113 protein-coding genes (1 of these 113 running past the window's edge) are annotated in these 112,277 nt (G+C 69.9%); 69 read left to right on the plus strand and 44 right to left on the minus strand.

Annotation, left to right across the window (positions count from 1 at the left end):
• Positions 1-218 precede the first annotated feature (218 nt).
• The 5 genes from AB6V29_RS13005 to AB6V29_RS13025 form a co-directional block, all read right to left on the minus strand.
• Positions 219-1,430, minus strand: a complete 1,212-nt coding sequence (locus AB6V29_RS13005; protein WP_369359121.1) for an ROK family protein — start codon at positions 1,428-1,430, stop codon at positions 219-221.
• Positions 1,431-1,565: 135 nt separating this feature from the next.
• Positions 1,566-2,786 carry a multiple monosaccharide ABC transporter permease gene (mmsB, locus tag AB6V29_RS13010; protein WP_369359124.1) on the minus strand — a complete coding sequence of 407 codons (1,221 nt, stop codon included), beginning with the start codon at positions 2,784-2,786 and terminating at the stop codon, positions 1,566-1,568.
• A gap of 5 nt (positions 2,787-2,791) precedes the next feature.
• Positions 2,792-4,321, minus strand: a complete 1,530-nt coding sequence (gene mmsA, locus AB6V29_RS13015) for a multiple monosaccharide ABC transporter ATP-binding protein (protein ID WP_307314586.1) — start codon at positions 4,319-4,321, stop codon at positions 2,792-2,794.
• A gap of 109 nt (positions 4,322-4,430) precedes the next feature.
• The gene (gene chvE / locus AB6V29_RS13020; RefSeq protein ID WP_267789120.1) at positions 4,431-5,552 is read right to left on the minus strand and encodes a multiple monosaccharide ABC transporter substrate-binding protein; all 1,122 of its coding nucleotides are present in this window, start codon (positions 5,550-5,552) and stop codon (positions 4,431-4,433) included.
• A 216-nt stretch (positions 5,553-5,768) separates the two neighbouring features.
• Positions 5,769-6,338, minus strand: a complete 570-nt coding sequence (locus tag AB6V29_RS13025; RefSeq protein WP_369359128.1) for an NTP transferase domain-containing protein — start codon at positions 6,336-6,338, stop codon at positions 5,769-5,771.
• Positions 6,339-6,389: 51 nt separating this feature from the next.
• On the opposite strand from AB6V29_RS13025, the gene AB6V29_RS13030 reads away from it, so the two are divergent.
• Genes AB6V29_RS13030 through AB6V29_RS13045 form a run of 4 tightly spaced genes read left to right on the plus strand, consistent with a single transcriptional unit; the run spans position 6,390 to position 10,220 of the window.
• Entirely contained in the window at positions 6,390-7,358 is a 969-nt protein-coding gene (locus tag AB6V29_RS13030; protein ID WP_369359130.1) for an XdhC family protein, read from the plus strand.
• Positions 7,355-8,653 carry an amidohydrolase family protein gene (locus tag AB6V29_RS13035; protein ID WP_369359132.1) on the plus strand — a complete coding sequence of 433 codons (1,299 nt, stop codon included), beginning with the start codon at positions 7,355-7,357 and terminating at the stop codon, positions 8,651-8,653. Before AB6V29_RS13030 ends, AB6V29_RS13035 begins: the two co-directional genes overlap by 4 nt.
• Positions 8,650-9,276, plus strand: coding sequence for a helix-turn-helix domain-containing protein (locus tag AB6V29_RS13040; protein ID WP_103206979.1), 627 nt, complete (start codon positions 8,650-8,652; stop codon positions 9,274-9,276). The genes AB6V29_RS13035 and AB6V29_RS13040 overlap by 4 nt, the downstream gene beginning before the upstream one ends.
• An 8-nt stretch (positions 9,277-9,284) precedes the next feature.
• On the plus strand, positions 9,285-10,220 hold the full coding sequence (locus AB6V29_RS13045; protein ID WP_369359134.1) for a 2Fe-2S iron-sulfur cluster-binding protein: 936 nt from the start codon (positions 9,285-9,287) through the stop codon (positions 10,218-10,220).
• Between the two features lie 20 nt (positions 10,221-10,240).
• On the opposite strand, the gene AB6V29_RS13050 is transcribed toward AB6V29_RS13045, so the two are convergent.
• Entirely contained in the window at positions 10,241-11,485 is a 1,245-nt protein-coding gene (locus AB6V29_RS13050; protein WP_369359135.1) for an MFS transporter, read from the minus strand.
• A 377-nt stretch (positions 11,486-11,862) separates the two neighbouring features.
• Between AB6V29_RS13050 and AB6V29_RS13055 the strand changes: the two genes are divergently transcribed.
• The 7 genes from AB6V29_RS13055 (at position 11,863) to AB6V29_RS13085 (ending at position 19,746) form a co-directional block, all read left to right on the plus strand.
• Positions 11,863-13,122, plus strand: coding sequence for an amidohydrolase family protein (locus AB6V29_RS13055; RefSeq protein WP_369359137.1), 1,260 nt, complete (start codon positions 11,863-11,865; stop codon positions 13,120-13,122).
• Positions 13,119-13,895, plus strand: coding sequence for an ABC transporter ATP-binding protein (locus AB6V29_RS13060; protein WP_180993396.1), 777 nt, complete (start codon positions 13,119-13,121; stop codon positions 13,893-13,895). The genes AB6V29_RS13055 and AB6V29_RS13060 overlap by 4 nt, the downstream gene beginning before the upstream one ends.
• Positions 13,892-14,782, plus strand: coding sequence for an ABC transporter permease (locus tag AB6V29_RS13065; RefSeq protein WP_369359140.1), 891 nt, complete (start codon positions 13,892-13,894; stop codon positions 14,780-14,782). Before AB6V29_RS13060 ends, AB6V29_RS13065 begins: the two co-directional genes overlap by 4 nt.
• Before the next feature lie 120 nt (positions 14,783-14,902).
• Complete coding sequence (locus AB6V29_RS13070; RefSeq protein WP_369359141.1) at positions 14,903-16,081, plus strand: ABC transporter substrate-binding protein; 1,179 nt, start codon at positions 14,903-14,905, stop codon at positions 16,079-16,081.
• A gap of 209 nt (positions 16,082-16,290) precedes the next feature.
• Complete coding sequence (locus AB6V29_RS13075) at positions 16,291-17,619, plus strand: FAD-binding oxidoreductase (protein ID WP_267789103.1); 1,329 nt, start codon at positions 16,291-16,293, stop codon at positions 17,617-17,619.
• A complete protein-coding gene (locus tag AB6V29_RS13080; RefSeq protein WP_369359142.1) occupies positions 17,616-18,395 on the plus strand; it encodes a creatininase family protein in 780 nt (259 codons plus the stop codon). Before AB6V29_RS13075 ends, AB6V29_RS13080 begins: the two co-directional genes overlap by 4 nt.
• A 136-nt stretch (positions 18,396-18,531) precedes the next feature.
• Complete coding sequence (locus AB6V29_RS13085) at positions 18,532-19,746, plus strand: MFS transporter (RefSeq protein WP_369359144.1); 1,215 nt, start codon at positions 18,532-18,534, stop codon at positions 19,744-19,746.
• A 15-nt stretch (positions 19,747-19,761) separates the two neighbouring features.
• Here AB6V29_RS13085 and AB6V29_RS13090 read toward each other — a convergent pair whose 3' ends face one another.
• Complete coding sequence (locus tag AB6V29_RS13090; protein WP_369359146.1) at positions 19,762-20,034, minus strand: alpha/beta fold hydrolase; 273 nt, start codon at positions 20,032-20,034, stop codon at positions 19,762-19,764.
• A 571-nt stretch (positions 20,035-20,605) separates the two neighbouring features.
• Between AB6V29_RS13090 and AB6V29_RS13095 the strand changes: the two genes are divergently transcribed.
• Positions 20,606-20,962: a hypothetical protein gene (locus AB6V29_RS13095; RefSeq protein WP_322476627.1), complete on the plus strand. Its 357-nt coding sequence runs from the start codon at positions 20,606-20,608 to the stop codon at positions 20,960-20,962.
• 270 nt (positions 20,963-21,232) lie between these two features.
• Here the strand turns inward: AB6V29_RS13095 and AB6V29_RS13100 are convergent, their stop codons facing one another.
• Entirely contained in the window at positions 21,233-21,880 is a 648-nt protein-coding gene (locus tag AB6V29_RS13100; protein WP_369359148.1) for a hypothetical protein, read from the minus strand.
• Between the two features lie 5 nt (positions 21,881-21,885).
• A complete protein-coding gene (locus AB6V29_RS13105; protein WP_322476629.1) occupies positions 21,886-22,197 on the minus strand; it encodes a helix-turn-helix domain-containing protein in 312 nt (103 codons plus the stop codon).
• 1,126 nt (positions 22,198-23,323) lie between these two features.
• Here AB6V29_RS13105 and AB6V29_RS13110 point away from each other — a divergent pair.
• On the plus strand, positions 23,324-23,848 hold the full coding sequence (locus AB6V29_RS13110) for a hypothetical protein (RefSeq protein ID WP_322476630.1): 525 nt from the start codon (positions 23,324-23,326) through the stop codon (positions 23,846-23,848).
• A gap of 173 nt (positions 23,849-24,021) precedes the next feature.
• Positions 24,022-24,765, plus strand: a complete 744-nt coding sequence (locus AB6V29_RS13115) for a hypothetical protein (RefSeq protein WP_369359151.1) — start codon at positions 24,022-24,024, stop codon at positions 24,763-24,765.
• A gap of 62 nt (positions 24,766-24,827) precedes the next feature.
• On the opposite strand, the gene AB6V29_RS13120 is transcribed toward AB6V29_RS13115, so the two are convergent.
• From AB6V29_RS13120 to AB6V29_RS13130, 3 genes are all read right to left on the minus strand, one after another.
• A complete protein-coding gene (locus tag AB6V29_RS13120; protein ID WP_322476632.1) occupies positions 24,828-25,040 on the minus strand; it encodes a hypothetical protein in 213 nt (70 codons plus the stop codon).
• A 286-nt stretch (positions 25,041-25,326) separates the two neighbouring features.
• Positions 25,327-26,703: an amidohydrolase family protein gene (locus AB6V29_RS13125; protein ID WP_369359153.1), complete on the minus strand. Its 1,377-nt coding sequence runs from the start codon at positions 26,701-26,703 to the stop codon at positions 25,327-25,329.
• A 338-nt stretch (positions 26,704-27,041) separates the two neighbouring features.
• Positions 27,042-27,983 (minus strand): alpha/beta hydrolase, encoded by a 942-nt coding sequence (locus tag AB6V29_RS13130; protein WP_369359155.1) that lies wholly within the window; start codon positions 27,981-27,983, stop codon positions 27,042-27,044.
• 169 nt (positions 27,984-28,152) lie between these two features.
• On the opposite strand from AB6V29_RS13130, the gene AB6V29_RS13135 reads away from it, so the two are divergent.
• Positions 28,153-28,860, plus strand: coding sequence for an SDR family NAD(P)-dependent oxidoreductase (locus tag AB6V29_RS13135; RefSeq protein WP_369359158.1), 708 nt, complete (start codon positions 28,153-28,155; stop codon positions 28,858-28,860).
• A 145-nt stretch (positions 28,861-29,005) separates the two neighbouring features.
• Here AB6V29_RS13135 and AB6V29_RS13140 read toward each other — a convergent pair whose 3' ends face one another.
• Positions 29,006-30,028, minus strand: a complete 1,023-nt coding sequence (locus tag AB6V29_RS13140; RefSeq protein ID WP_267789091.1) for a methylenetetrahydrofolate reductase C-terminal domain-containing protein — start codon at positions 30,026-30,028, stop codon at positions 29,006-29,008.
• Positions 30,029-30,139: 111 nt separating this feature from the next.
• On the opposite strand from AB6V29_RS13140, the gene AB6V29_RS13145 reads away from it, so the two are divergent.
• From AB6V29_RS13145 to AB6V29_RS13160, 4 genes are read left to right on the plus strand one after another with little or no spacing between them, the layout of a single operon-like run.
• Positions 30,140-30,754, plus strand: coding sequence for a pyridoxal 5'-phosphate synthase (locus tag AB6V29_RS13145; protein WP_267789089.1), 615 nt, complete (start codon positions 30,140-30,142; stop codon positions 30,752-30,754).
• A 3-nt stretch (positions 30,755-30,757) separates the two neighbouring features.
• Complete coding sequence (locus AB6V29_RS13150) at positions 30,758-31,591, plus strand: FAD binding domain-containing protein (protein WP_267789088.1); 834 nt, start codon at positions 30,758-30,760, stop codon at positions 31,589-31,591.
• Positions 31,588-34,392, plus strand: a complete 2,805-nt coding sequence (locus tag AB6V29_RS13155) for a molybdopterin-dependent oxidoreductase (protein WP_369359162.1) — start codon at positions 31,588-31,590, stop codon at positions 34,390-34,392. Before AB6V29_RS13150 ends, AB6V29_RS13155 begins: the two co-directional genes overlap by 4 nt.
• Positions 34,393-34,402: 10 nt before the next feature.
• Entirely contained in the window at positions 34,403-34,759 is a 357-nt protein-coding gene (locus AB6V29_RS13160; protein ID WP_103207000.1) for a DUF6188 family protein, read from the plus strand.
• Between the two features lie 75 nt (positions 34,760-34,834).
• Here AB6V29_RS13160 and AB6V29_RS13165 read toward each other — a convergent pair whose 3' ends face one another.
• A complete protein-coding gene (locus AB6V29_RS13165) occupies positions 34,835-35,692 on the minus strand; it encodes a PhzF family phenazine biosynthesis protein (RefSeq protein WP_369359164.1) in 858 nt (285 codons plus the stop codon).
• Positions 35,693-36,066: 374 nt separating this feature from the next.
• Here AB6V29_RS13165 and AB6V29_RS13170 point away from each other — a divergent pair, with 374 nt between their 5' ends.
• From AB6V29_RS13170 to AB6V29_RS13180, 3 genes are all read left to right on the plus strand, one after another.
• On the plus strand, positions 36,067-36,882 hold the full coding sequence (locus tag AB6V29_RS13170) for an isocitrate lyase/phosphoenolpyruvate mutase family protein (protein ID WP_258027881.1): 816 nt from the start codon (positions 36,067-36,069) through the stop codon (positions 36,880-36,882).
• Between the two features lie 164 nt (positions 36,883-37,046).
• Positions 37,047-37,565, plus strand: a complete 519-nt coding sequence (locus tag AB6V29_RS13175) for a MarR family winged helix-turn-helix transcriptional regulator (RefSeq protein ID WP_369359165.1) — start codon at positions 37,047-37,049, stop codon at positions 37,563-37,565.
• Positions 37,562-38,968 (plus strand): hypothetical protein, encoded by a 1,407-nt coding sequence (locus tag AB6V29_RS13180; RefSeq protein WP_369359167.1) that lies wholly within the window; start codon positions 37,562-37,564, stop codon positions 38,966-38,968. The genes AB6V29_RS13175 and AB6V29_RS13180 overlap by 4 nt, the downstream gene beginning before the upstream one ends.
• Positions 38,969-39,128: 160 nt before the next feature.
• Here AB6V29_RS13180 and AB6V29_RS13185 read toward each other — a convergent pair whose 3' ends face one another.
• The 7 genes from AB6V29_RS13185 to AB6V29_RS13215 form a co-directional block, all read right to left on the minus strand.
• A complete protein-coding gene (locus AB6V29_RS13185) occupies positions 39,129-40,412 on the minus strand; it encodes an allantoate amidohydrolase (RefSeq protein WP_369359168.1) in 1,284 nt (427 codons plus the stop codon).
• A gap of 16 nt (positions 40,413-40,428) precedes the next feature.
• Positions 40,429-41,661 (minus strand): alanine--glyoxylate aminotransferase family protein, encoded by a 1,233-nt coding sequence (locus AB6V29_RS13190; protein ID WP_267789080.1) that lies wholly within the window; start codon positions 41,659-41,661, stop codon positions 40,429-40,431.
• Between the two features lie 172 nt (positions 41,662-41,833).
• A complete protein-coding gene (locus AB6V29_RS13195) occupies positions 41,834-43,480 on the minus strand; it encodes an AtzH-like domain-containing protein (RefSeq protein ID WP_369359170.1) in 1,647 nt (548 codons plus the stop codon).
• 229 nt (positions 43,481-43,709) lie between these two features.
• On the minus strand, positions 43,710-44,945 hold the full coding sequence (locus tag AB6V29_RS13200) for an acetamidase/formamidase family protein (RefSeq protein ID WP_307314528.1): 1,236 nt from the start codon (positions 44,943-44,945) through the stop codon (positions 43,710-43,712).
• Positions 44,942-46,276: an allantoinase AllB gene (gene allB / locus AB6V29_RS13205; RefSeq protein ID WP_307314526.1), complete on the minus strand. Its 1,335-nt coding sequence runs from the start codon at positions 46,274-46,276 to the stop codon at positions 44,942-44,944. The genes AB6V29_RS13200 and allB overlap by 4 nt, the downstream gene beginning before the upstream one ends.
• 51 nt (positions 46,277-46,327) lie before the next feature.
• Entirely contained in the window at positions 46,328-47,113 is a 786-nt protein-coding gene (locus AB6V29_RS13210) for an aspartate/glutamate racemase family protein (protein WP_369359173.1), read from the minus strand.
• Positions 47,110-48,783 carry an NCS1 family nucleobase:cation symporter-1 gene (locus tag AB6V29_RS13215; protein ID WP_369359175.1) on the minus strand — a complete coding sequence of 558 codons (1,674 nt, stop codon included), beginning with the start codon at positions 48,781-48,783 and terminating at the stop codon, positions 47,110-47,112. The genes AB6V29_RS13210 and AB6V29_RS13215 overlap by 4 nt, the downstream gene beginning before the upstream one ends.
• A 160-nt stretch (positions 48,784-48,943) precedes the next feature.
• Between AB6V29_RS13215 and AB6V29_RS13220 the strand changes: the two genes are divergently transcribed.
• The 16 genes from AB6V29_RS13220 (at position 48,944) to AB6V29_RS13295 (ending at position 61,029) form a co-directional block, all read left to right on the plus strand.
• The gene (locus AB6V29_RS13220) at positions 48,944-49,582 is read left to right on the plus strand and encodes a helix-turn-helix domain-containing protein (RefSeq protein WP_141378441.1); all 639 of its coding nucleotides are present in this window, start codon (positions 48,944-48,946) and stop codon (positions 49,580-49,582) included.
• A gap of 207 nt (positions 49,583-49,789) precedes the next feature.
• Positions 49,790-50,317, plus strand: coding sequence for a 2-oxo-4-hydroxy-4-carboxy-5-ureidoimidazoline decarboxylase (gene uraD / locus AB6V29_RS13225; RefSeq protein ID WP_369359178.1), 528 nt, complete (start codon positions 49,790-49,792; stop codon positions 50,315-50,317).
• Complete coding sequence (gene uraH, locus AB6V29_RS13230) at positions 50,314-50,634, plus strand: hydroxyisourate hydrolase (RefSeq protein WP_322476379.1); 321 nt, start codon at positions 50,314-50,316, stop codon at positions 50,632-50,634. The genes uraD and uraH overlap by 4 nt, the downstream gene beginning before the upstream one ends.
• 8 nt (positions 50,635-50,642) lie before the next feature.
• Positions 50,643-51,827 carry an FAD-dependent urate hydroxylase HpxO gene (gene hpxO, locus AB6V29_RS13235; RefSeq protein WP_369359181.1) on the plus strand — a complete coding sequence of 395 codons (1,185 nt, stop codon included), beginning with the start codon at positions 50,643-50,645 and terminating at the stop codon, positions 51,825-51,827.
• Between the two features lie 135 nt (positions 51,828-51,962).
• Positions 51,963-52,244 (plus strand): hypothetical protein, encoded by a 282-nt coding sequence (locus AB6V29_RS13240; protein WP_210072566.1) that lies wholly within the window; start codon positions 51,963-51,965, stop codon positions 52,242-52,244.
• Entirely contained in the window at positions 52,241-53,509 is a 1,269-nt protein-coding gene (locus AB6V29_RS13245) for a WXG100 family type VII secretion target (RefSeq protein WP_369359183.1), read from the plus strand. Before AB6V29_RS13240 ends, AB6V29_RS13245 begins: the two co-directional genes overlap by 4 nt.
• Before the next feature lie 35 nt (positions 53,510-53,544).
• Positions 53,545-53,994: a hypothetical protein gene (locus AB6V29_RS13250; protein ID WP_369359185.1), complete on the plus strand. Its 450-nt coding sequence runs from the start codon at positions 53,545-53,547 to the stop codon at positions 53,992-53,994.
• A complete protein-coding gene (locus AB6V29_RS13255) occupies positions 53,991-54,275 on the plus strand; it encodes a WXG100 family type VII secretion target (protein ID WP_210072569.1) in 285 nt (94 codons plus the stop codon). Before AB6V29_RS13250 ends, AB6V29_RS13255 begins: the two co-directional genes overlap by 4 nt.
• 263 nt (positions 54,276-54,538) lie before the next feature.
• Positions 54,539-54,847, plus strand: a complete 309-nt coding sequence (locus AB6V29_RS13260) for a hypothetical protein (protein WP_210072570.1) — start codon at positions 54,539-54,541, stop codon at positions 54,845-54,847.
• Between the two features lie 46 nt (positions 54,848-54,893).
• Positions 54,894-55,376 (plus strand): hypothetical protein, encoded by a 483-nt coding sequence (locus AB6V29_RS13265; RefSeq protein WP_369359187.1) that lies wholly within the window; start codon positions 54,894-54,896, stop codon positions 55,374-55,376.
• A gap of 105 nt (positions 55,377-55,481) precedes the next feature.
• Complete coding sequence (locus tag AB6V29_RS13270) at positions 55,482-55,832, plus strand: carboxymuconolactone decarboxylase family protein (protein WP_055959812.1); 351 nt, start codon at positions 55,482-55,484, stop codon at positions 55,830-55,832.
• 4 nt (positions 55,833-55,836) lie between these two features.
• Positions 55,837-57,180: a M20/M25/M40 family metallo-hydrolase gene (locus AB6V29_RS13275; RefSeq protein WP_369359190.1), complete on the plus strand. Its 1,344-nt coding sequence runs from the start codon at positions 55,837-55,839 to the stop codon at positions 57,178-57,180.
• Positions 57,181-57,543: 363 nt separating this feature from the next.
• On the plus strand, positions 57,544-58,617 hold the full coding sequence (locus AB6V29_RS13280) for an amino acid ABC transporter permease (RefSeq protein WP_267789064.1): 1,074 nt from the start codon (positions 57,544-57,546) through the stop codon (positions 58,615-58,617).
• Positions 58,614-59,396 carry an amino acid ABC transporter ATP-binding protein gene (locus AB6V29_RS13285; protein WP_267789063.1) on the plus strand — a complete coding sequence of 261 codons (783 nt, stop codon included), beginning with the start codon at positions 58,614-58,616 and terminating at the stop codon, positions 59,394-59,396. Before AB6V29_RS13280 ends, AB6V29_RS13285 begins: the two co-directional genes overlap by 4 nt.
• Before the next feature lie 80 nt (positions 59,397-59,476).
• Positions 59,477-60,457 carry an ABC transporter substrate-binding protein gene (locus AB6V29_RS13290; RefSeq protein ID WP_267789062.1) on the plus strand — a complete coding sequence of 327 codons (981 nt, stop codon included), beginning with the start codon at positions 59,477-59,479 and terminating at the stop codon, positions 60,455-60,457.
• A 68-nt stretch (positions 60,458-60,525) separates the two neighbouring features.
• Positions 60,526-61,029, plus strand: a complete 504-nt coding sequence (locus tag AB6V29_RS13295; RefSeq protein WP_094735529.1) for a GNAT family N-acetyltransferase — start codon at positions 60,526-60,528, stop codon at positions 61,027-61,029.
• Between the two features lie 100 nt (positions 61,030-61,129).
• On the opposite strand, the gene AB6V29_RS13300 is transcribed toward AB6V29_RS13295, so the two are convergent.
• Both AB6V29_RS13300 and AB6V29_RS13305 read right to left on the minus strand, forming a co-directional pair.
• Positions 61,130-62,227, minus strand: a complete 1,098-nt coding sequence (locus AB6V29_RS13300) for an FAD-dependent oxidoreductase (protein ID WP_369359194.1) — start codon at positions 62,225-62,227, stop codon at positions 61,130-61,132.
• Positions 62,224-62,727, minus strand: coding sequence for a GNAT family N-acetyltransferase (locus AB6V29_RS13305; protein WP_267789059.1), 504 nt, complete (start codon positions 62,725-62,727; stop codon positions 62,224-62,226). The genes AB6V29_RS13300 and AB6V29_RS13305 overlap by 4 nt, the downstream gene beginning before the upstream one ends.
• Before the next feature lie 97 nt (positions 62,728-62,824).
• Here AB6V29_RS13305 and AB6V29_RS13310 point away from each other — a divergent pair, with 97 nt between their 5' ends.
• The 6 genes from AB6V29_RS13310 to AB6V29_RS13335 all read left to right on the plus strand — a co-directional run bounded on the left by AB6V29_RS13310 (position 62,825) and on the right by AB6V29_RS13335 (position 70,134).
• Positions 62,825-63,838 carry an LLM class flavin-dependent oxidoreductase gene (locus tag AB6V29_RS13310; RefSeq protein ID WP_369359197.1) on the plus strand — a complete coding sequence of 338 codons (1,014 nt, stop codon included), beginning with the start codon at positions 62,825-62,827 and terminating at the stop codon, positions 63,836-63,838.
• A 203-nt stretch (positions 63,839-64,041) separates the two neighbouring features.
• Positions 64,042-64,695 carry a hypothetical protein gene (locus AB6V29_RS13315; RefSeq protein ID WP_369359199.1) on the plus strand — a complete coding sequence of 218 codons (654 nt, stop codon included), beginning with the start codon at positions 64,042-64,044 and terminating at the stop codon, positions 64,693-64,695.
• A gap of 226 nt (positions 64,696-64,921) precedes the next feature.
• Positions 64,922-66,112: an LLM class flavin-dependent oxidoreductase gene (locus AB6V29_RS13320; protein ID WP_369359201.1), complete on the plus strand. Its 1,191-nt coding sequence runs from the start codon at positions 64,922-64,924 to the stop codon at positions 66,110-66,112.
• Entirely contained in the window at positions 66,109-67,461 is a 1,353-nt protein-coding gene (locus AB6V29_RS13325) for an NtaA/DmoA family FMN-dependent monooxygenase (protein WP_369359203.1), read from the plus strand. Before AB6V29_RS13320 ends, AB6V29_RS13325 begins: the two co-directional genes overlap by 4 nt.
• Entirely contained in the window at positions 67,458-69,335 is a 1,878-nt protein-coding gene (locus AB6V29_RS13330) for an FAD/NAD(P)-binding protein (RefSeq protein WP_369359205.1), read from the plus strand. Before AB6V29_RS13325 ends, AB6V29_RS13330 begins: the two co-directional genes overlap by 4 nt.
• Positions 69,336-69,411: 76 nt before the next feature.
• Positions 69,412-70,134: a GNAT family N-acetyltransferase gene (locus AB6V29_RS13335; protein ID WP_369359206.1), complete on the plus strand. Its 723-nt coding sequence runs from the start codon at positions 69,412-69,414 to the stop codon at positions 70,132-70,134.
• Between the two features lie 116 nt (positions 70,135-70,250).
• Here the strand turns inward: AB6V29_RS13335 and AB6V29_RS13340 are convergent, their stop codons facing one another.
• On the minus strand, positions 70,251-70,775 hold the full coding sequence (locus AB6V29_RS13340; protein WP_267789050.1) for an adenine phosphoribosyltransferase: 525 nt from the start codon (positions 70,773-70,775) through the stop codon (positions 70,251-70,253).
• Positions 70,776-71,059: 284 nt separating this feature from the next.
• On the opposite strand from AB6V29_RS13340, the gene AB6V29_RS13345 reads away from it, so the two are divergent.
• Positions 71,060-72,739, plus strand: coding sequence for a glycoside hydrolase family 13 protein (locus AB6V29_RS13345; protein WP_369359209.1), 1,680 nt, complete (start codon positions 71,060-71,062; stop codon positions 72,737-72,739).
• A 31-nt stretch (positions 72,740-72,770) separates the two neighbouring features.
• Positions 72,771-73,772: a LacI family DNA-binding transcriptional regulator gene (locus AB6V29_RS13350; protein ID WP_369359211.1), complete on the plus strand. Its 1,002-nt coding sequence runs from the start codon at positions 72,771-72,773 to the stop codon at positions 73,770-73,772.
• A gap of 407 nt (positions 73,773-74,179) precedes the next feature.
• On the opposite strand, the gene AB6V29_RS13355 is transcribed toward AB6V29_RS13350, so the two are convergent.
• Positions 74,180-74,566: a hypothetical protein gene (locus AB6V29_RS13355; RefSeq protein WP_369359214.1), complete on the minus strand. Its 387-nt coding sequence runs from the start codon at positions 74,564-74,566 to the stop codon at positions 74,180-74,182.
• A 612-nt stretch (positions 74,567-75,178) separates the two neighbouring features.
• On the opposite strand from AB6V29_RS13355, the gene AB6V29_RS13360 reads away from it, so the two are divergent.
• Complete coding sequence (locus tag AB6V29_RS13360; RefSeq protein WP_369359217.1) at positions 75,179-75,586, plus strand: hypothetical protein; 408 nt, start codon at positions 75,179-75,181, stop codon at positions 75,584-75,586.
• A 79-nt stretch (positions 75,587-75,665) separates the two neighbouring features.
• Here the strand turns inward: AB6V29_RS13360 and AB6V29_RS13365 are convergent, their stop codons facing one another.
• Entirely contained in the window at positions 75,666-75,974 is a 309-nt protein-coding gene (locus tag AB6V29_RS13365; protein WP_267789040.1) for a hypothetical protein, read from the minus strand.
• Positions 75,975-76,134: 160 nt separating this feature from the next.
• Complete coding sequence (locus tag AB6V29_RS13370) at positions 76,135-76,710, minus strand: RNA polymerase sigma factor (protein WP_369359220.1); 576 nt, start codon at positions 76,708-76,710, stop codon at positions 76,135-76,137.
• Positions 76,711-76,841: 131 nt separating this feature from the next.
• Between AB6V29_RS13370 and AB6V29_RS13375 the strand changes: the two genes are divergently transcribed.
• Together AB6V29_RS13375 and AB6V29_RS13380 are read left to right on the plus strand one after the other, a co-directional pair.
• Positions 76,842-77,351, plus strand: a complete 510-nt coding sequence (locus tag AB6V29_RS13375; RefSeq protein WP_369359222.1) for a hypothetical protein — start codon at positions 76,842-76,844, stop codon at positions 77,349-77,351.
• 227 nt (positions 77,352-77,578) lie between these two features.
• On the plus strand, positions 77,579-77,761 hold the full coding sequence (locus AB6V29_RS13380; RefSeq protein ID WP_369359224.1) for a hypothetical protein: 183 nt from the start codon (positions 77,579-77,581) through the stop codon (positions 77,759-77,761).
• Positions 77,762-77,831: 70 nt separating this feature from the next.
• On the opposite strand, the gene AB6V29_RS13385 is transcribed toward AB6V29_RS13380, so the two are convergent.
• Positions 77,832-78,128, minus strand: a complete 297-nt coding sequence (locus tag AB6V29_RS13385) for a hypothetical protein (protein WP_369359227.1) — start codon at positions 78,126-78,128, stop codon at positions 77,832-77,834.
• Positions 78,129-78,157: 29 nt separating this feature from the next.
• Complete coding sequence (locus AB6V29_RS13390; RefSeq protein ID WP_369359229.1) at positions 78,158-78,505, minus strand: hypothetical protein; 348 nt, start codon at positions 78,503-78,505, stop codon at positions 78,158-78,160.
• A 209-nt stretch (positions 78,506-78,714) separates the two neighbouring features.
• On the opposite strand from AB6V29_RS13390, the gene AB6V29_RS13395 reads away from it, so the two are divergent.
• Positions 78,715-79,350 (plus strand): GAF and ANTAR domain-containing protein, encoded by a 636-nt coding sequence (locus tag AB6V29_RS13395; protein ID WP_369359232.1) that lies wholly within the window; start codon positions 78,715-78,717, stop codon positions 79,348-79,350.
• Between the two features lie 29 nt (positions 79,351-79,379).
• Positions 79,380-80,213 (plus strand): GAF and ANTAR domain-containing protein, encoded by an 834-nt coding sequence (locus AB6V29_RS13400; RefSeq protein WP_267789033.1) that lies wholly within the window; start codon positions 79,380-79,382, stop codon positions 80,211-80,213.
• Positions 80,214-80,294: 81 nt separating this feature from the next.
• Here the strand turns inward: AB6V29_RS13400 and AB6V29_RS13405 are convergent, their stop codons facing one another.
• From AB6V29_RS13405 to AB6V29_RS13420, 4 genes are all read right to left on the minus strand, one after another.
• Positions 80,295-80,612, minus strand: a complete 318-nt coding sequence (locus tag AB6V29_RS13405) for a hypothetical protein (RefSeq protein ID WP_369359234.1) — start codon at positions 80,610-80,612, stop codon at positions 80,295-80,297.
• A 164-nt stretch (positions 80,613-80,776) separates the two neighbouring features.
• Positions 80,777-81,283: a CPBP family glutamic-type intramembrane protease gene (locus AB6V29_RS13410; RefSeq protein WP_369359235.1), complete on the minus strand. Its 507-nt coding sequence runs from the start codon at positions 81,281-81,283 to the stop codon at positions 80,777-80,779.
• An 81-nt stretch (positions 81,284-81,364) separates the two neighbouring features.
• The gene (locus AB6V29_RS13415; RefSeq protein ID WP_267789031.1) at positions 81,365-82,633 is read right to left on the minus strand and encodes a DUF4190 domain-containing protein; all 1,269 of its coding nucleotides are present in this window, start codon (positions 82,631-82,633) and stop codon (positions 81,365-81,367) included.
• A 137-nt stretch (positions 82,634-82,770) separates the two neighbouring features.
• Entirely contained in the window at positions 82,771-83,964 is a 1,194-nt protein-coding gene (locus AB6V29_RS13420) for an NAD(P)/FAD-dependent oxidoreductase (protein WP_369359238.1), read from the minus strand.
• A gap of 205 nt (positions 83,965-84,169) precedes the next feature.
• Here AB6V29_RS13420 and AB6V29_RS13425 point away from each other — a divergent pair, with 205 nt between their 5' ends.
• On the plus strand, positions 84,170-85,384 hold the full coding sequence (locus AB6V29_RS13425; RefSeq protein WP_267789028.1) for an amidohydrolase: 1,215 nt from the start codon (positions 84,170-84,172) through the stop codon (positions 85,382-85,384).
• Between the two features lie 138 nt (positions 85,385-85,522).
• Here the strand turns inward: AB6V29_RS13425 and AB6V29_RS13430 are convergent, their stop codons facing one another.
• Positions 85,523-87,046, minus strand: coding sequence for a fibronectin type III domain-containing protein (locus AB6V29_RS13430; protein WP_369359241.1), 1,524 nt, complete (start codon positions 87,044-87,046; stop codon positions 85,523-85,525).
• Between the two features lie 295 nt (positions 87,047-87,341).
• Between AB6V29_RS13430 and AB6V29_RS13435 the strand changes: the two genes are divergently transcribed.
• On the plus strand, positions 87,342-88,217 hold the full coding sequence (locus tag AB6V29_RS13435) for a neutral zinc metallopeptidase (RefSeq protein WP_267789024.1): 876 nt from the start codon (positions 87,342-87,344) through the stop codon (positions 88,215-88,217).
• A gap of 142 nt (positions 88,218-88,359) precedes the next feature.
• Here the strand turns inward: AB6V29_RS13435 and AB6V29_RS13440 are convergent, their stop codons facing one another.
• From AB6V29_RS13440 to AB6V29_RS13450, 3 genes are all read right to left on the minus strand, one after another.
• Positions 88,360-88,968: a copper resistance CopC family protein gene (locus AB6V29_RS13440; protein ID WP_267789023.1), complete on the minus strand. Its 609-nt coding sequence runs from the start codon at positions 88,966-88,968 to the stop codon at positions 88,360-88,362.
• A gap of 2 nt (positions 88,969-88,970) precedes the next feature.
• A complete protein-coding gene (locus AB6V29_RS13445) occupies positions 88,971-89,723 on the minus strand; it encodes a YcnI family protein (protein WP_267789022.1) in 753 nt (250 codons plus the stop codon).
• A 68-nt stretch (positions 89,724-89,791) separates the two neighbouring features.
• The gene (locus AB6V29_RS13450) at positions 89,792-90,382 is read right to left on the minus strand and encodes a hypothetical protein (protein WP_210076960.1); all 591 of its coding nucleotides are present in this window, start codon (positions 90,380-90,382) and stop codon (positions 89,792-89,794) included.
• Between the two features lie 163 nt (positions 90,383-90,545).
• Here AB6V29_RS13450 and AB6V29_RS13455 point away from each other — a divergent pair, with 163 nt between their 5' ends.
• Positions 90,546-91,298, plus strand: coding sequence for a hypothetical protein (locus AB6V29_RS13455; protein ID WP_369359245.1), 753 nt, complete (start codon positions 90,546-90,548; stop codon positions 91,296-91,298).
• A 100-nt stretch (positions 91,299-91,398) separates the two neighbouring features.
• Positions 91,399-91,983: a GNAT family N-acetyltransferase gene (locus AB6V29_RS13460; protein WP_369359248.1), complete on the plus strand. Its 585-nt coding sequence runs from the start codon at positions 91,399-91,401 to the stop codon at positions 91,981-91,983.
• A gap of 6 nt (positions 91,984-91,989) precedes the next feature.
• Here the strand turns inward: AB6V29_RS13460 and AB6V29_RS13465 are convergent, their stop codons facing one another.
• From AB6V29_RS13465 to AB6V29_RS13475, 3 genes are all read right to left on the minus strand, one after another.
• Positions 91,990-92,121 carry a hypothetical protein gene (locus tag AB6V29_RS13465; RefSeq protein ID WP_369359251.1) on the minus strand — a complete coding sequence of 44 codons (132 nt, stop codon included), beginning with the start codon at positions 92,119-92,121 and terminating at the stop codon, positions 91,990-91,992.
• Positions 92,122-92,148: 27 nt separating this feature from the next.
• Positions 92,149-93,717 carry an RCC1 domain-containing protein gene (locus tag AB6V29_RS13470; protein WP_369359253.1) on the minus strand — a complete coding sequence of 523 codons (1,569 nt, stop codon included), beginning with the start codon at positions 93,715-93,717 and terminating at the stop codon, positions 92,149-92,151.
• A gap of 242 nt (positions 93,718-93,959) precedes the next feature.
• A complete protein-coding gene (locus tag AB6V29_RS13475) occupies positions 93,960-95,195 on the minus strand; it encodes a VanZ family protein (RefSeq protein WP_369359254.1) in 1,236 nt (411 codons plus the stop codon).
• A 44-nt stretch (positions 95,196-95,239) separates the two neighbouring features.
• Between AB6V29_RS13475 and AB6V29_RS13480 the strand changes: the two genes are divergently transcribed.
• From AB6V29_RS13480 to AB6V29_RS13490, 3 genes are all read left to right on the plus strand, one after another.
• Positions 95,240-96,088, plus strand: a complete 849-nt coding sequence (locus tag AB6V29_RS13480) for a serine hydrolase domain-containing protein (RefSeq protein WP_369359256.1) — start codon at positions 95,240-95,242, stop codon at positions 96,086-96,088.
• Positions 96,089-96,188: 100 nt separating this feature from the next.
• On the plus strand, positions 96,189-98,282 hold the full coding sequence (locus tag AB6V29_RS13485; protein ID WP_267789016.1) for an APC family permease: 2,094 nt from the start codon (positions 96,189-96,191) through the stop codon (positions 98,280-98,282).
• A 182-nt stretch (positions 98,283-98,464) separates the two neighbouring features.
• A complete protein-coding gene (locus AB6V29_RS13490) occupies positions 98,465-98,833 on the plus strand; it encodes a PLD nuclease N-terminal domain-containing protein (RefSeq protein WP_267789015.1) in 369 nt (122 codons plus the stop codon).
• A 154-nt stretch (positions 98,834-98,987) separates the two neighbouring features.
• Here AB6V29_RS13490 and arfB read toward each other — a convergent pair whose 3' ends face one another.
• Positions 98,988-99,425, minus strand: a complete 438-nt coding sequence (arfB, locus tag AB6V29_RS13495; RefSeq protein ID WP_369359259.1) for an alternative ribosome rescue aminoacyl-tRNA hydrolase ArfB — start codon at positions 99,423-99,425, stop codon at positions 98,988-98,990.
• 271 nt (positions 99,426-99,696) lie between these two features.
• On the opposite strand from arfB, the gene AB6V29_RS13500 reads away from it, so the two are divergent.
• From AB6V29_RS13500 to AB6V29_RS13530, 7 genes are all read left to right on the plus strand, one after another.
• Positions 99,697-99,837 (plus strand): hypothetical protein, encoded by a 141-nt coding sequence (locus AB6V29_RS13500; RefSeq protein WP_267789013.1) that lies wholly within the window; start codon positions 99,697-99,699, stop codon positions 99,835-99,837.
• On the plus strand, positions 99,834-99,923 hold the full coding sequence (kdpF, locus tag AB6V29_RS13505) for a K(+)-transporting ATPase subunit F (RefSeq protein ID WP_074696280.1): 90 nt from the start codon (positions 99,834-99,836) through the stop codon (positions 99,921-99,923). The genes AB6V29_RS13500 and kdpF overlap by 4 nt, the downstream gene beginning before the upstream one ends.
• Positions 99,924-99,926: 3 nt before the next feature.
• Positions 99,927-101,612 (plus strand): potassium-transporting ATPase subunit KdpA, encoded by a 1,686-nt coding sequence (gene kdpA / locus AB6V29_RS13510; protein ID WP_369359263.1) that lies wholly within the window; start codon positions 99,927-99,929, stop codon positions 101,610-101,612.
• Entirely contained in the window at positions 101,612-103,768 is a 2,157-nt protein-coding gene (kdpB, locus tag AB6V29_RS13515) for a potassium-transporting ATPase subunit KdpB (RefSeq protein WP_369359265.1), read from the plus strand. The genes kdpA and kdpB overlap by 1 nt, the downstream gene beginning before the upstream one ends.
• Positions 103,769-103,779: 11 nt before the next feature.
• A complete protein-coding gene (gene kdpC, locus AB6V29_RS13520; RefSeq protein ID WP_369359266.1) occupies positions 103,780-104,364 on the plus strand; it encodes a potassium-transporting ATPase subunit KdpC in 585 nt (194 codons plus the stop codon).
• A 107-nt stretch (positions 104,365-104,471) separates the two neighbouring features.
• Positions 104,472-106,994 carry an ATP-binding protein gene (locus AB6V29_RS13525; protein ID WP_369359269.1) on the plus strand — a complete coding sequence of 841 codons (2,523 nt, stop codon included), beginning with the start codon at positions 104,472-104,474 and terminating at the stop codon, positions 106,992-106,994.
• Positions 106,991-107,662 (plus strand): response regulator, encoded by a 672-nt coding sequence (locus AB6V29_RS13530; RefSeq protein ID WP_210076970.1) that lies wholly within the window; start codon positions 106,991-106,993, stop codon positions 107,660-107,662. Before AB6V29_RS13525 ends, AB6V29_RS13530 begins: the two co-directional genes overlap by 4 nt.
• A 238-nt stretch (positions 107,663-107,900) precedes the next feature.
• Here the strand turns inward: AB6V29_RS13530 and AB6V29_RS13535 are convergent, their stop codons facing one another.
• The 3 genes from AB6V29_RS13535 to AB6V29_RS13545 all read right to left on the minus strand — a co-directional run bounded on the left by AB6V29_RS13535 (position 107,901) and on the right by AB6V29_RS13545 (position 109,272).
• A complete protein-coding gene (locus AB6V29_RS13535; RefSeq protein ID WP_267789003.1) occupies positions 107,901-108,377 on the minus strand; it encodes a hypothetical protein in 477 nt (158 codons plus the stop codon).
• Positions 108,378-108,532: 155 nt separating this feature from the next.
• On the minus strand, positions 108,533-108,844 hold the full coding sequence (locus tag AB6V29_RS13540; protein ID WP_103211037.1) for a transcriptional regulator: 312 nt from the start codon (positions 108,842-108,844) through the stop codon (positions 108,533-108,535).
• The gene (locus tag AB6V29_RS13545) at positions 108,841-109,272 is read right to left on the minus strand and encodes a chemotaxis protein CheY (RefSeq protein ID WP_369359273.1); all 432 of its coding nucleotides are present in this window, start codon (positions 109,270-109,272) and stop codon (positions 108,841-108,843) included. The genes AB6V29_RS13540 and AB6V29_RS13545 overlap by 4 nt, the downstream gene beginning before the upstream one ends.
• A gap of 112 nt (positions 109,273-109,384) precedes the next feature.
• Here AB6V29_RS13545 and AB6V29_RS13550 point away from each other — a divergent pair, with 112 nt between their 5' ends.
• From AB6V29_RS13550 to fdhA, 4 genes are all read left to right on the plus strand, one after another.
• On the plus strand, positions 109,385-110,626 hold the full coding sequence (locus AB6V29_RS13550) for an aminotransferase class V-fold PLP-dependent enzyme (RefSeq protein ID WP_369359276.1): 1,242 nt from the start codon (positions 109,385-109,387) through the stop codon (positions 110,624-110,626).
• Positions 110,623-111,078 (plus strand): Fe-S cluster assembly sulfur transfer protein SufU, encoded by a 456-nt coding sequence (gene sufU / locus AB6V29_RS13555; protein ID WP_369359278.1) that lies wholly within the window; start codon positions 110,623-110,625, stop codon positions 111,076-111,078. The genes AB6V29_RS13550 and sufU overlap by 4 nt, the downstream gene beginning before the upstream one ends.
• A gap of 148 nt (positions 111,079-111,226) precedes the next feature.
• Complete coding sequence (locus AB6V29_RS13560; RefSeq protein WP_369359280.1) at positions 111,227-111,661, plus strand: hypothetical protein; 435 nt, start codon at positions 111,227-111,229, stop codon at positions 111,659-111,661.
• 197 nt (positions 111,662-111,858) lie between these two features.
• Positions 111,859-112,277, plus strand: partial view of a formaldehyde dehydrogenase, glutathione-independent gene (gene fdhA / locus AB6V29_RS13565; RefSeq protein WP_141376916.1) — the 5' end (the start) only. The gene runs 799 nt beyond the window's last position; the window shows 419 of its 1,218 coding nt (coding positions 1-419); it begins with the start codon at positions 111,859-111,861; the stop codon falls past the right edge of the window.

Genomic DNA, 112,277 nt, shown 5'->3' on the forward strand with positions numbered 1-112,277 from the left:
CCGAGTGCCGAGTGCCGAGTGCCGAGTGCCGAGTGCCGAGTGCCGAGTGCCGAGTGCCGAGTGCCGAGTGCCGAGTGTCGAGTGTCGAGTGTCGAGTGTCGAGTGTCCAAGAAACCCGGACGCCGCAGAAATTCGTCCGGGTGTTTTGGACACTCACGGGAGGACGCGGGCATTCGGACGCTGCGGCCCGCAACGCGCGCTGCTTGCGGGGAGCGGGGTCAGCCGCGGAAGCCGGCGGGGTTGGCGAGCAGGTCGCTGAAGGCCAACTCGGCGGGGCCCACGAGCATGAGGCGCGAGCGCAGATGTGCGCGCTCGAGGCGGATCGTGCGACCCTCGGCCCCCAGCGGGTGCACACGCACGGCGTCGGCGAGGCGCTCGCGACTCACCGACAGCAGCGCGCCGAGGTACCCCGAGAGCACGACCGTCTCGGGGGCGAAGGCGTTGACGAAGTTGGTGAGGGCGAGCGAGAGCATCTCGACCTGGCGCGTCACCTCGGTCATCACGCGGGGGTCGCGGGCGACGCCGAGCTCGACGTCGAGTTCGTCCTCGTCGAGCTTGCGGCGCCCCAGCAGCGGTTCGATCAGGTCGAGGCTGACCTCGGCCTCGAGGCACCCGCGGCGTCCGCACACGCAGGGGCGTCCGCGCGGGTCGACGACGGTGTGGCCGAGCTCCCCGGCGTAACCCGACGTCCCTCGCAGCAGGGTGCCGTCGATGATGAGACCGCCGCCGATGCTGTGCATCGCGCCGCCGAGGTAGAGCAGGTTGCCGACGCCCACGCCCACGCCGAACCGCGACTCCGCGAGGGCGCCGATGCTGGCGTCGTTGCCCGCGGCCACCGGCATCCCGAGCTCGTCGCTCAGCCGCGCCGCGACCGGATCGCGCTTCCACCCGAGGGTGGGCGAGACGAGAACGGAGCCGTTGGCGTTGACGAGTCCGGGGACCGCCAGCCCGGCCCCGACCACGCGGTAGTGGCGATCGATGTCGGCGCGCATCGCCTCGACCGACGAGGCGACGATCTGCACGAACCGCTTCGGCGCGGGCGCCGTCGCGGTGTCGTGGCGAAGACGGGCGTGCACCACACCGCCGAGGCCGACCAGGGCCACGGTCACGGCGTGCGGCTCGGCGCGCACGCTGAGGGCGGCGACGTGGTCTTCGGGTTCGAGGTCGAGGGTGGGACGACCGACCTTGCCGGTGCGCTCCCCGCTCGGAGCCTCGCGGACGAGGCCGAGCTCGGTCAGCTCCATCACCAGGCCCGTGACCGTGGAGCGGTTCAGCCCGGTCATGGCGCCCAGCTGGGCGCGTGAGAGCGCTCCCCGGGAGTGGAGAAGCGACAGGACGGACGAGAGGTTCTGCTGACGGATCAGGTCGTTCGTCGTACGGCCAGCCGGCGGCGCGAGCGGGGTTGCGGGCTCGAACACGGCAGGGGTCATGAGAGGCGCACCTCTCCCATCATCCCATCGAGCGGACCGGAGTGTTCACGCGGCCGACGCACGGCGACGCGAAGGGGCCGACGGCCGGAGCGGCCGGGATGGGGAGCCGGCCGGGTGACCGGGCTCCCCATCCGGTCACGCACCGCCGTTGCGCCGCTTGTTGAAGATGTCGAACGCGACGGCCAGGAGCAGCACGATGCCCTTGATGGCCATCTGCCACGCGGCGTCGACGCTGAGGATCGACAGACCCATGTTCAGCACGCCCATGACGAGGCCGCCGACCACGGCGCCGACGACGGTGCCGATACCGCCCTGGACGGCCGCACCACCGATGAACACCGCAGCGATCGCATCGAGCTCGTAGTTCTGACCGGCCGAGGCCACCGCACCGCCGGCACGCGCGGTGCTGACCACGGCGGCGAGACCCGCGAGGGCACCCATGTTGACGAAGATGAAGAAGTTGACCCACTTCGTCTTCACGCCGCTCATCACAGCCGCGAAGAGGTTGCCGCCCATGGCGTAGATGTGGCGACCGAAGGTCGTGCGGTTGAGCACGAACGTGTACGCGAGCACCAGCACGGCCAGGATGATCAGCACGATCGGGGTGCCGTTGTAGGCCGCGATCGTGAAGGCGGTGGCCATGATCGCGAGCACCGCGACGACGTTCTTCGCCCAGAACGACCAGGCGACCTCGCGCGGCAGCTCGAGGCGGCGCAGCGTCGCGCGGGTGCGCAGCTGCTGCACGACGAGCAGGACGCTCGCGACGGCGCCGAGGGCCAGGGTCAGGGCGTCCCAGTTGCCGAGGTAGCCGAGGAACGGCGGCAGCCAGCCGGCGCCGATGGCGGTGAAGCCGTCGGGCAGGCCGCTGATGGTGCCGCCGGTGAGCAGCACGAGCGTGAGACCGCGGAACAGCAGCATGCCCGCCAGGGTCACGATGAACGCGGGTATGCCGACGAAGGCGACCCAGAAGCCCTGCCACGCCCCGACCACGGCGCCGACGACGAGCGAGAGCAGGACCGCGACGAACCAGGGCAGACCCCATTGGTTCATCGCGATCGCCGCGATCGCGCCCACCATCGCCACGACCGATCCGACCGAGAGGTCGATGTGGCCGGCGATGATGACCATCACCATGCCGATCGCGAGGATCAGCACGTAGGCGTTCTGCTGGATGAGGTTGTTGACGTTTCCGGGCATCAGCAGGCGACCGCCGGTGAGCACCTGGAAGAGCACGATGATGATGACGAGGGCTGCGAGGATGCCGAACTGACGGAAGTTGATGCGCGACAGGATGCCGCGACGTCGCGGCCCCGGCTGCGTCGGCGCGTCGACCGTCTGGGTGGATGCGGTGGCCATTGCTGTCAGTTCCTTCCGGCGGTCATGTGCCGCATGAGGTTCTCCTGCGTGGCGTCGTCGCGGCTGACCTCGGCCGTGATGCGCCCCTCGGAGATCGTGTAGATGCGGTCGGAGAGGCCGATGACCTCGGGCAGCTCCGACGAGATGACGATGACGGCCTTACCCTGGGCCGCGAGTTCGTTGATGATGCCGTAGATCTCGTACTTCGCCCCGACGTCGATGCCTCGGGTGGGCTCGTCGAGGATCAGCACGTCGGGCCCGGTGAACATCCACTTCGACAGGACGACCTTCTGCTGGTTGCCCCCGGAGAGTCGTCCCGTGATCGCGGCGACGCTGGGCGCCTTGATGTTCATCTTGTAGCGGTACGAATCGGCGACCTTGTACTCGCGGTACCGGTCGACCACACCGAGGCGGGCGAGACGGGCGAGGGCGGATGCCGAGACATTGACCTGGATGTCGCCGATGAGGTTGAGGCCGTACTTCTTGCGGTCCTCGGTGGCGTAGGCGATGCCGTGCTTGATGGCCGCGTCGACCGTGCGGACGTCGATCTGCTGCCCGTTCTTGTAGACCTCGCCGGAGATGCCGGTGCCGTACATGCGCCCGAAGATGCTCATCGCGAGCTCGGTGCGACCGGCACCCATGAGGCCCGCGAAACCGACGATCTCGCCGGCGCGCACCATGAAGGAGGCGTCGTCGATGACCACGCGTTCGGTGTCGACGGGGTGGTGGACGGTCCAGTTCTCGACGCGGAAGAGCTCGTCGCCGATGTCGGGTTCGCGCGGCGGGAAGAGGCTGTTCAGATCGCGACCGACCATGGCGCGGATGATCCGGCCCTCGTCGGTGTCGGCGTCGGAGCGGTGCATCGTCTCGATCGTGCGACCGTCGCGGATGATCGTGATGCGATCGGAGATGCGCAGCACCTCTTTGAGCTTGTGGCTGATGATGATGCAGGTGATGCCCTGCGTCCGCAGCTGGTCGATCAGATCGAGCAGGTGGGCGGAGTCGTCGTCGTTCAGCGCGGCGGTTGGCTCATCGAGGATCAGCAGCTTCACCTCTTTCGCGAGGGCCTTGGCGATCTCGACGAGCTGCTGCTTGCCGACGCCGAGCTCGAAGATCTTCGTCGCGGGGTTCTCGCGCAGCCCCACCCGCTTGAGCAGTTCGGCCGCTGCGGTGTTGGTGGCGTTCCAGTCGATGACGCCGCGACGCGACTTCTCGTTGCCGAGGAAGATGTTCTCGGCGATCGAGAGGTACGGGCTGAGCGCGAGCTCCTGGTGGATGATGACGATGCCGGCGGCCTCGCTGTCGTTGATCGAGCGGAAAGCCATCTGCTCCCCCTCGAGGGTGATGCCTCCCTCGAAACTGCCGGCGGGGTAGACGCCGCTGAGCACCTTCATCAGCGTCGACTTGCCGGCACCGTTCTCGCCGCAGATCGCGTGGACCTCGCCGCGGAAGACGTCGATCGACACGTCGGCCAGGGCGGGAACCCCGTTGAACGACTTCGAGATCCCCGACATGCGCAGGATCGGTTCGGTCATGGTGTGTGCTTGTCCCTCCGCCGCCGGTGGGGCGGCATTTCGGCTCCGCCGCCCAGGGGGCGGCACGGGGAGCGGCGGGGCGGGCGAACCCGCCCCGCCGCCGGGTGACTCAGAGTCCGACGTCGGATGCCTTCAGGAAGCCCGAGTCGATGAGCTTCGACTGCACGTCGTCCTTGGTGACCACCTCGGGGGTCAGCAGGTACGAGGGGACGACCTTCTTGCCGTTGTTGTAGGTCTTGGTGTCGTTGACCTCGACCTCCTTGCCGTCCTTGATCTCCTGGATCATCGTGAAGACGCGGTCACCGAGGGCACGGGTGTCCTTCCAGACCGTCATCGACTGCGCACCGTCGAGGATCGCCTTGACGTTGGCCTTGTCGGCATCCTGACCCGTGATGATCGGGTAGTCGGCGCCGGGGGTGTAGCCGGCCGACTTCAGCGACGCCTCGATACCGATGGCGAGGCTGTCGTTGGGCGAGAGCACCACGTTGACCTTCTTGCCGTTGCCGTAGAACGACGAGAGGCGGTTGTCCATCTCGGACTGCGCCTTGTCGGAGGCCCAGCCCTGGATGCCGATCGACGCCCAGGCGTCGTCGTTGGCGGGCGACTTGCCGCTGGGGACGACCAGCTGACCCTTGTCGACGTAGGGCTTGAGCACGTCCCACGCGCCGGCGAAGAAGAACTTCGCGTTGTTGTCGTCGGGGCTGCCGGCGAAGGGCTCGAGGTTGAACGGGCCCTTGCCGTCCTTCAGACCGAGCTGCGTCTCGATGTACTGGCCCTGCAGGGTGCCGACCTTGTAGTTGTCGAACGTGGCGTAGTAGTCGACGTTCTCGCTGCCGTTGATGAGACGGTCGTAGGCGATGACCTTGGCGTTCTGCGACTTGGCCTCCTGCAGCACCGGGCCGAGGGTCGATCCGTCGATCGCGGCGATGACGAGGATCTTCGCGCCGCCGGAGAGCTGGTTCTGGATCTGGCTGATCTGCTGGTCGGTCTTGTTGTCGGCGTACTGCAGGTCGACGGTGCAACCGGCATCCTGGAGCTTCTTCTGCAGCTGCTCGCCGTCGTTGATCCAGCGTTCGAGGCTGCGGGTGGGCATGGCGATGCCGACGTTGCATTCGGTCGCGCCGCCGCCCGCGGCGTCTCCTCCGCCGTCGGCCGGACGGGTGGAGCTGCACGCTCCGAGACCGACGGCGAGTGCGGCGATGGCCGCACCGGTCAGGATTTTCTTCAGCATGTGATCTGCGTTCCTCTCTGAACAGCAGGGATCCTTCGATCCGTACCCGCGCCCTCCCCGGCGTCGGATCGGGTACGTCTTCGTTCCCGGCACTCTGGTCCGTCGAATTATGACGGCTCCGAAAAAATATCCACCGGAGGGGGTTTTGTCTATAGCCGCGTCAAAATTCATGCGGGCCCGTGATCCGACCGTGACGGAACGGTCGTCGAGCCGCTCTCAGCGCGTGTCGTGGTCGACGCCCGACCACAGGTCGCCGCACTCGACGAGCTGCGCGTCCTGCGCGATGAGGTAGGGCCGCGCGCCGATGTCGCCCCGGATCGAGGCCGCCACGGGCGCCCAATGATCGCGACCCAGGAGCACCGGGTGACCGGGCGCCCCGTCATAGGTCGCCTGCGCGAGGGCGTCCCTGCGCGCGCCGCGTGCGACCCGAGTGACGGCGGATGCCGGGACGTCGGGGGTGTCGACGGGCAGCACCACGACGGAGTGGGAGGGCCCGGATGCCAGCGCTTCCAGCCCCGCGCGCAGCGACGCCGCAACGCCCGTGGCCCAGTCCTCGGCGCGAACGACCGAGACCCCGGTGGGCACCAGCGCCGTCGCGGCGTCGGCTTCGGCACCGAGCACGACGGTGACGTCGTGGCATCCGCCCTCGACCAGCGCGCGGGCGACGAGCGCGATCCAGGGTGTTCCGGCGCGGGTGCGGGCGAGGGCCTTGGGGCCTCCGAAACGCCGTCCGGCCCCGGCGGCCAGCACGAGGCCCGACACGGTTCCGAGGGGTGCGGCGGGCATGGTCACGACAGCGTAGCGTGCGCGAAACACGCCCCGATTACGGTCACATCCATGCTCGAACTGGCCGCCGACCTGGTGCCGCTGCTCGACGCGGGCGTGCCCGTGGCGGCCGTCACGGTCACCGCGGTCGTGCGCAGCGCACCCCGCGGGGTGGGCGCGACCCTCGCCGTCACGAGGGACGCCCGGGTGATCGGATCGATCTCGGGGGGCTGCGTCGAGAACGACGCGGTCATGCTCGGCCTCGACGCCCTGCGCACCGGAACGATCCGTCGGGCGCGCTTCGGTTTCGGCGACGACGACGCCATCACCCCGATCGCCGCGGGTCTCGCGTGCGGCGGGGCCGTCGACGTCGTCGCGTACCGGGTCGAGGACGCTCACCGTCCCGCGCTCGAGGCCGCCCGGGACGGCCGTGAAGCGACGCTTCACCTCGACCTCGGCACCGACGAACCGCTCGTCCTGCATCGCGCCGCTCCCCCTCGGCTGATCATCCTCGGCGCGGGCGAGCACGCGGCCGCCCTCTGCCGATTGGGAGCCGCGGCCGGTTTCGCGGTGACCGTCTGCGACGACTGGGCCCTCCTCGTGACCCGCGACCGCTTCCCCGACGCGGCCGAGCTGGTCGTCGGAGCACCCCACGAGGTCCTCGAGACCCTCCCCTCCCCTGATGCGCGCACAGCCGTGTGCGTCCTCACCCACGACGAGCGTCTCGACGTTCCCGCGATCCGCGCGGCACTGCGCCTGCCGGTCGGTTTCGTCGGGGCGATGGGGGCTCGCGCCACCGTCGCGCGTCGGGCGGCTCTCCTCCGCGCCGCCGGCGTGACGGATGCCGAGCTCTCGCACCTGCACTCCCCTCTGGGTCTCGACCTCGGGGGCCGCTCCCCCGAGGAGACGGCCCTGTCGGTGATCGCCGAGATCGTGGCATCCCGGAACGCCGCCGACGCCCGACCGCTGCGCGAGGCCGCCGGCCCCCGCCTGCACGCGATCGCGAGCGGCGTGGACTCGTGTGCTGCGAGGAGCGCATGAGCGTCGTCGTCGTCCGCGGCGCCGTCGCCGTCGTCGAGGGCTCCGGGCGCGTGCGCGAGGGAGACGTCACGATCGATGACGGGGTCGTCGTCGAGAGCGCCGACACGACGGATGCCGAGATCATCGACGCCACCGGCTGCGTCGTCACGCCGGGACTGGTCAACGCCCACCATCACCTTCTGCAGACGGCGTTCCGCACGCTGCCGGGCACGCGCGGCATCCCGATGCGGGAGTGGCTCCCGGCCATGGCGGCGGCGTACGCCGAGGCGGGTGTCGACCCGGAACTGACCGGGCTCGCCGCTCGAGCGGGTCTCGCCGAAGCGCTGCTGTGCGGGGTGACCACCGTCGCCGACCACCATCTGACCTGGCCCGCCGACGCCGACACCGTCGCGATGGCCCGAGCGGCGGCGGACGCCGCGACCGATCTCGGCGCCCGCCTGGTGTTCGTGCGAGGGGCGGCGCGCGACGACCCGCAGACCGCGGCCGCTTCGGCGGAGGCCATCGTCTCGGCCCTCGTCCCGGATCGTGCGGGCGGCGTCTCCGCCGACGGGATGCTGCAGGTCGCCGTGGGACCGGCCGGCGTGCACAGCGACCCGCGCGAGACGTTCGAGCTGCTCGGCGAGGTGGCCCAGCGCCACGGCCTGCGCCGGCGCACGCAGGCCAACGAGGTCGTCGATGTCGAGATCGCCGTCTCGCGCTACGGGAAACGCCCCCTCGATCTGCTCGAGGAGTGGGGCTGGCTCGCTCCCGACGTCACCCTCGCGCACCTGTGCGCGGTGACCGATGACGAGATCGCGCGGGTCGCGGCAGCCGGAGTCTCCGCCACCCATGCTCCCGGGTGCGACGTCCCCATGGGCTGGGGCGTCGCGCCGGTGCGGCGACTGCTCGACGCCGGCGTCGCCGTGGGCCTCGGCACGAGCGGCGGCGGCAGCAACGACGCGGGGCACCTGCTCGCCGACGCGCGCCTGGCCATGCAGGTCTCAGCCCTGGTGGGGCCGCAGGTGCCGGCATCCGACGTTCTGACGATGGCGACCTCGGGATCGGCCGATGGGCTGGGCCGCCCCGAGCTGGGGCGCCTGACTCCCGGCTCGGCGGGCGACCTGTGCCTGTGGGACGTCTCGGGCATCGCCGACGCCGGCGTGGCCGACCCCGTGGCGGGGCTGCTGTGGGCAGCTCCCGGTCGACGCCCGCGGACCGTCCTCGTGGCCGGACACGTCGTCGTCGACCAGGGTCGGCTGATCCGCGCCGACGAACGCGAGGTCGTCGCCCGACTGTTCGAGAGGGTGAAACGATGACCACCATGGCCCCCGTGATGGATACCCCCAGCAGCGACGAACGCTTGGGCGCTCACTTGCGTGGGCTGCGCAAGGCGCGCGGGCTGACCCTCACCCAGCTCGCCGAGGCCGCGACCCTGTCGCACCCTTTCCTCAGCCAATTGGAGCGCGGTCTCGCGCGCCCGAGCATGGCGAGCCTCGAACGGCTCGCCCGGGCGCTGGGCACCAGCCGAGTCGAGCTGCTCGCGGGGTCGGAGCCGCCGCGCGCCGATCACGACGCCGAGCCCTCGTTCGTGGCCGCCGACGAGGGGGTCATCGGCCCCTATGCCGAGGGAACCGCCCGGCTGCTGGCCGAGGGCCCGCGGCGGTTCGAGCCCCTCGAGTTCACGGGGTCGAATCCGACTCCTGGCGATCACTACGTGCACGAAGAGGACGAGTTCCTCACGGTTCTCGAGGGCTCGATCGTCATCTCGTTCGGCGGCTTCGGCGAGCGCACCCTGCGGGTCGGCGACTCGGTGTACTGCCGGTCGGGCACACCGCACCGCTGGTACTCGCCCGACGGCTCCGTGTACCGGTTGCTCATCGTGAAAGAGCTCGTGCACGGCGGCGGCGCCGACGACGCGGTCGAACAGGAGGACACGTGAGTGCGGGAGTGACATTCGACGCGGTTGTCCGAGAGCGGCGGGATGCCGCGGACGGCGTCGTCGTGCTCGACCTCGAGCGCGCGACGGGGACGCTGCCGCACTGGTCGCCCGGAGCGCACATCGACGTGGTCCTGCCCGGCGGAATCGAACGGCAGTACTCGCTCTGCGGCTCGCCGACCGAACGCGGCACGTGGCGCATCGGGGTCCTCCGCGAGCGCGAAGGATCGGTGTGGCTGCACGAGAACGCCCGGGTCGGGTCGACTCTGCGCGTGCGCGGCCCCGCGAACCACTTCCTGTTCGCGCCCACCGCGGGACGGTCGTACGTGTTCGTCGCCGGCGGGATCGGCATCACGCCGATCGTGCCGATGATCGAGGCCGCCGCGGCGGCCGGGGCCGAGTGGACGCTGCTCTACGTCGGGCGATCGCGCACGACGATGGCCTTCGTCAGCGAGCTCGAGGCGCAGTACGGCTCCCGCGTCGAGGTGTACGCGGCCGACGAGGGACGACGACTCGACCTCCCCGCTCGCCTCGGCACGCCCGTGGCTCGCACGGTCGTCTACGCGTGCGGACCCGCCCGTCTTCTCGAGGCCCTGGATGCCACGATGTCGATCTGGCCGCGCGGGAGCCTGCACGTCGAGCGGTTCGAGGCGAAGGTGCTCGGCCCGCCGGTGTGGACCGACTCGTTCGAGGTCGACCTGATGATGTCGGGGCTGACGGTGACGGTGCCGCCGGAGCGCTCGGTGCTCGATGTCATCGAGGAGCAGGGCATCGTCGTTCCCTCGAGCTGTCGCGTCGGCACCTGCGGCACGTGCGAGGTGGCGGTGGTCGACGGCGACATCGAGCACCGCGACTCCGTCCTCTCCCCCGAGGAGCAGGATGCCAACCGCTCGATGATGCCGTGCGTCTCGCGCGCGGCGTGCGCGCGGATCACGCTCGAGCTGTGACGCCTCTCGACGGCGCGTCGTCAGCGGTGAGGTGAATCGGCCGTACCCGCGGAGGCTGCGACCCGAGGGGCACACACGGCGGCGACCACGAGCGGGGCGGCGAGCATGACCCACGCCGCAAAGGGGGCGGCGGTCCAGCCGAGCAGGGCGCCGACCGCGACGTTGCCGATGAGCACGACCACGCCACCGCACGTCGACAGCAGACCGAAGAACGATCCCGTGGGCAGGGTCCCGGCGAAGCGAGGCACGAGTCCCTGCGCGGTGGGGTTGGTCGTGAGGTGCCCGAGGATGACGAGACCGGCGGCCGCGAACACGGCGACGATACGCCCGGTGGGGTCGAGCGGCACGATGGCACTGGCGGCGACGACGGCGAAGCCTGCCGCCGAGAGACCGTAGCCGACCCGCAGGGCGCGGGCCGCGCCCACGCGGTGGCACCAGCGCGAGACCGGCAGCTGCAGCACGAGGGTCAGGGCCGAGACCCACGCGAACATCGCCGCGACCACCGCGGGGCCGGCCTCGGCGCGCGCGAGCTGGAGGGGGAGCGCGAGATAGAGCTGGTTGAAGGCGAGCAGGTCCGCCGCGTGGAGGGCCGAGAACGCGACGAAGCGGCGATCGCGGAGGGACCACCAGCGTCCGTGGATCCCCCGCTCGGTCGACGCGGGCTTCCGACGCGGCAGGGCGAACGCGAGGAAGACCCCGATCAGCACGAAGAGGGCCGCCCCGGCGAGCGCGACGACGACGAAGCCCCACCCCAGCAGGGCGGCACCCACGAGGGGTCCGAGCACCGCCCCGAACTCCCCCGCGACACTCAGCCACGCGAACAACGAGGCGCGGTGTCGGGCACCCGCCGGAGCGCGGCGCTGCTCGGCATCCGCCACGAGGATGTTGACCCCCGGCGAGAAGAGCGCGCCGCCCAGGCCCGTCAGCACGGTCCCCGCGACGAACAGGGCGAGCTGCGGAGCGGGCGTGAGCAGCGACAGGGCGAGGGTGGCGAAGCCGAGCACGCGCACCGCACATCCCGTGAGGATCGTGCGGCGCGCGCCGAAGCGGTCGGCGAGCACCCCGCCGACGAGGAACATGCCCTGCTGCGCGAAGGTGCGCACCCCCAGGACGAGGCCCACCACGGCGGCGGTCAGCCCGAAGTCATCGGTCATCACGAGGGCGAGGAAGGGAACGACGGCGAAGAAGCCGACGTTGAACATCAGCTGCGTGCCCAACAGCACCGGTGTGCGGGTGGCACGGGGCGGGGCGGGGGTGACGTGCACGGCGATCTCCGGGGGTGGGGGCGTCCAGCGCCTGAACGATCCTTTCATCCGCGCAGGCGCGCTCGCGAACGCGCTGTGGCGACGACGGTGACGAGAACAGGAGAAGAGACGAGAACAGGCCGATCGAGCCGTAATGGGCCTGTTCTCGTGACATCCCCTGTTCTCGTCGCGCCCGCTCGCGCGACCACCGCCGCCTGTCGGACAACTTTGTCGAGAGGGTCACGCGGGGGAAATACAGCGGAAACGCGTGGTTCCTAGCATCGGAACATCGCCGGATGTTGGTCACACCAACACTGACGCAGCCGCCTCGAGCGGCTCGCCCCGTTGCCGTGGCTCCCGTCCCGACGCTTGTCTTCTCGACTCCTCCGGAGGCCCTCGTGTCTGCCGCTCCACCCGTCTCCATCGCCGCTCTGCGCGGTGTGCGCCTCACCTCCGGCGCGCTCGTCGACATCGCGATCGACGGCGACGAGGTGCTCGCGGTGGTGCCGGCCGGCAGCCCCCTCCCCGAGACCGATGGCGAGATCCTCGACCTCGACGGATACCTCGTCACGACGGCCGGAGCCGAGCCGCACGCGCACCTCGACAAGTCCCAGTCCTGGGATGCCATCGACCCCCCGTTCGGCGACCTCGAGCGCGCGATCGAGAGCTGGCACGCTTTCGCCGCGACGCTCGACGAAGACGACACGTTCGAGCGAGCACGCGCCACGGCGCTGCGGATGCTGGCATCCGGGATCACCTCCATCCGCACGCACGTGGACCTGCTGCGCGGAGAGGACGCCCTCACGGGCGTGCGCGCCCTGGTCCGGCTGCGCGCGGAGCTCGAGGGGATCATGGACCTCGAGCTCGTCGCCCTCGGCGGCCCCACCGTGCCCGACGAGGTGTTCGAGGCCGCCCTCGACGCCGGGATCGACCTGGTGGGCGGGGCTCCGCACCTCGCCGACGACCCGATCGCCGACCTCGAGCGGCTCATCGCCCTCGCTCGTCGCCGCGATGTCGGACTCGATCTGCACACCGACGAAAGCCTCGCCGGGGCGGACACCCTCGCCGCCTACGCCCGAGCCGTCACCGGGTGGCACCGCCCTCGCACCGCGGGCCACTGCGTGCGCCTGAGCATGATGCCCGAGACCGCTCTCGAGAACCTCGCGGCCGAGGTGCGCGCCGCCGATATCGGCATCATCGCCCTCCCCATCACCAACCTGTACCTGCAGGGATGGGGCGCCGACCACGCCATCCCCCGCGGAATTGCACCGATCGGCCGCCTCAAAGACGCGAGCGTCCGCGTCGCGGCGGGCGCCGACAACGTGCGCGACCCCTTCAACCCCGTGGGGCGCTGCGACCACCTCGAGACCGCCTCGCTGCTCGTCAGCGCGGCCCACCTCGCCCCGGCGGAGGCCCTGGATGCCGTCACCATCGGCGCCCGCGACGTGATGGGCCTGCCGATGGCCGGACCCGTCGCCGGAGCGCGCGCCGACCTCGTCGCGGTGAAAGCGGACTCGCTCGGCGACGCCGTGGCCTTCGCCAGCGCCGACCGCGTGGTGCTGCATCGCGGCCGGCTCGTCAGCCGCACCACCGTCTCGACCCAGACCGCTCTTGCCACCCTCGTCCCCGCCCCCGAACGGAAAGTGAGCGCCCCGTGACCCTGGCCTCTCCCGCCCCGGCATCCGTCGCGGATCCCACCGCGCCGCTGCTGGACTTCCGGAACGTCGCCATGACGTTCCCCAACGGCACCACCGCCCTCTCCGGCGTCGACCTCACCGTTCAGCGCGGCGAGTTCGTCAGCGTCGTCGGCCCTTCCGGCTGCGGAAAGTCGACCCTCCTGCGCATCGCCTCGGGTCTCGAGACCGCGAGCGAAGGCACCGCCACCGTGGCCACCGACCGCATCGGCTACGTCTTCCAGGACGCGACCCTGCTGCCCTGGCGCGATGTGCGCTCCAACGTCGAACTGCTCGCCGAGCTCAACTGGCAGCCCAAGCGCGTGCGCGCGCCGAAGGCGCAGTGGGCCATCGACCTCGTCGGCCTGAACGGCTTCGAGAAGCACCTGCCCAAGCAGATGTCGGGCGGCATGAAGATGCGCACCTCGCTCGCGCGGTCGCTGACCCTCGACCCCGAGCTGTTCCTGTTCGACGAGCCGTTCGGCGCCCTGGACGAGATCACCCGCGAGCGTCTGAACGACGAACTGCTGAAGATCTTCGTCGCCCAGAAGTTCGGCGGACTGTTCATCACCCACTCGGTCTCCGAGGCCGTCTACCTCTCCACCAAGGTCGTCGTGATGTCGGGCCGCCCCGGCCACCTCGTCGACACCTTCGAGGTCCCCTTCGACATGCCCCGCGATCCCGAGATCCGCTACACCGGTGAATTCGCGAAGCTCGTCGGCGAGGTCTCCCACGCCCTCCGGGAAGGACACTCATGAGCACCACATCCGCAGAGCCCGTCGTCTCCGACGCGGCCGAGTCCTCGGCATCCGTTCCCCCCGTCGAGCCGCCCCGCCCGCGCGTGGCGAAGACCCGACGCGGGTTCGGGGCCCGGGCCGCGCTCCTGGGCCCGCCCCTCGGCGTCCTCGTCGTGCTGCTGGGCATCTGGTACGCGATCTCGCTCACCCTGAGCGCCTCGGGCAAGGGCTTCCTCATGCCCATGCCGCACGAGATGTTCACCTCGGGCTTCTTCGACCCGCAGGTGAGCAGCGACATCTGGATCGCCCTGTTCCGCACCACCGGGGTCGCCCTCGCGGGCCTCGGGATCGCGATGATCATCGGCATCGGCTGGGCCATCGCCATGTCGCTCGCCCGCTGGGTCGAGCGCTCGACCTACGCCTACGCGGTGGTGCTGCAGTGCATCCCGATCCTCGCGCTCGTGCCGCTGGTCGGCTTCTGGTTCGGTTACGAGTTCCTCGCCCGTGTCATCGTCTGCGTGCTGATCTCGCTGTTCCCGATGGTGTCGAACACGCTGTTCGGCCTGCAGTCGGTCGACAAGTCGCAGCGCGAGCTGTTCCGCCTGCAGAAGGCCGACAAGTGGACGGTGCTCACCAAGCTCACCCTCCCCGCCGCTCTGCCCTCGATCTTCGTGGGAATGCGCACCTCGGCCGGACTCTCGGTCATCGGCGCGATCGTCGGCGACTACTTCTTCCGCCGCGGCGAGCCGGGCATCGGCTCGCTGATCGCCAACTACCAGTCGCGTCTGCAGAGCGCCGAGCTGTTCGCGGCGATTCTCGCGGCCTGCCTGCTGGGTGTCGCGATCTTCGCCTTCTTCGGCTGGCTGTCGAAGGTGGCCGTGGGCCGCTGGTACGACAGCACCCTCTGACCCGACCTCCTCGAATTCCGGATGCCACGGCTCCTCCCGCGCATACGCACGGGAGCGGCATCCGGCGTACCCGAAACACCCGCACCCGAGAGCTCCACCCGTCACAGAAAGCGAACCAGCATGCAGCGCTCCACCCTCCTCCGCGGCACCGCCGTCACCGGCGCCGTCGCGATCGCCCTCACCCTGACCTCCTGCGCCGGCAGCGCCGCGGAGACCGCGCCGTCCGCGGCCGACATGGAGATCGGTTCCGTCGACCTCTCGGCCGACTGCCCCTCGACGGTCGTCATCCAGACCGACTGGAACCCCGAGGCCGAGCACGGTCACCTCTACGAGATGATCAAGGACAACTTCACGATCGACGCCAACATCAAGGCCGTCACCGGCCCGCTGATGTCGGACGGCGAGTACACCGGCGTCAACCTCGAGATCCGCGCCGGCGGCCCGGCCATCGGCTTCCAGACCGTGTCGGCCCAGATGTACCAGGACGACTCGATCACCCTCGGCTACGTCAGCACCGACGAGGCGATCCAGCTCTCGAGCACGACCCCGACCAAGGCCGTGTTCGCCCCGCTCGACATCAGCCCGACGATGGTCATGTGGGACCCCGCGACCTACCCCGACGTCCAGACCATCCAGGACGTCAAGCCCGCACTCGAGAAGAACAAGGGCGTGTGGCGCTACTTCGACGGCTCGGCGTACATCGAGTACCTCAAGAGCTCGGGCCTCGCCTCGTCCGACGTCCTCGACGGCTCGTACGACGGCACCCCGTCGAACTTCGTCGCCGCGGGCGGCAAGGACATGCAGCAGGGCTTCGCGTCGGCCGAGCCGTACGTGTACCAGAACGAGGTCTCGGCCTGGGGCAAGCCCGTCAAGTTCGCGCTCATCCACGACGCCGGGTGGCAGACCTACCAGTCGTCGGTGTCGGTCAAGGCCGACAAGTTCGACGAACTGAGCCCGTGCCTGTCGAAGCTCGTCCCCGTGCTGCAGAAGGCGGGCGTCGCGTACTACAAGGACCCGTCCGCCGCGAACGACCTCATCCTCAAGCTCGTCGACGAGTACGCCACCGGCTGGACCTACACGCAGGGCGTAGCCGACTACTCCGTGAAGACGCAGAAGGAGCTCGGCCTGGTCGGCGACGGCCCCGACTCCACCTACGGCAACTTCGACGACGGCCGCTTCGAGGACTTCTTCGCCAAGGCGAGCAAGGTCTACACCGACCTGGGCACCCCGCCGGCGTCGGGCTACACCCCCGCCGACCTCTACACGAACGAGTTCATCGACAAGAGCATCTCGTTCTGATCGCTCCGGCCCGGTCCGCCTCGTGCGGGCCGGGCCGTGGTCGCTCCCGACACACCCCACCGGCGGCTTCGACAGGCTCAGCCACCCCCGTCCCCGGCCTCACCCAGGTCCCTGAGCCCGTCGAAGGGACCGGAACCGGTGGCTTCGACAGGCTCAGCCACCCCCGCGACACGACACCCCCACACCCCGTTCCACCCGGAGAAACACCCATGAGCGATACCGCCACCCGCGTCCTCTCCCTCGAGGACGAACTCCTCGACCTGCTCGGCCCCGCAGCCGTCAGCACCGAACCCCGCGTCCGCGAGCGCGCCAGCGTCGACGGCTCCCCCATGTCGCCGATCATCGCCGCGAAGCTCCCCCTCGGTCTCGCCGATCTCGTCGTCTTCGCCGCCGACGCCGAGCAGATCGCCACGGCCGTCGCCGCGGCATCCCGTCACGGCGTGCCCGTCACCGTGCGCGGCAAGGGAACCGGAAACTACGGTCAGGGCATCCCGATGCAGGGCGGCCTGGTCATCGACACCACGCGGGCGAAGGCGATCGTCGAGGTCGGCGACGGCTTCATCACCGCCGAGGCCGGCACCCCGATGGTCATGCTCGAGCAGGCCGCGTGGGCGAGCGGCCAGGCTCTGTGGATGTACCCCTCGACCGCGCAGTCGACGATCGGCGGGTTCCTCTCGGGCGGATCCGGCGGCACCGGCTCGATCGAGCACGGCTCCAACGACCGAGGGTTCGTCGCCGCGCTCGACGTCGTGCACGCCGACGGGAGCGCCGAGATCCACCACGTCGAGGGCGACGCGGCCCAGAAGTACGTGCACAACTACGGCACGGCCGGCGTCATCGTGCGCGCGACCGTCCGCCTCGAGCCGCTGCGCGAGTGGCGGGGCCTCTGGGCGAGCTTCCCCGACTTCGCCGGCACCCTGTCGGTGCTGCAGACCATCGGCAACCTCGAGCCCGCCCCTCGCCTGGTCTCGGGCGACGGCGTCGAGATCTCGGCATCCCTCCCCGCCGACGAGGCGATCCCCGAGGGGCGCTCGAGCCTGCGCGCGATCGTCGACGCATCGCTCATCGACACGGTGACCGCGATCGTCGAGGGTGCGGGGGGCCGCGTCGAGGCGGTGCGCGAGGGGCCGCAGGCCAGCATCCGCCTGTCGATGTTGAGCTACAACCACCCGATCGAGTGGTACCAGAAGAGCCAGCCGCACGAGGTGTTCCACCTCGAGGTCGCGGGAATGCCGCTGAGCGAAGACATCGAGGCGGTCGAGGCCGTGTTCCCCGGCGCGCACCTGCACATCGAGTCGACGAAGCAGCACCCGATCGGCATGCTCGCCGCACCGTACGTGAGCGAGGAGGACGTCTACCGCGGCATCGCCGCGCTCAACGGGATCGGGGTGGGCGTGCACAACCCCCACCAGTGGAACGTCGACTTCAACGTCGAGCAGACCGTCGAGACCGCGCGCGCCACCGACCCGCACGGCCTGCTGAATCCCGGCAAGCTCAACCCGGAGTACACCGGCGCACGCAAGGGAGCGATCCGTTGAGCCGGCTGCTCGCCGAGCTCAGCGGTCCCGCCGTTGCCGAGGCCCTCACCGAGAAGTCGATCATCGTGCTGCCCACCGGCGCGATCGAGCACCACGGACCGCACCTGCCCCTGGCGACGGATGCCATCGTCGCCGAGGCGTCCGCCACAGCCGCCGTCGCGCGGGCGGCGGCCCTGGGCCTGGACGTCTGGCAGTTGCCGACCCTGTCGATCACGAAGTCGGACGAGCACTCGTGGGCTCCCGGCACCCTGTGGCTGACGCCCGAGACGATGATGCAGACCATCGTCGACATCGGCCGGTCGCTGCTGACCACCCGCGCCCGCAACCTGGTGTTCCTCAACGGCCACGGCGGAAACGTCGCCCTGCTGAACGTCGCCAACCGCGAGCTCCGCCGCCGCTTCGGACTGCGGACGTTCTTCATGCCGGCCGCACGGGTGCCCTCGTTCACCGGCGCCGACGGCGGACCGAACGAGCACGGCACGGGCATCCACGCCGGGCACGGCGAGACGAGCATGATCATGCACCTGCGTCCCGAGCTCGTCGACGCGTCGAAATTCGAAGCGACCGTGCCGGCACACATCGGCGACTTCCGCCACATCGGCTTCAACGGCAAGCCCGTGAGCTTCGGGTGGCTGTCGAACGACTTCGGCCCTACGGGGGTGCTGGGCGATCCGACCGGAGCGAACGCCGCGCACGGCGCGCAGCTGTTCGAGGACAGCGTGTCGTTCGTCGTCGAAGCGCTCGAAGAGATCAGCCGATTCGACTACACCGCGTGAGCCGCTCGGGGCGGGCACAACTCCTGCATACCTGGCGGTTTCGCGAGCCGTACGGCTCGATCGGCCCGTTCTGCAGGAAATGTGCCGCACGCCGGTCGGATCCGATTCCGGATGCCGCGGTCTCGGCGGTCACCGCGTGAGCGTCGCCGCCGAGACGGGCCAGGGCGTCCGCGCCTACGGCCAGGTGCTGCGCCTGCCCGGGGCCCGCAGCTTCGTCGCCGCGGGGATCCTCGCGCGCTTCCCCCGGGCGACCCTGTCGCTCGGCATCATCCTGCTCGTGTCGGCCGCGACCGGCAGCTTCGCCTCGGCCGGGCTCGTCGTCGCACCCCTCGTCGGGGGCATGGCGATCGCTGCGCCCCTGTGGTCGTCGCGCATGGACCACCATGGCCAGGCCCGCGTGATCCGGGTGTCTCTCGCGTGCCTCGTGCTCGCGGCATCCGGACTGCTCGCCCTCGTGCTCACGGGTGCACCGTTCTGGACGTGGCTCGTGGCCGCGTTCGTCACGGGGGCGGCGACCCCCGACCTCACCTCGGCCGTCCGCGCGCGGTGGACGGTGCTGGCACCGCCGGCGCAGCGCACCCCCGCTCTGGCCCTCGAAACGATCGCCGACCAGATGGTGTTCATCTCGGGGCCGCCCGCCATCACCGCGGTGGCCGCTGCCCTCGACCCCGCGGTGGCGGTCCTCGGCTCGCTCGGGCTCGGAGTGATCGGCGGCGTGTGGCTCGCATCGCAGCGCGCGACGCAGCCCGCTCCGACACCGCGCGGGCCGCGCCGAGGCCTCGTCCTGCCTCCCGCCGGGGTGATCCCCATCGCGGTGGCCTGCATCGCCTTCGGCGGAGTGTTCGGCGCCTTCGACGTGAGCCTCGTCGGCTGGGCCGAGCTGAGCGAGCGGCCGTGGCTCGCGGGCCCGGCGTTCAGCGCCTTGGCCGTGGCCATCGCGATCGGCTCGGTCATCACCGGAGCGCGGACGTGGAAGCTCTCCCCCGCCGCGCGATACATCCTCTTCGCCGTGCTCGCCTGCGCGGTCGCCCTCGCCCTACCGTTCGGGCAGGGGTCCGCTCCCCTCCTGTTCGGGGTGATCCTCATCCTCGGGCTCGCGCTGTCGCCGGTGATGGTGTCGGGCATCCTGGTGGCATCCGCCCGCGCCCCCGAGGGGCGCGTAACCGAGACCCTCGCCTACCCGACCGCGGCGATGTCACTCGGCGTGCCGATCGGCGGAGTGATCGCCGGAGCCGCCTTGGACTCCACCGGCCCCGCGGCAGCTCTCGTCACCATCGCGGTCTCGCTGGCGTGCGCGGCGGCGATCGCCGCGGTCGGCGAAGCGCTGCTGCGGATCACGCGGCGTCGCTGACGTCTCGCGCGTCGGTCAACGGGAGAGCGCTGCACCCAGGTGGCGCAGCACCGAGACGTGGCCGTCGTCGGCGTGCAGGTCGAGCGTCGCGTGCGGGAGGGCGGCCTCAAGCATCCGAGCGTGAGCGGGAGGGATGACGCGATCGCGCTCGCCCTGGACGAGCAGAACGGATGCCGACACCTCGCCGAGCGCGAAACCCCAGGGGCGGGTGAAGGCGAGGTCGTCGTCGATGAGCCCCTCGGGTCCGTCGACTCCGGCCGCGCCGGCGTCGGCTCCGAGAGACGCCATCAGCGGGCACGTCGCCGCAGCGATGTCAAGCTCGGCCGAAGAGGGCGCAGGAACATTTGCATGGGTCGCATGGGGCCTGTTGAGCCTCGCGAGCCTCGCCGCCCTGCTCATCGTCCCCGGCATGGTCATGAGGCACATCCCCGAACAGCCGAACATCGAGTGGGTCTTCTCTTCTACCCCAGCCTCGCCGCAGCGATCGCCCTCGGCATCTGGCGACTGCTCAGCGACATCCGACTCCACCGCTGGAGCCGATGGATCGACGGCGCCGGCCTCTCCGCCGGCGCCCTGGGAGGCGCTGCCACCGACTGGCTCAACCGCGTCGCCTCCAGCATCCCCACCTCAGTCCCCGCACTCCTCGGACTTCTCATCCTCGGCGCAATAGCCCACATCCTGTGGGCCCGGGAAAGATGGCCCGTCGAGGATCGCGCGAGCGACAAATTGTCACAACGCCAATATGGCGGGCATGCCCCTCGCTCCCGCCGCCGGAAGCCGCTTCCAAAGCGACAATCGTTGCGTGGAGGAGAGGCTCTCCCGTCTAGCGTCATCGCACCTTTACGGCAGGATGAGGCAGATGAGCTACGAATCACTCCACAGAGATCTGTATTCCGCCGCCGAGCGGGCACGAGACAGCATCGACCACCAGCCCGGTGACCACAATGACGCCGGGCAGGCTCTTCAGCATCTCGACACCCTCATTAACATGTTGGACGAAATCGACGCATCGTCGCCCGAGGAACCGTCCGCAGCTGCAGACCTTGCTAAAGCCGTGGCTCAAGCTCGCGACGTGCTCGACCACCAGGACTACTTCGACGGTGACCTCGAAGCCCTCGCTGCGGCGGTCGCCGCCGCCGAAGACGCGGGCTTCATCGCCCCGACACCGCTCAATGAGTGGTACAACGGCGACACTCCGCCGAACGGCGAAAATTGAGACGGGGCCGCGCTTCATGAATGAGGCGCGGCCCGAGCCGTCAAAACGCGATGCCCGAGCCACCGGACGTCGCATATGGGGGAGCTGCACCACCCGATGAAGTACCACCCCCGCGCATGTGGGCTGACCGATCCGATGCCACTCTCGCGCCCAGGCTCGACCGAGCTAGAACGTAGGTACGGGCAACGCTCAGAGCCGCTCGGCGGGGCGTGTCCCTAGGCGCGGGGATATCTGACCTCGTCCAACGAGCTCTGCTTCCGCGCCAAGAACCTAACTACAGGAGGGGCAGAGGGGCGTGGTGGACGCGTCCATCACCTGCTCACACCGAACACACCGAACACCACGGAAAGTGTGGGTCATGTCGCCCTTCACTGGCTCTTCGAGAGTCACGCCGTACGTCGCAGCGAATGCGTTAGCCACAGACGGCAACATCCGCGCTACCTCTATCCGGTGGATATCAGTGGGCGTCTTCGGGTCGCGGGTCCGGCCTCGAGCGAGGCTATCGAGCACTGTCGTGTAACTGCTGCTGTCCAGCCTGATGCTGAGAAACAGGTCGGGGGTGACGGCCGACATCGACAGCCGGCTGAGATCCTCCAGCCCGAAATCCTTGATGTTGTCAGTGATGATGAGCCGCGCGCCAGCCGCATGCGCTGCAGACAGATGACGCTGGTCCTTCACATCCGTGTCCACCATGCCGACTGGCGCAACATTGGCAACAAGGACATCCCACCCGAACCGGGAGCGAAGCTCTGAGATTTTGGAGGCACCCTGGTGCTGATGCCGCTCGGCTTCCTCCTCTCCAAACCGGGACCATTTCACCGCATAGTCCGATGTCACGGCTCCAATGATCAGCAGTCCTCGCGTGATGGAGGGGATGAGGACGTTGGCGTCGAGATAGACGGGTCTTTTGACTGCCACCTAGCTCAGAAGTCCCCGGCGAAGGCGGTGCCCAGCTCACCAAGGTAGGCGGCACGGAACCTCTCAAAGTCCGCCACTTTGATGAGGGTTCTGCTGCCCTTTTTGCTGAAGGGAAGGTCCCCTGAATTGATCTTTCGAAGCACACTCGTGCGGGAGATGCCGAGCTCCTCGGCAACCTCTTTGGGCGTCATCGTGGGCGTTTCGACAAGGACCGTGATCGTGTTGCCCGCTTCCAGCTGCTCAGCGAAGCGCGCCAAAATAGCCTGGCGCGCTTGAGTCCCAGCAGGCATCTTTTCCAGCTTCATCAGAGTGCTCATCATCGCTCCTATGGACAGTTTGGACATCTAAGTGTCCATTCTGACAGATCGCGCCGTGTCCAGCTAGCCCACGCAGCGACTCCTCAGGCCCGGAGCACCTGCAGGACGACGGGCCACAGAGGGGCTATCGACCGAGGCGCCGAGGTCGTGGACGGACTGCACTCAAAGCGGAGGAACAGGTGTCTGAGCCAGCAGAAGCACCAGAGGCGGCCTACGCGGCCTTCCAGTGGGTGTCGCTATTGAGGGCCGGTGACTTCTCGACGGCGTGGGCAACCATGACACCGACTCTGCGGCTTGCAATCACTCAGCTGTGGATTACCGCATCTCCGGAGATTCTGGACACGGTCGACGACCGCGATCTCCTCGCGGCGGAGCTCGCGCAGCCACCCCCCAGTCATGCTCCTTGGGAAGATCTCAGTCGCGTCACAGAGCGGGAGATTCGAAGGGTAACGACCGACCCTGTCGGGGACCGGGAGCTTGGTCTTGCGTCGACGCATAGACCGCTTTCCCCCGGTTTGGAAATTGCGCGTCTCGTGCCGTTCGATCAGCTCGACCGGTCGAACCGTCAGGCCGTATGGCGTCCGGACCAGACCGTGCAGAGCGTCACGTTGATCATGCAGTGGGGAGAGGTGGCTGGTCCGTCGCCGGGTTAGCTGACCATATGTACACCCCAGGTTGGCCCCCCACCTTCGAGCGCGTGGTGGAACCGCGTCACTGAGGTTCGGCAGCATAATCGCCGCGGGCGCGAGGTCGTTCTCGGTTGTTGCTTGCACTCCGAGTGCCGTCTAGGTCTCAGCCTTTGCTCTCGCCAACGGCCTCCCCAGTTGATGCCCGCCGGACGAGTTCTGCGTGTTGAACGGAGAGCGGGAATTGAACCTCCTCACCGTCAGGGAACTCTTCGTGTCCAGACGTGAGCTGGAGCAGGTAGCTGCCGCCAGGTTCTCGAACCACGATGAGGGACCCACGGGTCACGGAACGGGCACCACCGATGGTGCTGACGGGCTACGACAACGAAAGTCGCAGGAGTTCGGGGGTTTCCAAGTCAGGTCCAGTCTCTAGATGCCAACAGGGCTGCAGGCTAGTCCAGAGGCAAACGCGTCAGCATGCTCTCCGTTAGTGTGCGCCCATGAAGCATCTGCACTATGGGTCGATCGTTGTCGCAATTTCTGACCAATTGGCATCGACGTTCGAGTCAGCGGCCCAGGCGTTCATGGTCGCAGGAAGGTCAGCTGTCTGGCCTGTGGCTGGCTACCGAGACGACAGGGACGAGGTATCCATTCAGGTGGCCATCGGCCCGGGAATCGCCTTCGCCGTAACTGACACGTGGTTGCCCGACCCGCGGGAGCCTGCACGGTACGACTCGGATTCCATCGCCTACATAACGTCTGAGCTTGAGTCTCTCGAGAAGGATCAGATGGCGACGGACCCGCGCAACGTGCTGGTCTATGGTCGCTTCGATCGGAGCTCGAATCGCGATGAGGGTAGCTGGAGATTCAGCGGGCATCCCTCAGTGACTCTCGCCAAAAGTCCACGTGCAGCGGTAGCCGCTCTGAATCTCGAGGGGATCGAAATTGTCGCAATCTCAGAGACGGGTGCTCCCGGTGATGAGGGCGCGTGGTCCAACTTCTACATCGTCGGACGCCCCATCTGACTCCGGTGTCGGCGCCCCGTCGAGAAGTGGCGACTAATTGACAGATGCATGCATCGTCGGCCTTCACTTACTCCGTTGCCCTGCTGCTCATGAATGCCCGAGTCGATAACCGGGCCGGGGTCGCCGCCCGTGTGCCTGAGGTGATGTCGGTGGTCGCTGTCACGATAAGTGGCGTGACTGCGATTGCATACATGACTTTGTCGGAGTGGGGCCAATATGGAACCGCGATGGTGCCGCAGAGCGCCCGCATCCAGGACTGGCTCGGTGGAGAGCCATACCTTTTTGCAACGGCGAGCATGAAGCAGTTCGATGACCGCGCGAGCGTAGACCGCTCGATCGTGGACCACGTCGCCGGGCCTCGTACCAAGCGCGCCGTAAGAGAGATCCAGCAGCTCGATGAGCTACTCCCCCAAGACGAGGCGTTCCAGCAGGCCATCACGGTGCTCCGACCGAACGAGGAGAAGGACTGTGAGCTTGTCGCCGAGCTCGTCCACGATGGGCGGCTACAGAAGCTGTTCGTCATGGTGCACCACGAGAAGTACCCCATCCGCGTCTGGCTCGACGCGATGGGCGCCCTCAACCTTCACACCGGCGCGGCCGCGAAACCAGTAGATCCGATTCTGCGGACAGCGGCTGAGACCATTCAGCAGGAGGAATACAACGGGCTCAAGTCCGGACGCGGGAAAGATGCGGTCGTACAGCTCGTTCACGCGTTCGCAGCCCATGGGCACCCCGCGGACCCCGAGCAGTGGGCGCGCGCGTACTTCGCGGTTGGGGGCTCCTTCAACCATGCTGCGACGATCTCCAACTTGGTCGAGGAAGTCAGATGCGGGGTCCGCCACCGGGTCAAACCGGCCTATAGGGAAGACATCTATGACACCGTCGCCACGCGAAGTGATGGAAAAGAGGGAATCTAAAGACGCGTCCCGAGGATCGGTGGACCCCAAGGCGCCGCGTCAGGAAAGGATACCCGCTGGCTCTACTCCTTAGCCAGCAATGGGTCGTTAGTCACAATGGGAACCGCCACCTGCTTCAGCTGATCGAGATCCACAGTGAAGATGTTGCGCACGCGCAGGTGCGACAGGGTTCTTCCCGTGACGCCGCTGGAAATGTTGATCAGCTGGTGGGTCTCGAGCTCTCGGAGCGCCTTGCTGCGGGTGATGTCAGTGAGGCCGTAGCGTCGCGCGGCCACGCTCGGCGAGAACCAGAAGTTCTACCGAGTGACCTGTCCCGCCTTGATGTTGGACTGCTGAAGGAGAGCAAGGTACATCGCCACCGCAGACCCGCTCAGCAGGCATACCCACCCGTTAACCCAAAAGTCCCTGAGTGTCCGAGAAACCCGGACGACCGCGGCATCCCGTCCGGGTGTTCTGGACACTCGACGGGGTGGGGGCGAGGGTAGATTGAGCGTCCAGAAGACGCCGCCGTCGCGCGCGGGACGCGGCGCGGCGCGGACACCCAACGGGAGGGAAGCTGGGTCAGAGGATGACGCCGAACTCCTCGGCGAGGGCGGGCAGCTCCTCGTGGAGCACGCGCGAGGCCTCGAGCGCGAGCGGGTTCGTGGAGACCCCGCGGTCGTTCACGAGCTTGCCGCCGACGTAGACCTGCTGCAGGTTGCGCAGGCCGCAGGCCAGCACGTAACTGCGCACCGGGTTCCACAGCGGCCCGATGTCGGGCGTGCGCGGGTCGACGACGACGAAGTCGGCGAACTTGCCCACCTCGAGGCTGCCGACGCGGTCGTCGACGCCCATGATCTCCGCTCCCCCGAGGGTGTGCAGACGAAGGACGCGCTCGGGCATCATCGACAGCGGGTCGTGGGTGCGGGCGCGCTGCATGAACATGCCCATGCGCATGTTCTGCCAGGGGTCGGCCACGTCGGTGCAGGCCTGGTCGTCGAGGCCCATGCCGACCTTCATTCCCTGGTCGAGCATCTCGGGCACGTGAGCGATGCCCGACGCCAGACGCCCGTTCGACGCGGGCTGCCACGACATGCTGGCGCCTCCCGCCGCGGCATCCGCGATGATCTCGGGCGTCGTCTGGATGAAGTGGCCGAACATCATGCCCGGGCGCAGTGCGCCGGCGTTCTTGTACAGCTGGAACTTCGTCTGCTGATGCTCGATCGCCTCGTACGTCTCGAGGAAGTGCGCCTGGTTCGTGACGCCGAAGCGGTCCATGACCGCGACCTCGATCTCGGCGGCATCCGGCCGGGTCGACCACTGCACCTGCCCCATGATGGATGCCCCGAGGGCGAGGTCGGGGTCCATCGCGAGGACGTGGTCGAGGGAGGCCTCGAAGCGGGCGAAGATCTCGTCGTCGGTGCCGACGGTGGCATCCAACGCGATCGAGTCGACGAAGCGGAGACCCGCGTCGAGGCAACCGTCGGCCTGGCGGGTGTGCCACGCGTGGTCGCGGAGGACTCCGCCACCGTCGGCTCGCTTGCCCTCGACCATCGGCTCCCAGGGCAGCAGCGGGTCGGTGAAGTTGTACGCCGTGGTGACACCGTTGGCGAGGAAGTCGAGCGAGCCGTGCAGCGTCGCCCAGTAGATCTGGTCGGGAGAGGCGTTGTTCAGGACGCTGAACATCGAGGTGCACCAGCCGTAGAGCGTCTGGTCGACGCCGAGTCCGCGCGAGCCGCTCGTGAAGAGGTGGCTGTGGGAGGACACGAACCCCGGGGCGACGAACTTGCCGTCGACGTCGAGCGTCTCGTCGGCGGTCACCCCGGGGGCGGGATCGCCGGAGCCGATGGCGGTGATGCGACCGGACTCGACGAGCATGTAGCCGCGCTCGATGTAGCCGGGGTCGTCGGTGCCCGCAGGGACCGTGATGAGACGCGCGTTCGTGACCAGGAGCGACATGTTGATGACGGTAACAATGGCGTGTTTCCGCGGTGTTCCGAGCGTGAGGCGGACGTTTTGCGGGGCCTACCGTGGCATCGAGTGTCCAAGAAACCCGGACGGATTCTCACGGCGACCGGGTGTTGTGGACACTCAACCGGACGCGACGACACCGTTCGCGGCGCTCCCGTTCGCGTTGTCGAGTGTCCAGGAAACCCGGACGAATTTTTCAGGCCTCCGGGTGTTTTGGACACTCAACGTCGTGGGGCCGGCACGGCGCGGGACACGGGCGCGGGGCCGGAGCCGGGGTGCGGGACACGGGCGCGGGGCCGGGGCCGGGGTGCGCGGGCGCCGGGACCTCAGGCGAAGGCGCGCCGCACGGCCGGCGCGATCTGCGCCAGCACCTCGTCGCGGGCGGGCGTCGACGGGAACACCAGGAAGAGGTGCGGCACCCCCTCGCGCCGCACGAAGTCGACGGGGACCCCGGATGCCGCGAGCCGGTCGCCGTACTCCTCCGCCTCGTCCGCGAGGGGGTCGACGCTCGCCGCGACGATCACCGCGGGCGCGGAGTCCGTCAGGTCGGGGGCGCGCAGCGGTGCCGCTTCCACGGGCACCGCACCGTCGGCTTCGAGGTACAGACCCCAGTACCACTGCATCCCCTTCGCGGTCAGCGGCAGGTTCTCGGTGTGGGCGCGATAGCTCGGGCGGGTCGGATCGGGCGCGTCGAGCACCGGGCACAACAGCACCTGACACCGGATGCCGGGAGCCCGGCCCTCCCGCGAGCGCAGCGCGAGAGCCGCGGCGAGGTTGCCGCCCGCGCTGTGTCCGGCGACGCCGAGGAGGGCGGGGTCGACGAGCCCTCCTGCGCCGGTCGCGGCGAAGCGAAGGGCCCGGTCGAGGTCGTCGAGCCCGGCCGGAAAGGGGTGCTCGGGCGCCAGACGGTAATCGGCGCTCAACACCTGGGTTCCGGTGGCGAGCGCCAGGGCGCGGCAGAGAGCGTCGTTGTTGTCGAGGTCACCGGCCACCCATCCGCCTCCGTGGGCGAAGACGAGGGTTCCTCGGTGCCCCGCGCGCGGGCGGTAGAGGCGCAGGGCGAGGCCGTCGGCGTCCAGGTCGATCGACTCGAGGGCGTCGTCGTCGGGCAGGCGGACCCACGACGGGTTCGCGCGCAGCTCGGCGATGCGCGCGGCGTCGTCGCCCTCGGCATCCGTCGCGCCCGAGGGGATTGTGCCCGCTCGAGCGGAGAGTCGCTCGAGGTGCGCGCGCACGGCGGGGTCGGTGATGGCGGGGTGAACGGGCACGGCTCTCCAGAGGCTGGTCGGGTGATGAGCCGAGCGTAAGACCCAGGATGCCGACGACCCGGCGCGACGGCAGAAGCGTTACGCCGCGGAAACACCGGCGTCTTCGGCCGATGCACCCGCCGGGCGTACCGTGCGGCCAGGGCGACCCGACGCCCACGGGAGGAGCACCATGCCGCAGCGCGTCATCGTCACGGGAGGATCCGGCGGCATCGGCGCCGCGATCGTCGAACGGTTCCTGGGCGACGGCGCCCGGGTCGCGGTGCTCGATCGTCGTGCTCCGTCCGAGGCCACGGCATCCCTCTTCTTCTCCGTCGACCTGCGCGATCCGCTCGACACGCGCCGCGCGGTCGGCGAGGCGATCGCGGCTCTCGATGGCGTCGACGTGCTCGTGAACTGCGCCGGGGTGTTCCAGCACGTCTCGCTCCTCGACATCACGGTCGACGACTGGGACCTCGTGCTCGACATCAACGCGCGCGCGACGCTGGTGACGATGCAAGCGGTCGCGCCGGTCATGCTCGAGGCGCGCGCCGGCTCGATCGTCAACATCGCCAGCATGGCCGCCAAACAGGGCGGCGGCGGCGAGGGGCATTACGCCGCATCGAAGGCCGCGGTCGTCGCGCTGACGCGCGCGGGGGCACAGGAGTGGGGATGCCACGGTGTGCGCGTCAACGCCGTGTGCCCCGGATACGTGCTCACCGACATGGGCGCCGACACCCGCTCCGACGACGACGTGCGCACATGGAGCGCGAAGTCGCCGCTCGGGCGGCTGGGCGCGCCCGAGGACGTGGCGGGGGTGACGCACTTCCTCGCGTCGCCCGCGGGCGGCTATCTCACCGGTCAGGCGATCAACGTCACCGGCGGCATGATCATGCACTGACGCGGGCACGTGGCCGCGCCCGGGCCGGGCGAAACTCCTGAGAACCGTCAGCCGCGCCGGCTCGAGCCGCGGGGAATCGGCGCACCGCCGGACCCGACCGGCCTAATCTCAGGAGTATGGCCCGCCGCGACCCATGAGAGAGCCGTCACCGAAGCCGCCGTGCCACCTCCGCCATCGCCTCCGCGAACGATTCCTCGGCGCCGTCACGCCCGCCCGACAGGTTCACACCGACGACGCCGGGCAGCGCGAGCATCTCCTCGGCGAGGGCTGTGGCGAGGGCGATGCCCTCGGCGCGCGGGTCGCGGGCGCCGCGCACGCGCTCGAGGAACCCCTCGGGCAGAGCCAGCGTGGTGAACGACTCCAGCAGGTCGGCGGAGGCGTGGTCGACGACCACCGGCACGCACGGGATGAATCGGATGCCGTCTGCGACCTCGTCGATGAACCGGCGCACGGGCTCCGCCCCGCCTGCATGGTTCACGAAGCAGACGTCGGCCCCGGCCCGAGCCTTCTCGCGCAGTCGTTCGGCGCGCCGGTCGACCGGCGGCGCGGCGGGCGAGGCGGCGACCGAGACGACGTGACCTGCGGCCCGGGCGAGGGCGGCGGCCTCGGTGGAGTCGAGGTCGAAGACGGGGGCGGCATCGGGCCGGTGGCCGGTGCGGGTGTGGTCGCCGGTGACGCAATGCACACCCGCCACCCCCTCGACCGCGAGGGCGGCGAGCTCCCCCTCGATCGCCACCCGGTTGCGGTCGCGCATGTTCAGGCCGGTCCACACGCGCAGGCCTCGTCGCTGCAGCAGGTGGGCGCGGTACGCGGGAGGGAACTGCACGCGCGCGCTTCCCGCGTCGCCGGCGAGGACGGCATCCACTTCTCCGACGAGAACCCCCGCGCACGCGTCGATCGACGAGACGCTGAGGGCCCGCGCGGGCAGGTCGGCCACGACCCAGGGTCGGGTGCCCAGGTCGGCGAGAGTCCGCTCGGCCGCTTCTGTGCGAGGCGCGGGCGGCGGGGCGGCCACGCGGTCGATGCCGGACCAGGGCACCGTCCGCCGGGGCAGGAAGACGCACGCGTGCGCGGCGTCGATCTCGCACGATCCGTCGAAGCCGACCCCGCCGCAGGGTCCGTACTCCATGCGCTTCGGGCACGCGTCGATGAGGGGCAGCACGGTCATGACCGGAGTGTACGGAGCGCGTGTTTCGACGAATGTTCATGGCGGCAACATCGCCGAAACGCGCGCTGCCTACGCTCGGCGATACCCGCAGCAGCTCCCCCGGAGGTGGCCATGATCACGGCCGGCACCACGTTCGGTTCCGACGTCGACGACATCGACGCGCTCGTCGACGATCCGCTGGAGCTCGTCCAGCAGTGGCTCCCGCCCCACGAGGGGGAACTGCGCCCCCTCGCCGCTCTCTCGACCGTCGGGCTCGACGGCATCCCTTCGCTCCGGCACGTCCTGATCAGCGACCGGGATGCCACGGGCGTCTACTTCCACACCGACTCGGCGAGCACGAAGGTCGCCGAGATCGCCGCCAACCCGGTCGCGGCGATGGCCGTGGCGTGGCCCGAGGTCGGCCGCCAGCTCGTCGTGCGCGGAATCGTCGAGCGGGTGAGCGCCGCCGAGGCGGCGGCCGTCTATCGCGAGCGGTCCCGTTACCTGCAGCTGCTCGCGTGGCTCAACACCCACGAGAACGCGCACCTTCCGGCCGAGGCGCGGCACCACCTGTGGGCGGAGTTCTCCGACGCCCACCCCGAGCTCGAGCCACCGGAGCGGTGGGCGGGATTCCGCCTGCGCCCGGTCACCCTGACGTTCTGGCGCGGCGACCCGATCGGGCAGAGCACGCGCCAGCACTACACGCTCGCCGACGGCCGCTGGTCGGGCCGGATCCTGGCGGGTTGAGTGATGGACATCACCACCGTCAGCTCGTACCGCGCCGCACGCACGCGCGCCGATCTCGCTCTCGCGCCCGGCGAGGTCGTGCTCGCCGGCGGCACCTGGATCATGAGCGAGCCCCAGCCCGGCACCACCGGCTTCGTCGACCTGACGACCCTCGACTGGCCCGACCTCGAGATCACCGACGAGGGCCTGCGCATCGGTGCGACGTGCACCATCGCGCGGCTTCTCTCGTGGGTCGAGCACGAGGCCCCCACCGCCTGGACCTCCCTCGCTCTCGCGCGCCCCGCCGCAGACGCGCTGCTGGCCTCGTTCAAGATCTGGAACACCGCCACCGTCGGCGGCAACGTGTGTCAGGCATTCGCTGCCGGCGCCATGATCGCGCTCTTGTCGACCCTTGATGCCACGGCCCTGGTCTGGACGCCCGACGGCGGAGAACGCCGGATCGCCGTGGCGGACCTGGTGGTCGACAATGCCGCGACCTCCCTGAACCCCGGTGAGGTCGTGCGCGCCCTCGACGTTCCGGCCCGCGCGCTGGAGGCGCGGGTCGGGCTGCAGAAGATCGCGCTCGCGGAGCTCGGCCGGTCCGGGGCCGTGGTCACGGCCCGTGTCGACCCCGACGGCACCGCCGTCTTCGTCGTGACGGCGGCGGTGCGCCGGCCCCGCGTGCTGCGCTTTCCGCAGGCGCCCGGGGCGGGAGAGCTCCGGGATGCCGTGGCCGCCGCGAGCGACTTCTACACCGACCCTTTGGGGAGCGCGGACTGGCGCCGGGGCGTGAGCGTCGTGCTGGCGGAACGACTGCGCGCGCGGTTCGCGCGCGAGCTGCAGGAAGGCGTCGCGTGAGATTCGAGGTCAACGGCGCCCCGGTCGAGGTCGATCCCCGTCCCGGTCAGAGCGCCCGCACGCTGCTGCGCGAGGCCGGCCACGTCGAGGTGAAGAAGGGCTGCGACGCCGGCGACTGCGGCGCGTGCTCGGTGCTGCTCGACGGGACCCCCACCCACTCGTGCATCATCCCCGCGATGCGGCTCGAGGGCCGCGCGATCACCACCGCCGCGGGCCTCGCCCCCGGCGACGACCTGCACCCGGTGCAGGAGGCTCTGGCGACCGGCTTCGGCTTCCAGTGCGGGTTCTGCACGCCGGGCATGAGCGTCACGGCATCCACCCTCACCGCCGACGACCTGCCCGACCTCGACCGCCGCATGAAGGGCAACCTCTGCCGCTGCACCGGGTACCGCCCGATCCGCGAGGCGATCCGGGCGTCGGTGCTCGGGCCGGTGCGCGAGACGGGCGCACGAACCCCCGACCCCTCGTGCGGCGCTTCCTGCGACGGTCACGACGAGAAGGTGGCATCCGGACCCGCGACCCCGGCAGGACGCGTCGGCGCCTCCACCGTTCCCGAGGCCGCGCGGCGCATCGTCCAGGGCCGCGAACCGTTCACCTTCGACGAGCCCGTGCCCGGCGGTCCGGCGCTCGTGCTACGCGTCGTGACCTCGCCGCACGCGCACGCCCGCGTGGTCTCGATCGACACCGCGGATGCCCTCGCGGTACCCGGGGTCGTGGCCGTGTTCACCCACGAAGACGTCCCCGACGTGCGGTACTCGACCGGCCGGCACGAGCACCGCACCGACGACCCCGACGACACGCGCATGCTCGACGACGTCGTGCGGCACGTGGGTCAGCGGGTCGTCGCCGTGGTGGGCGAGACGGCGGAAGCGGCGGATGCCGGATGCCGGGCGATCGTCGTCGACTACGAGGTGCTTCCCGCGGTGTTCGACCCCGACGAGGCGCGCCGCCCCGGGGCGCCGCTGCTGCACCCCGACCGGACCCCCGCAGAGCGGGTGATGGCGGCCGAACGCAACGTCGTCGCGGGCTTCCACACCGGCCACGGCGGCGACATCGACGCCGCCCTCGCCGCGAGCCACACCACGGTGACCGGCGAGTGGCGATCCTCGCGCGTCACCCACGCGGCCCTCGAGACGCACGGGGCCATCGGCTGGCTCGACGACGAGGGGCGCCTGGTGATCCGCTCGTCGACCCAGGTGCCGTTCCTCGCCCGCGACGAACTCGCGCACGTGTTCGGCCTGGAGCGCGACCGCGTGCGCGTGTATGCCACGCGCGTCGGCGGCGGCTTCGGCGGCAAGCAGGAGCTGTTCACCGAAGACCTCACCGCTCTCGCCGTGCTGAAGCTCGGTCGGCCCGTCGCCTACGAGTTCTCGCGCACCGATCAGTTCGTGCGGGCCTCGCTCCGGCATCCGATGCGCGTGAAGACGACGCTGGGAGCGGATGCCGACGGCACCCTCACCGCGATGAAGATCGACGTGCTGAGCGACACCGGGGCCTACGGCAACCACGCGATCGGCGTGCTCTTCCACTCGTGCGCCGAGTCGACGACGCTGTACCGGGTTCCGGTGAAGTGGATCGATGCCGAGGCGGTCTATACGAACAACCCCCCGTCGGGCGCGTTCCGCGGGTACGGCCTGGGGCAGGTGGTCTTCGCGGTCGAGTCGGCGATGGACGCCCTCGCGGAAGCGCTCGACATCGACCCCTTCGAGCTGCGCCGCATCAACGCCGTCCGCGAGGGCGACTCCCTGCACCCCGACGACGGCGAGGAATCGCACGAGGAAGACCTCATCTGGGGCAGCTACGGTCTCGACCAGTGCCTCGATCTCGCGCAGGACGCCCTGCGGCGTGGCAACGACGCCGAGGCCCCGGAGGGCTGGCTCGTCGGCGAGGGCATGGCCGCCGCGATGATCGCGACCATGGCCCCACGCGGGCACATCGCCCACACCAGCGCGACCCTGCGCCCCGACGGCACCTACCTGCTGCGCGTCGGCACGGCGGAGTTCGGCAACGGCACCTCGACCGTGCACCGGCAGATCGCGGCGACGGTGCTGGACGCCGCCCCGGAGCGGCTCGAGCTATGGGCCGCCGACACCGACGCGGTGCGCCACGACACCGGAGCGTTCGCCTCGGCGGGAACGGTGGTCGCCGGCAAGGCGCTCTACGGCGCCTGCCTCGCGCTGAAGAGGCGGATGCTCGCCCTCGCCGCCGACCTCACGCAGAGCGATGCCGCGGAGGCCGAGATCGTGGCATCCGGAATCCGATCCGGAGGTGAGGTCGTCTCGTGGGCGCGGATCGTCGAGGCCGGGGGCGCGGGAGAGCTCACCGCGGACGGCGCGGAGTTCGGCGATTTCCGTTCGCTCGCGTTCAACGTGCACGCCGTGCGCGTCGCGGTCGACCCCGAGACGGGGACGGTGAAGGTGCTGCAGTCCATTCAGTCGGCGGATGCCGGAGTCGTCATCAACCCTGCGCAGTGCCGCGGGCAGATCGAGGGCGGCGTGGCCCAGGCCCTCGGTGGGGCGCTCTACGAAGAGGTCCACCTCGAGGACGGCGTCGTGCAGAACCCGGTGTTCCGCACGTACCGCGTGCCGCAGTTCGCCGACGTGCCCGACACCGAGGTGTACTTCGCCGAGACCGACGACACCCTGGGTCCGTTCGGCGCGAAGTCGATGAGCGAGTCGCCGTACAACCCCGTGGGAGCCGCGATCGGCAACGCCGTGTCGCGCGCGCTCGGGCGACGCGGGTACGAGCTGCCGTTCTCGCGCGACCGCGTGTGGCGGCTGGCCGGCGGTGACGCCGCCTAGGCTGACCGCTGTGTACGGCATTCCCGCGGACGAGACGTTCGACTTCTTCGAGGGGCGACGGCTGGATGCCGTGACCTTCGGCCGCTACAAGGTGTCGCTGTTCTTCGACGAAGGCGTGGGCCTCGACGTCGAGGGGCCGCTCGCCGTGACCGTCCCGGGCGGCGACGAGAGATCCGCCGAAGACTCCCGCGCTCTCGCGGCGCCGCTGCTCGACCTGCTCGCGCTGACCGTGACGGCGGTGCGAGTCGACGCGCCCTCGAGCCTCGCGTTGACGTTCGAGAACGGCACGGTCGTGAGGGCGATCGACGACCTCGGCCCGTACGAATGCTTCGACGTGCACCACGGCGAGCGCATCTGGATCATGTGATCGCTGGTCGCGTCTGCGGGGTCGCCCCGCCGAGCCCTCCGGTTCCCGGCAAGGGTACGACCCGCCGGCGCGAGATCAGAGCGGCGTCGCCGACCCCCGCACGACGATGCCACCGGATGCCGGAACCTCGACGTCCAGCACGCTCGGTCGACCGATGTGTCGGCCCTGCCGGACGCTGAATCCGAACGGGGCCGGCAGACCGATGCGGTCGCGCAGATACGCGCCGAGCGACGCCGCCGCGGAGCCCGTCGCGGGGTCCTCGGTGATGTCGGCCACCGGGAAGAGATTCCTCGCCTCGATCACCACGCCGTCGGCGATCGCAGCGTCGACATGGACGACGATGATCGTGCCCTTCCATCCGCGCTCGTCGAGCAGAGCGCGCACGGGTGCGGGCGCGAACGTGAAGGAATCGAACGTGTGCTGCTCCCGCACCGCGACGACCGGGTGCAGGTTGCCCGCGAACGATTGGGCCAGCGGCATCCGCTCGTCGAGGTCCGCGTGAGAGAGCCCGAGAAGGCCGAGCAGGCGGTCGGCGACGTCTGCTTCGAGGTCGACGACGTACGGCTCGACGCTCGTGAACCCGGCCGTCACACGCCCCTCTGCTCCGCGCTCGGTCGTCACTTCGACGACCCCGGCGGCGGTGTCGAAAACGAAGGACCCCGGCCCCTCGGCCTCGGCGAGCGCGACGGCGGTCGCGACGGTCGCGTGCCCGCAGAACGGCACCTCATCGTCAGGCGAGAAGTAACGCACGGCGACGCGGCGCCCCTCGCGGGCGCCCACGAACGCGGTCTCGGGATGCCCCAGGTCGGCCGCGATCCGCTGCATCTCCGCTTCGCTCAGACCCACGGCATCCAGGACCACACCCGCGGGATTGCCGCCGCCGGGCTCGGCGGCGAAAGCGAGGAGTTCGAGGACGTCAGGGGTGGGGGTCATGACTCGATTCTTCCGCAGGGCGCCCGGTGACCGAGGGGGCCACCCGCGTTCTCGTGGCCTGCACCGGGCGCCCGCGCGGCATGCGCACGGGCGGGCTACGACAGCGGTCGCGACCGCCCGGGAATCACGCTCGACGCGGAACTCAGCGCGGCTCGGCCCCCAGGTGCAGCACGGCCTCGGGGCGCTGTGCACCTCGCGGGCCGTCCGGCGGAGCGCGCGACGACCCATGATGGCCTCGAGCTCCATCGCTGACCACGGTCACGAGGCACAGCCGGACGTCTCGTGTAGCGATCGGCTGTCGAGACCGCTGTAACGCTGACCGCGTCGTCCGATATCCGCCAGAAACGGGGCCGCGGCTCGGATGAACTGAGCAGGTGAACGACAGAACCACGCAGGCCGCCGCCTTCCACATGCTGCACCAGAACCCCGCACACCCGCTCCTTCTCGCCAACGCCTGGGACGTAGCAAGCGCCCGTCTCGTCGAGAGCGCGGGTGCGCCAGCCATCGCTACCACCAGCGCAGGTGTCGCATGGTCACTCGGTCATGCGGACGGTAACGCGCTCGGGCGCGAGGAGGCCATCGCGGCACTCGCTCGGATCGCAAGCGCGGTCACCGTGCCCGTCACCGCTGACATCGAAGCCGGCTACGCCGATGACGCAGACGGCGTGGAGCAGACGGTCGACGCCGTTCTCGAGGCCGGTGCGGTCGGCATCAACATCGAGGACGGCGCACTGCCCCCAGCAGAGCTGATAGCTCGTATCGGCGCGGCTCGACGCACAGCGGATCGCGCCGGGGTGCCGATGTTCATCAACGCGCGGACGGACGTGTACCTCGCCGGCCTGGTCACGCCGGAGCAACGCCTCGTTGAGACCCTCCACCGAGCGCACCGGTACCTCGAAGCAGGAGCAGATGGTGTCTTCGTACCCGGAGTCAGCGACGCCGACACGATCAGGGCGCTGGCTGAGGCGATCAACGGCCCGCTGAACGTGATGGTAGGTCCCGGCTCCCCGAACACCGCGCAGCTCTCGGAACTCGGAGTGGCCCGCGTGAGCGTCGGCTCGGGCATGGCACAGGCCGCGTACGAAATTGCTCGATCGGCCGCTACCGAGCTGCTGACTGCTGGCACGTATGGGCCCTTGGCCCCGGCCGTCGCTTACGGCGAGCTGAACTCGCTGTTCTCACGAGGCTAGCGACTCGCGCCTGGCGGGCCCGCCAATGTGCGGCGCCCCGTCGACGGTCCCGCGGAGGAGTGAAACCGATCGGTACTGCAGCACACCTGCCCCGTACAGATGACGTGAGGAAAGCAATGCGCATGCCGCACGCGACATTTTGATATAAAAGTTTTGGAGGTGTCATGACAGACGCCATGGATGAGGTTTTGAAGGCCTGGGGTGCTCGGTTCCCCGACGCGGACTTGTCGGCGTTGGAGTTGAACCGGCGACTGTTTCTCGCGCACCGCACCCTCGCCGCCTACTCGGCAGTGGTGTTGGCGGGGAGTGAGCTGGACCTTTGGGAGTGGGACGTTCTGTTCGTGCTGTGGAGGTATTCGCCGGTGGACATCGCGATGGGCGACCTTCAGGCACAGCTCTTCATCACGGCGGGGTCGGTAACCCACCGGGTGCGCCACCTCGAAAACCGCGGACTTGTCGAGCGGCGCCCTGACGAGGCGAACAGGCGCCGCGTGCTCGTCCGCCTCACCCCCGCCGGCCTCGAGGCGGCGGAGGCGGTCGCGCCCCGCATCGCCCAAGCGTCTACCGATGGTGCCGCTCAGCTCGCCGCGCGCGGCATCGACCTACCCGCACTGAACAACGCCCTCGCGCACGCCACACCACCCCTCGTTCTCCCGAGCGCTCACGTTCGGGAGGTCTCATGACTGACTACGCCGCACGGATCCGTCGACTGCACGAACTCGGCCCGCGCAACTCCGCCACTAGCGCGCACCGCGCGCTCATCGAAGACGTCGCTCAAGACCTCACCGACCTGGGCTACCAGGTGCACCGTGACCCGCACTCCTTCGAACGCTGGGACGTGTCCCCGGAAAACGTCGCGCTCACCGTCGCCGGCCGCGCGGTGAAACTCTCCTCGGCGTGGCCCTACTCCGGCGAGACACCCCCGGAGGGCGTCACGGCGCCCCTCGTCCTCCTCCGCGGACGACGCAAGAAGTGGGCGAACGCCGCGGGGAAGATCGCCGTGGTGGAGATGCGCAACATCGACGTCCCCTCCTCCCTCTTGGTCGACACGTGGGACGGCACCTATCCGTTCGATTCGATCGCCAACCCCGTTGTCGGGTCAGAGCTTGGCGGCACCGATCTGGCGAAGGCGTGCGCAGCCGGGGTGCGAGCGGTGATCGCTGTCTGGCGTGACCTACCCGATGGGGCCGCGCACGCCCAGTACCTGCCGTTCACCCGTGACTACCAGGGCATCCCGGCCGTGTGGGCTCCCGAGTCCGAAGCCGACGCGCTCGTCGCCGCGGCCGAAGCCGGCGCCACCGCCACAGTCGTCCTCGCCGCCGAGCGAGTGCCCGGCGCCACGATGGACACCCTCTGGGCTGTCTCCCCCGGCTCCGGGAGCGACGCCCACGAAGCAATCCTGGTAGTCACCCACAGCGACGGCGGCAACGCCGTCGAAGAGAACGGCCACATCGGACTACTCACCCTCGCGCGTGACGCCGCAGCAGCGCCCCACAACCGCACCATCGTGTTCATCTACACCGCCGGACACCTCCGCATCCCCGCCGTCACCTCCCACGGCCAAGCCACCACCGCCTGGCTGGACGCGCACCCAGAGATGTGGTCAACCGGGAGTCCGCTACACGCCGTCGCTGGCCTGGCGATCGAACACCTCGGCGCGAAGCACTACGACGTCGACCCCGCCACCGGCACCTACGGCCCCACCGGGAAACTCGAACCCGAACTGCTCTACGCCACCACCAAGGAACTCGCGGATCTGGCCCGCGCGACGTGGAACGGCGTCGACCCGACCGGCCACCCCGTCAAGCCCGGCGCCCTCATCCACCTCGGCGAAGGCGAACCGCTCTACGACCACCGCATCCCCGCGATCGCCCTCGTCACCGGCCCCCTCTACCTCCTCGCGGAAACCAACGAAGACGTCGTGGACATCGACCTACTGACACGCCAGATCGACAGCTTCCGCCGCCTGCAAAACCACCTCGCCGGCCCGGTCGCCAGCGACAGCTTCGGCAAAGTCAAACTGCCGAACAAGCTCAACAAGCTCGTCGCCGCAGCCCGAGCACTACGACACCTCATCAAGACCTGACGCACGGTGGTGCGAAACCGTTCGGTTTCGCACCACAAACGCACCGCGAAGGTACAGCCAGGTGACCACGACGGTCGATCTTGCTCACCGCACGGCACGGTCACGGCGGAGAGCGATACCGATGTCGACTGCCCGGGCATCTCGCTGATCGACGAGGAACTCAGCGCCGCTCGGCCCCCAGGTGCAGCACCGCCTCGGCCAGCGCGCGGATCCCCGCCGCCACATCCGCTCCGGCCACGGCTTCGTCGGGGTGATGGCTGATGCCGTCGGGGTTGCGAAGGAACAGCATGCCGACCTCGGTGATCGCGCCGATCGACATCGCGTCATGGCCCGCACGGCTGAAGAGGGTCGGTGCTTCTGCGCCGATGCCCGCCCGCACCACGTCCTGCAGCAGGGGTGCGCAGAACACGGCCGGGGCGCTGTGCACCTCGCGCGCGGTCCAGCGGAGCCCGCGACGGCCCATGATGGCGTCGAGTTCGCGTGCGATCTCGTCCCACGCGTGGTCGCGGGAGTCGTCGAACTCTCCGCGCAGGTCGAGAGAGAAGTGCGCCTCGCCCGGCACGACGTTCACGGCTCCGGGGAAGGCCTCGAGCTGGCCTACGGTACCCACGATGTGGTGCTCACCCCGGCAGATGCGTTCGACCGCGAGGGCGGCCTCGCTCGCGCCGAGGAGGGCATCGCGGCGCATGTCGTAGGGCGTGCCGCCAGCGTGGCGGGCCTCCCCCTCGACCACGAGCTGGAACCGCCTGGCCGACGCGATCGATGACACCGCGGCGAGCGCCTGCCCGCTGCGGTGCAGTTCCGGTCCCTGCTCGATGTGCGCCTCGAGATACCCGACGAGCTGCTCGGAGCGACGGGCGGCCTCCCCCACGCGACCGGGATCGAGCCCGAACTCGCGGAAGGCTTCGCGCAGCGTCGAGCCGTCGGCATCCGTCAACTCCCACCAGGACTCGTCCCACTGCCCGGCCACGGCCGACGACCCCAGCAGGGCCTTGCCGAAGCGCGTGCCCTCTTCGTCGCTGAAGGCGACGACCTCGAGCGCGAAGGGGAAGGGACTGGATGCCGTTCCCTCGGCGTCGACCCGGCGGATCAGTCGCACGACCTCGAGCGCCATCAGCACCCCGACGATGCCGTCGAAGCGTCCGGCGTCCGGGACGGTGTCGAGGTGCGAGCCCATCAGCAGCGCCGGCGCATCGGGGGCTCCGGCGGGGGCGAGGCGTCCGATCTGGTTGCCCGCCGCGTCCTGGCGCGTGGTCATGCCGAGCTCGCGCATCCATTCGGCGGCGAGCCGGTTCACGCGGGCGTGCTCGGGCGAGAGGTAGACGCGCGTGATGCTCCCGGGCGTCGAGGTGACGCGGGCCAGCTCTTCGCAGCGACCCATGACGCGGCGGGCGGCCGACGCGATGAGATTGGGGGCGACCTGCAGGCGGGTGGCGTTGCTCACGCGCGAACTCCCGGCCTCACGACCGAGCCGCCGCGTAGACGCCCTGGGCCGCCTCGACGCCCCCGCCCGCCGGCACCGCCGCACCGTGGCGCCGCAGCACCGTCTCGAGAGCGGCGAGGGTGGTCAGCACGGCGTCGGTGCGGGCGTTGTAGCCCATCGTCCCGATGCGCCAGACCCGGCCGTGCAACGGACCGAACGAGGTGCCGATCTCGATGCCGAAGTCGCTGAGCAGTTCGCTGCGCACGGCGTCGCCGACCACGGCATCCGGGATCTCCACCGCCACCACGTTGGTCATCTTGTGGGCCACGTCGCCGAAGACGGTGAGCCCCAGGCCCTCCACGCCGGCGAGCATCGCGTCGCCGTGCAGCCGGTGACGGGCGATCACGGCATCCCGACCCTCGAGGAGCAGCACGCGGGCGCACTCCCGCGCGCCGTAGAGCATGGTCGTCGCCTCGGTGTGGTGGTTGAGGCGACGCGGCCCCCAGTAGTCGAGGATCATCGCGAGGTCGAAGTAGTTCGAGCGGATGAAATCGGATGCCGAGGCGTCGCCCTCCTCCCGAATCCCGGCCTCGACGCGGGCGCGCGAGCGCACCACTTCGACGGCGCGGTCGGACAGGCTCAGCGGTGCCGAACCCGAGGGGCCGCCGAGGCACTTCTGCAGGCCCGCGGTCGCGGCATCCAGGCCCCAGGCGTCCATCTCGAAGGGGTTGCCGCCGAGCGAGGCGGTGGCGTCGGTGTAGAACAGAGCGCCGTGGGCACGGCAGATCTCACCGATCTCGTCGAGCGGCTGGAGCATCGTGGTCGAGGTGTCGCCCTGCACGCACGCGACGAGGTGCGGCTTCACCCGCTCGATCGCCTCGCGGATCGCGGACACCGGGAACACCTGTCCCCACGGCACCTCGATCGTGTGCACCTCGGCGAGGGCGCGCTCGGCGATCTCGGCGAGGAGGTGGCCGAAACGGCCGAACACGGGCACGAGCACGCGATCGCCGGGGCGGATGAGCGAGACCATCGCGGCTTCGATGCCCGCTCGGCTCGTCCCGTCGACGAGCACCGTGGCGTCGTTGTCGGTCGCCCAGACCTGCCGGTACAGCTCTTGCGTCTCGGTCATCGTCGCCGTCATGAACGGGTCGTACTGGCCGACGAGGGGTGCCCCCATCGCGCGCAGCACGCTGGGGTACGCCGAGATCGGGCCGGGGCCCATCAGCAGGCGGGCGGGCGGGTCGATCGGACCGGGGAGGTGGGACATCAGGACTCCGTGGTGCGGGAACGGGTGGTGGGCGAGAGGATCGGATCCGGGCCGCCGGTGGGGCGGTGCGTGACTCCTGAGTTTCTGACCGAAGTGGGGACGAATGCCACCGCCCCCATGGCCACGGTGAGATTTCTCAGGAGTTCGGCCCGGCCGCGGCGCGACAGGGCGGTCACCGACCGACCCCCGCCCCGGCGGCCTCGGCGAGGCGCCGGGCGAGGCGCACGAGCGCGATGTCGGTACCGGCGCGCGAGACGAGGCAGACTCCGACCGGGGAGCCGTCGACGGTGAGCAGCGGCACCGATATCGCGGGCAGCCCCGCGATCGCCGCGGGAGCCGTCATGCGCAGCGTCGCGGCGCGCACGGCATCGACGTCGGCGGTGCGCTGCGGCGCGGGACCGGGCACCGTCGGGAAGATCAGCACGGCGGCGTCGACCAGTTCGGTCAGGTGCGCGGCTATCGGCTCGAGATCCTCTCGCGCGGCCGCTTCGTCGGCGGCGGTGATGCGCGAGGCGACGTCGAAACGCTCGGCGACGGCGGGACCCACGGCCCTGGGGTGCGCACGCAGCCACTCGCCGTCGTTGCGCCACGCTTCGGCGCCCTGCACCGTGCGGAACGCGGTGAACGCGGCATCGAGATCTCCGCTCGACACCGCCCGGAAGGTCGGCGGGTCGTCGGATGCCGAAAGCCCGGCGAGCAGACGCGAGAACGCCTCGCGGGTCGAGGGCTCCACGCACGCGAGGATCTCCTCGGGCACGAGGAAGCGCCACGGGAGGTCTTCGCCGGAGGCGCCCTGGACGTTCTCGGTCGAGAACGAGCCGTCGTAGCTCAGGCACCACTCGGCGACACGGTGGAGGGTCTCGACGTCGCGCGTCAGCCAGCCGATCGTGTCGAACGACTGCGCGAGCGGGAGCATGCCCTGGCGTGGGACGAGGTCGTGGGTCGTGCGGAGTCCCCACAGGCCCTGGTACGACGCGGGAACGCGGATGGAGCCGGCCGTGTCGGTCGCGAGAGCGATGTCGGCGTGGCCGACGGCGATGGCGGATGCCGGTCCGCTCGACGACCCGCCCGGCAGGGCGCCGACGACCGCGCCGTTGGGAGGGGTGCCGTAGTGCACGTTGTCGCCGGCGATCGAATAGGCGAACTCGTCGGTGCGGGCGATCCCGCGCAGCGACGCCCCGGCGCGGAGCAGGTCGGCGACGGCGGGGGCCGTGACCTTCTCGGGGCGCGCCTGTTCGAGGTACGTCGGGTTGCCCGCCCCGATGCGGAAGCCGGCGATCGCGAACAGATCCTTCACCGCGACGGTCAGGCCCGCGAGCGGTCCCTCCCACGCGCCCTGCTGGAAGGGGTCGCCGACGCTGCGCCAGATCGTACGGTCGAACGGGGGCGTACGCGGTGCGACGTGGGCCGCGGTGATGAGCCATCGGCCGTCGAACCGCTGCCACACCTGGGTCTGCAGGCCGCGGCCTCCGCCGTGGAAGCGCGAGACCGACATGAGCAGGGCGGCATCCGCCGAGAGCGGCCGGTAGTGCACCTCGGTGATGTCCCGCGGGGGGACGCCTCCGCGCAGCGACCGGAACCCGCTGATCGCGTCGTGCCCGACGAGAAGTCCCGCCGGGTCGCCGCGCAGGGTGTCGGGCCCGGGCGCGAAGAAGGCGTCGAGCGCGTCGAGGTCGTTCGCGACGATCGCGCGCTCGTACGCGTCGAACGCGGCGCGCAGGTCGGCGGGAATCGGCGCGGTGCCGGGCTCCGGCGGGGTCGGCGCCGGCCCGGCGGCGGCGGTGGTGGTCTCGGTCGGCGGGGCCATGGCATCCGTCACGAGCGTCGCCCGCCTCTCAGCTGCGTTGAGTGTCCAAGAAACCCGGATACCCCGGAAAATTGTCCGGGTGTTTTGGACACTCGACCGGAAGGAGCCGCCTCAGGGACGCTCCGCTTGAACGGCGGGCCCGCGGCGTCGACGTCCCGCGGCGCGCGCGCGACACGGGTATCGAAGACCAGGTCGGCGTCGGCGGCCTCGCCACGGGCGAGGGCGGCCGCGAGAACGGGGCTCATGCGATGTCTCCTTCGGAATCGGATGCCAGCGCTTCGGGCTCCACGGCCGGGACACCCGCGAAGTCGGCTTCGCGAATGCGGGCGTGCACCCCCGAGACGATGTCGACGACCTGCGAGATGTCGAAGTCGGTCGCGGCCGACAGGTAGGCGTAGGCGAGATGCTCGTCCATGCCCCACCGCCCGCCCAGAAGCGCGAGAGAAGACCTCACGCACGCGCGCATCGCGGCATCGAGATCGGGGTCCATCCCGGTCGGCACGAGGTAGTCGGGAGTCCGCACCAGCGGGCCGGTGACCTCGCCGAAGGCGGCGCGGGCGGCATCCGCGGGGATGACCTCGAACCGAAGGGTCGCCCGCAACGAGGCCTCGAGTGCGGTGAGCGCGACCTCGCCGTCGCCCTGCGCGAAGTGCGGGTCGCCGATGTACGCGAGCGCCCCCTCGACCTGCACGGGGAGGAAGAGCGTCGTGCCCTCGACGAGCAGGTTGATGTCGATGTTGCCGCCGTGGGGGCCGGGCGGAACGGAGTGCGGACGCTCCTCACCAGCCACGGCCACCCCCATCGTGCCGAGGAACGGCGCGAGCGGGAACGACACCGCGGGATCCCCGCCGTCGACGAGGGGAAGGGTCCCGTACAGGATGCCATCACGCTCAGCGACCGCGGTGAACACGCTGACGTTGTGCTCGCCGCGCGGCAGCTCGCCGACGAGGGCGCCCTTGCCGTGACGGTTCGAGATCACGCCGTACGGCACGCGCGGGACGAGCGATTCGACCGTGATCTTCAGGAGGTCGCCGGGGTGCGCCTCTTTCACGTACACCGGGCCGACGACGACGTGCGGCCCGTCGGCGAAGGGGTCTCGAGCCACGGATGCCGCGATCTCGATCGCGTCGCGGAGCACCGCGTCGGCGGCGACGCCGTGCGCGGCGAAGTACGCGGCCGGGTCTTTGCCCTGGTCGTCGAGGATGCCCTCGTGGCTGACGGTGTCGATCGTGACGCTCTCTCCCGACGAGATCTCGAGCACGGGGGCGTCGGTCGCGCAGGGCAGACGACCCCACAGCACGGTGTCGGGCGCGGCGGGGAGGTAGTGGGCGGCGGGGATCGGACCGACGCCGGGCTGGAGGATAGGGACGACCGAGCCCTGCCCGCCGACGAGCTCAGGTGCCCGTGCAGCCGTCGAGTCACGGCGGTCGAGGCCGCCCTGCGCACCGGGTGCTCCGGTCGTCGTCGACATCGTCACGCCTCCACCGTCGCGGCCGCGCGCAGCAGCTCGCGACCCTCGCGCTCGGTGACCGCGGCTCCGCGCCGGTACACCGAGGCACCTCGCAGCCAGGTCTCGCGAACCACCCCGGTGAGCGTCTGGCCGTGCCAGGGCGAGACGGGGTTGCGGTACTCGAGGGCGGCCGCGTCGACGACGAACTGCTCGTCGGGAGCGAACGCCACCAGGTGAGCGGGGGCGCCGGGGGCGATGACGCCGAGCCCCTCCAGGCCCGCGATGCGCGCGGGGCCGGTCGTCATCAGGGGCAGCAGCGACTCGAACGCGAGTCCCCGCTCTCGAGCGGTGGTGTGCACGGCCGAGAGGCCGGTCTGCAGCCCCGCGATACCGCCCCAGGCCAGGCCGAAGTCGGGGTTTCCCTTCAACTCGACCGTCGCGGGTGAGTGATCGCTGACGATCGCGTCGATCGTTCCGTCGACGACGCCCGCCCACAGCAGGTCGCGGTTGTCTCCGCCGCGGATCGGCGGGCAGCACTTGAATGCTCCCGCGCCGTCCGGTACGGCCGAGGCGTCGAGGGTGAGGTAGTGCGGGCAGGTCTCGACGGTGAGCCGCACGCCCTCCGCTTTCGCGGCGCGGACGGCGTCGAGGGCTCCCCCGTCGGAGACGTGCACGATGTGCGCCCGGGCGCCCGTGCGGCGGGCGGCATCGATGACACGGAGGATCGCGGCGCGCTCGCTCAGCGGCGGGCGACTGGCCTCGAAGTCGCGGTAGTGGGGGCCCAGCGCACCGTCGGCGTGCAGGTGGGCCGGGTCTTCGGCGTGGACGATGAGCAGTGCGTCGAACTCGGCCAGCTCGGCGAGACAGCGCTCGAGCTGCTCGGGATCGAGATGGCCGAACTCGTCGATCCCGCTGGGCGACAGGAAGCACTTGAACCCCACGACCCCGGCGTCGGAGAGCTCGCGCAGCGAGCCGAGGTTCTCGGGCACCGCGCCGCCCCAGTAGGCGACGTCGACCGCGAGCTTTCCCCCGGCGGCCCGGCGTTTGGCGTCCAGGGCCTCGACGGTCGTGGTGACGGGCAGGCTGTTCAGCGGCATGTCGACGACGGTCGTGACGCCCCCCGCAGCCGCCGCGGCCGTGCCCGTGGCGAAGCCCTCCCACTCGGTGCGTCCGGGTTCGTCGAGGTGGACGTGCGAGTCGACGAGCCCGGGCAGAAGCACCGCGTCGGCGGGCAGCACCGTGTCGGCGGAAACGTCGAACGGCTCGAGGGAGGCGATCACCCCTTCGTCGATGACGACCGTGGCGGGCGCGAAGACCCCGTCGACGAAGACGCGGCGGGCGGCGATCCGGGTGCTCATGCCGTTCACGCTAAGCGCCTCGCGTTTCGCCGATGTAACCGTCATCAACATTCATGCGAACACCTGCGCGGTGACCGCGGTGCGAGGCGCCGCCAGCGCGTCGTCCCGGTCTCCCGGCGCCCCGTGGCGCACGTCGAACGCCCGCGGCGGGCGCGCGTACTCATCGCGCTTGCTCGTACCGAGGCCCATGCGCACCATCCCGGATGCCATGCCCACCGCCGCCGCCACCCCGTCGACGACCGGCACCCCGACGCGCGCCGTGAGCTCGGCGCACAGGTCCGCCATACCCGCGCAGCCCAGCACGATGACGTCGGCACCGCGCGCGGCGGCCTCGGCACTGCGGGTCGCGATGGTCTCGACCGCGGTCGAGGCGGTGTCCTCGAGGTCGAGCACGGGAATCCCCGTCGCGGCGAGCGAGACGCAGGCCCGCTCCATGCCGTACCGCGACACGAGGTCGTGCGCGCGCCCCAGCGTCCGGCTGAGCGTCGTGACCACCCCGAAGTGCCGCCCCGACACCGCTGCCAGGTGCATCGCCGCCTCGGCGATACCCACGACCGGCACCTCGACCAGCTCGCGCGCCGCGTCGAGCCCCGGGTCGCCGAAGCAGGCGATCACGTACGCGTCTGCGGGGTCGATTCCGTCGCGGTCCGCCGCGATCAGCTCGACCACGGCGGCGGCCGCCGCGATCTCGTCGGTGTGGCTCTCGATCGCCGCCGCCCCGACGCTCGGGCACACGGCATCGACGATCACATCGGGTCCCGCCACCCCCCGGGCGGCATCCGCGATCTTCGCGGTCATCGCCCGGGAGGTGTTGGGGTTGATGAGCAGGATCCTCACGCGAGCGCCTCGCGAGAAGTCGCACCGGGGGCCGCGGCATCCGGAACCGTGTTCGTCACGACGGCGACCGGAGCCGAGACGGCCGACGGCTCGGATGCCGTGGTGGCGGCGGCTCCGTCGACGGTGCCGTCGGAGATGTCCTCGGTCTCGCCCTCGAACGTCGGGACGCGGGGGTCGAGACGCTCGAAGAGCAGGAAGAGCACGTAGCCGAGGCCGCAGCCGATGAACCAGCTGTAGTCGCTGATGGCGGCGATGTTGAACAGGCCCAGGTCGGCGAAGAGCTTCGGGAAGATCGCGATCGCGACCGTCGGAACACCCGCGAAGACGACGGCCTTGACCGCGTTCGGGTTGAAGCCGTTGCGGTACCAGTAGGGCCCCTGGGTGTCCATCGTGAACATCGCGTCGACCTTCACCCGCTGGCGAGCGGCGATGTAGTAGCCGGCGATCAGGATGCCGAACAGCGGGCCGATCAGCGCGCCCAGCACACCGAGCGAGTAGTGGATGGCGTCGGCGTTGGAGTACCAGTTCCAGGGCATGAGGAAGGTCGACCCGACGGCGGCGATCATGCCGCCCGCGCGCCACGAGATCTTCTTCGGGGCGACGTTGGAGAAGTCGAAGGCGGGCGAGATGAAGTTGGCGACGATGTTGATGCCGACCGTGGCCGTGACGAAGGTCAGGCCGCCGAGCAGGATCGCGAAGGGCGTGTCGATCTGCTCGACCGTCTTGATCGGGTCGGTGATGAGCGCACCGAACACCGGCACGGTGGCCGACGCGGTGATGACGGTCAGCAGCGAGAAGAACATGAAGTTGATCGGCAGACCCCAGAAGTTGCCCTTCTTGACCGCCTCGAAGCTCTTGCCGTAGCGGGCGAAGTCGCCGAAGTTCAGCATCGGGCCGGAGAAGTACGACACGACGAGGGCGATGGCGGCGAACATGACCGGGATGGACGCCCAGAAGTCGAGCTGGGTCGTCGAGAGCGTGAAGGAGATGTTCTGGACGCCGGCCTGCGAGACGAGGTAGACGGCGAGGATGATCATCACGACGTAGACGGCGGGGCCGGCCCAGTCGATGAAGCGGCGGATGACCTCCATGCCGTTCCAGAAGAGCAGGAACTGCGCGACCCAGAGGATCGCGTAGGAGATCCAGCCGAGCGCCGACAGGCCCGCGAACGAGACGTCGAGCAGGGCCGCGGAGCCCGGGATGAACTTCAGGAAGATGATGTTGAGCGACTCGGCCGCGAGGAACGTCTGCACCCCGTACCAGGCGATGGCGATGAGTCCACGGATGATCGCGGGGATGTTGGCACCCCGGATGCCGAAGACCACTCGGTTGATGACGGGGTAGGGCACGCCCGTCTTCTGACTGGGCTTGGCGACCATGTTCGCGAAGACCTGCACGATGACGATGCCCGCGATGAGGGCGACGAAAACCTGCCACGACTGCAGACCGAGCGCGAAGAGCGAACCGGCGGTGACGTAACCGCCGACCGAGTGCACGTCGCTCATCCAGAACGCGAAGATGTTGTAGCTCGACCACTTCTGCTTCCGCAGGGGCGCGAGGTCTTCGTTGGCGAGACGATCGTCGTAGTGGGGCTTCATGTTGCCACCCCCGTGGGGGTGGCCGGCTGCCTCCACGAGATCGTGGGGGCCGGTGAGCGGGGTCGAAGTCATGTCAATCCTCTCAGGACGATGGATGCCACGACGTGGAGTCCGCGGCCGGAGTGGAGCTCTGATGTGAAGTTATTGGTTCACATCACCGCGGCGGTTTCGCGTTTGTAACGAGCACGTGAAGTCGCTCCTTCACACCCTCGGCGATCCTTAGACTCGGGGCATGCCGCAGCCATCCCTCGCCGACGCCGTCGAGACTGCCGCTGCCGCCGCTTCCTCCCACGAATCCGAGGCCACGACCTCCGTCGGCACCCGCATCCGCGACCTGCGGCAGGCGCGCGGCATCTCGGCACGCGCCCTCGCGAAGACCCTCGGCATCTCCCCCAGCGCCGTCTCGCAGATCGAGCGCGGCGTGATGCAGCCGAGCGTCTCGCGCCTCATCGCCATCACCGACGCCCTCGGCGTTCCGCTCGTCGCGGCCTTCGACCCGGCATCCGGTCGTTCCGTCGAACCCGCCGGCCCCTCGGGGTTCACCCTGCAGCGCGCGGGCCAGTCGCCCGACATCGTGCTCGACAGCGGGGTGTCGTTCCGCCGGCTCACCCCGGGGTCCTCTCCCGGCGTCGACTACTTCGAGTCGATCTACCCGCCCGGAGCGGCCGCGCACGGCGCCGACGGGCTGTTCCACCACGAGGGGTACGAGGTCGGCACGGTCGTCGCGGGCGAGCTCACCATCGACTTCGAGGCCGAGCGCGTGATCCTGCGCGCCGGCGATGCCATCAGCTACCCCTGCTCGGTCCCCCACCGCCTGCACAACACCGGCGACGTGGATGCCGTGGCGCACTGGCTGATTGTGCACGCCTGACGCAGGGCCCGGCTCACTACCCGCGGCGTCTCGCGTCACCATAACAGGGGAAGACAACCACGACAGGCCGCAACCGGTCGCAACGGCCTGTTCTCATGACATCCCCTGTTCTCGTGACCGCGAACCCCGCCCGGGATGTTGCCCACAGCAACATCGCCGACACATCCCGCTACAGCCGCGTAACGCGCACCGCCTAGCGTGGCGCGTATGCACCTCTCCGACTTCAACGCCGCCGACGATGCCGAAGCCGTCGCCGTCGCCCGCGTCTGGGCCGACGTTCCGGGCTGGGTCGACGCCGTCGTCGCGGGCCGCCCCTACGCGAGCGTCGACGCCCTCGCCGCCTACGCCGGAGACCTCGCCGCCGCGTGGTCGCCTGCCGACCTCGAGGCAGCTCTCCACGCCCACCCCCGTATCGGCGCGAAAGTGTCGGGCGACGGGGCCGAGGCCGCGGCATCACGTCGCGAGCAGGGCTCGATGGCATCCGCCGCCGACGATGACGTGGCGGCCATCGCCGCGGGCAACGCCGCGTACGAGGAGCGGTTCGGTCGCGTCTTCCTCATCCGCGCCGCCGGACGCACGCCGAGCGAGATGCGCGCCGAGCTCGAGCGCCGCCTCGGCAACGATCCCGACGCCGAGACCATCGAGGCCACGCGCCAGCTCGCCGAGATCGCACTGCTACGCCTGCGGACCACCTTCGCCGACGACGCTCCCGCCGAACCCGAGGAGGCCGAATGAGCCACGTCACCACCCACATCCTGGATGCCGTGACCGGCACGCCCGCGGCCGGGGTCGCCGTGTCGCTCGCCCGCCTGAACGGCGCCTCCGTCGCCGAGGGCGTGACCGACGCCGACGGCCGCCTCGCCCTGGGCCCCGAGCGGCTCGACGACGGCGACTACGCGATCACCTTCGCCACCGGCGCGTACTTCCGCGGGCGCGACGTCGCGTCGTTCCACCCCGTGGTCACGGTCGCTTTCACCGTCTCGGGCGAGCCGCACCTGCACGTGCCGCTGCTGCTCAGCCCCTTCGCCTACTCGACCTACCGCGGCAGCTGAGGAGCGATATGAAGGTCATCGTCATCGGCGCGGGCGTCGGCGGAACCTCCGCCGCGCTCGCCCTGCAGAAACTCGGCCACGAGGTCGTCGTCTACGACCGCATGCGCGAGAACAAGCCGGTCGGCGCGGCGCTGTCCCTGTGGTCGAACGGCGTGAAGGTGCTGAACTGGCTCGGCCTCGGGCCGCAGGTGGCCGCCCTCGGCGGCCGCATGGACGACATGGCCTACTACGACGGCCACACCGGCGACGAGATGTGCCGCTTCAGCCTCGCCCCGGTCACCGAACAGACCGGCCAGCGCCCCTACCCCGTCGCCCGCGCCGACCTGCAGCAGCTGATGATGGATGCCGTCGGCTCCGACATCATCCACCTCGGCAAGCAGCTGGTCGAGGTCACCGACGACGGCGAGACCGTCACCGCCGGCTTCGCCGACGGCACCACCGACACGGCCGACCTGCTGATCGGTGCCGACGGGGCCCGCTCGATCGTGCGCGACTACGTCACCGAGCCCACCGGCATCCGTCCCGAGCGCACCTACTCGGGCTACGTCAACTACAACGGCCTCGTCGCGGCCGACGAGCGCATCGGACCACTCGACCAGTGGACGACGTACGTCGGCGACGGCAAGCGCTGCGCCGTGATGCCCGTCGCGGGCGACCGCTTCTACTTCTTCGTCGATGTGCCCGGACCCTCGGGCGTGGTCGAAGACCGGATGACGGCCCTCGAGCGCGCCTTCGGGCCGTGGGGCGCACCGGGCGTGCGGGCGCTGCTCGACGGCATCGACCCCGACGAGTCGCTCAACCGCGTGGAGATCTGGGACATCGACCCCTTCGACACGTGGGTGCGGGGCCGCGTGGCGATCCTCGGGGACGCGGCGCACAACACCGCCCCCGACATCGGGCAGGGCGCCTGCTCCGCCCTCGAAGACAGCTTCGCCCTCGGCCTCGTGTTCGCCACCTCCACCCTCGGCGTCGAGGATTCGCTCAAGCGGTACGAGCGCATCCGCACCGAGCGGGCGGGCGACCTCGTGCTGCGCGCCCGCAAGCGCGCCCATGAGACGCACGCCTTCGACGTCGCCGCGACCCAGGCCTGGTACGACGGCCTGCGCCGGGAGGACGGCACGGGCGTGATCCGCGGGATCGTCGGCAACATCGAGGGCAGTCCGGTCGAGCTCGGTGGGAGCGTGATGCGCTGAGGACCGCTGGCTCCTCGCTCCGCGGGGCACGCCCCCCGGGGGCGTTTCACCCGGGTGAATCTCCCTGGGAGAAGTCGAAGCAAAACCGCGCTCGCCCCGTCAAAGCATTACCCTCGTCGGCGAGAGGGGGCTCTCGTGCCAAGATTCTCCGTCGATCCTGAGGCGCTGCGCACGAGCGCCGCGCGCCTCGAGGATTTGCGCGACGCCGCGGGCTCGTTCACGGAGACGTGTCCGGCCGACATCGGCCACGCGGCCGCAGAGAATGCGATCTCGCGCCTTGCGGTCGACACGGCTGACGCGTGGAGAAGCGCGGTCGAGGACCTCGGTCACCTCGTCGAACGGCTCCGGCAGAGTGCCGACCTGTACGAGAGGACCGATCAAGACCTCGTGGTGCCCGGCGGGACGGTCGAGAGGTGAGCGAACTCGGGCAGACGTCCGACCCGGTCGACCTCATCCCCGGGTCGGTGAGCGGTCTCGACGAGTTCGTATCGCAGTGGCGAGAGCGCGCACGTACTGCGGGAGACATCGCCGCCCAGCTCACAAGACTCCCCTCGCCGGAGGGCTGGGAAGGGGCAGCCGCGGACGGCTTCGCTGCCCGTCTCCCCGACGTGGGCACGCAATGGCAACGGCTGGAGGAGTCACTGACCACGGCAGCCGACGCGCTGGATGAATACGCAACCGTACTCGGGTGGGCACAGCAGAAGGCGGGCGATGCCATCGCCATGTGGCAGGTCGCGCAAGCGCAAACGGCCGCGGGGGTCGAGAGCTACCGGCAGGCAGAACGCCAGGCGGGCGCGACAGGCATCGTCCCCTTCTATACAGACGCCGGCGCAGCAACCCGAAGTGACGCGCAAAGCCTGCTCGCCTACGCCCGGTCCGAGGTTCGAGACGCGGGCGACACCGCCGCGCATGCGATGACCGCGATCACGCCGCCGGAAGCACTCACTTGGGAAGGGGCCGGCGCGCTCTTCTTGGGAGCGCTCGTCGTTCAAGGCCAGATCCACTGGGACACCCTGGCGAATCTGGTGAACGGCACCGCCTCGGTCGGTAATGCCATCTTGCGGAACCCTGACGCACTCCTCGCGCTCCTGGGTGGCGGGGCGATGATGATCGGCGGCGGCGCGACAGCTCTCGGTGGTGGAGGGCTGGCAACGACCGGGGTGGGAAGCGTTCCGGGCGGGGCCGCGGTGGTCGGTGGCCTCGCCGTCGCGGGGACCGGCGGCGCGTTGGCGGCCGCAGGCGCCTCGAAGCTGGCCGGTGAGGCCACAGGCAGCGCCGGTGTCATGCTGATGGAGAAGCAGCCTGGGGCCGATCGGGGCGATGGTCGTGACGACTACGGGCAGTTTGCGCATGGGCAAGGCAACAAGCCGTGGGTGGACAAGGAGAAGCAGGGGCTGGACGAGATCGAGGACGAAATCAACTCATCCGTAGAGCGGAAACGAGTCGCTTCATCAATCGAAGGCAGCATTCAGAAGCGCTATTTTGATGGGTTATACAAGAACCCCGATGGGTCCTACACAGCCGTCGAGGTCAAAAGCGGTTCCGCCTTCGAGAGGTATTCGAGAGGCGAAGGTCAGCAACGGATTTTTGATGAATCGATCTCACCTGACAGTCCCGCTACGGCCACGTTGAACGGAGAGAAGATCTTGATCAGCAGGGTGAGAGTTAAGGAGATGCCGTGATGCGGCCTCATTACTACACCATGGATGGTAGTTCCATGGAATTCGGAAGCGGACTGAGGCCCGCCCGGGATGACATCGCTCACCTCCTCAGCCTGCTCCGCGCAGGAAAGCGATCGACCTTCATTCTTGGCCCTATTCCCGACGGAGTGAAATTCATCGACTACATCCGCAAGGGCGAAAAAACCCGGTACCTGCAATGCGCCGGCACCTCGGAGGCTATGACGATCGAATGGCACAAGGTCGACGACGACGACGACGGTCAAGACCGTCACTACATCGTCGGCCACGGCGGCGACCACTCCGGAGACCCCTCCGTCGATATCCCCTTCTTCGAGGGCACCCGCACGGCGACCGTGTACCCCGATGAGGTCTTCGCACTCGATGAGGCGACCGATATCTTTTTCCATTACTACGAGACCGGCGAGATCCCGTCCGGGTACGAGCTGCGCTGGTACGACCTCACCTGGCCGAAGCCGCAGCCGTGACCATCCGTTTCGACGGCGACAGACACGCACAGCTCGTCGATGCACTCCGCGACACGACCGCGTCCATCGAACGACACCTTGACGACCTCGATGCTGCCGTCGCCGCCGGACGAGCCGAATGGACGGGGGACGCAAGAAACGCCTACGACACGGCCCAGCGACAGTGGTCGGACGCTCTCGATCGGATGAATGCGAGTTTGGCTGATGCGACGTCGGGGATGGATGCGGCGCGTTCCGCGTTCGAGGCCGCAGAGGCGCTGGTGACTCGCCTCTGGACCTGAGCCCGTACATCAACGTCCGCAATAGTGTGAGGGGGAGAATTCGGTGACCGAGCGCCATTACTACACGATGGATCGCAGCTCCATAGAATTTGGAAGCGGGCTGCGGTCAGCCCGGGATGACATCGCTCACCTTCTGATCCTGCTCCGCGCAGGAAAACGATCGACCTTCATTCTTGGGCCTATTCCGGACGGCGTGAAATTTGCCCGCTACATCCGCAAGGGCGAAAACCCGATACCTGCAATGCGCTGGCACCTCCGACGCGATGACGATCGAATGGCACAAGATCGACGACGACGACGGTCAAGACCGTCACTACATCGTCGGCCACGGCGGCGACCACTCCCGGGAGCCCTCCGTAAATATCCCCTTCTTCGACGGCACACGCAAGGCCACCGTGTACCCCGACGAGGTCTTCGCACTCGACGAAGCGACCCATATCTTCTTCCACTATTACGAGACCGGCGAGATTCCGTCCGCGTACGAGCTGCGCTGGTACGACCTCACCTGGCCGAAACCGCAGCCGTCGACAGCACTCTCTTTCCCAATTACCGACTCAGCGCGCAACGGTTAGGGAAGCCCGTATGCTCGCGCTCGCGGCCAGAAAGCCCAGCTGACAGGTGACGTTCTACTACACCGTCGATGCTCGGCGTTCCGGGGAATTCGTGGTGGACGTGAGGCCTCCGAGGGCAACACTGGGGAGGCTGCTGAGCTTAATGATGCCCGGCGAGCGCTCGACGTTTCTCTTGGCACCGATCCCCTCTGGGTACGATTTCCTGACCTATCTGCACAAGCAGGGTGGCAGCCCCGTGTATCTCCAGTGCGCCGGTACCTCCGACGCGATGACGATCGAATGGCACAAGATCGACGACGACGGCCAAGACCGGCACTACATCGTCGGCCACGGCGGCGACCACGCCGGAGACCCCTCCGTCGGTATCCCCTTTTTCGACGGCACCTGCTCGGCGACCGTCTATCCCGACGAGGTCTTCGCACTCGACGAAGCGACCGACATCTTCTTCCGTTACTACGAGACCGGCGAGATCCCGTCCGGCTACGAGCTGCGCTGGTACGACCTCACGTGGCCGAAGCCGCAGCCGTGATCGCACCGGTGTGTCACCGTATGACGCACGACCGCCGGTAGGGGCGGCCCCGCGTGGCACCGTGGATGCGACGTATCCGCACCGCTCACGCCGCCGGGAGGCCCCATGTCCGAGTACTTCGATCGCACCGCCGACAAGACGTACACCAAGGTCTACAAGGCCGAGACACCCGACATCCTGGCCGCGTTCGCCGCGTTCGATCAGGCCGTGTTCGCCCCCGAAGGGCGCGCCATCCCGCTGAAGTACCGCGAGCTCATCGCCCTGGCCGTCGGCATCACGACCCAGTGCGTGTACTGCATCGACGGTCACTCGCAGAACGCCGTCAAAGCCGGCGCCACCGAGGCGGAGCTCGCCGAGGCCGCGTGGGTCGCGACCGCCATCCGCGCGGGCGGTGGCTACGCGCACGGACGCCTGGCGTTCAAGCTCGCCGACGACGCCCGCCCCCACCAGCACTGACCCCGTGACGGACGCGCCGCCGACCCAGGCTGCCGAGACCGGAACACCGCAGCCCGGCCCGCTCGAGACCGAAGCACTCGAGCACATCCGCGCGCTCATCCGCATCGACAGCGTCAACACGGGCGACGCGGCCACAATCGGCGACGGCGAGACGCGCGCCGCGCTCTACGTGAAGAAGCATCTCGACGAGGTCGGCTACGAGACGGTCCTCGTCGAGCCCCGGCCGGGTCGGGCGAGTGTCCTCGCCCGGTTGCCGGGTTCGGATCCGGATGCCGGAGCCCTGGTCGCCCACGCCCACCTCGACGTCGTGCCGGTTGCGGCGGAGGACTGGACGCATCCGCCGTTCGGGGCCGAGATCCACGACGGCCTGCTGTACGGCCGCGGCGCGGTCGACATGAAGGACTTCGCGGGGATGCTGCTCGCGATCGCCCGGGCCTTCCGCCGCGACGGCATCGTGCCGCGACGCGACCTCATCTTCGCGTTCTTCGCCGACGAGGAGGCCGGCGGCGGGTGGGGCGCCCGGTGGATCGTCGAGAACCGCCCCGAACTGTTCGAGGGCGCGACGGAAGCGCTGAGCGAGGTGGGCGGATTCTCGATCCCGCTCCCCGATGACCGCCGCGCCTACCTCGTGGCGACGGCAGAGAAGGGCGTGACCGTCGCGACACTCACCGCCCGCGGATCCGCCGCCCACGGATCGAGGCCGACGAGCGACAACGCCGTAGTCCGTCTCGCCCAGGCCGTCGCGGCGGTCGGTGTGCACCGCTTCCCCGCCGTGCGCACGGCCACGCTCGAACGCTTCCTCGAGGTGTACGGGCAGGCGAGCGGTAAGCCGCTCGACACCGACGATCTCTCGCGCCTCGGGTTCGCGGCATCCGTCATCGACGCGGGCACGCGCAACACAGCGTCGCCCACCGTGCTCGCCGCCGGGGGCAAGATCAACGTCATCCCGGCCGCGGCGAGCGCGACGCTCGACGTCCGCGTGGTCCCCGGGCAGGCCGAAGCGGTCAGAGCGCAGCTCGCGGATGTCGTCGGCGACGACATCGAGGTCGCGTGGGCGCGAGACATCCCGGCCATCGAGTCGCCCGTCGACGCGCCGCTGCTCGACGTGCTTCAGGATGCCGTGACGGCGGAGGACGCGGGCGGAACGGTCGTGCCCTATCTTCTGCCGGCCAGTACCGACAACAAGCACCTGGCCCGACTAGGCATCCGTGGGTACGGGTTCGTCCCGCTGCGGGTGCCCGCCGACTTCGACGTGTACGGGCAGTTCCATGCCGCCGACGAGCGCGTCCCCGTGGACGCGGTGTATTTCGGGACGCGTGTGACGGCGCGGATCCTCCGCGACGCCTGAGGGCGAGGCGGCACTCCTACGACGGGCCCGACAGCGCGCGGGCCGAACTCCTGACAAATCGCCGGTGGCGCACGCGGCTGGCGCGTTGTTTGGGCCCCAGGGTCGGACGTACTCGACTTTCTCCGGAGTTTGGCACGCGCTCGCCTACCGGCAGCACTTCGGCTACGCGCCGAGTCGCACCCCTCAGCCGTAACCCACCGACGCGCGGGCCTTTCTCATATGGCCCCGCGTGGCGTCGTGTTTCGGCCGGTGACCTGTCGTTTCGACGTGTGAAACGACGCCTCGCAGGACCTCCCGAGGGCGATCTAGCGTGTCGGTCACCCCCGGGGCCCCCGCTCCGGCGGGGAATCCGAGGAGCACGCCATGACCACCACCGCGCCGGCACCCACCGCCCGCCCGACGACGACACCGCCCGACGGAAGGGTCGACCTGGGCACCGTCACCGTCGTCCCCACCCGCCACTGGTGGCGATGGATCCTCAGCGCGCTGCTGCTGTTCGTCGTCGCGCAGTTCGCGTGGAGCCTCGTCACCAACGACCGGTACATGTGGGGCACGTTCGCGCAGTACTTCTTCTCGGAGCCCGTGCTGATCGGCATCGGGTACACGCTCTCGCTCACGGCGATCTCGGCCGTCGTCGGCTTCTCGCTGGGCACGCTGCTGGCCCTGGGCCGCTTGTCGGCGTCCCCCCTGCTGAGCGCGGTGGCGTGGGGCTACATCTGGTTCTTCCGCTCGGTGCCCCTCGTCGTGCAGATCATCGTCTGGTACAACCTCGGATACCTCTACCCGACCCTGGGCCTGGGGACGCCGTTCACGACCGACTTCTGGATCGTGGAGTTCCCCACCGTCCAGCTCGTCAGCGCCTTCGCCGCCGCGATCCTGGGCCTGGGTCTGCACCAGGCGGCGTACTCGGCCGAGATCATCCGCGGCGGGCTCGTCTCGGTCGACCCCGGTCAGCACGAGGCGGCCGCGGCGCTCGGCATCCCGGCATCCCGTCGGCTTTTCCGCATCATCCTGCCGCAGGCGATGCGCTCGATCGTCCCGAACGCCACGAACGAGGTCATCGGTCTGGTCAAGGGCGCGTCGGTCGTGTTCGTCATCGCGATCCCCGAGCTGTTCTACGCCGTGCAGGTGATCTACAACCGCAACAGCCGCGTCATCCCACTGCTGCTCGTCGCGGTCGTCTGGTACACCCTCATCACGACGATCCTCAGCGTCGCGCAGTACTACATCGAGCGGTACTACGCCCGGGGATCCGCACGGGCCCTGCCGCCGACGCCGGTGCAGCGGGCGCGCACGTGGGTGAGCGTGCAGTGGGCGCGCTTGGGTGACCCTCCGGCCCCGCCGGGCGGAAGGGATGCCGCGGGCCCGGCGTCCTCACCCAGCGACTCACCGCGTGCAGCCGGTGCCGTCGTGACGTCGAAGGGCGGCCACGCATGACCGCCGCCACCGCCACGAGCGGACTCGTCGAGATCCACAACGTGCATAAGGCGTTCCACGGCGTCGAGGTGCTGAAGGGCATCGACCTCACCGTCCACCCCGGCGAGGTCGTCGCCCTCCTCGGCCCCAGCGGATCGGGCAAGTCGACGCTCCTGCGCACCATAAACCACCTCGAGACGGTGGATGCCGGCTCGGTCACCGTCGACGGGGAGTTCATCGGCTACGAGCTGCGTCACGGCAAGCTCCACGAGTTGCGCGAGCGCGAGATCCTGCAGCGGCGGACGCAGGTGGGGATCGTCTTCCAGAACTTCCACCTGTTCCCGCACCTCACGGCCCTCGAGAACATCACCGAGGCGCCGCTCGCGCTCGCGCGCCTGGGCAAGGAGGATGCCCGTCGTCTCGCCCTCGGTCTACTCGAGAGGGTGGGTCTCGCCGAGAAAGCCGACGCGTACCCGCGCCAGCTGTCGGGCGGCCAGCAACAGCGCGTCGCGATCGCTCGTGCCCTCGCGCTGCAGCCCAAGGTGCTGCTGTTCGACGAGCCGACGAGCGCCCTCGATCCCGAACTCGTCGGCGAGGTGCTCGACGTCATCCGCGGTCTGGCGCAGCTCGGCACGACCCTCGTCATCGTCACGCACGAGATCGGCTTCGCCCGCGAGGTCGCCGACCGCGTGGTGTTCCTCGATCGCGGCCGGATCGTCGAGCAGGGAACGCCCGACGAGGTGCTCTCCCGTCCGCAGCACCCGCGCACCCGCGAGTTCCTCGCGAAAGTGCTCGGCTGACGCCGCGCACCCCGCGGAGGCTTCGACAGGCTCAGCCACCGCTCCCCGACCACACCCCTACCCACACCAGGAGATACAGCATGGCTCTCAGCAAGAAACAGTCCCTCACGATCGGCGCGATCGCCGCTGCGGTGGTCGCCGTCGTCGGCGTCGGCATCGCGGTCGGCATCAACCGCCCGGTCGAAGCCGCTGCGGCGCCCGACCCCTCGGCATCCGCCACGAACGCCCCCGCGGAGTGGGTGCACACCGACGCCGTCCCCGCAGCCGTCGCGGCGCTGAAGGCGAGCGGCTTCACCCCCATCGAGCCGGGCAAGCTGACCGTCGCCGTCGGCGCCTTCGTGCCGCCGCTCAGCTACGTGCCCGAGGGCGAGACGCTGCCGTCGGGAACCGAACCCAACATCGGCTCGCTGATCGCCGAGGGTCTCGGCCTCGAGTACAACCCGGTCGTCGTCGCGTGGGCGGACTGGCCCCTCGGCATCCAGTCGGGAAAGTACGACCTCATCACCGCCAACGTCACCGTGACCGAAGAGCGCAAAGAGCTCTACGACTTCGCGAGCTACCGGCAGGATCTGCTGGGCTTCGCGGTCCGTTCCGACAGCACGATCGACAAGATCGAGACCGCCGATGACATCTCGGGGCTGAAGATCGTGGTCGGCTCGGGCACCAACCAAGAGAAGGTGCTGCTGAACTGGAACGCCGAGCTCGCCGCCGCCGGTAAGGCCCCCGCCGATCTGCAGTACTACGACGACAACGCCGCCGCCACCCTCGCCCTGCTGTCGGGTCGCGTCGATGCGACGTTCGGCCCCAACGCCACCGCGGCATGGGCTGCGCGCGACACGGGCGAGACGAAGGTCGTGGGCGTGGTCCCGGGCGGATACCCGCTCCAGGCCGACATCGCCGCCGGCACCAAGAAGGGCAACGGTCTCGTCGGGCCGGTGCAGATCGTGCTGAACGACCTCATCCAGAGCGGAAAGTACGCCGAGGTGCTGACGGCGTGGAACCTCGACTCCGAGGGCATCTCCACCTCTCAGATCAACCCGCCGGGACTCCCGAAGTCCTGACCCCCGCGCACGGCCCGGTCGTGCCCGACCGGGCCGTGCCGCACGTCCACCGGAGAAGAATGGATGCCATGACCCCCACCCTCACCGTCCGGCTCGTCGACCCGCACGAATACGCGGAGGCGGGCCGGATCACGGCCGAGGCCTACAGCGCCAGCTACGAGGGGCTGTCGGAGGCGTACCTCGCCTCACTCGCCGACGTCGACGGCCGAGTGGCCCAGGGCGAGGTGTGGGTCGCGGTGGACGGCGCCGAGATCGTCGGCACGGTGTGGACGCCCCGTCGCGGAGAGCGCCTGTCCCCCTTGGCCCGGGAGGGGGAGCTCGACTTCCGCCAGCTGGCCGTGGCGCCCGCGGCTCGCGGACGCGGCGTCGGCGAACTGCTCACGCGGCACGTGCTGACGCTCGCGCGAGAGCGAGGGGCGACCCGCGTGGTGATGAACAGCGGCCCCGAGATGCTCGGCGCGCACGCGCTCTACCTCAAGCTGGGCTTCCGCCGGCTGACCGAGCGCGAAGCCCCCGTCGAGGTCGAACCCGGCCGCTGGCTCGACCTGCGCGCTTTCGCATACGACCTCTGACGCCCACCCCTTCCCGCGCCGTTCGGGGCGCGATCCGCGCACCGGGGCGGTCACCGTCCGCCCCGGTGCACCTCTCACGCCCCGAACCACCGGCCCGGGCTCAGCCCGCAGCGAGCGCGGCGAGAGTCCGCCCGACCACGGGCGTGAACTTGAAGCCGTGGCCCGAGAAGCCCGCCCCCACCACGATCGGGCCCATCCGGTCGAGGACGAAGCGAGCATCGACGGTCGAGGTGTAGGTGCAGGTGATCTCGGCGAAGGCCGCGGCATCCACCCCCGGAATCCACTCCGCGGCGTAGCGGACGAGCGCTGCGGTCAGCTCACGGTCGGGAAGGAAGCTGCGGCGGTCCGGGTCGGTCTCGGGGCCTGCGGCGTGCCACCCGGCCTTGACTCCCTGCCCCGGGGTGAGCATGCCGTAGACGGGCGCGAGGAACCACGACGTCGCCGGGTCGGACGCCGCGGGGTGGTGGTTGAAGCCCGGCCAGTGCGGCGCCCCGTCGACGGGGCGGAAATGCGCGGGCTGCTCCTGAGTGACGCGCAGGGCGGGCAGGGTCACCCCGGCCACCCCGCCGAGCGTCTTCGCCGTCCAGGCGCCGGCCGTGCACACGAGGCGTCGAGCGCGCACGCGGCGGCATCCCTCGGCATCCGTCACGCTGAACCGCACGTCGTCGTCGCCGCGCACCTCGATGTCGCTCACGGCGCTGTTCCATCGCATCTGGGCACCGGCCCGTGCCGCGCCCGAGAGGAAGGCGGCGACCGAGGCGTTGGCATCCACTCGCCCCGCACCGGCATTGTGCAGGACCGGTCCGTCGAAGCGGAGACCGGGCCATCGCGCCGCCGCCTCGGAGGGGTCGAGGACCTCGGCCGCGAAACCGCCCGCCGAGATGGCGGCCGAGGTGGCGACGTGATCGACACCGGGGCCGTGCGTCACGATGCCGGTCGTCGTCAGCAACGGCCGATCGGCCTCGGCCTCGAGCTCGCGCCACAGCACCTCGGCGTCGCGCAGCCAGGCGAGATACGACGGCTCGACGTAGGCGACGTTGAAGTTGCGCGAGGCTCCGTGCGAAGCGCCGCGCACGTGTCCGGGCTCGAACTGCTCGAAGACCGCGACTTCTTTCCCTGCGCGCGCGAGATGCCAGGCCGTGGCGGCCCCCATGGCGCCGGCGCCGATGACGGCGACGTCAAGCTGTTCCACGCTCATGCGCCGAGGAGCTTGGCGAAGCACCGCGACCCCGCGAAGCGCGTGTACGGCTCGAAGACCGCGATCGGCGCGTAACCGATGCGCTCGTAGAGCGCGATGGCCTCGGGTTGCCGGTCGCCCGTCTGCAGGATGAGCCGAGACGCCCCGCGGGCGACGGCGAGACGCTCGAGCTCGGTCATCAGCGCACGGCTGGCTCCGCGCCCCCGCGCCCGGGGGTCGACGTACACGCGCTTGACCTCGAGCTCGTCGCCGAGGGCGCGCAGGGCGGCGTGACCGACTGCGCGGCCGTCGGCGTCGAGCACCAGCGCGACCTCCACGACCGTGGCGGGGTCGAGAGCGAAGTCCTCGGCGAGAGCGGCCGCCGTCACCTCGTCGAACGCGGCGAAGACCCCGGCGTAGCGCGGTGAGATCTCGGCATCCATCGCCTCGCGAAGCGCGAGCGCGCGGTGATCGGTCCACGCGACGTTCTCGATGGTCCAGGTCGCGTACAGAGCCGTCATCACGCCAGTATCGCCCGAGGCCCTCGCGCACCGACCCGTCGTGACGGCGGATGACGCCCATCGCCCCTTCCCGTGCACTCGCCAGTACCGTGACGGTGTGACGCGCCCCCTCCGCTCCCTCGGCTTTCTCACCATCGGCCTGTTCGACCGCGAGAACCCGCGTGCCGGGCACGAGACGACCCTGTCGATCATCGCCCGCGGCGAGCGCCTCGGCTTCGACAGCGCGTGGCTGCGCGACCGGCACCTGCAGTACGGCATCTCGTCCCCCGTCGCGGTGCTCGCCGCTGCGTCGCAGCGCACGAGCCGGATCCGGCTGGGCACGGCCGTCATCCCGCTCGGGTGGGAGAACCCCCTGCGCCTCGCCGAGGACCTGGCGACCGTCGACGTGCTCAGCGGGGGGCGCCTCGAACCCGGCTTCTCGGTGGGCCCTCCGCGTCGTCTCGACGAGATCGCCTCCGCCCTCTACCCCGACACCGCCGACCGCGAGGACTTCGGTTACGAGCGCCTTTCGCGCCTGCGCCGCTTCCTCTCCGGGGAGCAGGCCAGCCCGTTCTCGGGGACGGAGGGCATCGAGGAGTACTCCGAACGGGTCGAACCGCACGCGGTGGGGCTGGCCGATCGACTCTGGTACGGCGCGGGCAGCCCGACCTCCACGACCTGGGCGGCCGAGAACGGCTTCCACCTGCTGACCAGCAGCGTCATCCAGTCGACGACCTCGACCGACTTCGACATCGAGCAGCACGCGCAGATCCGGCTCTACCGCGACACGCATACCGACGGCGAGAACGCCCCCGTGTCGCAGGGGCTGGTCGTCGTGCCCACCGACACGGCCACGCCCGAGCAGCGTCGGCGGTACGAGGCCTACGCCGAGTCGCGGCGCAGGCGCGTCGGCATCCCTCAGGGTCCGCGCGGGCTGCTGTTCGCGGAGGACCTCGTCGGCACCTCGGAGCAGATCGCCGAGCGCCTGCTGTCGTCGCGATCGTTTCCCGAGATCGACGAGGTGGCCTTCGCCCTCCCCTTCGACCTCGCTCCCGACGACTACGTGCAGATCCTCGAAGACATCGCGGGGCGGCTCGGGCCGTTGCTGGGCTGGGCGCCGACGGGCGACTGACCGCCCACGGCGAGGGCCGGAGCTGACACGCCCGACCCATACACACTTTTGGTCGATGACCCTCACCCGCGGACAGGCCGCAGGAGTCCCATCGACGAAGAAGGCCCCGTCAGATGACGGGGCCTTGGAACTTCGTATGTCCGCGGGGGGAGGCCGAAGCCCGCAAGTCCCGCGACTAGTGAGCCCTATTCTACATTCGCAAGATGCCTGCTGCCACTCCGCCTGACGAGGTCGAGATCCGCGCGACGCTCAGCGCGCCACGCTCTGGCACTTATATCGCCGCAGCCGGCGGAGACACGGCCAAGGCCGTCGACCTCTACGGCTGGAATGCTCGGGTATCCGCAGCCCTGATGCTCCCCGCGCACTTCGCTGAGATTTCGACACGGAACGCGGCCGCGGCTGTGCTGGAGCGCCTGTACGGTCCGCAGTGGCCTTGGAACCCGACCTTCGCGGCCAGTTTGCCGAACACGGGTCGCTACAACCCGCGACGCGACCTGCTGAACACACGCGGCTCCAATCCGACGACGGGAAAGGTCATCGCAGAACTGAAGTTCGTGTTCTGGCAGAAGCTCTCCACAAGTCGCAACGATGTCCGCCTCTGGGAGCCCCACATCGCGTGGGCGTTCCCGTACGCGTCGCCGATGCCCGCGGCCAGCCTGCGAAATCGCATCTACCAAGATCTCGACGTCCTTCGTCACCTCCGTAACCGACTCGCCCACCACGAGCCCGTCTTCACGCGAAATCTTCTCGATGATCTTGCGCGCACACTCGACCTCATCGAACTGCGCAGCCGCAGCACTTCGGACTGGGTGCGAGCGATGGAAGACGTCACCACGGTCGTAGCCGAGCGCCCGTAGGCCGGCTCGGGTTTCGGGTCAGAAGCCTGCGCATCTGCCGTGATGCGCGCTATCGATGGGGCGCTCAAGACGCCTCAACCCGTGAGGGCGATGTTCCACGCAGGGCGAAGCCCCGGACTCATGCCCCTCCGTGACGCCCCGAGGCGTTGTATGACGTCACGGATTGAGACCCGCCGTGCTCCGGAGAGAGGGTGATCAGCACCTCGACTGACAGAAGGAGCCCCCGATGCCGGACCGCATCCACCTCGCCGTCGCCCTGGACGGTGCCGGCTGGCACCCGGCCGCGTGGCGCGAGCCCACGGCCCGGCCCACCGAGCTGACCTCCGCCGCGTACTGGCGTGAGCTCGCCCGCACGGCCGACGGCGCGGGGCTCGTCCTGGCGACGATCGAGGACGCACTGAGCCTGGGCGGTCGCTCCTTCGAACCGGATGCCGAGACCCGCCGCGACCGCGCCCGCGGCCGTCTCGACGCCGTGCTGTTGGCGTCGTTCCTGGCCCCGGCCACGCGCCGGATCGGTCTCGTCCCCACGGCGACCACGGCTCACCCCGAGCCCTTCCATCTCGCCACCGGCCTGCAGACGCTCGACCACGTGAGTCGCGGCCGTGCCGGCGTCCGGCTCGTGGCGGGTTCCACTGCGGCGGAGCGTTCGAACTTCGGGCGCCGAACCGACGGACCCACGGGGCTCCCGGCATCCGGTCGCGTCGAAGACGACCCCGCCCTGCTCGCCGCGTTCCGCGAGGCCGGAGACGTCGCCGACGTCGTGCGCCTGCTCGCCGACTCGTGGGAGGACGAGGCGATCGTGCGCGACCTCGAGTCGGGGAAGTTCCTCGATCGCGAGCGCGTGCACAACGTCGCCTTCGACGGCGAGTTCTTCTCGATCACGGGCGCCTCGATCGTGCCGCGCTCTCCGCAGGGCCCACCCCTCATCACCGCGCTCGCGCACCAGACGGTGCCCTATCGGTTCGCCGCGGAGCACGCCGATCTCGTCTTCATCACCCCCGCGGACGCCGCCGCGGTCAGCGGCATCCGGGACGAGCTCGACGTCGTCGTCCGCGAGGAGCCCCTCCGCGTCTTCGCCGACCTGCTCGTACTGGTGGAGCAGACGCGCGAGAAGGCCGCCGCCGTCTGGAGCCGCCTGCAGGAGCGCGCCCCGCTCGCCACCGATGCCCGCGTGGTCGTGGGCACCCCCGACGACGTGGTCGACGAGATCGCGGCCCTGGCCGCCGCGGGCGTCGACGGGATCCGCCTGCGCCCCGCCCGCCTGCCGGCCGACCTCGACGCGATCGCCGACCGGGTCGTGCCGCGCGCGGCGTCCGCCGGCATCCTGTTCACCGACGACGGCTCTGCCACCCTGCGCGAGCGCCTCGGGCTCCCCCGCCTCGCCAGTCGATACGCCCGTCAGGAGGTCGGCGCATGACCCGCCGTCAGATCCATCTCGCCGCGCACTTCCCGGGCGTGAACAACACCACCGTGTGGACCGACCCCGCGGCCGGCAGCCAGATCGACTTCTCGTCGTTCGAGCACTTCGCCCGCACGGCCGAGCGCGGTTTCTTCGACTACCTCTTCCTCGCCGAGGGCCTGCGGCTGCGCGAACACCGCGGGCAGCTGCACGACCTCGACGTGGCGGGCCGGCCGAACACGCTCGCGATCCTCACCGCCCTGGCCGCGGTGACCGAGCACATCGGCCTCGTCGGCACGCTCAACACGACCTTCAACGAGCCGTACGAACTCGCGCGCCAACTCGGCACGCTCGACCTGCTGTCGAACGGGCGGGCGGGGTGGAACGCCGTGACGAGCTCCGACGCGTTCCACGGGGCGAACTTCCGCCGCGGCGGCTACCTCGACCACGCCGACCGGTACGTGCGAGCCTCGGAGTTCGCGGCGCTGTCGAAGGCGCTGTGGGCATCGTGGGGCGACGACGCCATCGTGGCGGATGCCGAGACGGGTCGGTTCCTGCGCGACGACGCCATCGCTCGGGTGCGGCACGAGAGCCGCCTGTTCGACGTCGACGCCGTGTTCGACGTGCCGCGCTCCCCGCAGGGGCGGCCCGTGATCGTGCAGGCCGGGGACTCCCCCGACGGCCGCGACTTCGCCACCGCCCACGCCGACGTCATCTTCTCGCTGCACACCGCCTTCGACGACGCGCAGCAGTTCTATCGCGACGTGAAGGGGCGCCTGGCGGCGAACGGCCGCGACGAGGACTCGCTGAAGATCCTGCCCGCGGCGACCTTCGTGCTCGGCGACACCGCCGACGAGGCCCGCGAGCGCTCGCGCGAGATCGCCCTCGCCCAGGTGCGCCCGCAGACCGCGATCACCTACCTCGAGCAGATCTGGAACCGCGACCTCAGCGGGTACGACGCCGACGGGCCGCTGCCCGACCTCGAGCCCGACACGGGGGTCGAGACGGCGCAGGGCTTCGCCGGGCGGCACGCCGCGATCCGCGCCCGGGTCGGTCAGCTGCGCGAGCAGGCGAGGGCCGAGAACCTCAGCATCCGCGAGCTCGTCATCCGCCTGACCGCGAAGCACACCTTCGTCGGCACGCCGGAGCACGTGGCATCCGAGATCGACCGCTACGTGCAGGAGCGCGCGACCGACGGGTTCACCGTGGTCGGACACGTCACCCCGCACGGCCTCGACGAGTTCGTCGACAAGGTGGTGCCCCTGCTGCAGGAGCGCGGGTCGTACCGCCGCTCGTACGACGAGGGGGCGACGCTGCACGACCTGCTGGGTCTCCCGCCGGTTCACGCGGGCGTCGGGCCGCGATGACCGACCTCGTGATCGTCGGGGCGGGGCCTCGTGCGGTCATGCTCGTCGAGCGGCTGCTCGCCCGACGCTCCCCGGTGCCGCTGCGCATCACCCTCGTCGACCCGTACCCGCCGGGGGCGGGCCGCATCTGGCGACGCGAGCAGTCGCCGCTGCTCAAGCTCAACTCGATGGCACGCGACGTGACCGTCTTCACCGACGAGTCCTGCACGATCTCGGGACCGATCCGCTCGGGCCCCTCGCTCATCGAGTGGGCCGAGCGGGTACGCGCGGGAACGCTCCCCGACGTGACGATCGACGATCCCGAGCTGCGTTTCGAGCTGCAGGGCCTGCGCCCGGACTCCTTTCCCACGCGGCGTCTGCAGAGCGCCTACCTCGACTGGTTCTGGCGTCGCACGGTCGCCATCGCCCCGCCCGGGGTCGAGGTGCGGTGGCACGAGGGCGTCGTGCAATGGGTCGACGACACCGCCGACGGGTACGAGGTCGCCCTCGCCGACGGCATCCGCCTGTCCGCCGACGTGCTCGTCTACGCGATGGGGCACAACGCGCGCGAGCCCGAGGGCGAGGCGGTGTCGTTGCGCGAAGCCGCTGCGAGCGCCGGGCTGACCTACCTCCCCCCGGCGTTCACCGCCGACGCCGACCTCAGCGTGCTCGCCCCCGGCGACGACGTGATCGTCCGGGGGATGGGCCTGGCCGCGGTCGACGCCGTGGTGCTGCTGACCGCGGGTCGGGGCGGACGCTTCGTCACCGATACGACCGGCAACCTGCGCTACGAGCCGTCGGGCCTCGAGCCGCGCCTGCACCTCGGCTCCCGCCGGGGGGTGCCCTACCGCTCGAAGGTGTCGTCGCGGTTGCAGGGCGAAACACCCGTGCGCGAGATCCTGACCCCGGCCGCGGTCGCCGAGCTACTCGCGCGACCGGGCACCGTCGACTTCCTCGACGACGTCTGGCCCCTCATCGCGCGCGAGCTCGTGTGGGGGCACTACCGCGAGCTCTTCACGGGCCACCCCGAACGCGTGACGACGACGTGGGAGGTGTTCCGAGAGACCCTTCGGGAGGTGGATGCCGACACCTCGGCGCTCCGGCTGGCCGCCGCCGAGGTGGTCCCCGACCCCCTCGACCGCTTCGACCTGCGCACGCTCGACGTGCCGTTGGGCGATGAGACGTTCAGCGGCGCCCTAGACGTGCACGAGCGGGTGCGCCGGCACATCGTCGACGACCTGCAGCTGCGCACGAGCCAGGACCGCAGCGCCGCTCAGGCGCTGTTCCTGACGATCCTGTCGTCGTTCCTCGGGCTCGCCGACATCCCGACCGAGCGGTGGAGCGCCCGCTCGCGCGCTGTCGATCTGCCCGTGACCTGGCACGCGTTCTTCAGCTACGTCGCCTCGGGGCCGCCGGCGCACCGGCTGGAGGAGTTCCTCGCCCTGGCTGAGGCCGGGATCGTGCGGTTTCTCGGACCCGACATCTCGGTGCGCGTCGAGGCCGAACGAGGCTTCGTGGCGTCGTCGCCGCGGACCGCGGGCGAGGTGAGCGCTCGCGCGCTCCTCGACGCGTGGCTCCCCGCCGCGACCGCGTCGGCGAGCGAGAACCCGGTGCTGCGCGAGCTCGCGAGTCGCCACGGACGCGAAGTGCACGTCTCGGACGAGTCGTTCACCGGCTCGCTCGGGCGCATCGACGTCGACGCCGACGGTCGCGTGATCGGTCGCGACGGGCAGCCCCGTGCGGCGATGTTCGCGATCGGTCCCTTCACCTCGTCGATGGAGGCCGGGGCCTTCACTCGCCCCCGCTCCGATGCCCTGTCGCTGCGACAGACCGATCGGATCGCCGGTGCCGTCTCCGTCGCCCTCGCGGCGCGGGCCCGAGCCGGCGTGCGCTGACGCGCCGCGGAATGCGAAGCGGTCGACGCTGTTGTCTTACGTGCGCCCCGTCGCACCTCCCCCAGAACGGATGCCCATGACCACCACCTCCGCCCTCCCGCTCCCCGTCCCGCACGCCGACGCCACGGTGCTCGACAAAGCGGCGTGGCATTCGCTCGCGGGACCGCACGCGCATTTCGCGGTCGGCGGCGATCTGGTCAAGCGCTACCCCGAAGACGTCGCCCCCTTCGTGGCCGTGCGCACGTGGGACGACCCGGACGTGTGGGACGCCCTCCGCGAGCTCGTCGGACCCGGCGCCGACGTGGGGCTCTCCGGCTTCGAGGGCGAGATCCCCGCGGACTGGCAATGGGTCGGCGGCGGCGAGGGAGTCCAGCTCGTCGAGACCGACACCCTGCGCACCCGCCCCGACGACGAGGCCGTCGAGCTGAGTGCGGCTGATGCGGCCGAGATGATCGACATCGTCGCGCGCAATCAGCCCGGCCCGTTCCGGCCCCGCACCTACGAGCTCGGTCGGTACATCGGCATCCGTCGCGACGGACGTCTCGTGGCGATGGCCGGCGAACGCCTGCACCCCACGGGCTGGACCGAGATCAGCGCCGTGGCCGTCGACGCCGACCACCGTCGCCAGGGCCTCGCCTCGCGGCTGGTGCTCGACGTCGCCTTCCACATCCAGCAGCGCGGGGATCGCGCGATGATGCACGCCGCCGCCGCCAACGTCGGCGCGATCGCCGCCTACGAGCGCCTGGGCTTCGCGTTGCGACGCCGCAACAAGTTCGCGGCGGTGCGCACGCCCGCGTGAGTCGGGATCGGCCCTCCGGGGCCGTCGTGGTTCACCGACGTGCACCCCGCCGCTGGCCGGGACGTCGACGTTCAGTTCGCTCGGGCGCCCCGTCGATCAGCGCGCGAAGCGCCGCGTCAGACGTGGAAGACCGAGTGCAGGTCGCCGCCGAGCGCCTCGCGGCCGCCCAGGCCGTCGATCTCGAGCAGCGTCGCGATACCGACGACCTCGCTGCCCACGGCCTCGAGCAGCTCGCGGCCCGCGCCGAGGGTTCCACCGGTGGCGAGAACGTCGTCGAGCAGGAGCACGCGAGCGCCGGCTGCGGCGTCGTCGTGCATCTCGATCCGCGCCGAGCCGTACTCGAGGTCGTACGAGACACTCGCCGCGGGGCGGGGCAGCTTGCCGGCCTTGCGGATGGGCATGAGGCCCACGTTCGCGACGATGGCGGCGGCCCCGGCGAGCAGGAACCCGCGAGCCTCGACTCCGGCGACGGCGTCGAAGCGTCCGGCGAAGGGCTCGATCAGGGCCTCGACGACGACGCGCAAGGCCGCGGCGTCGGCGAGCAGCGGCGTGATGTCGCGGAACACGATCCCGGGCTTCGGATAGTCGGGGATGCTCGTGATGAGCGATTCAGCGCGGGCAAGGTCGGAGGCGTCGGGCACCGCCCCAGCCTAATCGCGGCGCCCGCGAGGCGGGGCTCGCCGGGGCGGGCTCGCCGGCGCGAGCGCACGGCGGGCGCTCGCCCGATGCATCGAGTGTCCAAGACACCCGGACATTTCGAGATTTCGTCCGGGTGTTCTGGACACTCGAACAGTTTTCACGCCCCCAGGCGCGGGCCGCCCGGGCCTCGGCCAGAACCACCCTCACCCCCCCCCGGCTACGCCCGGCGGGATTCACCCGCCGCCCACTTGACCACGATGCAAGCGCTTCCACTAACGTGGACACCATGACTTTCACGCAGGAAGAGGCGCAGGCCGACCTCGTCTCCGCGCCCGGCTCCGAGTGGTGGCGCACCGCCGTCATCTACCAGATCTACCCCCGCTCGTTCGCCGACGCGTCGGGTGACGGCCTCGGCGATCTGCCCGGCGTCACCGCGCACCTCGACGACTTGAAAGACCTGGGGGTGGATGCCATCTGGCTCAGCCCCTTCCAGACCTCGCCGCAGAAGGACGCGGGGTACGACGTCGCCGACTACCGCGACGTCGACCCGATCTTCGGCACCCTGGCTGACTTCGACGCGATGCTCGCGGGTGCGCACGTGCGCGGCATCCGGGTCATCGTCGACCTCGTGCCGAACCACTCCAGCGATCAGCACGTGTGGTTCCAAGAGGCCCTGAAGGCCGCCCCCGGCAGCCCCGAGCGGGCGCGGTACATCTTCCGCGCCGGCAAGGGCGAGAACGGCGAACTGCCCCCGAACAACTGGGAGAGCGTCTTCGGCGGCGGCATGTGGAAGCGCATCACCGAGGCAGACGGCACCCCCGGCCAGTGGTACCTGCACATCTTCGACGAGAGCCAGCCCGACTTCGACTGGACCAATGAAGAGGTGCGTGCGGAGTTCCGCGACATCCTGCGCTTCTGGCTCGATCGCGGAGTCGACGGCTTCCGCGTCGACGTCGCGCACGGCCTCATCAAGGCCGAGGGCCTGCCCGACTTCACGCCCGACCCCGAGGGCGGCTCGATGGGCGGCGACGCCGAAGAAGTGCCCTACTGGGGTCAGCCCGGCGTGCACGATGTGTGGCGCGAATGGCACGAGGTGCTCGCCGCGTACGACGGCGACCGCGCCCTGTGCGCCGAGGCGTGGCTGCCGACCGTCGAGCAGACCGCCCTGTGGGTGCGTCCCGACGAGATGCACCAGGCGTTCAACTTCCACTACCTCGAGACGAAGTGGGATGCCGCCGCCCTCCGCGACGTGATCGGTGAGTCGCTCGCACAGTACGGCGCGGTCGGCGCCCCGAGCACCTGGGTCCTGTCGAACCACGACGTCGTGCGCCACGCCTCGCGTCTCGCACTGACGGCCGAGAACCCGCAGGGTGCCGGCATCGGCCCGAAGTCCCCCGGCCAGCCCGACCCCGTGAAGGGGCTGCGCCGTGCGCGCGCGGCGACGTCGATGATGCTCGCACTCCCCGGTTCGTCGTACCTGTACCAGGGCGAGGAGCTCGGCCTTCCCGAGGTCATCGATCTGCCCGACGACGCGCGCCAGGACCCCACGTGGTTCCGCACGAACGGCGAGCGGTACGGTCGCGACGGCTGCCGCGTGCCGATTCCGTGGAGCGCCGACGCCCCCGCCTACGGCTTCAACACCACGGGCGAGTCGTGGCTGCCCCAGCCGGCCGAGTGGGCCGAGCTCGCGCGCGACGCGCAGGTCGACGACCCGGCCTCGACGCTGACGCTGTACCGGTCGCTCCTCGCCGAACGTCGTGACCGCAATCTCGGCGCGGGCCACCTGGAGTGGCTCGACGAGTACGGCGACGACGTCGTGGCGTTCCGCAACGGTTCGCTGCTCGTGGTCGCGAACCTCGGCGACGAGACGGTGGAGCTTCCCGCGGGCGAGGTGCTCATCGCGAGCGGCCCCCTCGACGGCGAGCGCCTGCCGACCGACACGACCGTCTGGATCGCGGCGGCGTAGGCCGCGGCATCCATCGATCGATCGCGAGACCGTGGCCGGTATCGACGACGTCGCCCGCGCGGCGGGGGTGTCGACGGCCACGGTCTCGCGTGCGTTGAGCGGGCGCGGGCCCGTCTCGAGCGCGACGCGCGACCGCGTCATCGCTGCGGCCGACCGGCTCGGCTACGTCGTGTCGGCGGCCGCGTCGAGCCTGGCGACCGGACGAGCGCGGGCGGTGGGGGTGGTCGTGCCGTTCCTCGACCGCTGGTTCTTCAGCACGGTGCTCGCGGGCATCTCCGACGCCCTCGTCCGCGAGGGCTACGACATCACCCTCTACAGCGTGAGCATCGACCCACTCGAGCGTCGCCGCGTGTTCGACGACCACCTGCGTCGCCGCCGCATCGACGCGGTCATTACCATCGCCCTCGAACTGGATGCCGAGGAGTCGGCCTCACTGCGGGGTCTGGGAGTTCCCATCGTCGCGATCGCGGGCCCGAACCCGCTGCTCACCACCCTGACGGTCGACGACCTCGCCGTGGGACGCCTGGCGACGGATCACCTGCTCGCTCTCGGCCACCGCCGCCTCGCGCACATCGGGGCGGACCCCGTCACCGCCGCGGGCTCGACGGTGCCGGGACTGCGCCGCCGAGGGTTTCTCGAGCGGCTGGCAGCAGCGGGCATCGCCCACACTGTGGTCGAGCCCGCCGACTTCACGATCGAGGGCGGCTCCGCCGCGGCAACCCGCGCCCTGACCGCCGAGAACCCGCCGACCGCGCTGTTCGCCGCGTCGGACGAGATGGCGATCGGGGCGATCCTCGCCGCGCGCGAGCTCGGCCTGCGCGTTCCCGAAGACGTGTCGATCGTCGGGGTGGACGGCCACGAACTCGGCCGTTGGTTCTCGCTGACCACCGTGGATCAATTCGCTCGGGGTCAGGGCGAGCGCGCGGCCGAGGCCGTGCTGGTGGCGCTCGACGGCGCCGAGCCGGGCCGTGGCCTCGGCACCCTGCCGTTCGAGCTGGTCGACCGCGGGTCGACGGCGGCGCCGAGGCGCTGAGGCGTCGGCCGGGATACGCGAGCGCGACGCTGGAGGTTTCCGAGCTCGAGCGGGACCCGCGGATGCCGCTCACCCCACCGCCGCGGCGCTGATCGACCTCATGCGGGTCGCGGCAGCCGTGGTCGCCGTCGTCGCGCTCGTCCGGGGTGGCCGCGATCGCTCGAGCATGAGCCGCGCCGCCCGCGCTGCGGCCTATGGGTCGGATGGGGTTCCGCTGACCCACCGCACTGACCTAGGGTCGGCTGTGCGGTGCGAGTAGCGCGTACGGTCGGGTTCATTGCCTGCCTCGACTGATGTGCGCCGTAGGCGCTGCAGGGGTGGGGTGTCGAACCGCAAGGGGTCCGGCATCCCGCCGCTCTTGCCCCTGCCGCCCCCGCGACCCTCCGCCCCGCGATGCCCTCGGGGAGTCAGCCGGCGTCGACGGGACTGCCGCCGAGATCATCCCGCGCGTCCGCCGCCGACTCCGCGACGTGCTCGATCGACTTCCGCTGCAGAAACGCGCAGAGATCGGCGGCGTGCAGAAGCTCGCGGCAGAGGTCTTGAACGGACTGGGGCGAGAGTTCTGTGATCTCGGGCTGGGCCTCGAAGGTGACGCGCCAGTCCGGGGCACCTACGGCGATCGGGGCGAGATACACCGATGTCGTCGCGTTCGCCAGGGGAAAGATCACCAGCCCGCTGTCGATGCCGTCGACGGGCTCCTGATCCGCTACGAACGCGATCCGGCCGCCGCCGGCACCGCTTGCGGCGTACTCATCCAGCCACGCCTGCAAGGTGGCTTTCGTACGAAACGGCACCGGCTACCTCTGATTTCTCGACGACCCGGCGTTCCCCTGAACCGGCCGTAGGACATTGTAAACACAGTCCATCAAGTCGCCGTCGTTCCGGCTGAGCGCGACGGGCGAGAGGGAGGAGCGCACCCTTGCCTCGCGCGGGCATCCCGCCCCGTCGGAACGAAGGTCATCTTCTGAGCTCCTTGGAACGTGCGAGCCGCTTCACGCAGTATTGGTCGGCGGCTCGCGGACGCGGGCGTACCGTCGCCGCATGAGGACCTACAAAGTACCGGGGGTGGGAAGGGTGTCGGTGACACTGCACGTCCACCAATTCGGTCTCACATCGTCCTCTGTGACGACGCTGGAGTCGGTCCGCTTCGTCGACGGGGGGCAAGTCCCGTGCCATACGCACGAGCGTGTCGCGCAGCACCTGGAGACGTTGGGCGTGATCGACGCGAGTTAGCGCCGTCCCCGACAGTGTCGCCTGATCGTGGGCGGACGGCGCACCCGGGTCGTCCGCCGCGCCGCTGACGCGCGCAGAAGGGGCGCGATCGGATCTGGATCGCTTCGCGCACCCCGACGCAAGACCGACCGTGTGCGGGCTCGTCCGGGGGCGGGGGTGTCATACTCGTCGGCATGCGCCGCCTCGAGGACTCACCGCCCCTTCGTTCTCGTGAGCAGCTCGAGACGTGGGTGCGGGAGTTCGAAGATCAGGAGCACTGCATAGCCGGTCGCATCACCGTCGCCCCCCAGGAGGACAGCGGCGATCAAGACACCGGGCTGGTGATCGTCCGGTTGCGCAATGCGACGGCGTCGATCTTCATGGGGGCGCGGGGGTACGACGACCCGATGTGGCAGCTGACGATCACCGAGAGCCCCGAAGAGCTCAAGCTGTCAGCGACCGATCTGACGAGCCTGGCCGCCGAGCTGGTCGTCGCGGGAAACCTGTGCACCTTCCTGCAGTGGAAGTCGCTGGAGTGGGACCGCAAGAGCGGGCAACGCAGTGCCGCCGCGCCCTCGTCTGCGGGCGCTTCGTCCCGCTGAACCGCCCCCTCGCGGACGCGGGGCGTTGCCGCTCCGACGGGGTGAGCGGCGACCGGATCCGCCGCGCTCCTGGGCGGGTTCAGATGGTGTCGAACGGTGTGTCGGCGTCGTAGTCGACGGACACCCTCGGGCGCTCGTCCCCGCTGAACTCACCGTCGGCCGTGCCGGAGTCCAGCCGGAGGGTGTCGACGGTGATGGCGATGTGGGAGGACTCTGTCACGAGAAGGCTGAGGAGCCGGCCGTTGTCGAGGATCAGGTCGACGAATCCACCACCGGCGTGCACTCCCGCCAGAATGGCCGCCTTGACGGCATCGATGTGTTCGACGGGGCCCAATGCGTAGGTCACGTCGGCGACGGTGATGCGTAATCGCTCGATCGTGTGGGACATAAGGGCGACGCTATGCGCCACGGGGGCGTCCGGGGGCCCGGGTTGCACTTCGTTCCCTCTCGTGCCTGGAACGCTTCGCCGAGAAGATGCGTGACGAGCCTCGACGTGGTGCGACAGAGCTTTCCGGGGTCACGGGCGCGGGGTGTCGCGTGGCGCGACGCTAGCGCCAGTCCTCCATGCGCGTCTTGATGCTGAGCCGGGCGCGGGCGATGTTCCCCCGCACCTGACCGGTGGTGAGTCCGATCGTGTCGGCGATGTCCACGTAGCGCATCTCTTCGACTTCGCGCAGGATCCAGCAGTCCCGTTGCGTTTTCGTGAGAGCGTGCACCGCCCGGGACAGGTCGATGAGCTGAGCCCTTCTCATCGCGGAAACCTCTGGTCCCTCGCGGGAGCTCTCGAGGGAGCGGGGAAAGGGGACCTCGCGCCGTCGTTCGCGGAGGTGGTCGAGTGCCTGATGCGTGGCGATGCGGATGAGCCATCCCCTCACGTGTTCACGCTCGCGCAGTTGTGCCAGACGTTTCCACGCGATGACGAGGGTCTCTTGGACGGCGTCGTCGGCCGCGATGGGGCTTCCAGCGATCCGGGCGGCCGCGTTGAGCATGGCCGAACCATGCCGAGAGACCAGCATCCGAAACGCAGAAGGGTCTCCCTTGACGGCGAGGCCGACGAGAAACTCATCGGTGGCGGGGAGCAGCGCTGTCGGCGGGGGAGCGGCAGGGGTGGGAAACGGTGCCATGAGATTGCTCGGATCAATTTGTGACAGAACCATCGAGACGACGGTCTTACGTATGAGCGACCATCTCGCTCCCGTGTCGCCCTTGTCAGTGCGGTTGCGGTCTGCACGATCACGAGATACAGGACACGCACATGCCGCCGATCACCAGTTCCGCTCCGCTCGGTCTCACCTCCGTACTCGTGGGGTCGTTGCCGACGGCCCTCCTCACCGATCTGGCGCCCGGTCGCTACACGGTGGAGGCCGTTTTCACTCGCCGTCCCCTCGCGGACGAGATCACGCGCATTCTCGATGCGGACACGGCCAAGTACCTGTCCGACGCGGGCTACCCCTCGGTCGTCCTGACCGTCTCGGATCGGCGCCTCGAGATCGCTCAGACCAATCTGGAAGAGCTCCGGGACGGTCTCGCCACGACCCTGGCTACCCGACTGGCGGACATCAGCTCGGCCGTCAAAGCGCAGGATGACGCTGACGCCGCTCGATCCGCGGACATCGCGGGTCATGAGCTGACGCGGGCGACGGCCATCGCCCGGCTCGCCGGCACGGTGACGTTCACCCCGGCGGATGCATTCCCGCGCGATCACGGCGACGACCCGAAGCCCGAGGATGCGCACTCCGGCGATGCGGCGGAGGCGACCCGCTGACCGCCGCGGCCCGTTCGCACGCCCCTCGTGACCCACCTCGTGTCCACCGCAGCGGGATCATCCGCCGCAGCCCCCGCAGGAGGACACCGCGCAGATGCTCTCCCATCGCGCGCGAACCCGCCCGCGCTTCCCCTCACCTGGCCCGTCACACGGCGTCGGCTGCATCTGCGAGCCCCCGGGTGTCAAGGCCCGTCGCGGGCTGACGAAGACGGTGGGACGGTGCCGTCATGCACTGGATCGCGACGCTGGGTTCGACCAGCGAAGAACTCGGCGGGTTCGATCATGGATTCGAGATCGAGGCGCCGGACTGTTTCGACGCGCTCTCGACGGCGATGCTGATCGCCGGTCCCGCGTGGACCGTCCTCAGCGTGCACCGGATCATGTCCGCCGCCGAGCAAAGAGGCCACTGATCGCGACCGCACGGGTGCGTCCGAGCGCGGCCTCGCCAGCGGCAGCAGTGCTGTCGCCGTTGAGGCGGCATCACCACGAAAGAACGGTGACGGCGACGAACACGATCCCGAGCAGAGATGCCGCGGCCGCGAGCGCGAAGGCTCCGGCGGGCAGGCGGCGCGTGTCATCGCCGTCCCATCCCGCAGCGTGAGAAGCGCGAGTCCGCGCCTGTGAGAGGGTGTCGTGTCGCGCGATCGGTTTCGCCGTGGCATCGAAGGAGACGAAGGTTCCGTGGGGGGCCTCGACGACGTGACCGATGACATGCACGCCGTCGGTGAGGACGTGGTGGCCCGGCCCTTTGACACGCCAGGCGGGTGCCGGGGTCACCTCGGGGCGAGGGGACAAGCGGGCGGACTTCATGATCCCGGCGACACCGGGGAGAAGCCGACGGAAGCGTGCGCCGTCTGCGTGACGACGTCGAGATCGACCCCCATCATCGAGGTGGCGGCCGTGCGCATCAGTTGATCCACGATGGCCGGTCGCAAAGCGACGCCATCTTGAGCATCGATGACGAATCGCAAAGCGATCGCGGGATGAAGCCAGATGTGAAGACGTGCGTCGTTCACCTCTCGCGGTATTCGCCATGATGCGAAGAACGCTTCGTTCCGCTTTAATTTCGCGACCGCGATGGCCTGCAGGTAGGCGAGGGAGACATCGGGAAGCGGCAGCGGTTCACGGATCGAACCGTAATAGAGGAGTCCCACAGCGTGCCCCGATCTTCACTAGCGAGTGAGCCTGCCGGGGTCTGGGGCAACGTGCGTTCAGAGTATTGTCATGCCCGCGCGAGATCAAGAGCGGATTCTCCTGCATTGCAACGCGACCCGGTGACGAACGTCGCCGCAGAAGGGCCCTACAGTGGACAGTGGCGTCCCCTAGACCTAGGCCGCTGGGTTGTACCTAGGTCAGGAGCATCATGTTGGAATTCCCCGCTTTCACCTCCCTGTGCGACTGGTTCGTATCGAAGTTGCCGATACACCACGCGGCGATCTCCACCCTGGGGGACCCGTTCGAGCTGACCACCGTGGGTGCGAGCGACGCGATCGCTGCCGAGCTCGAGGGGATGCAGCTCGATCTCGGGGTGGGCCCCTGCTGGGAAGCGAAAGCGGCGGGGACACCGGTCTTGGTGCCTGACCTGCGGCAGGCGTCGACGCTGTCCTGGCCGGAGCTGCTGACGGCGGCCGAGTCCCGAGGGATTCGGGCCGCCTACGCGTTCCCGATGGCGTTGGGCGCGATCGACGTGGGCGTCGTGGACCTGTACGCAACGACCGCGCATGCCTTGAGCCCGCACGACGTGGAGGAAGCGTGGGCGATGGCCGATGTCGCCGCGGTTCGCGTGGTGGACCAGGTTCTCAGCGAGTTGACGTCTCCTGCGGCCGAGGCCTCGCCGAGGAGATTCCTCCATCAGGCAACGGGGATGGTGATGGCACAGCTCGGAGTACCGTCTGACGATGCGATGGTCGTTATTCGCGCTCACGCTTTCGCAGCGGGTATGTCCGTCCCCGACGTCGCGCAGGCCATCATCCGACGCGATATCGATTTTTCGGCGTAGTCCGACGTGAAGGAAAGTACATTGCCCCTATGACGGATGTATCGCGAGAGAAAGAGCTGGTCGAGACGTTCGTCGAACTCGCTGACACGATGGTCACCGGCTATGACGTCGTAGATCTTCTGCACCGGCTCGTGATCCGGTGCGCTCGCACCCTCGATGTGGCAGGCGTCGGCATCCTCATCCCGGATGCCGATGGGACCCTCGAAGTGGTCGCCTCCACCAGCGAACGCAGCCAGCTGATCAGCCTCCTCCAGCTGAGCGAGGATGAAGGGCCCTGTCTGGACGCGTACCGTCTGGGAGAGCCCGTCACCGTCAGCGATATCGCCGGGATACGTGAACGCTGGCCAAGGTTCGCAGGTGCCGCCGGGGAGCTCGGATACCGGTGGATGCACGCCATCCCCCTGCGCCTGCGTGAGGACGTCATCGGCTCTCTGAATCTCTTCGGCGACCAGCCGGACGCGTTGACGGCCGATGATGCGTTGGCCGCTCGCGGCCTCGCCGATATCGCGACCATCGGAATCCTGCACGAGCGCGCATTCCGGGAGGCGGATCTCGCCCGCCAGCAGTTGCAACATGCCCTCAATAGTCGCGTGGTCATCGAGCAGGCGAAGGGAATTCTGTCCCACGTTCACGGCATAGATATGGATGCCGCGTTCTCACTGCTCCGAGAGCGCGCGAGAAACAGTCAGCAGAAGCTCTCCGATGTCGCGCGGCGCGTGGTCGAGGACGCGACCAGGGACCGTCGCGCGGGACGACACGTGAACGAGCAGACTCGCCGCCTCATTGAACAGCAGCAGGCATGGAATGATCAAGCGCTCTCCGAGGCACGCGAGAAGAAGTCGGACGACGCGACCGACAACTGACGGATCGCCTCCGCGTTCACCCGGACGGCCCCACTCAGCGTGATGCGGAGTCTCGTCCACGCCGGCGCGTCGCCGACCGTCTCACCCGACGAGCCGGATCGGACGCGCCTCGGTCGGATGATCGTGTTCTCCCGTGTGACCGACTCTGGCCCTGCAGGAGACCGAGCTGTCGCCGTCGACGTCGCACCGCAATGCATCCACCTGCGCTTCCGCCTCTTGCCATTGCTCGCGCAGGTCGACGGCGCGGGCGGCGGCGTTGCGCAGCTTCAACTCCGCCAGTTCCTGCTCGGCGAGCCGAGCTCGGTCGCGCGCGTCGATGTACAGTGCGAGCGCTTCGGTCGCGCGCTCGCAGGCGGATTCGAACTGCTGTGGGGTGACGGTGGGGTAATCGGCAGTCATCTTTCAACCTCCGGTAGCGGACTCGGACGCTCCCCATCGGTGCGGAGCAGCCTCGGGCTGATCTCCTCTCTGGGATGACGGCGTTGTTCCGAGCTCGACGTCGGCACTGCCTGGGGCGCTAAGCGAACCGCAAACCGGCACCGAGCGGAAGGGGGCCGGCCCGATCATGCGTTTCGTGTCGCACGTTCACGACGGGCGCCGTCGGCGGGGTACTGCGCGTGCATGAAGATGCTCGGATCGGTGCTGGCATGCAGCAGGACCGGGGCGAGAAGCGTGCGCGTGACGCGCATCGCGAGATACATGAGGATGCCGAAGAAGAAGGTGTAGACAAGCTGAATGCCCGTGGCCAACAGGGACTGCCCCCCGAGGAGGTTCCCGGCGTGCAGCAAGGCGAAAGTGCCGGCTGAGACGAGGGCGACAGGGCCTGGTAGAGCACGAAGTAGACGACGGCGAGGACCACGGCCTTCCACCAGTGCCCGGCATTCCAGAACCGTGCCCACGCCGACGGGCCTTTCGCAGCATCCATCGCATGCCCCCACGTTCTGCGCGACGGCCCGAATGTATCGCACGTGCGGATTCACGAAGCGTCCGTTGCGTTCTCGGGCCAGCAGCCTCCGCGCCCTCCGGACGACGGCTCGTACGCGCGGAGCGTGCGAGGCGCTGTCAGCCACCGGAGCGGATCGCTCGACGACCTCCTCGACCGCCCGGCGGAGGAAGCAGGCGTCGCACGGACCCGCCGTCGAGGTCCGTCGTCAGCGCGCCGACCCCGCCAGCGACCCGGTCGTCTCCTCGACGGCGGGATCGTAGAGCAAGCACGAGATCTCGCGGTCCCCGTCGGACCAGGTTCCCTCGGTAGGGGCGACGTACTGGTAGTTCAGCGCGGACTGCTCGTAGGCGATGCCGACGAACGACGGGAAAGCGGCGTCGCACCCCTGCTGCGCCGCCGAGGCAATGGCGTCGTCACCGGGGAAGGCTCCCTCTGGGAGGACGAAGCTGCTGAAGACCTCGTAGGTGTGCGCGGCCGCGCACTCGACGATGTTCGACGAACTGATGAATCCGCTCGGGACGTCGTCGAGGCAGACCCCGACGGGCAGGGTGTACGTGCCACCACCTCCGGGAGCCGTCTCACTCGGGCCCACGGTCACGCCGCCGTCCTGCGGGAACGTCGGGACATCGAAGGGGTCCGCGGAGGATGCCTTCGACCCGACCGTGAACGAGAAGATCAGCAGTCCGACGACGGCGAGGATCGCGAGGACCCCGATGACCGCCCCCGCGACGATACCGGTGATGGCGAGGCCGCGGCCCTTCTCGCCCGTGCGCTTGATCTGGGCGAGAGCGACGGCGCCGGCGATGATGCCCCCGAGGGGGAAGACGAAACCGAGGACGATCGCGAGGATCGAGATACCGTTGGTGCGACTCGAAGCGGCAGGCGCGGTGCCGGGGAAAGGCGCGCCGTACGCCGGCACGCCGGTCTGGGCGTCCCCCGTCGCCGCGCCGTACGCGGGGGCGGTGGTCCCTGCGTCGGCCGAGGCAGCCGCAGACACGGCGCCGGGGTACCCGGCAGGCGCGGGCGGCACCGGAGGTGCCCATGTGTCGCCGGTCGCGGCCGGCTGCTGCGTGGCGCCCGCATCGGTCGGTGAAGCCGGAACGCCCTGGGGCCCGCCGACGAGCACACCCTGCTGAGCGAGCCGATCACCCGTGCGGTGGGCTGCTTCGCGCACGACATCGCCGACCTTGGCCGCGCCGATCGCCCCGCCCTTGAAGAAGCCGCCCATGGTGGAGTGCTCGAACGATGCGAGGGTGCCCTCGGGGATCTCGGAGAAGTGCACGTCGAAACGGACGTGCATGTCCTGCCCGGCGAAGGCCCCGGCCACGAGTGTGGTGCCCATGCTCCCGCGCGAGACGTCGAGGGATCCGGATGCCGTGGGCTGCGCCGTGAAGCCCTGCTCGGCGAGCGCGTAGCCGACCGCGTCGCGCGCGGAGTCGAGGGGGACGGACAGTCGTAGTTCGGCGGTAGCCATCAGGTGCTCCTGGGGGGGGTTCGCGCGCCGAGAACTGTCAGCGCGCGTCCAGGTTAGTCCCGCGGTGCTCTCCCCCACGACCGGATCCGAGCCGAATGCCGGGGGCGCGAGACCGCTCGCCGTCACGCCCCCGCTTCTCAGCGGATGCGGCCGACGAGGTCGTCCCGCGTCAGGGCGTCTGCCTCCGCGAGCACCGAGCGGGCGGCATCCCGAGACTCCTCGACGTTCCACAGCAGCACGCCCACGACGCGATCGTCGTCGAGGTAGTAGACGACCCCGCGCTCGGCGTCGAGCCAGTCCTCGACCGTCTCGAGCGAGGAGTCGAGCGTGCCGACCGCCTCGTACCGGATGCCGAAGACCGCCGAGTAGTAGTACGGCGTGTGCGTGTAGGCCTCGGCGGCGCCCGCGAGGTTGCGGCCGGCGGCCCTGCCCTGCTCGTTCGCGTTGTCGACGTGCTCGACGCGGCGGCGCCCGAGCAGACGGTCGGGGTAGCTGGCGACGTCGCCCGCGGCGTAGACGTCGTCGACCGACGCGCGCAGCTGCGCGTCCACGTGGACGCCGTCGTCCACCGTCAGGCCGGCCTTCTCCGCCAGGTCCGCGGCCACCTCGATGCCGAGGCCGCTCACGACGGCATCTGCGCGCACCTCGTCGCCGTTCTCGAGAGACAGCCGCACGCCGTCGGCATCCGCTTCTCCCTGCGTGACCCTGGAGCCCGCGACGATCTCGACGCCGGCATCACGGAAGAGCTTCTCGAACCGCTCGGCGAGCCCGGCCGGGAACACCGCGTCGCCGAGCACCGATCCGGTGTGGATCAGCACGGTGTCGACCCCGTTCTGCACGAGGGCGGCGGCGAGCTCCGACCCGATGTAGCCGCCGCCGACGACGGCGATACGGCCGACGTCCTTCGCGAGCGCCCGCAGCCGGCGATAGTCCTCGGCGGTGCGGAAGCTGAGGGCCCGCTCGCCGTTCGATCGGTCCTCGAGGGGAAGGGGCACGGGCTTCCCGCCCGTGGCGATGAGGAGCTTGCCGTACGAGAACGTCTGGTCGTCGGCATCCACTTCGTGCTCGTCCGGACGGATCGCCGTGGCGCGCGTCTGCAGCCGGATGTCGGCTCCGGTGTCGCCGGAGGTGCCGAGAGGCACCTTGTCCCACGTGAACTCCTCATCGGTCCACAGCTTCTTGCTCAGAGCGGGGCGCGTGTAGGGCTCATCGATGTCGTCGCTCAGGATGCCGATGGAGCCGTCGGCGTCGATCTCGCGGATTCCACGGGCGGCGGTGTCGGCGACCATTCCGCCGCCGACGATGAGGTAGTCGAAGTGTGTGGTGGTCATGGCGAAAGCGTTGCCGCTCGACCTGGCCGGAGCGGATGGGTTGCGGGTGTCCCCGGCATCCGGTAGCGGTGCGGCGGGCCCGCCGCCGCTCTCCCGTCGAGTGTCCACGACACTCCGTCAGCCCATCGCTCAGTACGGCGTTTCTTGGACACTCGACAGGGATGAGCCCGACCGCGCGCGGGCGGGGAGAACTAGGCTCGGAGACATGAGCGTCGACCTCGAAAGCCTCTACACCGACCTGCACGCCCACCCGGAGCTGTCGTTCCAAGAGACGCGGACGGCGGGTGTCATCGCCCGCCATCTGGCCGATCTCGGGCTCGAGGTCGAAGAGGGAGTGGGCCGCACCGGCCTCGTCACGAGCATCGTCAACGGCGACGGTCCGGTCGTGTGGCTGCGCGCCGACATGGACGGCCTGCCCGTCGAGGAGCAGACCGGTCTCGCCTACGCCAGCACCGCTCGAGGCACCGACCCGGCGGGCAACTCCGTCCCCGTCATGCACGCATGCGGCCACGACATGCACGTCACCGCGCTGGTCGGAGCCCTCGAGCGCCTCGTCGCCACGCGCGAGGAGTGGTCGGGAACGGTCGTCGCCGTCTTCCAGCCGGCCGAAGAATACGGCGCGGGCTCGAAGGCGATGATCGCGGACGGCGTCCTCGATCGGTACCCGAAGCCCGACATCGTGCTCGGCCAACACGTCACCCCCCTCCCCACCGGAATGATCGGCGTGCGCCCGGGCACCCAGATGGCGGCATCCGACGGCCTCACCGTGGTGCTGCACGGCCGCGGTGGTCACGGCTCGCGCCCGCACTCCACGATCGACCCGGTCGTCATGGCCGCCGCCACCGTCATGCGTCTGCAGACCGTCGTCTCGCGCGAGGTCGACCCGCGCGACGTCGCCGTGGTCACCGTCGGCTCGATCCACGCGGGCCTGAAGAACAACATCATCCCCGCCGAGGCCAAGCTCGAGCTCAGCCTGCGCTACCCCGACGACGCCGCGCGCGAGCGCGTCATGACCAAGGTCGAGCGCATCATCCGCGCCGAGGCCGACGCTTCGGGCGCCGAGCAGACGCCGACCATCACCACCGACCACACCCTGCCGCCGACCATCAACGACGCGGATGCCACGACCCGCCTCACCGCGGCATTCCGGCGCTCGTTCGGCGAGGGCTCGGTCGTCGACCCCGGCATGTTCACCGGCAGCGAGGACGTGTCGTGGTTCGCCCGCGAGTCGGGCGCTCCGCTGGTGTTCTGGTTCTGGGGCGGTGTCGACCCCGAGACGTTCCAGAAAGCGTTCGCGGGCGGCACCATCGAGCGCGACATCCCGACGAACCACTCCCCGCACTTCGCGCCGGTCATGCAGCCGACGATCGACCGCGGCGTCGAGAACCTGGTGGTCGCGGCGCGGGAGTTCCTGGGCTGAACGCGCTTCGTCTCTCACCTACCTTCGGAGCGGGCCGGCTTCGCCGGCCCGCTCCGAAGGTAGGTGAGAGACGACGAGACTGCACCCCCCCCGGGGGGGGTGCCGTCTCGCGGTGGGCGTTTTTTCTGTCGCCGACCCTCAGGCGCGGCGCTCGCGCACGCGGCCGAGGACGGAGAACGCGATGCCCAGGGCGACAAGGAACGCAGCGGCGGCAAGCGCGGGCTCCGGGTCATCCGTTCCCGTGGCCGCGAGGCGCCCCGCGGCACTCGCCGGGCTGACAGCGGAGGGTGGCGTACCCGGTGTTGCCGACGACGTGCCCTGGGACGGGTTCACCGTTTGCGAGGGAGTCTGGGTCGCGTTGATGACGGTGATGGGCTGTTCCACCGAGCGGGCGTCATCTCCCGCGGGCGCGACCGTCAGGATGAGAGTGTGTGCTCCCGCGACCGTGTCCGAGGGGACGGTGCCGGTGAGCGTGAACGTGCCGCCGCTGCCGACCACCCCGGTGGCGAGGGTGACCGGAGTGGAGTGCAGCACGAGACTCAGGGCTGCGCCGGGCGGCAGGGCGCTCCCGGTCGCGGTCACGGAGTACCCCGCTTCGACCGTGCCGTCCGATGCGAGGGTCGCCCCGCCGGTCGTGTAAACCACGTCCAGCGCGAACGGGGTTGCGGTGAGGCTGCGGGAGAAGTCGCTCTTACCGACTCTGTTCGAGGCTCTGACGACGAACTGGGTAGGGGTTCCGTTCTTGAGCCCCGTTACCCTCGCGGTGGTAGTCGTCGTCGACGCGACACGCTCGAATTCGTCATCGCTGCGGTTGTAAGCGAGGACCGTGTACTCGGTCACGTCCGCGCCGCCGTCGTTCTCGGGGGCCTTCCAGCGCAGCGTGACCTCGCCATCACCCGTCGTCGCCGTGAGTCCGGTCGGCGCATCGGGGACGTCGGCAGGGGCGCCCTGGAAGGTCCGTTTCGTGCCTGAGACGTCGTAGAACGTGTCGCCGTCGAAAGCGGCGAAGCCGTAGTCGCTCACACCCGTCGTGAGGATCTTGAGGGCGGAGGGCTCAACCGAGCCCGAGGCGAGTTGCGCCGCAGAGACCTCGTAGATGACTCCTTCTCGGTCCAGCGCGCCCAACCCGCCGTCGGAGAGCAGCGAGAAGCCGTTGAACGGCGAGCCTGCCGATGAGGTGAGCAAGGGCGTCGAAACGCCGTCGCGGAGGACGTTGATCTGGTTGTCCTGAGATGTCGAGTAATAGATCGTGCCGTCGGGCGCCGCCGCAAGCGAGTTGAGAGAGGAGCTGGAAGTGGAGGTATAGACGACGTCGGCCAGCAGCAATTTCCACATCGGGCCCTTGCCCGCCTCGGGATTTCGGTTTAGCTCCGTCATGTTGACGCGGTAAATGTTGGGGTCGCTGTCGAGGGTGAGGAGAAGGTCGCCATTCGCCTCGGTGGCGACGGCCATGAAGTCGTCCGACGATTTGATGATCTGGTAAACATCGCCCGACGACGACGCCGCGGCCACACCGACCTCGCGCTGCGCGACGTACAGCGTCGAACCGTCCTGACTGAATGCCATCCCGTAGGCGTCGGGGATCGAGATCTGGTCAGGCCAATGCGACGCGTTGGGGGCAGCCGATGCGGCAGCGGCGGGTCCGCCGATCACCAGCAGCACGGCTGCTACTGCGCCAAGGAGACGGGGCCGTGATGGGTTGTAACGCATGGGGCCTTTCTGGTTCGTGGGAATGGCGCTCGCGCGGAATCGCTGTCGGCCAGAGGGGCAAGACCTGCGCCTGGCTCCGCGCCTCGCGCGCTCACGGATGACTCTTCGAACTGTATGATATGGAGCGAAACGGGTCCAAACGGACTTAAACGGACTTACACGGGCTTTCGGGCACGCGGCTCGACGATTCGCTCGCTGGAAGTCCAGCCCCTCCAAGCACGCCGCCCCCTCGCGTAGCCTGACGGCCGTGACGTTCAACGACAATGCCCGCGTGGGCGGCAACTCGGCCAAGCGCCGGGGCGGAACCATGGCGGCCGTCGGCGGCGGGGCCGTGGGCCTCGGCGCGGTGGTCGTGTTGCTCATCTCGATGTTCACCGGAACCGACCTGACGGGCCTGCTCGGCTCGGGCGGGGGCGCTGCGGCCCCCGGCAGCGGCGGCGAGCGGATCGCGAGCTGCGAGACGGGTCAGGATGCAAACGAAAACGACTCCTGTCGTCTCGCTGCGGCCTCGCTCGACATCGACCAGTTCTGGGCCGAGCGCCTCGACGGGTACCGCAAACCGCAGTTGGTCATCGTCGACGGACAGACGGGGAGCTCGTGCGGTACCGCCTCGAACGCGACCGGTCCGTTCTACTGCCCGCCGGACGAGACGGTGTTCGTCGATCCGACCTTCTTCTCGATCCTGCGAGAGCAGTACGACACCACAGCGGGGCCCCTCGCTCAGCTCTACGTGCTCGCCCACGAGTACGGCCACCACGTGCAGAGCCTCACCGGCGTGATGCAGCAGCACCCGAACAACGGCACGGGCGCCGACAGCAACGGCGTGCGCACTGAGCTGCAGGCCGATTGCTACGCGGGCGCCTGGGTTGCCGCGGCGAGCGAGCAGGTGGACGAGAACGGCACCCCGTACCTGCAGCCGCCCACCGACCAGCAGATCCTCGACGCCCTGTCCGCCGCTTCGGCCGTCGGCGATGACCACATCCAGACCGAAGCGGGCCAGATCTCCAACCCCGACAGCTTCACGCACGGCTCGAGCGAGCAGCGCACGCGCTGGTTCGACGAAGGCCGCCAGGGCGGCGTCAACGCCTGCGACACGTTCTCGGTGCCCGGCGGGAGCCTGTAAGCCCGTCGCGCGGCGCGAGCAGCGGTCGTCCCGCGGACTCGGCGGTCCACACCCCGCCTCCGGATGCCGAAACCCGGCGCGCCCGGCCCGGACTCCGCGAAACGGAGGGTGGGGCGGAGGCGCCGGGTCGTGGCATCCGGAATCACTCCTTGTCGGACGGCTCCTGGTCCTCGCGCGGGCGACGGCTGAGGATCACGACGACGATCACACCGACCAGTACGACCGCTCCGCCGCCGATCAGCAGGCCCACCGTCAGGCCGGACACGCCGCCCGAGGTCGAGGGCGCTGCCACCGGGGTCTCGGCGGGAGCCGCGCCCTGGGCGCTCGCGCACGGCGAGGAATCCGCTCCGGCCGAGGTGTTCTCGCCGGTGTACGTGAACGGGATCTCGCCCGAGACGGGGTGTCCGTCGGACGAGACCGCGCGCCACTCCACCGTGTACGCGCCGGGTGCCCCCAGGGCGACCGGGAGGGTCAGGGTGGGGCCGGCGAGAGCCACGCACTCGCTCTCGTAGTGCTTGCCGTCGGGGCCGACCACGATGACGATGTTGCCGCCGTCGTAGCCGAGCAGGTTGGCGCTGAAACCGAGTGTGACCTCCGACAGCGACGAGACGCTCTCGCCCTCCGCGGGCGTCGACGAGACGAGACTGTCGTGGGCCGAGGCAGCCGTCGCCCCGCCGAGGGCGGTGGTCATCGCCGCAGCGACGACCACCGCCCCGACCAGGGCCCGGCGCAGAGCGTTCCGGGTGACCATACTCAGCTGCGCTTCGGGCGACGCGACACCGCGAAGGCGCCGAGCAGGGCGCCGGCGACCGCGATCACGAGAGCCGCGATGCTGAGGCCCAGCGACAGGCCCGAGGAGTCGCCGGTCTGGGACGAGGCCTCCATCGAGTGGTCGTCCATCGTCGGCGCGGCCGAAGCGCTGCCGTGGCCGCTGTGTCCGCCGTGCCCGCTCGCGGGCGGGGTGTCGTTGATGTAGAGCACCGGGGCGGGCTCGAGCGTGTCGTCAGCCGCGACCTGCTCGGGGGTGTTCGTCCAGTCGACGACCGAGCCGTCGGAGTAGGTCTGCACGGCGGGGAGCACGAGGTGCCCGGTGTCGGGGATCGGTCCGAGCACCGCCGAGAAGATCTGGAACTGATCCTGTCCGATACCCACGCCGGGGTCGGCCTGCCAGACGATCTTGAGCGGGCCGTCCGAGATGGTGTTGCCGTCGACCTCGACGGGAGCGGGCAGCGCCCCCTTCTCGACGGAGGCGGTCCAGCCCGGGACGGGCTCGACGAGCACCGAGGTCAGCGGAGTATCGGTCGGCAGCGTGACCTCGAGCTTGACGGTGGATGCCGTCTTGGACTCGGTGGGGACGCGGAAGTTGACCGTGGCGTAGCTGCCGGGGGTCGCCGTGTTGGGGTTGACGGTGACGTGGGCCGAGGCCGCGAGCGGAACGGCGATCGCCAGGGCCGCGCCGGCGGCGAGGCCGACGAGGGCACGTCGAAGAGTGGTCTTTCGAGACATGGTGCTGCTTTCTGCGAAATGCGCACGCCGAAGAGGCGTTGGATACGCGCGAAGGATGAGGGGTGGGGTCAGGCCGCGAGCGGCGGACCCCGGTGCCTCATCGACGACAGCACCGTCATCGCCGTCGTCAGCAGCAGCGGCGCGGGCGCCGAGAGCACGGCATCCGTCCGCGGGGAGAGCCCCCGGAACGGCCGCAGCACCGAGAGCACCGCGACGAAGAACCGCGCGATGACCTGCACCGCGCGTTCCCCTCGGCCGAGCGCGACGACCGTCACGAGAGCGGCGACGGCGTGCGCCGCCCACATCCACGGAGACTCCGACGCGTGGGCCGAGGCACTGTGGCCGCCGGCGGCGCTGAACAGCGAGGTCGTGGCGTGGTGACCGGCCGGCACGAATCCGCCCTGCAGGTCGAGCACGAGCAACGCATGGAAGAGCGCCTGACTGAGGACCACCGCGAGCGAGAGGCGCGTCCACGACATCGCACGGCCCGCGAGCATCACGCACAAGGGCGCGGCGAGGCACAGGGCCAGCACGATGTTGACGAACGGGGGCCGCTCGGCCGAGACCGCCGCGTGCGACAGGGTCGCCACGAACGTCGCGACCGCGGCTGCGGCCATGCCGCGCCCCGCCCGCTGCGCGCGCCCTGCTCTCGACGACATCGAATCCTCCGGGTCAAGCCTAGGCGGCGGCGACGGCGGGGGTGTTCCGTCGTCGAGGCACGTAGGAGCCCTGGCGGCATACGAAGGGCACAGGCGCCGTGGGAAGAAGCCGCCGCGCTCACGGCCCGTCGACGCGCGGGCGGCGGTCTCCTACAGTGAAGGGGTGAAGAAGGCGGCGGCAATCACGACGGGCATCTCGGCCCTGGTGGTCGGCGGTCTCGTAGCTCTCGCCGCACCAGCCGTGGCGGGCGTCTATACACAGGTGTCGTCGTGGCAGACCGTCACAGGGTTGCCCTCCCTCCAGGCCGGTACCGACCCTTCGGCGACGGCTCCCGGAGCGTCCCCGACCCCGCTGCCCGGTGACGATGTGAATGTCGGCGGCGTCTCGATCCCCGTGAATGATCCTGGCGGCTGCGACAAACCGGCGTGGCTGCAGCTCGGACGGGCGAGCGCCAGTCTGAACCGAGACCTCATCGACAGCGGCCCCCGCGAGTACGCGGCGGGTACCGCTGGCCTCGATGACCAGGGGCGCGTCGTGACGTACACCGTCGCGGCCGGCGATGCCCTCGACGCCATCGGCGATCGATTCTGCTTGGCAAACCCCGGATCCGTCTCGACCCTGAACCACACGCGCGTCATTCAGCCCGGCGAACTGCTGCTGCTACGGCCGGACAGCACTCTCCCCTGGATTCCGTACTTCAATCCGAACAGCGCGACGGAGGGGTACCTTCAGATTCCCTACCAGCGCGCGGTCGAGGCGATGAGCGCCGCCGCCCACACGAACGATCTCGATGCGCTCCGCTCGATCTTCGCGAACGACCTCGAGGCGCTCTTCCCCGACCCCGCCGAGGCCGATGTCATTCGCCACGCCCTCGCGGTCGGTGACCTCGTGGCCCTGCGCCAGATGTTCGCCTGAGCCCATCCTCGGTGCCGGACCGGGCTCCCGGTGACACACGTCGCCGCCTCGTTCATGCCGTCCCGGTAGCGTCCCGGATCGAATTGAGTAGCGTCGGGACATGGCCGACGACGCGATCCACGACACCGACACCGCCCTGGCGCACGGCGCCGACATCCTGCGCGGCGAGCGCGTGCGGTTACGCGCGCTGACCGACGCCGACCTCGACCCACTCGTCGACTGGTGGCAGCGCAGCGACAGCGCCGTGCTGCAGCAGAACAGCGTGAACCCGCGCCCGATCGCGGCCGTCCGCGAGATGTTCCAGGCGTGGAGCCGCAACGATTCCCCCGGCGGGGCGGGCTTCAGCATCGACGACGAGGCCGGGCAGCTCATCGGTCACGCGACGCTGTGGGGAGCCGCCCTCCCGGCGCGCATCGCGACGTTCGCGATCATCCTCGGCCCCGACGCCGTCGGACGCGGATACGGTGCGGATGCCACGCGCACCATGCTGCGATTCGCCTTCGACGAGCTCGGGGTGCACAAGGTCGAGCTGCGGGTCTGGGCCTACAACGACCGGGCCATCCGTGCGTACGAGAAGGCCGGGTTCGTGCGCGAGGGTGTGCGACGCGCGGTGGCGTTCCACGGCGGGCGGTTCCACGACGAGGTGCTGATGGGCGTGCTGTCCGAGGAGTTCCGCGCGGGGTGACGCATCTCAGACGCGCGCGCCGCGGTCGACCGAGGGACTCACCTCTCCCGCGCGGTCGTCGACCAAGCGGCGCCGGCCGATCCACCCGGTGAAGCAGCGGCCGTCGGGCCACACCAGCAGAAGCGCCGCGGTCGTCAACGTCAGAAGGGTGGAGGGTCGTTCGAATCAGGTGGTCTTCTCCGCAGACAGGGACACCCAACCGGCGTACGTGTAGTCCACGGAGTAGGTCACTCCTGGGGGGAGGACGCAGTTCGAGCCCTCCAAAGATGTGCCCGCCGGGCACGTCTTGGGACCCAGGACTCGCGTGGGCCAGAAAAGGTCCGATGCGCCTGACTTGTTGTCTCCGCGAAGCCCGGCCTGGTCGTCACCCCACGCCCAGATGTTCGTCGATCCGCTCGTATTCGGCGCCGCCATACCGAAGGCCCTGGAGGCGGACAGGACGACGGTTTGCACTCCCTTGCTGTCCGCCGAGGTCGCCGCGGTCGGGTGCGCCGTGGAGGTCGTCGTCCCATCCATCAGGAGCCCGTACTCGTTGTCGCCCCAACAGACCACCCCGCCATCACTGGCTCTCACGATGCACGCTGAACGGAAACCCGCCTCTAGGGACCGGAACCCGCCGGCGGCGATGATCTCGGGCGTTGTGCGCTCCGGCGAGACGCCGTCGCCCATCCTTCCCCAGATCCACACCTGCCCGTCGACATCTTCCGCGATCGTGAACTGCAGGCCGGCCGAGATCTTGTCGAAACCCTGCTTGCTCGCCCCGTCCGGGAAGGTCACGCGGCTCGGGGTGTAACTCGCCGTCGCGACCCGCCCCAGCTGCGAAGCGCCGCCGGCTCCCCACGCCAGGACGGACCCCTCGGGTGTGATGGCGACAGCGTGTCCGCGTCCCGCCGCCAGCGTCCGGACGACGACATTGACGTGGGTCGGACTGTACCTGGCCGTCGCGTCCCCCACTCCGAGCTGACCGTTGTCGTTTTGTCCCCAGGCGTAGAACGTGCCGTCCGATGCGAGGGCGTAGCTGGAGGAGGAGCCGGAGCTCGTGTCGCCCAGATGGGCGATCGTCACGCCATCGGGAAATGCCACGTGGTAGGGGCTCGTCTGCGCGTTTGTGGTTCCGTTTCCCACCTCGCCTTCCCAGTTCCCTCCCCAGGACCAGACGGAACCGTCTTCGAGGAGAGCGAGGGTCGACACGAGGCTGCTCGCGATCTGCTTCGCTTTCCCCGGCAGAGGGACGCGAACCGGCACCGCCGAGTCCTGGGTGGTGCCGTTACCCAGTTGGCCGCTGCTGTTACGGCCCCACGCCCAGACCGACCCATCGACCGCGAGGGCAGTCGTATGAAATTGCCCGGCGGCGAACGCCGCGAACTGGAGATTCCTCGCGCTCGACGACGCGTCGGTATAGGTGCGATTCGTTCCCGAGTAGATCGTCGTCGCCGATTGTCCGGGCGACGTGCGCTGGACGCGATATGTCACGCCGGAGGTGACATTGTTCGTCGTCGCCCAGCTCTGAGAGGTAGCCGCCGACCACGAGATCACGTTGCTTCCGCTGCTGTTCTTTGTCACGGCGAGGTTCGCCGGCGCCGCCAGAGCAGCGCTGCTCAACTTGTTGCCGGAGAGCTCTCGCACGGCCGTGAAGTAGGCGCCGGTGTTCGTCGAGGTCCCCAGCCCCACGCTCACGAGCGCGACCAGCGCGAGCGCGACTTTCACTCGCAGCAGAGAGGTGAGGACAGACATGGGCCGGCCAACTTTCATGATCGATCAGGACGTTCCGTCACGCCCCCGGCGTTGCCGACCCCTCCCAGAGGCCAGCACGAACACACGACAGCGCTCCTCGACCGCCCCCGTGCCGCGGGGACGGAGTCGTAACCAAACGGTACGCAAGGGAGTTCGTAGGACAAGAACGGATAGTAAATGTATACATGCGCGAACGTGGCTCCGCCAAGCCCCGCGTCACGAGATCTCTCGCAGGCGTCCTCTCATGACAGACGACGCGATCCGTTTCTTCGGCGAGGTGTTGATGGGGGTGCTGGCCGACGAGTTCCGCGCGGGTGGAGGCGCCTCCGTCGGCAAGAGCACTCCCCTCCGTCGCAGCACGGGTGCAGGACGCGGTGGATGCGGCTTGTCATCGCACCCGTAGGCCCCGGTCGACCGAGGGACTCACCACTCCCGCGCGGTCGTCGACCAGGCGACGGCGCCCGATCCACCCGGTCAGTCCGCGGCCGTCGGGCCACACCAGCAGAAGCGCCGCGGTCGTCGACGCCAGAAGGAAGGCCAGCAGCGACCACGGCGCCGGCAGCGCCGCGAGGATCGCGTACGCCCCGGCCCCGGTCGAAACGCAAGGGGCGCGCCACCCACGCGGGGAGGACACCGTTCGTGAAGCGCACCCGCGTGGCGAGGTCGCCGATCGAGCGGCCGGTCGCCAGCACCACCCCGAGCCAGAGCCCCGCCGAGGCGATCGTCCCCGCGAGCGAGGCGACCTGGTCGGTCGAGAACGACAACCTCTCACCGACGAGCAGCACGAGCACGGCCTGCACCACCACGGCCACGGCGACGCCGATCAGCCAGACGCCCACGACGTCGCACACCAGTCCCAGCAGACGGCGGCGACGCGTCACGGGGCGCGGGGTCTCGGCATCCGGAGCCCTCTCCACTCCCCGGTGCTGAGCCGGGACGACGAACGCGAGGAGCGATCCGATCAGAGCGCCGCTGGTGTTCGCGATGAGATCGTCGACGTCGAAGACGCGGTAGGCGCAGGGGAACAGACCCCAGACGCCCGTCAGCTGCGTCGTCTCGATGATCCCCGAGGTCGCAAAGCCGACGAGACCCGCGATCAGGATGCCGCGACCCCCGAGCACCCGCAAGAAGAAGCCGAGCGGGGCGAACAGCAGCACGTTCAGCGCCACCTGAAGGACGACGGGGTCGGTCAGGTACCGGCCCGAGGCGGCGACGGCCGCGCGGACCTCGTCGACGAACACGAAGGGGTGCAGGTTCACGCCCGCGCAGCGGTAGACCTCGGAGTCGGGCAGGGGGATGAGCGTGTACGTCCAGATCGCCCAGAAGTACACGGCCGCCCCCGCCCACAGGAGCGAGCGCCACACCGTGAGCCGACCGCGACGCCGATAGCTGACCGCGACGAACGGCACGAAGGCGAGGATCGCGACCACGGCACCCGCGACGACAGCGAGAACGCCCGAGCCCACGATGTTGTCCACCCCGAGAGCCTAGGCAGAATCGCTCGGGCCCGTAGCCTGGGCGCATGACCCGCGCCGCCGCCCTTCGAGACGCGCTCGTCGCTCGTATCGACGACACCGGCTTCGCCGCGCACGGCGTGCACGTGCGCGTGGGCGACGACGTCGCGATGCAGCGGTGGACGCCGGATGTGCGGGAGGAGATCCACTCCGTCGCGAAGGCCGTCGCGGTGCTGGCGGCCGGAATCGCCGCCGACGAGGGAATCGTGTCGCTCGACGACCCGGTTCGCTCGATGCTGCCCGCGGCGACCGAGGTGACGCTGCGCGACCTGCTCTCGATGTCGAGCGGCATCGATCTGCCGTGGTCCGAGACGATGATGACCGACTGGCCCGATCTCGCCGCGGAGTTCTTGTCTCGCCCCTCGAGCGGCCGGGTGTTCCAATACTCGAACGCCAGCACCTATACGGCGATGGCCGCGTTGTCGCAGCGGACCGGCGACATCGAGGACTTCCTGCGCCCGCGCCTGTTCGCCCCGATGGGATGGACCGATGTGTCGTGGCGCCGCTGCCCGAACGGTCGCGTCCTCGGCGGCGAGGGCCTCGAGCTGCGCACCGCCGAGCTGGCGCGTCTCGGTCTGCTCATCCGCGACGGCGGCGTCATCGACGGCCATCGGGTGGTCTCGGAGGGGATCGTGGATGCCATGCACTCGGGGTGGATCGATACCGGCAGCCCCGGCGCCGGGTACCGTCGCTACGCCCTCGCCGGGTGGGACGGACCGGGCGACGCCTGGCGCCTGCACGGCGCCCACGGGCAGCTCGTCGTCTTCGCCGGCGACGCCGTCGTCACGGTGACCGCGCACGATCACGGCGGCGCTGACGCGGTCGCGGAATTCATCGGGAATACGGCCGCGAAGTGAGCGTTTCTCGCATTGCGAGAATGCGCCGCTAGGTCACGGTCTGGCGACCATGCATTGAACAGCGTGCGCGTCAGATTGCGCATGGCCTCCAGTACGCGTAGTGTCGCGCGCCGTGACTGACGAAAGTCGCGTTGACGGCGAAGAGACGCCGATCGCGAAACGCATCCTGATCGGCGAGCCCCTCACCTCCGAGAAACTCGACGAGCAGCTCCTCCCGAAGAAGATGGCGCTGCCGATCTTCGCGTCCGACGCGCTGTCCTCCGTGGCCTACGCGCCACAGGAGCTGCTGATGATCCTGCTCATCGGCGGAACGACCCTGCTGACCCTGAGTCCGTGGGTCGCCGTCGCCGTCGTGACGCTGCTCGTCGTGGTCGTGCTGAGCTACCGGCAGCTCATCAAGGCCTACCCCTCGGGCGGCGGCGACTACGAGGTCGCGAGCAAGAACCTCGGCGAGGTGCCCGGCGTGATCGTGGCAGCGGCCCTGCTCGTCGACTACGTGCTCACGGTCGCCGTGTCGGTGGCATCCGGAGTCGACAACATCATCTCGGCCCTGCCGGAGTTGAATCCGTTCCGCGTCGAGATCGCCGTCGGTTTCGTCATCCTCATCGTGATCGTGAACCTTCGCGGCGTGCGCGAGGCATCGAGCGTCTTCGCGATTCCGACCTACCTGTTCATCGGGTCGGTCGGCGTGATGATCGTCGTGGGCCTCGCGCGCACACTGCTCGGAGACGCGCCGCACGCCTCGAGCGCCGACTACGGCGTGCAGGCGGAATCGTTGACGCAAGCGGCGCTGATCCTGTTGGTGCTGCGCGCGTTCTCGAGCGGCTGCTCCGCCTTGACCGGCGTCGAGGCCGTGTCGAACGGCGTGCCCGCCTTCCGCATGCCGAAGATCCGCAACGCCCAGACGACGCTGACCCTGATGGGCGGCATCGCCATCGTGCTGTTCGCGGGCCTGACGATGCTGGCCCTCATCTCGGGCGTGCACTACGCCGAGAACCCCTGCCACCTCATCGGCTTCGACTGTGCGAACAACCCGCAACCGAGCCTCATGGCCCAGGTCGCCGCCGCGACCTTCGGCATGAACAGCATCCCGTTCTTCATCATCCAAGCCGCCACGGCGTGCGTGCTGCTGCTCGCCGCCAACACCGCCTTCAACGGCTTCCCGCTGCTCGGCGCGGTGCTCGCGCGCGACGGATACGCCCCCAAGGCCCTCAACACCCGCGGTGACCGCCTGGTCTACTCCAACGGCATGATCATCCTGGGCATCGTCGCCATCGGCGTGCTCATCGTCTACCAGGCCAACCTCACGACGCTGATCCAGCTCTACATCATCGGTGTCTTCGTCTCGTTCTCGCTCGGCCAGATCGGCATGGTCAAACACTGGCGTCGCGTGCTGCGAGGGTTGAAGGAGCTCACTCCCGAGGCGGCGAAGCAGCAGTCCGCCGCGATCGAGCGTCGCTCCGCCGTCTCGGGCCTGTGGATCAACTCCGTCGGTGCGGCCATGACCGTGCTGGTGCTGCTGATCGTCACGATCACGAAGTTCACGCACGGCGCATGGCTGGTGTTCATCGCGATCCCGATCCTCGCGGTGCTGATGATCGGCGTGAACCGCTACTACCGCGACGTCGAGCACGAGATCCGCATGGACGAGACCGTGCACTTCGGCTCGTCGGGAGACGTGGCGATCGTGCTGGTGAACCGGCTGCAGAAGCCCGTGATGAAGGCGATCGACTACGCACTGGCCGCCAACCACCAGAAGACGCTCGCGGTGCACGTCGCCATCACCGACGAAGACGCGGCCAAGCTGCAGAAGGAGTGGGCCGAGCACGACATGCCCATCCCTCTGGTCATCATCGACTCCCCGTACCGCACGTACACCTCGCCGGTGTCGACCTTCATCAAGAAGTACCGCGAGAACAACGGCTCGGCCGTGGTCACGGTGTACCTGCCGCAGTTCATCGTCGGCCACTGGTGGGAGTCGATCCTGCACAACCGCCGCTCGCGCCGCCTCGCGCACCAGCTCATGCTCGTGCACGGCGTCTCGATCACGCTCGTGCCGTGGCTGCTCGACTCGTCCGAGGTCATCTACGGACGCCGCTCGCGGCCCCTCCCGGGCCAGCAGCGCGGCGGTCAGCCGGTGGCCGAGGTCACGGCTCACCGCCCGAAGAAGACCCCGCCCGGCTCGGCATCCTGAGTCTGGCCCGACGCCCCCACCTTCGTGGTGGGGGCGTCGGTGTTCTCGCTGCCCCGTCGACTGTCCAGAGCACGCCGCGGGGAGGGCGGTGCCTCCGGCGTGTTCTGGACACTCACCCCGGCTCCGGCCCGGTCGCGACGAATCGGTGGACGCCGACGGAAGTCTCCGACAGGGTGGATGCCATGCCAGTACTCGCCCTGCTGACCCTCGTGGTGATGGTGGTCGCCCTCGTCGATGTCATCACCCGGCGCGAAGACCAGGTGAAGCACCTGCCGAAATTCGCGTGGATCATCTTCATCGTGCTGCTGCCGCTGATCGGGTCGATCCTGTGGTTCGCCCTCGGCCGGGAGTACGAGACGCGAGCGACGCCGATGTCCTTCGGCGACCCGCGGCGCTGGCAGAAGGACACCGACCCCGCTCCCCCGCCGGCCGCTGCTCGCGAGACCCGCACCACCGAGCAACAGATCGCCGACCTCGAGCGCGAGATGCGCCTCGCCGACCTCGAGGAGCAGGTGCGCCGCCGCCGGGCCGAGGGCGGCGCTCAGTCATAACGCTCACGCCGCGCTGCCCCCTCCCCGCGGCCGCCCCTGTTGAGTGTCCAAAACACCCGGACGGTTTTCAAAAGCGTCCGGGTGTTTTGGACACTCAACGTCGGGCATGGGGGGGAGGGGGCGGGAGGGCGGGAGGGCGGGAGGGCGGGGCGGGTCAGTCCGTCGGACGACGGCGCATCCTCTTCACGTCGGTGCGGCGCTGCTTGGCCTGCAGGCGGCGCTCCCTCGATCCGCGGGTGGGCTTCGTCGCGCGTCGCGGCGGGGCGGGAGGGGCTACGGCCTCGGCCACGAGAGCGGCGAGGCGGGCGCGCGCCGCGTCGCGGTTGCGCAGCTGCGCCCGATGCTCGGATGCCGCGATCGTCAGCACCCCGCCGACGAGCCGGTCACCGAGTCGCTCGATGAGTCGCTCACGCTGCACCCGTGACAGCACGCTCGACGCCACGGCATCCCACATCAATTCGACCCGCGAGTCGGCGGTGTTCACGCCCTGACCGCCCGGCCCCGAAGAGCGCGAGAACCGCCACGACAGCTCCGCGGCCGGGATCACCAGCCCCGCGCTGACGCGCACGTCGGATCCGTCGGAGGAGAGCATGCCTCCATCATGCGCGGTCGGCGGCGACGCCGATGGTCTCGAGACGGCATCCGGCTGACAACTCGGCACCAGCCGGCAACCGGGATGTCAGCGGGTTGCCGTCTCGGCGGCGGCGATCCCCCGTAAGCACCCCGTATGTGTCCGTCAGCGACCCGTAGGGAAAGCATTAGGACGCCGGGATGCCGCGGGCTCGAGGAGTTGTATCGACACACGTGCCGCCCCGCGGTGCCCGCGGATCTCCGCGGTGTGTTCACCAGAATCTGGAGTCGTCGTGCTCGATGCCGTCTTCCTCGCCGCGACCGTCGCGCTCTTCGCGCTGGTCGCCCTCGTCGCGAAGGGGGTCGAGAAGCTGGGCCCCGAAGCCCGCCCCTCGACGTCCCGCACCACCGGACGAGGGGGCGAGCGCCCGTGATCTTCTTCTCGATCCTCGCCGCGGTCCTCGCGGTCGCCGCCGTCGTGTACCTCGTGGTCGCCCTCGTCCGACCGGAGAAGTTCTGACCCATGGACAGCGGAACCATCTGGTCGATCGTCCTGACCAGCCTCACTCTTCTCGTCGCCCTGGGCCTGGCCTACCGCCCCCTCGGTGACTACATCGCCCGCATCTACACCGGTCAGCGCGACCTCGCCGTCGAGCGGGGCACGTACCGCCTGATCGGCGTCGACCCGCGCAGCGCCCAGACCTGGCAGGCCTACCTGCGCTCGGTGCTGCTGTTCTCGTTCGTCGGCGTCGTGTTCGTGTACGCGATCATGCGGCTTCAGGCGGTGCTGCCGCTCTCGCTGGGCTTCGACGCCCCGAGCGAGGCGTTGTCGTTCAACACGGCCGTCTCCTTCGTCACGAATACGAACTGGCAGTCCTACGGCGGCGAGACCACCCTCGGCTACACCGTGCAGTTCGCCGCCCTCACCGTTCAGAACTTCGTCAGCGCGGCCGTCGGCATCGCCATCGCGGTCGCGCTCGTTCGCGGTTTCGCGTACCGCCGCAGCGGTGTGATCGGGAACTTCTGGGTCGACCTCGTTCGCGGCACCTCCCGTCTGCTCCTGCCGTTCTCGATCGTCGCGGCGGTCGTGCTGCTCGCCGGCGGCGTCATCCAGAACCTCTCGGGCTTCACCGATGCCACGACGGTGGCGGGCGCGGCCCAGTCGATCCCCGGCGGGCCGGTCGCCTCGCAGGAGGCGATCAAGCTCCTCGGCACCAACGGCGGCGGGATCTTCAACACGAACTCCGCCCACCCGTTCGAGAACCCCACCCCCTGGACGAACCTCTTCGAGATCTTCCTCATGCTGGTGATCCCGTTCTCGCTCCCCCGTGCCTTCGGCCGGATCGTGAACGACGACCGCCAGGGCTACACGATCCTCGGCGTCATGGGCGCGATCTTCGTGGCATCCGCGGCTCTTCTCACCTGGGCCGAGATGGCCGGGAACGGGACAGCCCCGATGCTCGCCGGCGGCGCCATGGAGGGCAAAGAGGTGCGCTTCGGCATCTTCGGTTCGACGCTCTTCGGCACGACCAGCACGCTCACCTCGACGGGTGCGGTCAACTCGATGCACGACAGCTACACCGCTCTCGGCGGCATGATGCCGATGATCAACATGATGCTCGGCGAGATCGCCCCCGGCGGTGTCGGATCGGGCCTGTACGGCATGCTGATCCTCGCCGTGATCGCGGTGTTCGTCGGCGGCCTGCTGATCGGCCGCACCCCCGAGTACCTGGGCAAGAAGATCGGGCCGAAAGAGATCAAACTCGCGAGCCTGTACATCCTGGTCACGCCCACGCTCGTGCTCGCCGGCACCGCGCTGAGCTTCGGGGTTCCCGGCATCCGGGACGACGTCGAGACGACCTCGATCCTCAACCCGGGCGTCCACGGTCTGAGCGAAGTGCTCTACGCCTTCACCTCGGCGGCGAACAACAACGGCTCCGCCTTCGCGGGGCTCACCGCCAACACCCCGTGGTTCAACACGGCGCTGGGTGTGGCGATGCTGCTCGGACGGTTCCTGCCGATCGTGTTCGTGCTGGCCCTGGCGGGTTCTCTCGCGGCCCAGGATGCCGTGCCCTCCACCGCCGGAACCCTGCCGACGCACCGCCCGCAGTTCGCGGGCCTGCTCGCCGGCGTCGTCGTGATCGTCACGGCCCTCACCTACTTCCCGGTCCTCACCCTCGGACCCCTCGCTGAAGGACTTACCCGCTGATGTCCACCCTCACCCACGCGCCGGTCCCCGCTGCCGACGAGGCGCCGGCCGCCCCGCGCCGCGCGTTCAGCGCCGCTCAGGTCGTCGCCGCCCTCCCGGGCGCGGCCAAGAAGCTCAACCCGGCCGCGCAATGGCGCAACCCCGTGATGTTCCTCGTCTGGGTCGGTGCGGCCCTGACGACGCTCATCGCGATCGCCGAGCCGTTCCTCGGCGGCGATGACACCGGCCTCCCCTTCGGCTTCACGTGGGGTATCGCCGTGTGGCTCTGGCTCACGGTGTTCTTCGCGAACATCGCCGAATCGGTGGCCGAGGGCCGCGGCAAGGCGCAGGCCGCGACCCTGCGAAAGACCCGCACGACGACCTCGGCCCGCCGGGTGGTCGCGTACTCCCCCGGCGACCCCTCCGCCTCGAACGCCGCGGTCGAGGACGTCCCCTCGGGCGACCTTCGCGTCGGCGACATCGTGCTCGTCGAGACCGGCGAGCTCATCCCCGGCGACGGCGACATCGTCAACGGCATCGCGACCGTCGACGAGTCGGCGATCACGGGAGAGTCGGCCCCGGTCGTCCGCGAATCGGGCGGTGACCGCAGCGCCGTCACCGGCGGCACCCGTGTGCTCAGCGACCGCATCGTGGTGAAGATCACCTCGAAGCCCGGCGAGACCTTCGTCGACCGCATGATCGCCCTAGTCGAAGGGGCCTCGCGCCAGCGCACGCCCAACGAGATCGCGCTGAACATCCTGCTCGCGAGCCTGTCGATCGTGTTCGTCGTCGTGGTCCTGGTGTTGAACCCGATCGCGTCGTACGCGGCATCGCCCGTCTCGATCCCCGTGCTCGTCGCGCTGCTGGTCTGCCTCATCCCGACCACCATCGGTGCGCTCCTCAGCGCGATCGGCATCGCCGGAATGGATCGTCTCGTGCAGCGCAACGTCCTGGCGATGTCGGGCCGCGCGGTCGAGGCGGCGGGCGACGTGACGACCCTGCTGCTGGACAAGACCGGCACGATCACCTACGGAAACCGCCGCGCCTCGGCGTTCGTTCCGATGCAGGGCGTCGGAGGCCCCGAGCTCGCCGAGTATGCCTCGCTGTCGTCGCAGGCCGACCCCACGCCCGAGGGCGTCTCGGTGGTCGAGCTCGCGGCGGCCCAGGGGATCGTCGCCGAGATGCCCCGGGGCGCGGAGCCCGTGCCCTTCACCGCGCAGACCCGCATGAGCGGCCTCGACCTGGAAGGCGGCACGCAGGTGCGCAAGGGCGCCGCGTCCGCCGTGGTGGCCTGGCTCGACGGCCAGCGCGCGACGGTGTCCGACGCCACCCGTGCTGAACTCCTGAAATTCACGAACGAGATCGCTGAATCCGGCGGAACTCCCCTGGTCGTGGCGACCCTGGCCCCCGAATCTTCAGGAGTTTCGCACGGGCGCGGCCGCGTGCTCGGCGTCATCCACCTCAAGGACGTCGTCAAGGACGGCCTTCGCGAGCGCTTCCAGGAGCTGCGGGCGATGGGTATCCGCACCGTGATGATCACGGGCGACAACCCGCTCACCGCGAAGGCGATCGCCGCCGAGGCCGGGGTCGACGACTTCCTCGCCGAGGCCACGCCCGAGGACAAGCTCGCCCTCATCCAGCGCGAGCAGGAGGGCGGCAACCTCGTCGCCATGACCGGTGACGGTACGAACGACGCTCCGGCGCTCGCACAGGCCGACGTGGGCGTCGCGATGAACACGGGCACCTCGGCCGCGAAAGAGGCCGGCAACATGGTCGACCTCGATTCCGATCCGACCAAGCTCATCGACATCGTGCGCATCGGCAAGCAGTTGCTCATCACGCGCGGAGCGCTGACCACGTTCTCGCTCGCCAACGACATAGCCAAGTACTTCGCCATCATCCCGGCGATGTTCATGGGCGTGTTCCCGGGCCTGGCGGCGCTGAACATCATGGGGCTGCACTCCCCCGCCTCGGCCGTGACGAGCGCGATCATCTTCAACGCGATCGTCATCATCGTGCTGATCCCGCTGGCCCTGCGCGGTGTGAAGTACCGCGCGGCGAGCGCGTCGAGCATCCTCAGCCGCAACCTGCTCGTCTACGGGCTCGGCGGCGTCATCGTCCCCTTCATCGGCATCAAGCTCATCGACCTCGTCGTGAGCCTGCTCCCCGGTTTCTGAAAGGCCCCGTCATGCGCACCACCCTGCGTACCACCGCCGTCGCCGTCCGCGCGATGGTCGTCTTCACCCTCCTGCTCGGCGTCGCCTACATGCTGCTGATCACCGCGGTCGGACAGGTCGCCCTGCCGTTCCAAGCGAACGGATCGCTCATCAAGACCGCCGACGGCACCGTCACCGGCTCGCAGCTGATCGGGCAGTCGTTCCAGGATGCCGACGGCAACGCTCTCCCCCAGTACTTCCAGTCGCGACCGTCTGCCGCGAGCTACGACTCCTCGGCCTCGACCGGCTCGAACCTGGGCCCCGAGAACCCGGACCTGATCGCCTCGATCGAGGAGGGCCGTGCGGCGTTCAGCGAGCTGAACGGCCCGGGCTCGATCCCCGCCGACGCGGTGACCGCCTCGGGCTCGGGCCTCGACCCCGACATCTCGTTCGAGAACGCCGAACGCCAGGTCGCACGGGTCGCCGAAGCCCGCGGCATCCCGTCGTCCGAGGTCGCAGCCCTCGTGTCGGAGCACACGCTTCCCCGCGATCTCGGATACCTCGGCGACCCGCGCGTGAACGTCGTGGAGCTCAATCGCGCGCTCGACGCCCGCTGAGAGACGAGAATCGCTGTCATGACCCTGTCGCCCGTCGCCGCCGTCGCACCCTCCGTGCGGCGGCGGCGTCGTTCGCCGGAACCCCGGTCGCGCACGGGGGGCGTCGCGTGAAGCGCGGGCGCTTGCGCGTGCTGCTGGGCATGGCGCCCGGCGTCGGCAAGACGTACGAGATGCTCGAGGAAGGGCGCCGGCTGCGCTCGGAGGGCCACGACGTCGTCATCGCGATCGTCGAGACGCACGGCCGCGTCGCGACCGCGGCGCAAGCCGAAGGCCTCGAGGTGGTTCCGCGCCGTGCCGTGGCGCACCGCGGCGTCGCGCTCGATGAGATGGACCTGGATGCCGTGCTCGAACGGCTCCCGAGAATCGCGCTCGTCGACGAACTCGCGCACACCAACGTCCCCGGCTCTCGCAACGACAAACGCTGGATCGACGTCGAAGAGCTGCTCGAGGCGGGCATCGACGTGATCACGACCGTCAACGTGCAGCACATCGAATCCCTGAACGACGTGGTCGAGAAGATCACCGGCGTCGTTCAGCGCGAGACGGTCCCGGATGCCGTGGTCCGAGCCGCCGACCAGATCGAGGTCGTCGACCTGGCACCGCAGTCCCTGCGCGACCGCCTCGCGGCGGGCTCGGTCTACCCGGCGGAGCGGATCGACGCCGCTCTGTCGAACTACTTCCGTCTCGGCAACCTCACGGCGCTGCGCGAACTCGCCCTGCTGTGGCTCGCCGACGAGGTCGACTCCGCCCTGCAGCGGTACCGCACCGAGCACGGCATCGAGGGTTCGTGGCAGGCGCGCGAGCGCGTCGTGGTGGCCCTGACCGGCGGGCCCGAGGGCGAGACGCTGCTGCGCCGCGGCGCCCGGATCGCGGCACGCTCCGCCGGCGGCGAGCTGCTCGCCGTGCACGTGTCGACGCAGGACGGCCTGCGCGCGAGCGCCCCCGGCGCCCTGGCCGCGCAGCGCGCCCTCGTCGAGACCCTCGGCGGCACGTATCACCAGGTCGTCGGCGATGACGTGGCCACCGCCCTGGTCGATTTCGCGCGATCGGTCAACGCCTCTCAGCTGGTCATCGGGGTGAGCCGTCGCGGGCGTCTCGGCGCGGCCCTGACCGGACCGGGCATCGGGGCGACCGTGATCCGCGCCTCGGGCGACATCGACGTGCACATCGTGAACCACGCCCGCGCGGGCGGCCGGTTCGCCCTCCCCCGGCTCGCGGGCCCCGCGCTGAGCGCGAAGCGGCGCATCCTGGGTTTCGTCACCGCCCTCGTCGGCGGGCCCCTTCTGTCGCTGCTGATGATCGCGACCGGTTCCGACGAGTCGATCACCGCCGACGTGCTGGCCTATCAGCTGCTGGTCGTGGTCGTCGCGCTCGTCGGCGGCATCTGGCCGGCGGTGTTCGCGGCCGTGCTGTCGGGCGTCACGCTCGACTTCCTGTTCATCGCCCCCATCTACACGATCACCATCAGCGACCCCGCGCACGCGCTGTCGCTGACCCTGTACGTCGTCATCGCCGTGCTCGTCAGCGTCGTCGTCGACCAGGCCGCCCGCCGCGCGCGGGCCGCCCGACGCGCCGCGGCGGAGTCCGAGATGCTCGCCACGATCGCCGGCAGCGTGCTGCGGGGCGAAAGCGCCGTGCCCGCGCTGATCAGCCGCGCGCGCGAGGCGTTCGGCCTCGCGGGAGTCCGCCTGGTCGCCGCCGACGGCACGGTGCTCGCCACGGACGGCGAGCCCGTGCGCGACGACCGCGCGGTCGCGGTGCCCGTCGGCGACGGGCGCGCGACCCTCGAGCTGCACGGCGGCGACCTCGACGCCTCGGAACGACGCCTGCTCGACGTCGTCGTGGCACAGCTCGCCGCCGCACTCGAGCGCACCGATCTCGCCGAGACCGCGGCCGAGGCCGGCGCGCTCGCCGAGACCGACCAGGTGCGCACCGCCCTGCTGTCGGCCGTCAGCCATGACCTCCGCCGTCCGCTCGCCGCCGCCGTCGCCTCGCTCGGCGGCCTGCGCGCCGCCGGCGACCAGCTCTCCGACGACGACCGCCAGGTGCTGCTCGAGACCGCAGACGAAAGCCTGGCGACGCTGTCCGTGCTCGTCACCGACCTGCTCGACGTCAGCCGCGTGCAGGCCGGCGTGCTCGCCGTGTCTCTGACGGCGACCGACGCCGCGGGTGTCGTGCTCTCCGCCCTCGACGAGCTCGACCTCGGCCCCGACGACGTCGAGCTCGCGCTCGACCCCGACCTGCCGATGCTCCGCGCCGACCCCGTGCTGCTGCAGCGCGTGCTGGTCAACGTGCTCACCAACGCCCAGCGCTACTCGCCCGACGGCGAGCGCGTCCGCATCGCGACGAGCCGCCTCGGCGGCACCGCCGAGATCCGCGTGATCGACCACGGCCCCGGTATCGCCGCCGACCGCCGCGAGGACATGTTCTCGCCCTTCCAGCGCCTGGGCGACACCGACAACACCGCGGGTCTGGGCCTGGGTCTGGCCCTCTCGCGCGGCTTCGCCGAGGGCATGGGCGGCACGCTCACCCCGGAGGACACCCCCGGCGGCGGCCTCACCATGGTCGTGGCGCTGCCCGTGGCCGATGCGGAGGCCACGGCATCCGGAATCTCGAGGAGGATGCCGTGAAGGTACTCATCGCCGATGACGACCCGCAGCTCGTGCGAGCCCTGCGCATCACGCTGGCCGCGCACGGCTACGACGTGGTGGCGGCGGCCGATGGTGCCGCGGCCATCACCCTCGCCGCGGGGGCGCACCCCGACATCGTCCTTCTCGACCTCGGGATGCCGCACCTCGACGGCGTGCAGGTGATCCACGCCCTGCGCGGGTGGACGACGGCGCCCATCATCGTCGTCTCGGGTCGCACGGGCTCGGCCGACAAGGTCGAGGCGCTCGACGCCGGGGCAGACGACTTCGTCACCAAGCCGTTCCAGATCGACGAACTGCTGGCGCGTCTGCGCGTGCACGCGCGGCGCTCAGTGCCGTCGTCGGGCGATGCCGTCGTGCGCTTCGGCGACGTCGAGGTCGACCTATCGGCCAAGGCCGTGCTGCGCGGAGGCGCACGCGTGCACCTGACGCCGACCGAGTGGCGCATGCTCGAGTTCCTCGCCCGCAACCCCGGTTCTCTCGTGACGCGACAGACGCTGCTGAAGGAGATCTGGGCGAGCGAGCAGGTCGCCGACTCGGGCTATCTGCGGCTGTACATGTCGCAACTGCGAAAGAAGCTCGAGGTCGATCCCTCGGCGCCCGTGCACCTGCTCACCGAGCAGGGGATGGGGTACCGGCTCGTCGTGTGAGCGGGCCCGGGCGGGACCACCGCCGCGAGCGTGCCGAACTCCTGAGATTCGCGCCGCGGCGGCTTGTCCCCCGGTCGGAAAGACGCGCCGACACCGGAGCCCGGGCCGGCTGCCACAGGAGCCGGGCCCGAAACTCAGGAGTTACGCTCGTCGGCCGCCTCGTCTTCGGCCTCCGCGGCCAGGAACTCCGCCTGCACCCGCGCGCAGCGGGAGGCGAAGACGATCGAGTGCAGCAGCATCAGCGGACCTCGCCGACGGTGTGGCATCCGGGGCAGGGAAAGGCGATGCGATCGCCCACGCGGACGTCCCCGGGCAGCACGACCGCGCCGCACGGTTCCTCGCCGTGCGCGTCGACGACGGCGAACGGCTCGTCGTACGCGCGGGACACGCGGCCGATGAGCCGCGCCTCGCGCCAGACGGCCTCGAGCCCGGCGACGCAAGCATCGAGGCGCAGCGTATCGGGGCCGGCATCCGTCACGGTCGCGATCACCACGGTCGTCGACAGCGTCGCGGATGCCACACCGCCCGACGCCGGGATCACCGCGGGGCCCGTGCAGACGCAGGGCGTTCCGCAGATGTCGGCGAAACGACCGACCGACACGGCCCGCACGGTGACGTCGTCGAGCGTGGGGGTCGAGCCGGCGGGCCAGGCGGCCGCGTCGAAGGGGGCCGGGATGCTGGAGCGGAGGGTGGGGAGCAGGGCCGTGAGGGTCATGGCATCCGGTCTACGCGCGCGGCGAGCGGGATCAGCCGGTGCTCACGGTTTCCGAACGGGCCGGTCCGGCTTCCTCACTCTTCGCGCACGACACCGCGTCTCATCGACTCGTCCATGAGGAGACGGGGAGACGCGGTGTCGAACGATCGAACGGCTCAGACCGACGTCCCCGCGATCTCGCGCAGCGTGTCGAGGTGGCTCCTCCACGCCGCTCGCCCCTCCTTCGTCAGGGTGAGCGAGGTGCGGGGCATCTTGCCCGCGAACGACTTCCCCACAGCGATGTAGCCGGCGCCCTCGAGCGTCGAGACCTGCTTGCTCAGCGCGGAGTCGGTGACCTCGACGGCATCCCGAACCTCCTTGAAGCTCAGCGTGGTCGCCCGGTCGAGGGCCGCGAGGATCGAGAACCGCACCGAGTTCTGGAGCAGCTCGTCGAGCCGGTGCCGGGGATGCGGGGTCGACGTGGTCACGACCGAGCCTCGCGCGCCGCGCAGACCAGCGAGACGACGAGCACGAGGCCCGAGGCCAGCGCCGCGAGCAGCACGTCACCGTGCGCCCAGATGACGACTGCCAGGGCGAGCGCGTACGACGCGAACCAGCTCGCGATGTAGGCGGTCCAGCGGCGGCCGCGGGCGAAGGCGGCGCGGCCCTGGATGCTGACGACGAAGAAGATGTTGAGGGCGAACACCACGGCCAGCAAGCTCACGTAGGCGAGGCCGAACGCGTCTCCGGTCGTGACGGCCATCGCGAAGGTACCCATCGAGGTCGCCACCCCGAGCGCGAGGATGAAGCTGATGTACGGCCACCGCGTTGCGTTGTGTGCGGCGTGGCTGAGGCGGTCGGCGCGATCGAGCAGCAGTTGGGCTTCCGACGCGGTCATCGCGGGCGTGTGGTCCATGGCGATCCTTTCGTTGACTCGATCATGGCAACTACTTTCCGAGTAGGCAAGTACTTTCTTTTTTTCTTTTTTGCACGATCCGCCACCACCCCATGCGACGTAGCCTGGAGGGGTGACCCTCCCCTTCGACGTCGCCGCCGTGCGCGCCGACTTCCCGATCCTGCAGGCCGAGATCGACGGCCGACCCCTCGTGTACCTCGACTCCGGCGCGACGAGCCAGAAGCCGCGCGCCGTCCTCGACGCCGAGCGCGACTTCCTCGAAACCGCCAACTCGGCCGTGCATCGCGGCGCGCACACCCTCGCCGCCGAGGCCACCGAGCTGTTCGAGGACGCGCGCGTCACGGTCGCCGAGTTCGTGGGCGCCGAGCCCGAGCAGCTGGTCTGGACGAGCGGCGCCACCGCCGGCCTCAACCTCGTCGCGGGATCGCTGGGGTACGCCGGGCGCCTGCGCGAGGGCGACGAGATCGTCGTGACCGAGGCCGAGCATCACGCCAACCTCATCCCCTGGCAGGAACTCGCCGCCCGAACGGGTGCGCGTCTGCGGCACATCCCGGTGCTCGACGACGGCATGCTCGACCTGCACGCCGCGGCCGAACTCATCGGCGAGCGCACGAAGGTCGTCGCCTTCCCGCACGTGTCGAACGTACTCGGCATCGTGAACCCCGTCGCGAAGCTCGTGACCCTGGCTCGCGGCGTCGGCGCGCTGACGGTGCTCGACGCGTGCCAGTCGGCTCCCCACCTGCGCCTCGACCTGCCGGCATCCGGGGTCGATCTCGCCGTCTTCTCGGGGCACAAGATCTACGGGCCGTACGGCATCGGGGCGCTCTGGGGCCGTGACGAGGTGCTCGACAGCCTGCCGCCCTTCACCACCGGCGGGTCGATGATCACGACCGTCACCCTCGACAAGGCCGAGTACCTGCCCGCGCCGCAGCGCTTCGAGGCCGGCACGCAGCCGGTGTCGCAGGCCGTCGCCCTCGCCGCCGCCGTCCGCTGGCTCGGCCAGCACGACCTCGAGGCCGCACACGCCCACGAAGCGGCGCTCGAGAAGCGCCTGCGCGAGGGGCTCCGCTCCATCGACGGCATCCGTCTTCTCGGAGACACGGATGCCGCGGAGCGCATCGCCCTGCAGGCCTTCGAGGTCGAGGGGGTCCACGCCCACGACGTGGGTCAGTTCCTCGACTCGCGCGGGGTCGCCGTCCGCGTGGGACATCACTGCGCTCAGCCGCTGCACCGCCGCTTCGGCATGACGGCGTCGGTCCGCGCGAGCGCGGCCATCCACACGACCGAGGACGAGATCGACGCCTTGCTCGACGCCGTCTCGGGCGTGCGCGGCTTCTTCGGGGTGGGCGCATGAGCGGCCTCGAATCCCTGTACCAGGAGCTGATCCTCGACCACGCGAAGAACCGACGCGGGTTCGGTCTCGCCGAGCCCGGCGCTCACAGCGCCACCGTGCATCAGCGCAACCCCATCTGCGGCGACGAGATCACGCTGCGCGTCTCGGTCGAGGATGATCGCATCACCTCGGTGACCTGGGAGGGCGCGGGCTGCTCGATCTCGCAGGCCTCGGCGTCGATGCTCGTCGCCCTGCTGCAAGAAGACGGCGGAGACGAGGGGATGCCGCGCGCCGACGCCGAAGCGCTGATCGCGTCGTTCCGTGAGTCACTGCGCTCGCGAGGCAAGATCCCCCTCGACGAGGAGACCTTCGCTGACGCCGCCGCCCTCTCGGGTGTCTCGAAGTTCACGGCCCGCGTGAAGTGCGCGATGCTCGCCTGGGTCGCGCTCGAAGAGGGGCTGCGGCAGGCCTGAGCGCGGCGCCGCGAGCGGCATCACCTCAGTGATCCACGCAAAGTCAGTCGGCATCCACTGATCCGAGCTGAGATTGCGCGAATCCCGGAGGATACGCGGGCCTGACGCGCGCTACTCTTTCGGTCAGACCTCAACGAAGGCGGATGCCATGGCCACCGGATTCAGCGAAGAAGAACGCGCGGCGATGAAGCAGCGCGCCGAGGAGCTGAGGGCGATGAAGGGCCTGAAGGGCCTGGCGAAGCTGCAGAAGGAGAACGAAGCCTGCCTCGAGGCGATCGAGAAGCTGGAGGGCGTCGACCGCGCGGTCGCGGAGCGCCTGCACGTGATCGTGCTCGAAGAGGCGGGGCACCTGACCCCCAAGACCTTCTACGGCTTCCCCGCCTATGCCAAGGACGGGAAGGTCGTGGTGTTCTACCAGCCGGCCTCGAAGTTCAAGACGCGATACGGGACGGTCAGCTTCGACGACAGCGCTCAGCTCGACGACGGTCCGATGTGGCCGGTCTCGTTCGCCGTGGTCGAGGTGACGGACGAGGTCGAGGAGCGCATCCGCGAGGCCGTCCGGCGGGCGGCACCCTCGTCCTGACCGGACGACCATCGGCCGCATGATGCACCGGGCGGCTTCTCGCGCCATCCCTTGACGCGTCCGGCGTCCACGTCTTGGCTGAGGGCATCCTTCGCGTCTCTCACCGCCGAACCCGGTAGTGCCGCGTCGGACGGGGCCGCGGCCCCCGCACCGCGGGACACGATCAGGCCGGGACGACCCGGCCGGAGAGGACGAAGATGTCCGGCAACAAGGCAGTGGCGTACAAAGAGCCCGGTGTCGTGGAAGTCATCGACACTCCCTACCCCGAGTTCGAACTGAAGGACGGACCGGGCGTCAACCCGGCGAATGTGGGCCGCAAGGTCCCTCACGGTGCAATCCTGCGCACCGTCTCCACCAACATCTGCGGCTCCGACCAGCACATGGTGCGCGGGCGCACCACGGCTCCGGCCGGCCTCGTGCTCGGTCACGAGATCACCGGTGAGGTGATCGAGGTCGGACCCGACGTCGAGTTCGTCAAGGTCGGCGACATCGTCTCGGTCCCCTTCAACATCGCGTGCGGCCGCTGCCGCAACTGCAAGGAGGGCAAGACCGGCATCTGCCTGAACGTGAACCCCGACCGCCCCGGCAGCGCCTACGGCTACGTCGACATGGGCGG

Source organism: Microbacterium sp. 20-116, from assembly GCF_041079415.1.
In the GTDB taxonomy this organism is placed as follows: Bacteria; Actinomycetota; Actinomycetes; order Actinomycetales; family Microbacteriaceae; genus Microbacterium.

Bases quoted from the DNA above. Each gene is read 5' to 3' on its own strand.
- AB6V29_RS13105 (WP_322476629.1), bottom strand. From the start codon at position 22,197: ATGAGCACTCTGATGAAGCTGGAAAAGATGCCTGCTGGGACTCAAGCG.
- AB6V29_RS13025 (WP_369359128.1), bottom strand. From the start codon at position 6,338: ATGCCCGCCGCACCCCTCGGAACCGTGTCGGGCCTCGTGCTGGCCGCC.
- AB6V29_RS13180 (WP_369359167.1), top strand. From the start codon at position 37,562: ATGACTGACTACGCCGCACGGATCCGTCGACTGCACGAACTCGGCCCG.
- chvE (WP_267789120.1), bottom strand. From the start codon at position 5,552: ATGCTGAAGAAAATCCTGACCGGTGCGGCCATCGCCGCACTCGCCGTC.
- AB6V29_RS13300 (WP_369359194.1), bottom strand. From the start codon at position 62,227: ATGAGCGTGGAACAGCTTGACGTCGCCGTCATCGGCGCCGGCGCCATG.
- AB6V29_RS13220 (WP_141378441.1), top strand. From the start codon at position 48,944: ATGCCGCAGCCATCCCTCGCCGACGCCGTCGAGACTGCCGCTGCCGCC.
- AB6V29_RS13215 (WP_369359175.1), bottom strand. From the start codon at position 48,783: ATGACTTCGACCCCGCTCACCGGCCCCCACGATCTCGTGGAGGCAGCC.
- AB6V29_RS13090 (WP_369359146.1), bottom strand. From the start codon at position 20,034: ATGGCGTCTCTCGGAGCCGACGCCGGCGCGGCCGGAGTCGACGGACCC.
- uraD (WP_369359178.1), top strand. From the start codon at position 49,790: ATGCACCTCTCCGACTTCAACGCCGCCGACGATGCCGAAGCCGTCGCC.
- AB6V29_RS13110 (WP_322476630.1), top strand. From the start codon at position 23,324: ATGAAGCATCTGCACTATGGGTCGATCGTTGTCGCAATTTCTGACCAA.
- kdpC (WP_369359266.1), top strand. From the start codon at position 103,780: ATGCGCACCACCCTGCGTACCACCGCCGTCGCCGTCCGCGCGATGGTC.
- AB6V29_RS13380 (WP_369359224.1), top strand. From the start codon at position 77,579: ATGCACTGGATCGCGACGCTGGGTTCGACCAGCGAAGAACTCGGCGGG.
- sufU (WP_369359278.1), top strand. From the start codon at position 110,623: ATGAGCGGCCTCGAATCCCTGTACCAGGAGCTGATCCTCGACCACGCG.
- AB6V29_RS13345 (WP_369359209.1), top strand. From the start codon at position 71,060: ATGACTTTCACGCAGGAAGAGGCGCAGGCCGACCTCGTCTCCGCGCCC.
- AB6V29_RS13560 (WP_369359280.1), top strand. From the start codon at position 111,227: ATGGCCACCGGATTCAGCGAAGAAGAACGCGCGGCGATGAAGCAGCGC.
- AB6V29_RS13135 (WP_369359158.1), top strand. From the start codon at position 28,153: ATGCCGCAGCGCGTCATCGTCACGGGAGGATCCGGCGGCATCGGCGCC.
- AB6V29_RS13335 (WP_369359206.1), top strand. From the start codon at position 69,412: ATGACCACCACCTCCGCCCTCCCGCTCCCCGTCCCGCACGCCGACGCC.
- AB6V29_RS13040 (WP_103206979.1), top strand. From the start codon at position 8,650: ATGACCACCATGGCCCCCGTGATGGATACCCCCAGCAGCGACGAACGC.
- AB6V29_RS13470 (WP_369359253.1), bottom strand. From the start codon at position 93,717: ATGTCTGTCCTCACCTCTCTGCTGCGAGTGAAAGTCGCGCTCGCGCTG.
- AB6V29_RS13445 (WP_267789022.1), bottom strand. From the start codon at position 89,723: ATGTCTCGAAAGACCACTCTTCGACGTGCCCTCGTCGGCCTCGCCGCC.
- AB6V29_RS13290 (WP_267789062.1), top strand. From the start codon at position 59,477: ATGGCTCTCAGCAAGAAACAGTCCCTCACGATCGGCGCGATCGCCGCT.
- AB6V29_RS13305 (WP_267789059.1), bottom strand. From the start codon at position 62,727: ATGACGGCTCTGTACGCGACCTGGACCATCGAGAACGTCGCGTGGACC.
- AB6V29_RS13450 (WP_210076960.1), bottom strand. From the start codon at position 90,382: ATGTCGTCGAGAGCAGGGCGCGCGCAGCGGGCGGGGCGCGGCATGGCC.
- AB6V29_RS13370 (WP_369359220.1), bottom strand. From the start codon at position 76,710: ATGGCACCGTTTCCCACCCCTGCCGCTCCCCCGCCGACAGCGCTGCTC.
- AB6V29_RS13330 (WP_369359205.1), top strand. From the start codon at position 67,458: ATGACCGACCTCGTGATCGTCGGGGCGGGGCCTCGTGCGGTCATGCTC.
- AB6V29_RS13285 (WP_267789063.1), top strand. From the start codon at position 58,614: ATGACCGCCGCCACCGCCACGAGCGGACTCGTCGAGATCCACAACGTG.
- AB6V29_RS13400 (WP_267789033.1), top strand. From the start codon at position 79,380: ATGACGGATGTATCGCGAGAGAAAGAGCTGGTCGAGACGTTCGTCGAA.
- AB6V29_RS13460 (WP_369359248.1), top strand. From the start codon at position 91,399: ATGGCCGACGACGCGATCCACGACACCGACACCGCCCTGGCGCACGGC.
- AB6V29_RS13425 (WP_267789028.1), top strand. From the start codon at position 84,170: ATGAGCGTCGACCTCGAAAGCCTCTACACCGACCTGCACGCCCACCCG.
- AB6V29_RS13280 (WP_267789064.1), top strand. From the start codon at position 57,544: ATGACCACCACCGCGCCGGCACCCACCGCCCGCCCGACGACGACACCG.
- AB6V29_RS13420 (WP_369359238.1), bottom strand. From the start codon at position 83,964: ATGACCACCACACACTTCGACTACCTCATCGTCGGCGGCGGAATGGTC.
- AB6V29_RS13360 (WP_369359217.1), top strand. From the start codon at position 75,179: ATGCGCCGCCTCGAGGACTCACCGCCCCTTCGTTCTCGTGAGCAGCTC.
- AB6V29_RS13190 (WP_267789080.1), bottom strand. From the start codon at position 41,661: ATGTCCCACCTCCCCGGTCCGATCGACCCGCCCGCCCGCCTGCTGATG.
- AB6V29_RS13375 (WP_369359222.1), top strand. From the start codon at position 76,842: ATGCCGCCGATCACCAGTTCCGCTCCGCTCGGTCTCACCTCCGTACTC.
- AB6V29_RS13545 (WP_369359273.1), bottom strand. From the start codon at position 109,272: ATGGACCACACGCCCGCGATGACCGCGTCGGAAGCCCAACTGCTGCTC.
- AB6V29_RS13070 (WP_369359141.1), top strand. From the start codon at position 14,903: ATGCAGCGCTCCACCCTCCTCCGCGGCACCGCCGTCACCGGCGCCGTC.
- AB6V29_RS13175 (WP_369359165.1), top strand. From the start codon at position 37,047: ATGACAGACGCCATGGATGAGGTTTTGAAGGCCTGGGGTGCTCGGTTC.
- AB6V29_RS13165 (WP_369359164.1), bottom strand. From the start codon at position 35,692: ATGACCCCCACCCCTGACGTCCTCGAACTCCTCGCTTTCGCCGCCGAG.
- AB6V29_RS13365 (WP_267789040.1), bottom strand. From the start codon at position 75,974: ATGTCCCACACGATCGAGCGATTACGCATCACCGTCGCCGACGTGACC.
- AB6V29_RS13490 (WP_267789015.1), top strand. From the start codon at position 98,465: ATGCCAGTACTCGCCCTGCTGACCCTCGTGGTGATGGTGGTCGCCCTC.
- AB6V29_RS13415 (WP_267789031.1), bottom strand. From the start codon at position 82,633: ATGGCTACCGCCGAACTACGACTGTCCGTCCCCCTCGACTCCGCGCGC.
- AB6V29_RS13440 (WP_267789023.1), bottom strand. From the start codon at position 88,968: ATGGTCACCCGGAACGCTCTGCGCCGGGCCCTGGTCGGGGCGGTGGTC.
- kdpB (WP_369359265.1), top strand. From the start codon at position 101,612: ATGTCCACCCTCACCCACGCGCCGGTCCCCGCTGCCGACGAGGCGCCG.
- AB6V29_RS13140 (WP_267789091.1), bottom strand. From the start codon at position 30,028: ATGACCGTGCTGCCCCTCATCGACGCGTGCCCGAAGCGCATGGAGTAC.
- hpxO (WP_369359181.1), top strand. From the start codon at position 50,643: ATGAAGGTCATCGTCATCGGCGCGGGCGTCGGCGGAACCTCCGCCGCG.
- uraH (WP_322476379.1), top strand. From the start codon at position 50,314: ATGAGCCACGTCACCACCCACATCCTGGATGCCGTGACCGGCACGCCC.
- AB6V29_RS13095 (WP_322476627.1), top strand. From the start codon at position 20,606: ATGAGCTACGAATCACTCCACAGAGATCTGTATTCCGCCGCCGAGCGG.
- mmsB (WP_369359124.1), bottom strand. From the start codon at position 2,786: ATGGCCACCGCATCCACCCAGACGGTCGACGCGCCGACGCAGCCGGGG.
- AB6V29_RS13295 (WP_094735529.1), top strand. From the start codon at position 60,526: ATGACCCCCACCCTCACCGTCCGGCTCGTCGACCCGCACGAATACGCG.
- AB6V29_RS13260 (WP_210072570.1), top strand. From the start codon at position 54,539: ATGACGATCGAATGGCACAAGATCGACGACGACGACGGTCAAGACCGT.
- AB6V29_RS13065 (WP_369359140.1), top strand. From the start codon at position 13,892: ATGAGCACCACATCCGCAGAGCCCGTCGTCTCCGACGCGGCCGAGTCC.
- AB6V29_RS13125 (WP_369359153.1), bottom strand. From the start codon at position 26,703: ATGTCGCTCCTGGTCACGAACGCGCGTCTCATCACGGTCCCTGCGGGC.
- AB6V29_RS13480 (WP_369359256.1), top strand. From the start codon at position 95,240: ATGACCCGCGCCGCCGCCCTTCGAGACGCGCTCGTCGCTCGTATCGAC.
- arfB (WP_369359259.1), bottom strand. From the start codon at position 99,425: ATGCTCTCCTCCGACGGATCCGACGTGCGCGTCAGCGCGGGGCTGGTG.
- AB6V29_RS13405 (WP_369359234.1), bottom strand. From the start codon at position 80,612: ATGACTGCCGATTACCCCACCGTCACCCCACAGCAGTTCGAATCCGCC.
- allB (WP_307314526.1), bottom strand. From the start codon at position 46,276: ATGAGCACCCGGATCGCCGCCCGCCGCGTCTTCGTCGACGGGGTCTTC.
- AB6V29_RS13035 (WP_369359132.1), top strand. From the start codon at position 7,355: ATGAGCGTCGTCGTCGTCCGCGGCGCCGTCGCCGTCGTCGAGGGCTCC.
- AB6V29_RS13030 (WP_369359130.1), top strand. From the start codon at position 6,390: ATGCTCGAACTGGCCGCCGACCTGGTGCCGCTGCTCGACGCGGGCGTG.
- AB6V29_RS13395 (WP_369359232.1), top strand. From the start codon at position 78,715: ATGTTGGAATTCCCCGCTTTCACCTCCCTGTGCGACTGGTTCGTATCG.
- AB6V29_RS13315 (WP_369359199.1), top strand. From the start codon at position 64,042: ATGCCTGCTGCCACTCCGCCTGACGAGGTCGAGATCCGCGCGACGCTC.
- AB6V29_RS13320 (WP_369359201.1), top strand. From the start codon at position 64,922: ATGCCGGACCGCATCCACCTCGCCGTCGCCCTGGACGGTGCCGGCTGG.
- AB6V29_RS13005 (WP_369359121.1), bottom strand. From the start codon at position 1,430: ATGACCCCTGCCGTGTTCGAGCCCGCAACCCCGCTCGCGCCGCCGGCT.
- AB6V29_RS13145 (WP_267789089.1), top strand. From the start codon at position 30,140: ATGATCACGGCCGGCACCACGTTCGGTTCCGACGTCGACGACATCGAC.
- AB6V29_RS13075 (WP_267789103.1), top strand. From the start codon at position 16,291: ATGAGCGATACCGCCACCCGCGTCCTCTCCCTCGAGGACGAACTCCTC.
- AB6V29_RS13150 (WP_267789088.1), top strand. From the start codon at position 30,758: ATGGACATCACCACCGTCAGCTCGTACCGCGCCGCACGCACGCGCGCC.
- AB6V29_RS13325 (WP_369359203.1), top strand. From the start codon at position 66,109: ATGACCCGCCGTCAGATCCATCTCGCCGCGCACTTCCCGGGCGTGAAC.
- AB6V29_RS13270 (WP_055959812.1), top strand. From the start codon at position 55,482: ATGTCCGAGTACTTCGATCGCACCGCCGACAAGACGTACACCAAGGTC.
- mmsA (WP_307314586.1), bottom strand. From the start codon at position 4,321: ATGACCGAACCGATCCTGCGCATGTCGGGGATCTCGAAGTCGTTCAAC.
- AB6V29_RS13535 (WP_267789003.1), bottom strand. From the start codon at position 108,377: ATGACCCTCACGGCCCTGCTCCCCACCCTCCGCTCCAGCATCCCGGCC.
- AB6V29_RS13250 (WP_369359185.1), top strand. From the start codon at position 53,545: ATGGAATTCGGAAGCGGACTGAGGCCCGCCCGGGATGACATCGCTCAC.
- kdpA (WP_369359263.1), top strand. From the start codon at position 99,927: ATGGACAGCGGAACCATCTGGTCGATCGTCCTGACCAGCCTCACTCTT.